Origin of the sequence: Allobosea sp. UNC402CLCol (genome assembly GCF_000745475.1) — a bacterium.
In the GTDB taxonomy this organism is placed as follows: domain Bacteria; phylum Pseudomonadota; class Alphaproteobacteria; order Rhizobiales; family Beijerinckiaceae; genus Allobosea; species Allobosea spartocytisi.
Window position 1 is genome coordinate 676,601 of record NZ_JQJJ01000009.1, and the last position, 109,443, is coordinate 786,043.

General features: G+C 67.2%; 111 protein-coding genes (2 of these 111 only partly in view). 54 read left to right on the forward strand and 57 right to left on the reverse strand.

From position 1 onward, the window contains the following. The 5 genes from GY40_RS10435 to GY40_RS10455 all read right to left on the reverse strand — a co-directional run. Nucleotides 1-763, reverse strand: the 5' end (the start) of a protein-coding gene (locus GY40_RS10435) for a nitrate reductase (RefSeq protein ID WP_038361562.1). It extends 1,925 nt beyond the left edge of the window; only the first 763 of its 2,688 coding nucleotides appear in the window; its start codon is at nucleotides 761-763; its stop codon lies off the left edge, out of view. After that, nucleotides 763-1,977 carry an NAD(P)/FAD-dependent oxidoreductase gene (locus tag GY40_RS10440; protein ID WP_051987744.1) on the reverse strand — a complete coding sequence of 405 codons (1,215 nt, stop codon included), beginning with the start codon at nucleotides 1,975-1,977 and terminating at the stop codon, nucleotides 763-765. Before GY40_RS10440 ends, GY40_RS10435 begins: the two co-directional genes overlap by 1 nt. A gap of 3 nt (nucleotides 1,978-1,980) precedes the next feature. Continuing rightward, on the reverse strand, nucleotides 1,981-3,309 hold the full coding sequence (locus tag GY40_RS10445; protein WP_051987745.1) for a CmpA/NrtA family ABC transporter substrate-binding protein: 1,329 nt from the start codon (nucleotides 3,307-3,309) through the stop codon (nucleotides 1,981-1,983). Between the two features lie 287 nt (nucleotides 3,310-3,596). Next, complete coding sequence (locus GY40_RS10450; RefSeq protein WP_051987746.1) at nucleotides 3,597-4,670, reverse strand: CmpA/NrtA family ABC transporter substrate-binding protein; 1,074 nt, start codon at nucleotides 4,668-4,670, stop codon at nucleotides 3,597-3,599. Next, nucleotides 4,667-5,251: an ANTAR domain-containing response regulator gene (locus tag GY40_RS10455; RefSeq protein WP_038361565.1), complete on the reverse strand. Its 585-nt coding sequence runs from the start codon at nucleotides 5,249-5,251 to the stop codon at nucleotides 4,667-4,669. Before GY40_RS10455 ends, GY40_RS10450 begins: the two co-directional genes overlap by 4 nt. A 138-nt stretch (nucleotides 5,252-5,389) precedes the next feature. On the opposite strand from GY40_RS10455, the gene GY40_RS10460 reads away from it, so the two are divergent. Continuing rightward, a complete protein-coding gene (locus GY40_RS10460) occupies nucleotides 5,390-6,007 on the forward strand; it encodes a ParB-like protein (RefSeq protein WP_038361568.1) in 618 nt (205 codons plus the stop codon). A 16-nt stretch (nucleotides 6,008-6,023) separates the two neighbouring features. Here the strand turns inward: GY40_RS10460 and GY40_RS10465 are convergent, their stop codons facing one another. The 11 genes from GY40_RS10465 to GY40_RS10520 form a co-directional block, all read right to left on the reverse strand. Continuing rightward, complete coding sequence (locus GY40_RS10465; RefSeq protein ID WP_038361570.1) at nucleotides 6,024-7,238, reverse strand: beta-ketoacyl-[acyl-carrier-protein] synthase family protein; 1,215 nt, start codon at nucleotides 7,236-7,238, stop codon at nucleotides 6,024-6,026. After that, the gene (locus tag GY40_RS10470; protein ID WP_038361573.1) at nucleotides 7,235-7,492 is read right to left on the reverse strand and encodes an acyl carrier protein; all 258 of its coding nucleotides are present in this window, start codon (nucleotides 7,490-7,492) and stop codon (nucleotides 7,235-7,237) included. The genes GY40_RS10465 and GY40_RS10470 overlap by 4 nt, the downstream gene beginning before the upstream one ends. A gap of 479 nt (nucleotides 7,493-7,971) precedes the next feature. Continuing rightward, complete coding sequence (locus GY40_RS10480; RefSeq protein ID WP_051987747.1) at nucleotides 7,972-10,689, reverse strand: caspase family protein; 2,718 nt, start codon at nucleotides 10,687-10,689, stop codon at nucleotides 7,972-7,974. A gap of 254 nt (nucleotides 10,690-10,943) precedes the next feature. Beyond that, nucleotides 10,944-11,390 carry a ribose 5-phosphate isomerase B gene (gene rpiB, locus GY40_RS10485; protein WP_038361576.1) on the reverse strand — a complete coding sequence of 149 codons (447 nt, stop codon included), beginning with the start codon at nucleotides 11,388-11,390 and terminating at the stop codon, nucleotides 10,944-10,946. Between the two features lie 64 nt (nucleotides 11,391-11,454). After that, the gene (locus tag GY40_RS10490) at nucleotides 11,455-12,243 is read right to left on the reverse strand and encodes a transporter substrate-binding domain-containing protein (protein WP_038361579.1); all 789 of its coding nucleotides are present in this window, start codon (nucleotides 12,241-12,243) and stop codon (nucleotides 11,455-11,457) included. A gap of 28 nt (nucleotides 12,244-12,271) precedes the next feature. After that, complete coding sequence (locus tag GY40_RS10495) at nucleotides 12,272-13,036, reverse strand: amino acid ABC transporter ATP-binding protein (RefSeq protein WP_051987748.1); 765 nt, start codon at nucleotides 13,034-13,036, stop codon at nucleotides 12,272-12,274. A 15-nt stretch (nucleotides 13,037-13,051) separates the two neighbouring features. After that, a complete protein-coding gene (locus tag GY40_RS10500; RefSeq protein WP_038361581.1) occupies nucleotides 13,052-13,720 on the reverse strand; it encodes an amino acid ABC transporter permease in 669 nt (222 codons plus the stop codon). 13 nt (nucleotides 13,721-13,733) lie between these two features. After that, nucleotides 13,734-14,417 (reverse strand): amino acid ABC transporter permease, encoded by a 684-nt coding sequence (locus GY40_RS10505; protein WP_038361584.1) that lies wholly within the window; start codon nucleotides 14,415-14,417, stop codon nucleotides 13,734-13,736. Nucleotides 14,418-14,425: 8 nt separating this feature from the next. Then, on the reverse strand, nucleotides 14,426-15,319 hold the full coding sequence (locus GY40_RS10510; protein ID WP_038361586.1) for an NAD(P)-dependent oxidoreductase: 894 nt from the start codon (nucleotides 15,317-15,319) through the stop codon (nucleotides 14,426-14,428). A 48-nt stretch (nucleotides 15,320-15,367) separates the two neighbouring features. After that, the gene (locus GY40_RS10515) at nucleotides 15,368-16,108 is read right to left on the reverse strand and encodes a FadR/GntR family transcriptional regulator (RefSeq protein ID WP_038361589.1); all 741 of its coding nucleotides are present in this window, start codon (nucleotides 16,106-16,108) and stop codon (nucleotides 15,368-15,370) included. Nucleotides 16,109-16,380: 272 nt separating this feature from the next. Beyond that, on the reverse strand, nucleotides 16,381-17,517 hold the full coding sequence (locus GY40_RS10520; protein WP_038361592.1) for an NAD(P)/FAD-dependent oxidoreductase: 1,137 nt from the start codon (nucleotides 17,515-17,517) through the stop codon (nucleotides 16,381-16,383). Nucleotides 17,518-17,751: 234 nt separating this feature from the next. On the opposite strand from GY40_RS10520, the gene GY40_RS10525 reads away from it, so the two are divergent. Genes GY40_RS10525 through GY40_RS10540 form a run of 4 tightly spaced genes read left to right on the forward strand, consistent with a single transcriptional unit; the run spans nucleotide 17,752 to nucleotide 23,505 of the window. Continuing rightward, nucleotides 17,752-19,833, forward strand: a complete 2,082-nt coding sequence (locus GY40_RS10525) for a hydantoinase/oxoprolinase family protein (RefSeq protein WP_081925336.1) — start codon at nucleotides 17,752-17,754, stop codon at nucleotides 19,831-19,833. 5 nt (nucleotides 19,834-19,838) lie between these two features. Then, on the forward strand, nucleotides 19,839-21,827 hold the full coding sequence (locus tag GY40_RS10530) for a hydantoinase B/oxoprolinase family protein (protein ID WP_038361594.1): 1,989 nt from the start codon (nucleotides 19,839-19,841) through the stop codon (nucleotides 21,825-21,827). Nucleotides 21,828-21,886: 59 nt separating this feature from the next. Next, entirely contained in the window at nucleotides 21,887-22,138 is a 252-nt protein-coding gene (locus GY40_RS10535) for a (2Fe-2S)-binding protein (protein ID WP_051987864.1), read from the forward strand. Continuing rightward, complete coding sequence (locus GY40_RS10540; protein ID WP_038361599.1) at nucleotides 22,135-23,505, forward strand: FAD/NAD(P)-dependent oxidoreductase; 1,371 nt, start codon at nucleotides 22,135-22,137, stop codon at nucleotides 23,503-23,505. The genes GY40_RS10535 and GY40_RS10540 overlap by 4 nt, the downstream gene beginning before the upstream one ends. Nucleotides 23,506-23,520: 15 nt before the next feature. Here the strand turns inward: GY40_RS10540 and GY40_RS10545 are convergent, their stop codons facing one another. From GY40_RS10545 to GY40_RS10570, 6 genes are all read right to left on the reverse strand, one after another. Then, entirely contained in the window at nucleotides 23,521-24,426 is a 906-nt protein-coding gene (locus GY40_RS10545; protein WP_038361601.1) for a LysR family transcriptional regulator, read from the reverse strand. Nucleotides 24,427-24,493: 67 nt separating this feature from the next. Then, nucleotides 24,494-25,804: an NAD(P)/FAD-dependent oxidoreductase gene (locus GY40_RS10550; protein ID WP_038361604.1), complete on the reverse strand. Its 1,311-nt coding sequence runs from the start codon at nucleotides 25,802-25,804 to the stop codon at nucleotides 24,494-24,496. A 10-nt stretch (nucleotides 25,805-25,814) separates the two neighbouring features. Next, complete coding sequence (locus tag GY40_RS10555; protein ID WP_038362522.1) at nucleotides 25,815-26,543, reverse strand: amino acid ABC transporter ATP-binding protein; 729 nt, start codon at nucleotides 26,541-26,543, stop codon at nucleotides 25,815-25,817. 2 nt (nucleotides 26,544-26,545) lie between these two features. Next, nucleotides 26,546-27,202: an amino acid ABC transporter permease gene (locus GY40_RS10560; protein WP_038361606.1), complete on the reverse strand. Its 657-nt coding sequence runs from the start codon at nucleotides 27,200-27,202 to the stop codon at nucleotides 26,546-26,548. A gap of 19 nt (nucleotides 27,203-27,221) precedes the next feature. Further along, nucleotides 27,222-27,968, reverse strand: a complete 747-nt coding sequence (locus GY40_RS10565) for an ABC transporter substrate-binding protein (protein ID WP_038361609.1) — start codon at nucleotides 27,966-27,968, stop codon at nucleotides 27,222-27,224. Nucleotides 27,969-28,112: 144 nt separating this feature from the next. Further along, nucleotides 28,113-29,438: an NAD(P)/FAD-dependent oxidoreductase gene (locus GY40_RS10570; RefSeq protein ID WP_038362524.1), complete on the reverse strand. Its 1,326-nt coding sequence runs from the start codon at nucleotides 29,436-29,438 to the stop codon at nucleotides 28,113-28,115. 255 nt (nucleotides 29,439-29,693) lie between these two features. On the opposite strand from GY40_RS10570, the gene GY40_RS10575 reads away from it, so the two are divergent. Beyond that, complete coding sequence (locus GY40_RS10575) at nucleotides 29,694-30,182, forward strand: Lrp/AsnC family transcriptional regulator (RefSeq protein ID WP_038361612.1); 489 nt, start codon at nucleotides 29,694-29,696, stop codon at nucleotides 30,180-30,182. 7 nt (nucleotides 30,183-30,189) lie between these two features. Here the strand turns inward: GY40_RS10575 and GY40_RS10580 are convergent, their stop codons facing one another. From GY40_RS10580 to GY40_RS10610, 7 genes are all read right to left on the reverse strand, one after another. Beyond that, nucleotides 30,190-31,857 (reverse strand): ABC transporter ATP-binding protein, encoded by a 1,668-nt coding sequence (locus GY40_RS10580; protein WP_038361615.1) that lies wholly within the window; start codon nucleotides 31,855-31,857, stop codon nucleotides 30,190-30,192. Continuing rightward, entirely contained in the window at nucleotides 31,857-32,714 is an 858-nt protein-coding gene (locus GY40_RS10585; RefSeq protein ID WP_038361618.1) for an ABC transporter permease, read from the reverse strand. The genes GY40_RS10580 and GY40_RS10585 overlap by 1 nt, the downstream gene beginning before the upstream one ends. Before the next feature lie 2 nt (nucleotides 32,715-32,716). Then, complete coding sequence (locus tag GY40_RS10590) at nucleotides 32,717-33,667, reverse strand: ABC transporter permease (RefSeq protein ID WP_038361621.1); 951 nt, start codon at nucleotides 33,665-33,667, stop codon at nucleotides 32,717-32,719. Nucleotides 33,668-33,756: 89 nt separating this feature from the next. Continuing rightward, a complete protein-coding gene (locus GY40_RS10595; RefSeq protein ID WP_038362526.1) occupies nucleotides 33,757-35,370 on the reverse strand; it encodes an ABC transporter substrate-binding protein in 1,614 nt (537 codons plus the stop codon). A 65-nt stretch (nucleotides 35,371-35,435) separates the two neighbouring features. Then, nucleotides 35,436-36,152, reverse strand: coding sequence for an HAD-IA family hydrolase (locus GY40_RS10600; RefSeq protein WP_038361624.1), 717 nt, complete (start codon nucleotides 36,150-36,152; stop codon nucleotides 35,436-35,438). Nucleotides 36,153-36,430: 278 nt separating this feature from the next. Beyond that, complete coding sequence (locus GY40_RS10605) at nucleotides 36,431-37,807, reverse strand: aspartate aminotransferase family protein (RefSeq protein WP_038361626.1); 1,377 nt, start codon at nucleotides 37,805-37,807, stop codon at nucleotides 36,431-36,433. A gap of 14 nt (nucleotides 37,808-37,821) precedes the next feature. Further along, a complete protein-coding gene (locus tag GY40_RS10610) occupies nucleotides 37,822-38,673 on the reverse strand; it encodes a GNAT family N-acetyltransferase (protein ID WP_038361629.1) in 852 nt (283 codons plus the stop codon). A 321-nt stretch (nucleotides 38,674-38,994) separates the two neighbouring features. On the opposite strand from GY40_RS10610, the gene GY40_RS10615 reads away from it, so the two are divergent. Together GY40_RS10615 and GY40_RS10620 are read left to right on the forward strand one after the other, a co-directional pair. After that, nucleotides 38,995-39,663 (forward strand): haloacid dehalogenase type II, encoded by a 669-nt coding sequence (locus tag GY40_RS10615; RefSeq protein ID WP_038361632.1) that lies wholly within the window; start codon nucleotides 38,995-38,997, stop codon nucleotides 39,661-39,663. Between the two features lie 13 nt (nucleotides 39,664-39,676). Further along, nucleotides 39,677-40,954, forward strand: a complete 1,278-nt coding sequence (locus GY40_RS10620; protein ID WP_038361634.1) for an NAD(P)/FAD-dependent oxidoreductase — start codon at nucleotides 39,677-39,679, stop codon at nucleotides 40,952-40,954. Nucleotides 40,955-41,176: 222 nt separating this feature from the next. Here GY40_RS10620 and GY40_RS10625 read toward each other — a convergent pair whose 3' ends face one another. The 7 genes from GY40_RS10625 to argE all read right to left on the reverse strand — a co-directional run bounded on the left by GY40_RS10625 (nucleotide 41,177) and on the right by argE (nucleotide 48,973). Continuing rightward, complete coding sequence (locus GY40_RS10625) at nucleotides 41,177-42,196, reverse strand: amino acid ABC transporter substrate-binding protein (RefSeq protein ID WP_038361637.1); 1,020 nt, start codon at nucleotides 42,194-42,196, stop codon at nucleotides 41,177-41,179. An 84-nt stretch (nucleotides 42,197-42,280) separates the two neighbouring features. Then, the gene (locus tag GY40_RS10630) at nucleotides 42,281-43,735 is read right to left on the reverse strand and encodes an NAD-dependent succinate-semialdehyde dehydrogenase (RefSeq protein ID WP_038362528.1); all 1,455 of its coding nucleotides are present in this window, start codon (nucleotides 43,733-43,735) and stop codon (nucleotides 42,281-42,283) included. 20 nt (nucleotides 43,736-43,755) lie between these two features. After that, nucleotides 43,756-44,799, reverse strand: coding sequence for a tartrate dehydrogenase (locus GY40_RS10635; RefSeq protein ID WP_038361639.1), 1,044 nt, complete (start codon nucleotides 44,797-44,799; stop codon nucleotides 43,756-43,758). A gap of 12 nt (nucleotides 44,800-44,811) precedes the next feature. Then, nucleotides 44,812-46,275, reverse strand: a complete 1,464-nt coding sequence (locus GY40_RS10640; protein ID WP_038361641.1) for an aldehyde dehydrogenase family protein — start codon at nucleotides 46,273-46,275, stop codon at nucleotides 44,812-44,814. Between the two features lie 223 nt (nucleotides 46,276-46,498). Beyond that, nucleotides 46,499-46,855 carry a cupin domain-containing protein gene (locus GY40_RS10645; RefSeq protein ID WP_038361643.1) on the reverse strand — a complete coding sequence of 119 codons (357 nt, stop codon included), beginning with the start codon at nucleotides 46,853-46,855 and terminating at the stop codon, nucleotides 46,499-46,501. A gap of 37 nt (nucleotides 46,856-46,892) precedes the next feature. Continuing rightward, nucleotides 46,893-47,816: a 2-hydroxyacid dehydrogenase gene (locus tag GY40_RS10650; protein ID WP_038361645.1), complete on the reverse strand. Its 924-nt coding sequence runs from the start codon at nucleotides 47,814-47,816 to the stop codon at nucleotides 46,893-46,895. 23 nt (nucleotides 47,817-47,839) lie between these two features. Further along, on the reverse strand, nucleotides 47,840-48,973 hold the full coding sequence (gene argE / locus GY40_RS10655; protein WP_038361647.1) for an acetylornithine deacetylase: 1,134 nt from the start codon (nucleotides 48,971-48,973) through the stop codon (nucleotides 47,840-47,842). A gap of 208 nt (nucleotides 48,974-49,181) precedes the next feature. On the opposite strand from argE, the gene GY40_RS10660 reads away from it, so the two are divergent. From GY40_RS10660 to GY40_RS10675, 4 genes are all read left to right on the forward strand, one after another. Continuing rightward, nucleotides 49,182-50,060: a GNAT family N-acetyltransferase gene (locus tag GY40_RS10660; protein WP_038361649.1), complete on the forward strand. Its 879-nt coding sequence runs from the start codon at nucleotides 49,182-49,184 to the stop codon at nucleotides 50,058-50,060. Between the two features lie 69 nt (nucleotides 50,061-50,129). Beyond that, nucleotides 50,130-50,522 carry a hypothetical protein gene (locus GY40_RS10665; RefSeq protein WP_156115917.1) on the forward strand — a complete coding sequence of 131 codons (393 nt, stop codon included), beginning with the start codon at nucleotides 50,130-50,132 and terminating at the stop codon, nucleotides 50,520-50,522. Between the two features lie 329 nt (nucleotides 50,523-50,851). Next, entirely contained in the window at nucleotides 50,852-51,364 is a 513-nt protein-coding gene (locus GY40_RS10670; protein ID WP_038361653.1) for a YcnI family copper-binding membrane protein, read from the forward strand. A gap of 47 nt (nucleotides 51,365-51,411) precedes the next feature. Next, a complete protein-coding gene (locus tag GY40_RS10675) occupies nucleotides 51,412-53,001 on the forward strand; it encodes a copper resistance CopC/CopD family protein (protein WP_156115918.1) in 1,590 nt (529 codons plus the stop codon). Between the two features lie 311 nt (nucleotides 53,002-53,312). On the opposite strand, the gene GY40_RS10680 is transcribed toward GY40_RS10675, so the two are convergent. Together GY40_RS10680 and GY40_RS10685 are read right to left on the reverse strand one after the other, a co-directional pair. Then, nucleotides 53,313-53,609: a YciI family protein gene (locus tag GY40_RS10680; protein ID WP_038361656.1), complete on the reverse strand. Its 297-nt coding sequence runs from the start codon at nucleotides 53,607-53,609 to the stop codon at nucleotides 53,313-53,315. 165 nt (nucleotides 53,610-53,774) lie between these two features. Continuing rightward, nucleotides 53,775-54,563, reverse strand: a complete 789-nt coding sequence (locus tag GY40_RS10685; protein WP_038361658.1) for an IclR family transcriptional regulator — start codon at nucleotides 54,561-54,563, stop codon at nucleotides 53,775-53,777. Nucleotides 54,564-54,658: 95 nt separating this feature from the next. Between GY40_RS10685 and GY40_RS10690 the strand changes: the two genes are divergently transcribed. From GY40_RS10690 to GY40_RS10745, 12 genes are all read left to right on the forward strand, one after another. Next, nucleotides 54,659-55,420, forward strand: coding sequence for an SDR family NAD(P)-dependent oxidoreductase (locus GY40_RS10690; RefSeq protein WP_038361659.1), 762 nt, complete (start codon nucleotides 54,659-54,661; stop codon nucleotides 55,418-55,420). Between the two features lie 9 nt (nucleotides 55,421-55,429). After that, nucleotides 55,430-56,374, forward strand: a complete 945-nt coding sequence (locus GY40_RS10695) for a polysaccharide deacetylase family protein (RefSeq protein ID WP_038361661.1) — start codon at nucleotides 55,430-55,432, stop codon at nucleotides 56,372-56,374. Nucleotides 56,375-56,377: 3 nt separating this feature from the next. After that, the gene (locus GY40_RS10700) at nucleotides 56,378-58,423 is read left to right on the forward strand and encodes a hydantoinase/oxoprolinase family protein (protein WP_038361664.1); all 2,046 of its coding nucleotides are present in this window, start codon (nucleotides 56,378-56,380) and stop codon (nucleotides 58,421-58,423) included. Then, entirely contained in the window at nucleotides 58,423-60,408 is a 1,986-nt protein-coding gene (locus tag GY40_RS10705; protein WP_038361667.1) for a hydantoinase B/oxoprolinase family protein, read from the forward strand. Before GY40_RS10700 ends, GY40_RS10705 begins: the two co-directional genes overlap by 1 nt. After that, entirely contained in the window at nucleotides 60,405-61,148 is a 744-nt protein-coding gene (locus GY40_RS10710; protein WP_038361670.1) for an SDR family NAD(P)-dependent oxidoreductase, read from the forward strand. The genes GY40_RS10705 and GY40_RS10710 overlap by 4 nt, the downstream gene beginning before the upstream one ends. A 25-nt stretch (nucleotides 61,149-61,173) precedes the next feature. Next, nucleotides 61,174-62,742 carry an ABC transporter substrate-binding protein gene (locus GY40_RS10715; protein WP_038361673.1) on the forward strand — a complete coding sequence of 523 codons (1,569 nt, stop codon included), beginning with the start codon at nucleotides 61,174-61,176 and terminating at the stop codon, nucleotides 62,740-62,742. 34 nt (nucleotides 62,743-62,776) lie between these two features. Then, nucleotides 62,777-63,781 (forward strand): ABC transporter permease, encoded by a 1,005-nt coding sequence (locus GY40_RS10720; protein WP_038361676.1) that lies wholly within the window; start codon nucleotides 62,777-62,779, stop codon nucleotides 63,779-63,781. Continuing rightward, the gene (locus GY40_RS10725) at nucleotides 63,781-64,620 is read left to right on the forward strand and encodes an ABC transporter permease (RefSeq protein WP_038361679.1); all 840 of its coding nucleotides are present in this window, start codon (nucleotides 63,781-63,783) and stop codon (nucleotides 64,618-64,620) included. The genes GY40_RS10720 and GY40_RS10725 overlap by 1 nt, the downstream gene beginning before the upstream one ends. A 2-nt stretch (nucleotides 64,621-64,622) precedes the next feature. Next, on the forward strand, nucleotides 64,623-65,627 hold the full coding sequence (locus GY40_RS10730) for an ABC transporter ATP-binding protein (protein ID WP_197062722.1): 1,005 nt from the start codon (nucleotides 64,623-64,625) through the stop codon (nucleotides 65,625-65,627). Continuing rightward, nucleotides 65,620-66,606, forward strand: coding sequence for an ABC transporter ATP-binding protein (locus GY40_RS10735; protein ID WP_038361682.1), 987 nt, complete (start codon nucleotides 65,620-65,622; stop codon nucleotides 66,604-66,606). The genes GY40_RS10730 and GY40_RS10735 overlap by 8 nt, the downstream gene beginning before the upstream one ends. A 71-nt stretch (nucleotides 66,607-66,677) precedes the next feature. After that, nucleotides 66,678-67,847 (forward strand): MFS transporter, encoded by a 1,170-nt coding sequence (locus GY40_RS10740; RefSeq protein WP_197062723.1) that lies wholly within the window; start codon nucleotides 66,678-66,680, stop codon nucleotides 67,845-67,847. A gap of 34 nt (nucleotides 67,848-67,881) precedes the next feature. Beyond that, nucleotides 67,882-68,481, forward strand: coding sequence for an autotransporter outer membrane beta-barrel domain-containing protein (locus GY40_RS10745; protein WP_349236403.1), 600 nt, complete (start codon nucleotides 67,882-67,884; stop codon nucleotides 68,479-68,481). Between the two features lie 192 nt (nucleotides 68,482-68,673). On the opposite strand, the gene GY40_RS10750 is transcribed toward GY40_RS10745, so the two are convergent. Next, complete coding sequence (locus GY40_RS10750) at nucleotides 68,674-69,582, reverse strand: LysR family transcriptional regulator (RefSeq protein ID WP_051987752.1); 909 nt, start codon at nucleotides 69,580-69,582, stop codon at nucleotides 68,674-68,676. 137 nt (nucleotides 69,583-69,719) lie between these two features. Here GY40_RS10750 and GY40_RS10755 point away from each other — a divergent pair, with 137 nt between their 5' ends. The 6 genes from GY40_RS10755 to GY40_RS27535 are packed head-to-tail and all read left to right on the forward strand — an operon-like array spanning nucleotide 69,720 to nucleotide 73,861. Beyond that, nucleotides 69,720-70,550, forward strand: coding sequence for a transporter substrate-binding domain-containing protein (locus GY40_RS10755; protein WP_038361688.1), 831 nt, complete (start codon nucleotides 69,720-69,722; stop codon nucleotides 70,548-70,550). Nucleotides 70,551-70,588: 38 nt separating this feature from the next. Then, nucleotides 70,589-71,332 carry an amino acid ABC transporter ATP-binding protein gene (locus GY40_RS10760; RefSeq protein WP_038362538.1) on the forward strand — a complete coding sequence of 248 codons (744 nt, stop codon included), beginning with the start codon at nucleotides 70,589-70,591 and terminating at the stop codon, nucleotides 71,330-71,332. Between the two features lie 4 nt (nucleotides 71,333-71,336). Then, on the forward strand, nucleotides 71,337-72,011 hold the full coding sequence (locus GY40_RS10765; protein ID WP_038361691.1) for an amino acid ABC transporter permease: 675 nt from the start codon (nucleotides 71,337-71,339) through the stop codon (nucleotides 72,009-72,011). Beyond that, nucleotides 72,011-72,676 carry an amino acid ABC transporter permease gene (locus tag GY40_RS10770; protein WP_038361694.1) on the forward strand — a complete coding sequence of 222 codons (666 nt, stop codon included), beginning with the start codon at nucleotides 72,011-72,013 and terminating at the stop codon, nucleotides 72,674-72,676. The genes GY40_RS10765 and GY40_RS10770 overlap by 1 nt, the downstream gene beginning before the upstream one ends. A 26-nt stretch (nucleotides 72,677-72,702) precedes the next feature. Next, complete coding sequence (locus GY40_RS10775; protein ID WP_038361697.1) at nucleotides 72,703-73,635, forward strand: N-carbamoyl-D-amino-acid hydrolase; 933 nt, start codon at nucleotides 72,703-72,705, stop codon at nucleotides 73,633-73,635. Between the two features lie 58 nt (nucleotides 73,636-73,693). Continuing rightward, nucleotides 73,694-73,861: a hypothetical protein gene (locus GY40_RS27535; RefSeq protein ID WP_156115919.1), complete on the forward strand. Its 168-nt coding sequence runs from the start codon at nucleotides 73,694-73,696 to the stop codon at nucleotides 73,859-73,861. 497 nt (nucleotides 73,862-74,358) lie between these two features. Here the strand turns inward: GY40_RS27535 and GY40_RS10780 are convergent, their stop codons facing one another. Next, complete coding sequence (locus tag GY40_RS10780) at nucleotides 74,359-75,117, reverse strand: alpha/beta hydrolase (protein ID WP_081925303.1); 759 nt, start codon at nucleotides 75,115-75,117, stop codon at nucleotides 74,359-74,361. A 147-nt stretch (nucleotides 75,118-75,264) separates the two neighbouring features. Here GY40_RS10780 and GY40_RS10785 point away from each other — a divergent pair, with 147 nt between their 5' ends. The 6 genes from GY40_RS10785 (at nucleotide 75,265) to GY40_RS10810 (ending at nucleotide 79,196) form a co-directional block, all read left to right on the forward strand. Then, nucleotides 75,265-75,753 (forward strand): MarR family winged helix-turn-helix transcriptional regulator, encoded by a 489-nt coding sequence (locus GY40_RS10785; RefSeq protein WP_051987753.1) that lies wholly within the window; start codon nucleotides 75,265-75,267, stop codon nucleotides 75,751-75,753. Between the two features lie 204 nt (nucleotides 75,754-75,957). Next, entirely contained in the window at nucleotides 75,958-76,302 is a 345-nt protein-coding gene (locus GY40_RS10790) for an ArsR/SmtB family transcription factor (RefSeq protein ID WP_038361700.1), read from the forward strand. A 49-nt stretch (nucleotides 76,303-76,351) separates the two neighbouring features. Beyond that, a complete protein-coding gene (locus GY40_RS10795) occupies nucleotides 76,352-76,756 on the forward strand; it encodes an SRPBCC family protein (protein ID WP_248311136.1) in 405 nt (134 codons plus the stop codon). 265 nt (nucleotides 76,757-77,021) lie between these two features. Beyond that, nucleotides 77,022-77,735 (forward strand): DUF1428 domain-containing protein, encoded by a 714-nt coding sequence (locus GY40_RS10800; protein ID WP_038361703.1) that lies wholly within the window; start codon nucleotides 77,022-77,024, stop codon nucleotides 77,733-77,735. 128 nt (nucleotides 77,736-77,863) lie between these two features. After that, on the forward strand, nucleotides 77,864-78,697 hold the full coding sequence (locus GY40_RS10805; protein WP_038361704.1) for a sulfite exporter TauE/SafE family protein: 834 nt from the start codon (nucleotides 77,864-77,866) through the stop codon (nucleotides 78,695-78,697). A 19-nt stretch (nucleotides 78,698-78,716) separates the two neighbouring features. Next, the gene (locus GY40_RS10810) at nucleotides 78,717-79,196 is read left to right on the forward strand and encodes a GNAT family N-acetyltransferase (protein WP_038361707.1); all 480 of its coding nucleotides are present in this window, start codon (nucleotides 78,717-78,719) and stop codon (nucleotides 79,194-79,196) included. 103 nt (nucleotides 79,197-79,299) lie between these two features. On the opposite strand, the gene GY40_RS10815 is transcribed toward GY40_RS10810, so the two are convergent. Further along, a complete protein-coding gene (locus tag GY40_RS10815) occupies nucleotides 79,300-79,509 on the reverse strand; it encodes a DUF1289 domain-containing protein (RefSeq protein WP_038362546.1) in 210 nt (69 codons plus the stop codon). Then, on the reverse strand, nucleotides 79,506-80,360 hold the full coding sequence (locus GY40_RS10820) for an adenosylcobinamide-GDP ribazoletransferase (protein WP_051987754.1): 855 nt from the start codon (nucleotides 80,358-80,360) through the stop codon (nucleotides 79,506-79,508). The genes GY40_RS10815 and GY40_RS10820 overlap by 4 nt, the downstream gene beginning before the upstream one ends. 114 nt (nucleotides 80,361-80,474) lie before the next feature. On the opposite strand from GY40_RS10820, the gene cobT reads away from it, so the two are divergent. Continuing rightward, on the forward strand, nucleotides 80,475-81,494 hold the full coding sequence (gene cobT / locus GY40_RS10825) for a nicotinate-nucleotide--dimethylbenzimidazole phosphoribosyltransferase (protein ID WP_038361709.1): 1,020 nt from the start codon (nucleotides 80,475-80,477) through the stop codon (nucleotides 81,492-81,494). Nucleotides 81,495-81,549: 55 nt separating this feature from the next. Here the strand turns inward: cobT and GY40_RS10830 are convergent, their stop codons facing one another. Next, nucleotides 81,550-82,149: a TetR/AcrR family transcriptional regulator gene (locus tag GY40_RS10830; RefSeq protein WP_197062724.1), complete on the reverse strand. Its 600-nt coding sequence runs from the start codon at nucleotides 82,147-82,149 to the stop codon at nucleotides 81,550-81,552. Nucleotides 82,150-82,272: 123 nt separating this feature from the next. Here GY40_RS10830 and GY40_RS10835 point away from each other — a divergent pair, with 123 nt between their 5' ends. Further along, nucleotides 82,273-82,875, forward strand: coding sequence for an NAD(P)H-dependent oxidoreductase (locus GY40_RS10835; RefSeq protein WP_038361714.1), 603 nt, complete (start codon nucleotides 82,273-82,275; stop codon nucleotides 82,873-82,875). Between the two features lie 21 nt (nucleotides 82,876-82,896). Here GY40_RS10835 and GY40_RS10840 read toward each other — a convergent pair whose 3' ends face one another. Both GY40_RS10840 and GY40_RS10845 read right to left on the reverse strand, forming a co-directional pair. Then, nucleotides 82,897-84,015 (reverse strand): D-alanine--D-alanine ligase family protein, encoded by a 1,119-nt coding sequence (locus tag GY40_RS10840; RefSeq protein WP_038361717.1) that lies wholly within the window; start codon nucleotides 84,013-84,015, stop codon nucleotides 82,897-82,899. A 105-nt stretch (nucleotides 84,016-84,120) separates the two neighbouring features. Then, on the reverse strand, nucleotides 84,121-85,644 hold the full coding sequence (locus tag GY40_RS10845; RefSeq protein WP_038361719.1) for a sensor histidine kinase: 1,524 nt from the start codon (nucleotides 85,642-85,644) through the stop codon (nucleotides 84,121-84,123). An 85-nt stretch (nucleotides 85,645-85,729) separates the two neighbouring features. Between GY40_RS10845 and GY40_RS10850 the strand changes: the two genes are divergently transcribed. From GY40_RS10850 to GY40_RS10870, 5 genes are all read left to right on the forward strand, one after another. Next, a complete protein-coding gene (locus tag GY40_RS10850) occupies nucleotides 85,730-86,281 on the forward strand; it encodes a thermonuclease family protein (protein ID WP_113253190.1) in 552 nt (183 codons plus the stop codon). A gap of 120 nt (nucleotides 86,282-86,401) precedes the next feature. After that, complete coding sequence (locus GY40_RS10855; RefSeq protein ID WP_038361721.1) at nucleotides 86,402-87,013, forward strand: glutathione S-transferase family protein; 612 nt, start codon at nucleotides 86,402-86,404, stop codon at nucleotides 87,011-87,013. Next, nucleotides 87,013-87,480, forward strand: coding sequence for a hypothetical protein (locus GY40_RS10860; RefSeq protein WP_038361724.1), 468 nt, complete (start codon nucleotides 87,013-87,015; stop codon nucleotides 87,478-87,480). The genes GY40_RS10855 and GY40_RS10860 overlap by 1 nt, the downstream gene beginning before the upstream one ends. Next, on the forward strand, nucleotides 87,477-88,043 hold the full coding sequence (locus GY40_RS10865; protein ID WP_038361726.1) for a hypothetical protein: 567 nt from the start codon (nucleotides 87,477-87,479) through the stop codon (nucleotides 88,041-88,043). The genes GY40_RS10860 and GY40_RS10865 overlap by 4 nt, the downstream gene beginning before the upstream one ends. Next, the gene (locus tag GY40_RS10870) at nucleotides 88,040-88,666 is read left to right on the forward strand and encodes a uracil-DNA glycosylase family protein (RefSeq protein ID WP_038361728.1); all 627 of its coding nucleotides are present in this window, start codon (nucleotides 88,040-88,042) and stop codon (nucleotides 88,664-88,666) included. Before GY40_RS10865 ends, GY40_RS10870 begins: the two co-directional genes overlap by 4 nt. A gap of 20 nt (nucleotides 88,667-88,686) precedes the next feature. On the opposite strand, the gene GY40_RS10875 is transcribed toward GY40_RS10870, so the two are convergent. Together GY40_RS10875 and GY40_RS10880 are read right to left on the reverse strand one after the other, a co-directional pair. Then, nucleotides 88,687-89,070 (reverse strand): porin, encoded by a 384-nt coding sequence (locus tag GY40_RS10875; protein WP_051987755.1) that lies wholly within the window; start codon nucleotides 89,068-89,070, stop codon nucleotides 88,687-88,689. Between the two features lie 165 nt (nucleotides 89,071-89,235). Next, the gene (locus GY40_RS10880) at nucleotides 89,236-90,321 is read right to left on the reverse strand and encodes a TRAP transporter substrate-binding protein (RefSeq protein ID WP_038361730.1); all 1,086 of its coding nucleotides are present in this window, start codon (nucleotides 90,319-90,321) and stop codon (nucleotides 89,236-89,238) included. Nucleotides 90,322-90,544: 223 nt separating this feature from the next. Between GY40_RS10880 and GY40_RS10885 the strand changes: the two genes are divergently transcribed. The 3 genes from GY40_RS10885 to GY40_RS10895 are packed head-to-tail and all read left to right on the forward strand — an operon-like array spanning nucleotide 90,545 to nucleotide 92,923. Beyond that, on the forward strand, nucleotides 90,545-91,057 hold the full coding sequence (locus GY40_RS10885) for a GNAT family N-acetyltransferase (RefSeq protein WP_038361732.1): 513 nt from the start codon (nucleotides 90,545-90,547) through the stop codon (nucleotides 91,055-91,057). A 37-nt stretch (nucleotides 91,058-91,094) separates the two neighbouring features. After that, a complete protein-coding gene (gene speB / locus GY40_RS10890) occupies nucleotides 91,095-92,147 on the forward strand; it encodes an agmatinase (protein WP_038361733.1) in 1,053 nt (350 codons plus the stop codon). Beyond that, nucleotides 92,147-92,923, forward strand: a complete 777-nt coding sequence (locus GY40_RS10895) for a hypothetical protein (RefSeq protein WP_156115920.1) — start codon at nucleotides 92,147-92,149, stop codon at nucleotides 92,921-92,923. The genes speB and GY40_RS10895 overlap by 1 nt, the downstream gene beginning before the upstream one ends. 6 nt (nucleotides 92,924-92,929) lie before the next feature. Here GY40_RS10895 and GY40_RS10900 read toward each other — a convergent pair whose 3' ends face one another. Further along, a complete protein-coding gene (locus GY40_RS10900; protein ID WP_038361737.1) occupies nucleotides 92,930-93,607 on the reverse strand; it encodes a spermidine synthase in 678 nt (225 codons plus the stop codon). Nucleotides 93,608-93,808: 201 nt separating this feature from the next. Between GY40_RS10900 and GY40_RS10905 the strand changes: the two genes are divergently transcribed. From GY40_RS10905 to GY40_RS10920, 4 genes are all read left to right on the forward strand, one after another. Beyond that, nucleotides 93,809-95,023, forward strand: a complete 1,215-nt coding sequence (locus GY40_RS10905) for an MFS transporter (protein ID WP_038361739.1) — start codon at nucleotides 93,809-93,811, stop codon at nucleotides 95,021-95,023. 203 nt (nucleotides 95,024-95,226) lie between these two features. Further along, nucleotides 95,227-96,000, forward strand: coding sequence for a transporter substrate-binding domain-containing protein (locus GY40_RS10910; protein ID WP_038361741.1), 774 nt, complete (start codon nucleotides 95,227-95,229; stop codon nucleotides 95,998-96,000). A gap of 74 nt (nucleotides 96,001-96,074) precedes the next feature. Beyond that, a complete protein-coding gene (locus tag GY40_RS10915; protein WP_038361743.1) occupies nucleotides 96,075-96,803 on the forward strand; it encodes an ABC transporter permease in 729 nt (242 codons plus the stop codon). Continuing rightward, nucleotides 96,800-97,516, forward strand: a complete 717-nt coding sequence (locus tag GY40_RS10920; protein ID WP_038361746.1) for an ABC transporter permease — start codon at nucleotides 96,800-96,802, stop codon at nucleotides 97,514-97,516. Before GY40_RS10915 ends, GY40_RS10920 begins: the two co-directional genes overlap by 4 nt. 16 nt (nucleotides 97,517-97,532) lie before the next feature. On the opposite strand, the gene map is transcribed toward GY40_RS10920, so the two are convergent. After that, nucleotides 97,533-98,285 (reverse strand): type I methionyl aminopeptidase, encoded by a 753-nt coding sequence (map, locus tag GY40_RS10925; RefSeq protein WP_038361748.1) that lies wholly within the window; start codon nucleotides 98,283-98,285, stop codon nucleotides 97,533-97,535. 138 nt (nucleotides 98,286-98,423) lie between these two features. On the opposite strand from map, the gene GY40_RS10930 reads away from it, so the two are divergent. Further along, nucleotides 98,424-99,290, forward strand: a complete 867-nt coding sequence (locus tag GY40_RS10930; protein WP_038361750.1) for an NAD(P)-dependent oxidoreductase — start codon at nucleotides 98,424-98,426, stop codon at nucleotides 99,288-99,290. Nucleotides 99,291-99,438: 148 nt separating this feature from the next. On the opposite strand, the gene GY40_RS10935 is transcribed toward GY40_RS10930, so the two are convergent. Both GY40_RS10935 and solA read right to left on the reverse strand, forming a co-directional pair. Next, nucleotides 99,439-100,371: a DMT family transporter gene (locus tag GY40_RS10935; protein ID WP_051987756.1), complete on the reverse strand. Its 933-nt coding sequence runs from the start codon at nucleotides 100,369-100,371 to the stop codon at nucleotides 99,439-99,441. Nucleotides 100,372-100,394: 23 nt separating this feature from the next. Beyond that, on the reverse strand, nucleotides 100,395-101,534 hold the full coding sequence (gene solA, locus GY40_RS10940; RefSeq protein ID WP_038362553.1) for an N-methyl-L-tryptophan oxidase: 1,140 nt from the start codon (nucleotides 101,532-101,534) through the stop codon (nucleotides 100,395-100,397). A gap of 161 nt (nucleotides 101,535-101,695) precedes the next feature. Here solA and GY40_RS10945 point away from each other — a divergent pair, with 161 nt between their 5' ends. Further along, nucleotides 101,696-103,453, forward strand: coding sequence for a methyl-accepting chemotaxis protein (locus GY40_RS10945; RefSeq protein WP_197062725.1), 1,758 nt, complete (start codon nucleotides 101,696-101,698; stop codon nucleotides 103,451-103,453). On the opposite strand, the gene GY40_RS10950 is transcribed toward GY40_RS10945, so the two are convergent. From GY40_RS10950 to moaA, 4 genes are all read right to left on the reverse strand, one after another. After that, nucleotides 103,454-104,218: a hypothetical protein gene (locus GY40_RS10950; protein WP_038361754.1), complete on the reverse strand. Its 765-nt coding sequence runs from the start codon at nucleotides 104,216-104,218 to the stop codon at nucleotides 103,454-103,456. Nucleotides 104,219-104,228: 10 nt separating this feature from the next. Further along, the gene (locus tag GY40_RS10955; RefSeq protein WP_038361757.1) at nucleotides 104,229-105,701 is read right to left on the reverse strand and encodes a hypothetical protein; all 1,473 of its coding nucleotides are present in this window, start codon (nucleotides 105,699-105,701) and stop codon (nucleotides 104,229-104,231) included. After that, complete coding sequence (locus tag GY40_RS10960) at nucleotides 105,691-106,266, reverse strand: hypothetical protein (RefSeq protein ID WP_156115921.1); 576 nt, start codon at nucleotides 106,264-106,266, stop codon at nucleotides 105,691-105,693. Before GY40_RS10960 ends, GY40_RS10955 begins: the two co-directional genes overlap by 11 nt. Before the next feature lie 96 nt (nucleotides 106,267-106,362). Continuing rightward, on the reverse strand, nucleotides 106,363-107,391 hold the full coding sequence (gene moaA / locus GY40_RS10965; protein ID WP_051987757.1) for a GTP 3',8-cyclase MoaA: 1,029 nt from the start codon (nucleotides 107,389-107,391) through the stop codon (nucleotides 106,363-106,365). Nucleotides 107,392-107,528: 137 nt separating this feature from the next. Here moaA and GY40_RS10970 point away from each other — a divergent pair, with 137 nt between their 5' ends. Continuing rightward, the gene (locus GY40_RS10970) at nucleotides 107,529-107,894 is read left to right on the forward strand and encodes a gamma-butyrobetaine hydroxylase family protein (RefSeq protein ID WP_142020563.1); all 366 of its coding nucleotides are present in this window, start codon (nucleotides 107,529-107,531) and stop codon (nucleotides 107,892-107,894) included. Between the two features lie 94 nt (nucleotides 107,895-107,988). Beyond that, entirely contained in the window at nucleotides 107,989-108,384 is a 396-nt protein-coding gene (locus GY40_RS10975; RefSeq protein WP_156115922.1) for a hypothetical protein, read from the forward strand. Nucleotides 108,385-108,641: 257 nt separating this feature from the next. Here GY40_RS10975 and GY40_RS10980 read toward each other — a convergent pair whose 3' ends face one another. Then, the gene (locus GY40_RS10980; protein ID WP_038361766.1) at nucleotides 108,642-109,220 is read right to left on the reverse strand and encodes a L,D-transpeptidase; all 579 of its coding nucleotides are present in this window, start codon (nucleotides 109,218-109,220) and stop codon (nucleotides 108,642-108,644) included. A gap of 187 nt (nucleotides 109,221-109,407) precedes the next feature. Then, nucleotides 109,408-109,443, reverse strand: the 3' portion of a protein-coding gene (locus GY40_RS10985; protein WP_051987874.1) for a lytic transglycosylase domain-containing protein. It continues 828 nt past the right edge of the window; 36 of the gene's 864 nt are visible here — the last part of the coding sequence; the start codon falls outside the window, past its right edge; its stop codon occupies nucleotides 109,408-109,410.

A 109,443-nucleotide genomic window follows, 5' to 3' on the forward strand; every position in this document is an offset into this window, starting at 1 on the left:
CCGCTACATGGCGCGCGACATAGCTGCGGTCGACGAGGCCGCGCCCGGCGAGATGGACAAGCAGCCCCGCGAAGAGTGCTGCGTCGGAACCAGGCCTCAGCGCCAGCACCATGTCGGCATCCTCCGCCGTCGCGGTGACGCGCGGATCGAGCACGACGAGGCGCGCGCCGCGCCCCTGACGGTTGTCCTGCATCCGCCGGAACAGGACCGGGTGGCACCAGGCCGTGTTCGAGCCGACGAGGACGATCAGGTCGGCGCCGTCGAAATCCTCATAGGCGCCGGGTACCGTGTCCGAGCCGAAGACCCGACGCTGCGCCGCGACGGTCGAGGACATGCACAGCCGCGAATTGGTGTCGACATGGGGCGAGCCGATGAAGCCCTTCATCAGCTTGTTGGCGACGTAATAATCCTCGGTCAGGAGCTGGCCGGAGAGGTAGAAGGCGATCGCCTCGGGCCCGTGCGATGCGGCGATGCTCCGCAGCCCGTTGGCGACGCCGTCGAGCGCCTCGTTCCAGCCGACCCTGTCATAGCTGCCAGCGGGGTTGCGCTTCAGGGGATGCAGCACCCGGCTGCCCAGTCCCAGCGTCTCGCCGAGTGCGGAACCCTTCGAGCAGAGCCGCCCCCGATTGGCCGGATGCTCCGCATCGCCCGCGATCGCGGCCCCGCCAAGCCCGTCCGGCGTCGCCAGCACGCCGCAGCCGACCCCGCAATAGGGACAGGTCGTGCGCGTCGCGGCCGGGGCGAGGGGGGCGTCATGGCGCATCAGGCGGCTTCCCTGACGCAGTAGCTCTCGCCGAAGGGCAGGTCGGCGCGGATCGCGCTGATGTCCTGGCCCGAGCGGATCAGCCCGAGATAGAACAGCGCGCCTTGCGTGTCGCCGACGAGCACGCAGCCGGCGAGGCGTCCGTCTCGCAGCACGAATTTGCGATAGATGCCGGCGCTGGGATCGCGCAGCACGATGGTCTCGGCGCCGTCGCCGGCTTCGAACTCGCCGGCGGAGAAGACGCCCACACCGGAGACCTTGAGATTGGTCGCGAGCAGCGAGCCCTGATAGGCGCCCTCCCGCCCCGCGAGCCGGGCGGCCAGCACGCGCGCCTGTTCATAGGCCGGCTCGACCAGCCCATAGGCAAGGCCGCGATGCTCCGCGCATTCGCCGATGGCGAAGATGGCGGGATCGTCGGTGGAGAGCCCGTCATCGACCAGGATGCCGCGCCCGACGCTCAAGCCAGCAGCCCGCGCGAGGCCGGTATTCGGGCGCACGCCGATGGCGATGACCACGAGATCGGCGGGAATCTCGGTGCCGTCGGTCAGCATGACAGCCTCGACATGGTCGCGGCCCACGAAACCTTTCGTCTCTGCTCCCAGTCGCACATCGATGCCGCGCGCGGCCATCGCTGCCGCAAGCAGTCCTGCGCCTTCGTGGTCGAGTTGGCGTTCCATCAGGCGGTCGACCAGATGCAGCAGCGTCACCGCACCGCCCGCTCGGGAAAGGCCATAGGCGGCTTCCAGCCCCAGCAACCCGCCGCCGATGACCACGATCCGGGCGCCGCGCTGGGCATAGGCCCGCATCGTGCCGACATCGGCGGTGTCGCGGAAGGTCGCGACGCCGGCGAGGTCGCTGCCGGGGAAGGGCGGCCTGAGCGGCGTCGAGCCGGTCGCGAGCACGAGCTTGCCATAGGGCAGCGTCAGCCCGTCGGCGAGGGTCACCCTCCGCGCTGCGCGGTCGATGGTCTGGGCCGGCCGGCCGTAGAAGGTCGAGATGCCGCGCGCCCGCCACCAGGGGGCCGGCTTGAGCTCGATCTCCGGCTCGCCGATCTCGCCAGCCAGCAGCGGCGAGAGCAGGACGCGGTTATAGGCGAGGCGCGGCTCGTCCCCGATCACCGCGATGGAATAGCGCCCGAGCGCGTGCTGGCTGAGCTCGTCAACCAGCCGCGTCGCGGCCATGCCATTGCCGACGATGATCAGCGGCTCGGCCATGCGTCAGGCGATCCGCTTGATCTTCAGCGCCTTGAGGTAGTCCATCGGCGCCGCAGGATCGAACTTCATGCCGTCGAAGAAGGTCTCGACGCCACGCGAATCCGAGGTCGGGGCGCCTGCGACGCCGAGCGTCTTGGCGGCCTCCAGCCAGAGATCGGAGCGATTGACCTTGTTGACCAGCGCCTTGATGTCGGTGTTCGCCTCGAACTTGCCCCAGCGGATGTTCTCGGTGACGAACCAGGTATCGAGGCTCTTCCAGGGATAGGAGACCGAGCCGCCTTCGCCCCAGAACTTCATCAGCAGGTTCGTGCCCTTGGCGACCTTGCCGCGGCCGTAATTGATGTCGCCCTTGATGCGGCCGATGATGTCCGGCACCGGAACGTTGAACCATTGGCGACGGCCGATGATCTCGGCCATCTCCTGCTTGTTCTCCATCTTCTCGCACCAGATCTGGGCTTCCATCGTGGCCAGCATGATGGCCTGCGTGGCCTTGGGATTGGCGTCGACGAAGTCGGCGCGCATGCCCAGCGCCTTTTCGGGATGCTTGAACCAGATCTCGCCGGTGGTGGCGGCGGTAAAGCCGATATCCTGGTTGACGAGCTGCTCGTTCCACGGCTCGCCGACGCAGAAGCAGTCCATGGTGCCGACCTTCATGTTCGCCACCATCTGGGCCGGCGGCACGACGATGGTCGCGAGGTCGTTGTCCGGGTCGATGCCGCCGGCGGCGAGCCAATAGCGGATCCACAGGTCGTGCGTGCCGCCAGGGAAGGTCATGGCGACCTTCACCTCCTTGCCGGCCGCGCGCTTCTTGGCGAAGGCCTCCTTCAGCGCGGAGGAATCGGTTCCGACCGGCAGTTCCTTGTATTCGTTGGAGACCGACAGGCCCTGGCAGTCCTCGTTCAGCCGCATCAGCGTGTACATCGGCAGCGGCTGGCTGTTCTGCATGACCTTGCCGGTGGTGTAGAGATACGGCTTGGGCGAGAGGATGTGCGCCCCATCGATGCCGTTCGCCTTGAAGCCGAGCGCCATGTTGTCGCGCGTCGCACCCCAGGAGGCCTGCTTGGCGATGTCCATGTCGGGCAGGCCGTATTTGGCGAAGAGGCCCTTCTCCTTCGCGATGATCAGCGGCGAGGCGTCGGTCAGGGCGATGTAGCCGAGGCGCGTGCCCTTGACCTCGGGTCCGGTCCCTTGCGCGAAGGCGCCCGACGGCAGGGCGGCCTTCGCCGCCGCCAGCAGCGCGGCCGTGCCGGACAGTTGCAGGAAGCGGCGGCGGCTGGCACCTGCCGGCGCCAATGCGGTCATCCCGATCCTGGTCTTGGAGCTCTGCGTCATCGATCGCCTCTCGGTTGCTGAAAACCGCTTGCCCTGGAGCCGGCCCCGAACGCGAAAAACGCCGCGCGAAAGACGCCTTGCCAGGCGCATTTCGACAGCGACGTTGCTGTGTCTTCCGGATCGGGGGTGGCGCGGGCAGCGTTGGCCGCGTCACGGCAGATGTATCAAGGATCGTGCCAACCGTTCCGCCATGGGGCCGGCTTTGAATTGCAACAGTTTGCGAATTCGGGGAGATGCGGACGGCGGCGCAATTGCCTTGTTGCGTCGCACAATGGAAGCGCAAGAGCCTATTTTTTAGGCGAAACTTCGCTTGCGGAAAGAATGCCTTCAAAAGAGGCTGGGAGGAAGACGCCGGCGGCGATCTCCCGCATCTGCGGCGTCGCGACGATCTGGCCGGCGCGTTCCATCCCGGCCAGGACCCATTCGGCATCGTCGAAAGCGGGCCGCAGCGCCTCCTGGTCGAAGCGGATGAAGCGCTCGATCAGCCTGGGCGGCCGGTTGGCGCCCTGGATCAGCTCGCCATGCAGGATGCGCTCGATCAGCGGGGCGGGCAGCGCGAGCCGGTCCGGGGCCGAGAGGTGATGCGCCATGCGGGTGAAATTCTCGGGCCGGCAGGCCCAGGCGCTGGCCTTGAGGATCGCAGCGCCGAGCTTCGCAACGGCGGCCGGGCGCCTGTGCACGTCGTCGGCGCGCCAGGCCAGGACCTTGTCGTGGCAGTCGCGCCGCAGGTCGACGCTGGCATGCACCATCGCGCCGACGCCGGCCGCCACGGCCGCCGAATTCCAGGGCGCGCCGGCGCAGAAGCCGTCGATCCGTCCGCTGGCGAGGGCCTCGACGGTCTGGGGCGGCGGGACGACCTCGAAGCGGATATCCTCGCCGAGCCTGAGCCCGCCTTTCTCCAGCCATTCGCAAAGCAGGTAGATATGCATCGAGAAGCCGAAGACGGCGGCCAGCGTCAACGGCGGCAGCCCGGCGGCCTTGCGGCGCGCGACCATGGCCGCGAGGGCGCGGGCCGAGACGGCCGTATCGGCCATATCGCCCTCGGCCAGGCGCGACAATTCCTCGAAGCGCCGAACCGAGACCGTGATCGCGGCGCCGTCGCGATTGAGCGCCATCGGCACCGCCATAGGGGCCTTGACCCCGCCGATGCCCAGCGTTGCGGCGATTGCCGCGGGGCCGAGCATATGGGCGGCGTCGAACAGGCGCACATTCAGCTTGTCGCGCAGATTCGACCAGGAGACCTCCCGCACCAGTTCGAGATTGAGCCCCTCGGCCTCGGCGAAGCCCTCGTCCTTCGCCAGCACGACCAGCGCGCAATCGACCAGCGGCATGAAGCCGACACGCAGGTGCAGCGTCGTCATTTGAGCATCTCCGCGGCGGTAATGAGGGAGCGGGCGATATCGACGAGCTTGCGCTTCTCGTTCATCGCGGTCCGGCGCATCAGCGCGTAGGCCTCTTCCTCGGAGAGGCCCTTCAGCCGCATGACGATGGCCTTGGCGCGGTCGATCGTCTTGCGGTCCTCCAGTTGCGAGCGGGCCTCGTCGAGCTCCTCGCGCAGCCGGCGGAAGGCGTTGAAGCGGCTGATGCAGGTCTGCAGGATCGGCTGCATCCGCTCCTTCTTCAGCCCGTCGACGATATAGGCGGAGACGCCGGCCTCGACCGCGGCCTCGATCGAGGCGGAATCCGACTGGTCGACGAACATGGTGATCGGCCGGCGGATATGCCGGCTGACGAGGAACATGTCGGCCAGCGCGTCGCGACTGGGATCCTCGAGGTCGATCACCACGACGTCGGGATCATGGGCCTCGATGGCGGCGACCAGTCCCGTCGTCGCGGCGATGCGGATCAGGTGCTGGTAGCCCGCTTCCCGCAGGCCTTCCTCGATGATGGCGGCCCTGACCTGGTTCGCGTCGACGATGAGGATGCGCAGAGTGGGCACCATGCCTTTCAGTCGTTCCCATCGAGTGATCCGGCGTCGCCCTATCAGGAATCATGCCAGTGCGGCTGGCGTGCCGGCTTGGCTCTCGACATTGCGGCAGATCCGTCGAGAATGTTGCCGCGGCGGCTTTGGAGCAAGGTCATGTCACTGCGGGAACCCGTCCTCCACTCCGTTCCGATCGCCGATCTTCGCCCCACGCAGATGACCGTGGGCCTCCGGGAGGTCGAGGCCAAGCGCCAGAGCTGGAGGGAGCGGGAGGGAGGCCGTGCGGAAGGGTTCCTCGGCAGCCACATGATCCCGGCGATCAAGGGGCCCAAGGCGCGCCTCTACATCATCGATCACCATCATCTCGTCCGGGCCCTGCACGACGAGGGTCAGAAGCAGGTTTTCGTCAACGTCATCGCCGATGTCTCATGGCTCTCGACGGCGGCCTTCTGGGTCGTCTGCGAGCACCGGAACTGGGCTCACCCCTATGACAGCGAAGGCCGCCGCCGTAGCATCGAATTGATGCCGAAGCGCATCGAGAGGCTCGAGGACGATCCCTATCGTTCCCTTGCCGGCGAATTGCGCCGCCTCGGTGGCTTCGCCAAGGACGTCACCCCTTACTCCGAGTTCCTCTGGGCGGATTTCCTGCGCAGACGCATAGGGCGCAAGCTCGTCGATGCGGATTTCGAGAAGGCGCTCAAGAAGGCGTTGAAACTGGCCAAGGGCCAGGAGGCCAGTTACCTGGCCGGCTGGTGCGGTCCCGTGAAGGATTAGGCTCGGCCGCCGCCGTTCACGCGCTGCGGCCGAACGCCAGCACCGCGTTGAGGCCGCCGAAGGCGAAGGAATTCGACAGCGCATGGCGCAGCACCGCCTGCCGCGCGCCCTCCGGGACGACGTCGAGCCCGCATTCCGCGTCGGGTTCCGTGCAATTGGCCGTTGGGGGAACGATCTGGTGGTGCAGCGCGAGCGCCGTGGCCAGCGCCTCGAACGCCCCGGCCGCGCCCAGGCAATGGCCAAGAACGCCCTTGATCGAGGAGACCGGAGGCAGCTTCTCGCTCGGAAAGACCGCGCGGATGGCCCGGCTCTCGACGACGTCGTTGATCAGCGTGCCGGTGCCGTGCGCGTTGATGTAGTCGATAGCCGTCGGATCGAGTCCAGCGCTCGCCAGTGCGCGCCGCATAGCCCCTTCCGCCCCCGCTTGATCGGGGGAGGTCAGGTCGCCGGCATCGGCATTGGCGCCGAAGCCGACCAGCTCGGCATAGATGCGTGCCTTGCGGGCGATGGCATGCTCCCATTCCTCGAGGACGAGGATGGCGCTGCCTTCGCCGAGCACCAGGCCGCTGCGGTTGCGCGAGAACGGCCGGCAGGTGTCGCGCGACAGAATGCGCAGCGCGCTCCAGCCGGTCATCGTGCCGGGCGTGATCGAAGCCTCCGAGCCGCCCGTGATCGCGATGTCGCAATCCCCATGGAGGACGGCGCGGTAGGCCAGGCCGATGGCGTGCGTTCCCGATGCGCAGGCGCTCGCCACGGCGAAGGTGTTGCCGTGCAGGCCGAGATCCATCGAGATCTGGCTCGCCGGCGCGTTGGCCATCAGCTTCGGAATCGTGAGCGGGTGAACCGAGCGCCGCTGCTCGCGGTAAAGGCGCTGGAAGCTGTCGTCCAGCGTGGTCATGCCGCCGACGCTGACGCCGACGACGACATCCGCCTGGGCGAGCGTCGCGTCGTCCGGCTCCAGCCCCGCATCGGCGACCGCTTCGCGCGCCGCCACGACGGCGAACTGGGACATCCGGTCGAGTGACCCCAACCGCTTCGCGGTGAAATGGGCGTCGGGGTCGAAGTCATGGATCTGGGCGGCGATCGGGCAGGGAAGCTCGTCCATCTGCGGCAGCATCAGCGGCCCGATGGCGCTGTCCCCGGCCACGATGCGTTCCCAGGTCGTCGGCATGGTCGGCCCGGCCGGCGAAATCGCGCCGAGGCCGGTGATCGCAACGCGTCTCCGTGTCACGCCGGCGCTTTCTCGCCCAGGGCCGACTCGACGATGCGGGCGATGTCTCCGACCGTCTTCAGTTCCTTGACCCTGGGGTCGTTGGCATCGAAGGGGACGCGGATCTTGAAGCGCTCTTCGATTGCGAAGATCGTTTCGAGCACGTCGAGAGAATCGTATCCGGCCTCTTCGAGGCTGGTCTTTTCAGTGATCTCCGCGGGATCGCGGCTGATCTGTCCAGCCACGATCTCTTGCACGACCTTGAGTATGTTCATTCCCGAACCTGCGACTGCCCATGATGCTGGGGGCTAGAGGAATTCCGCGTTTTCAAGCGCCGCCGAATTGCTCTACCTCTTTGTTTTCTCGCATTTTCTTCACGCGAACCGGTGTCCGCCTCGCTTGAAAATGCGCTCGTCTGACTCGATACGGTTTCGTGGCCGATACGGGGCAAGGAGCGTCGCTCGCCGAAGCAAGGGCGCCGCACCTCGCACGTCACGGGTTGCAGCGCGTAGGGCAGGTTCCGTGCCAACCGTCCTGTCGGCGCGAGCGGCGCGGGGGCTCTCCTGTTCGACCGGCTTGTCCCTTGATATCGATGGGAAATCCCGAATGGCTGCTGTGATGCGTTATCCGGAGTGATCCGTATCGCGGATGATGCTTCCGACATTCCGTGTCGGGAGCACCAAGATTTGATGGTTCCCTCGGATTCTGCGCGGCGAGGGCCGCCGCGCATCGATTTCGGGACCCGGCGTACCCCTCACCGGCATTGCGGCTTGCCGGGCTCGCAAGGCGGCCGGTGCTGGGGCTGCGGACCATGGGCAGGCTGCGGTGCCCGCGGCCGGGCCATCATCTGGGCGCGTTGCTGGGCCTGCATCGCAGCTTGCTGCTGCATTTGCGCGGCCCGCTGCTGGGCGGCCTGCGCAGCACGCTGTTGCTGTTGCTGCTGAGCTTGCATCGCCCTTTGCTGAGCCGCTTGCGCCGCGCGCTGCTGCTGAAGCTGCGAGGCCTGCGCGGCGGCTCTTTGCTGAGCCTGCTGCTGGGCTTGCATGGCCCGCTGCTGTTGCTGCGCCTGTGCGGCACGCTGTTGCTGCTGCGCTTGCACCGCCCTTTGCTGGGCAGCCTGCGCCGCGCGTTGCTGCTGCGCCTGCAGGGTGGCGGCCTGCTGGGCGCGTTGGCGCTCGGCCTGCTGCGCCGCCGCACGCTGCGCCGCGTCGGCCGCATTCGTCTGCGGAATTTGGGCAGGCTGGGGCGCGGTCCGTGGGGCTGTCGCAAGCGGCAGCGCGCTGGGGCGACCCGTCTGAGGCGTCTGCGGCGGTGTGGCGAGATGCTGCGCCGGGGCTGTGTTGCCGGGAGCGGCGGGCAGGGCGGCCGGCGCGGGCAGGGGCTTTGCACCGGCCGGAGCCGTGGCAACCGGCGGCGTGCCCGGGCGACCCGTTTGAGGCGTCTGCGGCGGTGTGGCGAGATGCTGCGCCGGGGCCGTATTGCCGGGGGCGGCGGGCAAGGCACCCGGCGCCGGCAGAGGCTTCGCGCCGGCCGAAGCCTGCGAGGGCGCGGTCTGCGGGGCCGTCGCAAACGGCGGCGCGCCGGGGCGACCCGTCTGAGGCGTCTGCGGCGGTGTGGCGAGATGCTGCGCCGGGGCCGTGTTGCCGGGAGCGGCGGGCAAGGCACCCGGCGCCGGCAAAGGCTTTGCACCGGCGGGAGCCGCGGCCGAAGGCGCGGGGCCGCCGGCGGGTGGCTGGCCGGGACGTGGCTGGCCGATGGTGGCGGGCGAGCCCTGCGGCGCACCGGGCTGGGGCCCCGTCGCGGCCGGCGCCGCGGCGTGCGGAGGCTGCGCCTGCTGTTGCCGGGCGCGCAACAGGGCGGCGGCCGGCAGCGCGGCGGCGGTTGCCGCGATCGCGGCGGAAGCGACCGGATGCGCCTGGATCATTTGCTGGAGGCCCGAGGCGGGAGCCGGCGCCGGTCCCCCTGCCGGCGGCGCCGCTGCCGGGGCGCCGCCCGTCACCGTAGGCGGTAGGGGAGGCAGGGACTGGCCCTGCGGGCTCGTCACCACCACGCTCTGCGAGGCCGGGTTCACCACCACGGTGTTGTGGATGTTGACGTTGACGACATTGACGGGCGGCGGGACGACATAGGCCGGGCGTTCCACCCAGAGCGGCACCGGATGATAGATGGGGATCGGCAGCACGAAGGCGGCGATGGGCGGCGGTGGGGGCGCCAGATCGACATAGAAGACGGGCCGCGGCGGCAGGAAGACGATCGGCACCGGTGGCGGGGGCGGCAGCTCGTAGACGGGATCGGCGAAATAGACGACCGGCCGCTCGACATAGACGATCTCGTCGGGCGGGGGTGGAGGCACGTCGTAGGAGAGCGCGGCAAAGGCTGCCGGAGGCTCGTAGGCGACGGCGAAATGGGCCAGTCGGCGGCGCGCGTCGCCGGCATGAGGGCCGCGCGGATAACGCCCGAGATAGGACCAGTAGGCCTCCGGGGTGTCGGCGACGGCGCTTTCGCGCCAGACGATGGCCTCGCGCCGGGCGGCCAGGATGGCGCGCACGCGCTTCGCCAGCGGATCGCCCGGATAGGCGGCCAGGAAGTCCTGATAGCCGCGCATGGTGTCGCGGGTCAGCGCGGCGAGATAGGCGTCGCGCGCGTCGAAACCCCGGATCGGCTTGTCGCGAAGCTCGACGAAGCGGTTCTGGTCCGGCGGAGCGGCGCTGGTGCGCTCGAAGAACAGGAAAGGCACCTGCACCTTCGAGGCCTGCCAGGGCACCTCGGCGCCGCCCGTCAGTTCGCTGGTGCGCAGGCGCACGCGCTCGAACAGATCGTCGAGCGGCAGGCCGCCCTGCTTGATCATCTCCGACAGCGCCGTGGCGTAGGCGCTGTAGTCCTTGCCTTCGGGTGCGATCGTGCCGGGTGCGGCATTGAAGGCGATCAGCGAGCCGGGATCGGGCTGCATCAGCGCGAGGCCCCCCGCCAGCGGCTGGCCCGAGCGGGCGAACGGATTGGCGCGCGCGGCATCGAGCACGACGATCCGCGCCTTCAGCGGCAGCGTCGCCAGCGGCCTGACGAGATCGGTCAGGCGGATGGCGGCGAGTGGCACGTCGGCGTCGCGTGCGATGCGGGCATCGACGGGAACGAGATAGTTCTCGCCCTCGAACTGAAGCCCGTGGCCGGCATAGTAGACGAAGGCGACGGTATCGGGGCCCGATGCCGCTGCCTTGTCGAGGAACTCGCGCAGGGAGGAGCGCAGGGTCGCGGTGTCGAGGTCGCGCGCGCCGACCACATCGAAGCCGGCGGCCTGCAGCGTCTGCGCGATCAGGCCGGCATCGTTGGCCGGCGTCGCCAGCGCGCCGTCCGGATAGGCGCCGTTGCCGATGACCAGCGCGATTCGCTTTTCCGATGACTGCGCGTGCGCGGGCGGGCCGCCCAGCAGAGCGGCTGCGAAAAACAGGCCGCAAACGATGCGCCATAGTGACATGGGAGCCTCCCGCGAAAGATCGCCGTAAACGAGGCTGTGCCCATCAGGCTGAACGGTATTTGAATGAAACGTGGCAGCCCGGCGGCTTTTTCGGGTCGATCGGGCTCGGCCCGGAGCGATCCGGCCGGATCCGGAGCAGGCGGGCCGGCCGCAAGCCGGCCGCAAGAAAAGAGGCGCCGATGCCGGCGGCCCGCGCCGCTGGATCGCTGTCCGTGGAGCCGGAAACCGGGATCGTTTCGCTCCCGGATCCGGTCTCAGCCTTCGGCGTCCATCTGGTGGAGCTTCTCGACGCGGCGGCGGAAATCCTCGTCGGTCGAGAATTCGGCGGCGAGGTAGGACGAGATCAGGTCGCTGGCGAGCCAGGGGCCGACGATCTTGGCGCCGATGCACATCACGTTGACGTCGTCATGCTCGACGCTCTGATGGGCGGAATGGATGTCGTGGCAGACGGCCGCCCGGATGCCCTTCATCTTGTTGGCGGCGATCGAGGCGCCGACGCCGGTGCCGCAGACCATGATGCCGCGCTCGGCCTCGCCGGACGTGACCTTGCGGGCGACCTCGCGGGCGATGTCGGGGAAATCGACCGGCTGGTCGTCGTGGGAGCCGACATCGACGACCTCGTGGCCCAGCGATGTGATGTGGTCGATGACGTGCTGCTTGAGGGACCAGCCGGCATGGTCGGAGCCGATGACGAGGCGCATGGGATATCCTGTGGTGGTTGGAGCGAAGGGCCGGCGCCCATGGCGAGCGCCGGCTCGGTAGGGATCAGCCGCGCATGTTCGCGGGCAGGTCGGTGCCGTGGAACTTCTTGTAGATCGCGTTGAGCTTGCCGTTCTTGAGGTTCTGCTCGACCCAGGCGTCGAGCTTCTCGATCAGCTTCGGCTCGCCCTTCTTCACACCGATGGCGAGGTCGAAATTGGTGATCGAGACCTTGGGCTCGAAGGGCCGCGCCGGCGCCTTGACGCCGATCTGCGAGACGATCGTCGCCGAGCTCGCGACGCAATCGGCCTGGCCGGAGACGGCCGCCGTGACCATCGTCGCATCGTCCTCGTAGCGGGCGAGCTTGAGGTCGCGCTCCTTCATGTTGGTCAGCGTCGTGTCCTGCGTGGTGCCGCGCGAGACCGCGATCGTCTTGCCCTTCAGATCGTCCCAGCTCTTCGCCTCGACCGATTTCAGGCAGCCCACCACCGATTGCAGCGCGGCATAGGGCTTGGAGAAGTCGATCACCTTGGCGCGCTCGGGCGTGACCGACAGTGTCGAGATGATGATGTCGGCCTTGTTGGTCTGGACGTTGGGGATGCGGGTCGCGCCCGTGGTCTGAACGAATTCGAGCTGAAGGCCCCAATCCTTGGCGAGAAGCTCGGCGGTCTCGACATCCGAGCCGGTCGGCTTCATGGCTCCGTCGATCATGCCCGATGGCGGGATCGCGAGATCGGTCGCGATGCGGATCTTGCCGGCCTTCATGATGTCGTCGAGCAGGTCGGCGCGGGCGGCCTGGCCGGCGCAGGCCAGGGCCGTCGCCGCCAGCAGGGCAAGCGTGAGAGAGCGTTTCATCCTTGGTTCCTTCCCTTCTTTTTGGTCGTTAGAGCCCGGTTCCGACGAACTGGGCGAGTTCCGGCGTGGCCGGAGCCGACAGGATCGAGGCACTTCCGGCCTCGTGGACCCTGCCCGCATGCATGAACACCACCTGGTCGGCGATGCCTCGCGCGAACCCCATCTCATGGGTGACCATCACCATGGTCATGCCGTCCGCGGCGAGCTGTTCGATGACCTTGAGCACCTCGCCGGTCAGCTCCGGATCGAGCGCGGAGGTGACTTCGTCGAACAGCATCACCTTGGGCTGCATCGCGAGCGAACGGGCGATCGCCGCGCGCTGCTGCTGGCCGCCGGAGAGCTGCTCGGGATAGGCGTCGAGCTTCTCGGAGAGGCCGACCCTGGCCAGCATCGCCTTGGCGAGCTCGCGTGCTTCGGCCTTCCTCATCCGCTTCACCGAGACCGGCGCCAGCGTGATGTTCTGCTCGATGGTGAGGTGCGGGAACAGGTTGTAGCTCTGGAAGACGATGCCGACATCCTGCCGCAGCGCTCGAAGATCGATGTCCACGGCATCGACGCGGTGCTCGCAGACGCGGATTTCACCTGAATCGATCTTCTCGAAGCGGTCGATGCAGCGCAGTGCCGTGCTCTTGCCGGAGCCCGAGCGGCCGATCAGCACCAGGACCTCGCCGCGTTCGACGGTGAAGCTGACGCCGTCCAGCACCTTGAGCGCGCCGAAGCTCTTATGGACCTTGTCGAGCACCACGATGGGGCGTTCGACGATGAGGTGTTCCTGGGGGCGTTCCTGGCTCATGGCTTTCAAATCTCGTCAGGCCGGCATCAGCTTCGCGCGGCCGACGCCCATGCGGCGTTCGAGACGCCGGCTGAGGAGCGAGATCGGGAAGCAGAGCGCGAAATAGATCAGGGCGATGATCGCGTAGATCAGGAAGGGCTCGAACAGCGAGTTGTTGATGATCTGGCCGGAGCGGGCGAGCTCGACGAAGCCGACGACCGAGGCCAGCGAGGTGTTCTTGATGATCTGCACCATGAAGCCCACGGTCGGCGGCGTGGCGATGCGCATGGCCTGGGGCAGGATGACCTTGAGCATGCGCTGGGTGCGGCTGAGCGCCAGCCCTTCCGCCGCCTCCCATTGCGGGCGCGGCACGGCCTGGATGCAGCCGCGCCAGATCTCGCCGAAATAGGCGCCGACATAGATCGTCAGCGAGGCTCCCGCGGCCCAGAGCGGCGTGATCGCGAAGCCGAGCGCGGAGAGGCCGAAATAGCCGAGGAACATGATCACAAGCAGCGGCGTACCCTGGACGAGCTGCACATAGGCGCCGCTGAGCAGCCGCACCGCCTTGCTCGGCGAGACCCGGGCGAGCGCGATCAGGAAGCCGACGACCCCGCCGCCGATCAGCGCGATCATCGATAGCCCGATCGTCCAGAGCGCGCCCTGGCCGAGGAAGAGGAGATGGTTCGCATTGAGGGAGCCGCCCATGATGATCGCTCCCCTAAAGCGGCGTGCCGAGGCGCCGGCGGCGCGGGAAGAGAACCTGCCCTAGCGCCCAGAAGGCAGCACGCAGCACGAGCGAGAGCGCGATATAGGCGAGCGCGACGAGGATATAGGTCTCGAAGGCGCGATAGGTGTCGGACTGGACGTAGTTGGCGACCGCCGTCAGCTCCTCGGCGGAGATCTGCGAGGTGACCGAGGACGCCAGCATCAGCAGCACGAACTGGCTGGTCAGCGACGGATAGACCTTCTCGATCGCCGGCAGCAGGATGACGTGCCAGTAGATCTGGACGCGCGAGAGGGCGAGCCCCTCCGCCGCCTCGATCTGGCTGGGCGGGATCGCCTCGAAGCCCGCCCGCATGATCTCGGCCGTATAGGCGCCGACATTGATGGCGAGCGCGGCCGCCGCGACGGAAAAGGCCGAGAATTTGAAGCCGATGCTGGCCAGCCCGAAATAGACCAGGAAGATCTGGACGAGCAGCGGCGTGTTGCGGATCGTCTCGACGTAAGCGGCGCAGAGCCCGGCGATGAAGCGGTTGCTGCTGCCGCGGCCGATGGCACAGAAGGTGCCGATCGCGCCGCCGGTCAGGATCGCGATGAAGGCGAGCTTCAGCGTCATCGCCGCGCCGTCGAGGAAGAGCGGCCAGCGTTCGAGCACGACGGAGAAGTCGAGATGGAGCCCCATCGCCGCCGTCAGGCCCGGTTCGTCATGCGGTCATAGACGCGAAACAGCGCCTGGTTGCCGTTCCCGCCTTCGCCATGGGCGCGCGCCTCGATGTACTGGCTGGTGACGAGCGCGGTGCCCGGCAGTGGCACCGAGAGCGCCTGCGCCTGTTCCTGCACGAGGCGCAGATCCTTCAGCATCAGGTCGATGCGGAAGCCCGCCCCGGCATCACCCGCGATCATCGCGGGGCCGAGCTTGTCGAGCATCCAGGACGCGGCCGAGCCGCCGAGCAGCACGGAGCGCATCTGATCGAGATCGACGCCGCAGGCGCGGCCGAGCGCGATCGCCTCGCAGACCGCCTGGATATTGATGCCGCAGATCAACTGGTTGCAGAGCTTGACCGCCTGGCCGGCGCCCGGCGCACCGACATGGGTGATGGTCGTGCCCATGCCCCGGAAGAACGGCTCGGCCTTGGCGAAGGCCGCCGCCTCGCCGCCCGCCATGATCGTCAGAGTCGCGGTCTTCGCACCGATCGGGCCGCCTGAGACCGGCGCGTCGACGAAATCGGTGCCCGTCGCCTTGAGATCGGCATGCATCCGGCGGACGGCGGCAGGCGAGATCGTGCTCATGTCGACGATCAGGCGCCCGCGCGGCGGCGCGGCCAGCAGGCCGTCCTCGCCATAGACGACATCCTCGACCTGTGGCGTATCCGGCAGCATGGTGATGGCGATATCGGCATCCGCCGCAGCCTCGGCCGGGCTCGCAGCCGGCTTCGCGCCCTCGGCCGCCAGCACGGTGACCGCCTCGTCGAGGACGTCGTAGACGGTGACCCGATGCCCCGCCTTGATGAGATTGCGCGCCATCTCGCGCCCCATCGTGCCGAGGCCGATGAAGCCGACGCTGCCCGTTTCGTTCCGTCCCATAACCTGCTCTTTCGGCATTGTTTTGATGAAATCGGCGCCTTGGTTTCGCTAGGCGCTCCGCGTCTCCGATCGGTCACCCTCACCGGTCACCGCGCGGCGGCGGTATTCGTCGCCGATCGCGAAATGGCGGCGCAGGGTCACCTCGGCGCGGTCGGGATCGCGCCCGACGATGGTGTCGAAGACGCGCTTGTGGTCGTCGATCAGGTAAGTCTTCATCGAGCCGAACCGCTGGACGAGCTCGCGGCGGCTGCGATGCGAGCGCGCCAGCAGCGTCGACATGGATTCATGCAGCACTGCGAGCGTCGGCGAACGCGAGGCCAGCACGATGGCTCGGTGAAACTCGAAGTCGGCGTCGCCGCCAGCATCCGCATCGTCGATGGTCTCGCCGATGCGGACGAGCGCGCGTTGCAGCCGCTCGAAATCGGCGATGGTCGCGCGCTCGCAGGCCAGGCGCACGGCCTGGCACTCGATGGCGATGCGCGCCTCCATCACGTCGTCGATGAGGTCGGCCTGCTGGGCGAGCGCGAGCGTGAAGAAGTCCTTCAGCATCGAGGCGTCCGGCCGCTTCACGATGGTGCCGACGCGTTCGCGGATCTCGACGATGCCGAGCATGTGCAGGGCGCGCAGTGCTTCGCGCACGATCGGCCGGCTGACGCCGAGCTGCGCGGCCAGTTCGCGTTCGGCCATGAGCCGCTCGCCCTGCTTCAGCGTGCCGTCGAGCAGCCGCTCCCGCAGATAGGCGAAGACGCGCTCGAACCCCGACGCGCTGTCGGCACCTTGAGCATCCATCCCTGACATCACCGTTCTTATTGCTGGTAAGACCAGTACGATGACCAGAAGCGAAAATCAACCGCGAGATGGCGGCGGGTGAAGCCGTGCGCTGTTCGGGTTCGCGGGCTCCGTTTGCCGCGTCGATCCCGGAGATTTTCGGATATATCGGTTGAACCGTGCGGCCTGAGGCGGCCATCACCGGTGCGATAGTCGCTCAGGGATTGGGAAGCCCGCATCCACCGGGGCTTTGCGGTGGACCGCCCGGCGCGCCGTGCCGAAGAGCGCAGCGTTCAGCCCTGTGCCGCTGTCCCGGAAGCCGCCGCGAAGCGCTCGATGCGGAAATCGTGCAGCGGGATCTCGGTCGTGCCCGTCGCGATCAGCTCGGCCATGGTGTCGCCGACACCGGGGCCGAGCTGGAAGCCGTGCCCGCTGAAGCCGAAGGCGTGGAACAGGCCCGGCGTGGTGGCGGAGGGGCCCATCACCGGCAGCATATCGGCGAGATAGCCCTCGCAGCCCGACCAGGTTCGGATCACCGCGACATTCGCCAGCGCCGGTAGCAGGCGCACGAGCGCGCGCAACTGGGCCGGCAGGCGTGCCGGGTCGGCCTTGGCATGGCCGGGTTCGAGATCGACCGCAACGCGCTCGGCCGCGCCGCCGAAGACGATGTTGCCGCGCTCGACCTGTCGAAAATAGCCGTCCGCTCCATGCTGGCGGCTCCAGATGCCGACCACGGGCAGGACGCGGTGGGGCAGGGGTTCCGTCACGCCCATCTGCGGGCCGCGCGGCGTCAGCGGCACGGGCTCGCCGAAACGGGCGGCGATGGCTGCGCCCCAGGCGCCGGCCGTGTTGAGCAGGCGATCCGCCTCGAACACGCCTTTGGCGGTGGTGACGCGGAAGCCCGCCGCCGTCGCCTTGAGGTCGGTGACCGCGCAATCCTCGACGATGCTGGCGCCGAGCCGCCGCGCCGCATCGGCGAAGGCGGGCGCGATCAGCCGCGGATTGCCGGACCCGTCCTGCGGGGAGAACGAGGCCGCGATCGCGCCCGGCCCGAGACCGGGAAAACGTGCCCGGATCTCGTTGGCGCCGAGCTCTTCCAGTTCCAGCCCCCAGGGACGCGCGGCTTCGGCATAGGCGCGCATATCCGCCAGCGCGTCCTCCTCGAAGATCAGGCGCAGATGGCCGGTGGCGCGGAACTCGACGTCGCGCCCGAGCATGCGCGCGGCCTCGCCCCAGAGTGCGCGGGAGCGATGCGCCAGCGGCAGTTGCGTGAGATGGCGGCCGGTGCGGCGGATATTGCCGAAGGAGGCGACGGTCGCTCCCGTTCCCACCCGGCCGCGCTCGAGCAGCGTCACGCGCAAGCCCCGCCGGGCCAGGAAATAGGCGGAGGCGGTTCCCATCAGGCCGCCGCCGAGCACGATCACGTCCATATCCGCCTCTCGCCGCGCCGAGGCGGCAGGTCGTCCATCCTCCGAAGCTGCCGCCCCCCGGAACTCCAGTCAAAGACGCGTTGGCGCGAAGGCCATAAGCGCCGCCTATGGACATGGCACAAGGCGGCTGCCGTCGAGGGCATAAGTCCGGCTTATGCGTCTGCCCGGCTTGTCTCTTGGACGGGGCAGCGTCGCCCATGCCAGCTTCCGGGTCGGCACAGGAGAGGCATGGACATGGCAGGCGGGACAGCGCTCGGCACAGATATGGGCGACGGCGCGGATTGGAAGATCGGTGTCGATATCGGCGGCACCTTCATCGATTTCTGCGCCCTGGAAGCGCGCAGCGGCCGCGTCGCCTCGCTCAAGGTGCTGACGACGCCGGACGATCCGGGCGCGGAGCTGATGACGGGCCTCACGCTGCTGGCCGAGCGCGAAGGGCTCGATGCCACCGCCGTGACGCGCTTCGTCCACGGCACCACGGTCGGCGTCAACACGGTCATCCAGCGCAAGGGCGTGCCGCTCGCGCTCTTCACCAATGCCGGTTTCGAGGACGTCATCGAGCTCGCCCGGTTGCGCATGCCCGAAGTCTATTCCCTGTTCTGCTCCCGCCCCGAGCAGCTCATCACTCGCGACCGTGTCTTCGGCATCCCCGCCAGGATGCGCTCGGACGGCCGCGAGACGGTCAAGCCCGATCTTGCTGCGGTTGCCGCCGCGGTGGCTTCGGCCAAGGCGCGCGGCGCCGTCGGCATCGTTGTCGCCTTTCTGCATGCCTGGCGCGACGGCACTCAGGAGGAGGCGGTGAAAGCCGAGATCGCGCGGCTCGCGCCCGAGCTCTTCGTCTTCACCTCGGCCGAGGTCTGGCCGGTGATCCGCGAATATGAGCGCACGACGACGGCGATCCTCAACGCCTATGTCCATCCGCGCATCGCCGGCTATCTCTCGGCGCTGGAAGAGCGGCTGGAGGGGCGCGGCGTGCCCGCGCGCTGCCTGCTCACCAAGTCCAATGGCGGCGTGATGAACGCCGCCGAGGGCAAGCGCGCCTGCGTCTCCATGCTGCTGTCGGGCACGGCCTCGGGCGTGATCGGCGCGGCCTGGTTCGCGCGGCAGGCTGGCGAGAAGCGTGTGTTGACCCTCGACATCGGCGGAACCTCCGCCGATTTCGCCCTGATCATCGACGGCGAGGCGCAATACGGCACCGGCGAGATGATCGGCGAGTTCCCGCTCTATATCCCTTCCGTCTCGGTCAGCTCGATCGGCATTGGCGGTGGCTCCATCGCCTCGGTCGACGGTCAGGGCGTGCTGCGCGTCGGCCCGGAATCGGCCGGCTCGACGCCGGGGCCCGCCTGCTACGGCCGCGGCGGCGAGCAGGCGACGGTGACGGACGCGATGGTGGTCTGCGGCTGGCTCGGCCATAGCGAGATGGCCTATGGCCAGCTCAGCATGGATATCGGCCTCGCCCGCGCCGCCGTCGGGCGCCTCGCCGAGGCACTCGGCCGCTCGGTGGAGGAGGCCGCCCAGGCCATCCTCGACATCGCCGTCTCCGAGATGTTCGTCGAGGTCGAGAAGCTCTCGTCGCGGGCCGGCGTCGATCTCAAGGATTTCACGTTGATGCCCTTCGGCGGGGGCGGCCCGATGCTCGGCGCCTTTCTCGCCCGCGAGCTCGGCATGACCCGGCTGATCGCGCCGCGCCGTCCCGGCGTCGTCTCGGCATTGGGCGGCCTCGTCGCCGATCTGCGCGGCGATTTCGTGCGTACGCTCTTCGCCGAATTGTCGCCGGGTGTGCTGCCGGAGCTGAGCCGGGCCTTCGCCGCGATGGTGCAGGACGGACGCGCCTGGCTCGCCGCCCAGGGCCATGCCGGACCGGCCGATCTCAGGCTCTCGGCCGATATGCGCTATGTCGGCCAGAGCTACGAGATCGAGGTTCCGCTGCAGCCCGTCTGGCTGGAGAGCGGCGACGCCGAAGCGATCGCGCGGGAGTTCCACCTGACGCATGCACGCATCTACGATTTCGACGATGCGCAGGGCCGCGTCGAGATCGTCAACCTACGCCTCTCGGCCATCGGCGCCGGCCCGGCGCTGACCTTCCCCGAATGGGATGAGGTCGAGGAGCAGGCAGAGCCCGAACGCGAGATCGCGGTCCATACCGGCGGTGCCCGCCGCGCGGTCGGCCTCTATCGCCGCGCCGAGCTGAAGCCCGGCAGCCGCTTCGCCGGCCCGGCCGTGGTGGCGCAGGAGGACACCACCGTCGCGATCCCCCTCGGCGCCCGCGCCCGGATCGACCGCCATCTCAACCTGCACCTGACCTTCGCGGAGTGACGCCGATGTTCGACCGGATGAAGCTGCAGGTCCTCGCCAACCACGCCCGCGCCGCGGCGGAGAATATGGCGCATACGCTGCACCGCACGGCGCATTCCGCCTTCGTCAAGGAGACGGAGGACTTCACCGTCATGCTGATCAGCCGGCGCGGCGACACCTTCGCCGTGCCGATGGAGCTGGGCGCGACCTGGTATCCCGGCCTCTCCTGGGCGCCCGCGATCGAGATGGTCGACAACTACAAGCCCGGCGACGTGGCCTTCACCAACGACCCCTATTCCTGCTTCGTCGCCACCCACGCCCCCGACACCCATCTCTGGAAGCCGGTCTTTCACGAGGGCGAGATCGTCGCCTGGACGGGCGGCCATATCCACAACACCGATATGGGCGGCGCGGTGCCGGCCTCGCTCTCCCGTGCGCTGACCGAGATCCATCAGGAGGGCATCCGCTTTCCCCCGATGAAGCTCGTCAACGAGGGTGTCTTCGACGAGCAGATCCTGCGGATCATGACGACGAACGTCCGCAAGCCGGACCTGAACATCGGCGACATCAAGGCCCTGGTCGGCGCGCTCAACACCGGCGAGCGCAAGGTGCTGGCGATGATCGAGAAGTTCGGCCGACAGGCCTTCCTCGAGGGCGTCGATGCGCTGCTCGACCATGCCGAAGCGCAGGCGCGCGAAGTGCTGCGGGCCATGCCGGACGGGACCTGGGAGTTCGCCGATTATGCCGACGAGGATTCGGTCGAGGCCAATCCCTGCCGCCTCAAGCTCAAACTGACGATCCGCGGCGGCGAGGCGGTGCTCGATTTCACCGGCTCCGACCCGCAGCTCGCGTCGTCGCTCAACGTGCCCTCCGGCGGCAACCCCCGGCATACGATGCTGCTGGTCGGGGTCTATTACGTCCTCTACACGCTGAACCCGAAAATCCTGCTCAACACCGGCCTGACGCGCCCCTTCACCTGCATCACGCCGGAAGGAACCGTGCTCAACCCTGTCTTTCCGGCGGCGGTCGGCATGCGCTCGCTCACCTGCGCGCGGCTGCGCTCGGTGATCTTCGGGGCGTTCTCGCAGGCGGTACCGGAGCGTTTGCCGGCAGCGCCCGCGGGCAACAACTGCATCGTCAACGTGATGACCACCGACGAGCGTACCAGCCGCACCGTCATCGCCGCGGTCAACCCGGTGGTGGGTGGCGGTGGCGGCATGCCCCATCGCGACGGCACCAACGGCTCGGGGGCCGACGCGGCCTATCTCAGGAACACGCCGGTCGAGATCACCGAGACGGAGACCCCGGTCGAGTTCGTCAGATACGGGCTGGCCAGGGACAGCGGCGGCGCCGGGCGCTGGCGCGGCGGGCTCGCCACCGAGATGGCCTTCCGCGTCTTCGCGCCGGATAGCCGCATCACCGCCCGCAACCGCGACCGCAGCTTCTTCCGCCCCTGGGGCGTGCTCGGCGGCCGCGCGGCGGGCCTGTCGGACATGGTCGTCAACCCCGGCGAGCCGGAGGAGCGACGGCTCGGCAATATCGACACCGCTGTGCTCCAGCCGGGCGACGTGCTCGAGATCCGCTCCGCCGGCGGCGGCGGCCGCGGCCATCCTTTCGATCGTGAGCCCTGGCGCGTCGCGACGGATGTGGCGCGCGGCTACGTCTCGGCCGAGGCGGCGGAGCGCGAGTACGGCGTCGTCATCCGCGCAGGCGAGGTCGACGAGGCGGCGACGCAGGCGCGCCGCGCATCACGCCCGCCGGTCGAGGGCCATTTCCATTTCGGCCCCGAGCGCGAGGGCTACGAGGCGCAATGGACGCCGGAAGCCTATGACCGGCTCACCGCGCTGCTTGCCGGCCTGCCGATCCACTGGCGCTTCTTCGCCAAGACGGAGATCTTCCGCCGGATGAAGGGCGAGGTGGGCGCGCAGGGCGTGGCGCAGGCTTTCAGGGAGGCGCGCCTGCGCTTCCCCGAAATGCCCGAGGGCGGTGCTGCCTTGCCCGAGGCGGCCGAGTGAGCGCGGCGGGCCATCCGGCCGGGCGCCTCGTCCGGCTTGCCGAGACGAACCGCGCGCCGATGCGCTTCGTCCTCGACGGCGCGGAACGGCAGGCACTTGCCGGGGACACGGTGCTCAGTGCCATCCTTTCCGTGGCGCCGGCGCTGCGCCATTCCGAATTCGGGGTGGAAACCCGCGCCGGCTTCTGCCTGATGGGCGCCTGCCAGGATTGCTGGGTCTGGCAGGAGGAGGGGCCACGTATCCGCGCCTGCTCGACGCCGCTCACTGAAGGCATGCGGCTGCTGACCGACGCTCCGGGAGACTGGTCGTGAGCGGCGGCGGAACGCCGCGCGTGGTCGTCGTCGGCGCCGGGCCGGCCGGCATCCGCGCCGCGCAGACGCTCGTCGCGGCCGGGCTGGCGCCGATCGTGATCGACGAGGCCGAGCGCGCCGGCGGCCAGATCTATCGCCGGCCGCCACCCGGTTTCACGCGCCCGCCCGAGACTCTCTACGGTTCGGAAGCGTCGAAGGCGGTGGCGCTGCATGCCGCCTTCGACGGAATGCTCGCGGCAGGCCGGCTCGTCCATCACGCGCGCAGCTCCGTCGCCGCCATCGCGAATGGGCGCCTGCTCGTGCTCGGGCCGGCCGGCAGCCATTGGGTCGCCTATGATCGCCTGATCCTCGCGACCGGCGCGATGGATCGCATCATGCCGGTGCCGGGCTGGGAGAACCCCGGCGTCTACGGCCTCGGTGCGATGCAGATCGCGCTGAAGGCGCAAGGCGCGGCGCTCGGCCGTCGCATCGTGCTGGCGGGTTCGGGCCCGCTGCTTACCTTGCTCGCGGTGCAATTGCTGAAGGCCGGCGGCGAGGTCGCGGCGGTGCTCGACACCTCGCCGATGCGCCGGCAGCTTGCCGGTCTCGGTGGTCTCGCGGCACGGCCGGTTTTCGCCCTGCGCGGGCTCGCGATGCGGGCGCGCCTCGCCGGGCTCTACCATGCCGGGGTCCGGCTCGACCGGATCGAGGCCGATGCGCGCGGGCCGGTGGCCATCCGCTGGCGCGACGCGGCCGGGCAGGAGCGGCGCACGGACTGCGACGCGGTTGGCCTCGGCTGGCATCTGCGGTCCGAGACGCGGCTCGCCGATCTCGCCGGGTGCGATTTCGCCTATGATGAGAGCTGGCGCCAATGGCTGCCGAAAGCCGACGAGATGGGGCGGGCCAGCGCGGGCGTCTATCTCGCTGGGGACGGCTTGCGCATTCTCGGCGCCGATGCGGCCGAGGTCGCGGGGCGCCTCGCCGCCGCTGCCTGCCTGCAGGATCTCGGCCTGCCCGCGCCCGATATCGCCGCCGACAGGCGCCGGTTGCGTCGTTTTATCCGTTTCGCTGACGGCATCGCCCAGGCTTTCCCCTGGCCGTCGGGCGCCGCGCTTCCGGACGAGACCGTGATCTGCCGCTGCGAGGGCGTGACGGCGGCGGAGTTGCGCGAGACCGTCGACTTCGGCGGCGGCGAGGTCAACCGCGCGAAATCGCTCGGCCGCGTCGGCATGGGGCGCTGCCAGGGCCGCTATTGCGAGCTCGCCGCCGCCGAGATCGTGGCCGCCTGCGCAGGCCTGGGCTGTGCTCGCGAAGCCGGCCGGCTGCGGGCCCAGGCTCCGGTCAGGCCCGCGCCGATCGGTGCGTTGCTGGAGGACGCCGACGGTTGAGGCGTCCGCGCGGGCTCACTCGCCCGCAAGCGCGGCCCGGCTGAAGTCGCGGCCGGCGGCTCTGAGGCAGTCGCGCATCCATTCATGGCTGGCGGAGAGCGGCCGGTCCTTGCTGGTCACGATCGCGATCGGCACCTCGATCCGCGGCGAGAACGGCCGGGCGACGATGCCGTTGAACTGCTCCCATGGCAGCAGCCCGTCGACGACGGCAAGGCCGAGGCCGTCGCGCACGAAGGGCAGCGCCGTGATGGACAGGTCGATCTCGATCGCGGGAGCATAGGCAAGCCCCTCCGTTTCGGCCGCGACCGCGAGCAGGCGCCCCGGCAAGGTGTCGGCGCGGTAGGAGATCAGGGTCTCCGCCTGGATATCCGCGAAGCCGATCCGGTCCAGCGCCGCGAGCCGATGCTGCGCGGGCAGCACGCAGACCAGATCGGCATGGCCGACCGTCTCCGTGACGATTCCCTGATGCGGCAGGTTGTTCATGGTGATGCCGAGCGAGACCTCGCCGCTGCGCAGCATGTCGATGATGCTCGCCTGCGACGCGATGAGCGAGCGCACGACGATATCGGGATGCGCTTCCCGGAAGGCGAGCAGCGCGCGCGGCACGATCGACATCGAGGGTGGGGCGGATGCCGCCAGCCTGACGAGCCCGGTGCGCCCGTGCCGCATGTCGACGGTGCGCCGCCGCAGCGCATCGAGCTCCCCGAAGATGTGCTCGGCCTGGGCGTAGAGCTCCTCGGCCTCCTGCGTCGGCACCAGCCGGCCGCGCACGCGGTCGAACAGCTTGAAGCCGAGCTGGTCTTCGGTGTGGAGCAGGATCTGGCTCAGCGCCGGCTGCGAGATGTTGAGCATCGCCGCCGCGCCGGTGACGGTGCCGCTGCGCATCAGCGTGCAGAAGACTTCGAGTTGGCGGGCCCGCATCGGTGGTTCCAGCATCAGCGATGGCGCAGACATCGCCGCCGCGAGCGCCGATGTCCAGTCCGATGCTTTAACGCTGCTCCCAGCGATCCAGCATCTCGTAGAACTGGACGGCGAGCGGCAGGAACCAGGGCTTGCCGTAATAGAGCGGGCGGCTCCTGAACGGCAGGTCCTCATAGGCGCTGGGCTTTTCCACGCTGCCGAGCATGCGCTCAGCGATCCTGTGGCCGAACCAGCTTGCCCGCGCGATGCCGGTGCCGTTGTAGCCACAGGCGTAGAAGATGCCGTCCTGCTGCCCCAGATGCGGCAGCTTGTCGAAGGTGAAGCCGGTCTGGCCGTGCCAGTAATGGGTGAGGGGCGTCCGTTCCAGCTCCGGGAAGACCTGCAGCATCTGCTTGCGCAGATGGCCGGCATTGGCCCGCGCCACGTTCTCGCCGTTGACCTTGAGCACGCGGCCGCCGAAGAGCACGCGCGTGCCGTCCGGCGAGGGCCTGTAATAGGTCACGACGCGCTGGCTGCCCGCCAGCATGCGCCGCTTCGGCATCAGCCGGTTCATGACCTCGGGCGGCAGCGGCGCCGTGGCGATGAGCGCGCTGCGGATCGGGATGATCCGCCGCTGCAGGAAGGGCAGGAGCGAACCCGTATAGCCGTTGGTGGCGACGAGGAGCTGCTTCGCCGCGATCCGCTGCCGGCCGACGGAAACGGTGAAGCCGCCGGCGTCCGGCGCGATCGCCGTGACGCGCGCGCCGCCGAAGAGCTGGGCTCCGGCGCGGCGCGCCGCTTCGGCGAGGCCGGCGACATAGCGGGCGGGGTGGAGCCCGGTATAGCCGGGAATGGCGAGGCCGCCATGGTAGAGATCGGTGCCGATCTCGCCATGCTGCTCGGCCCGCGGCACCAGATAGGCGTCGCAGGGCATGACCTTGCGGATGCGGTCGAGCTGGCGGCCCATGGCCTCGTAGAGGCGCGGCGTCATGGCGCCGCGGAAATAGCCCACCGCAGCGAGGTCGCAGGCGATGGCCTCGCGCGCCACGACGTCCTTGATGTGCTGGAGCGCAAGAAAGCTCTCTTCGACGATGGCGCGTGCCTTTTCCGGCCCATAGGCCATGGCCGTGTCGAAGGTCGCCCATCCCGGCCCCAGCATGCCGCCGTTGCGGGAGGAGGCGCCCCAGCCCGGCGCTTCCGCGTCGAGCACCGTCACCTGCTTGCCGGCTTTCGCCAGCGTCAGCGCCGCATTGAGGCCGGTGAAGCCTGCCCCGACGATCACGACCTCGCTGCTGGCCGGCAGCGCGGTGGAGGGGGCTGCCTTGGGCTCGGCCGCATCCCACCAATAGGGCGTGTCGACGGCGCCCTCGGCGAAGAACGGCCCGGTCACCTGTGCCATGCCGCGATCCTCATGCTTGCAGGATGCGCCGCAGGAAGTCCTGCGTGCGCGGGTTCTGGGGCCGGCTGAGCACTTCGCTCGGCGGCCCTTGCTCGACCAGTACGCCGCCATCGAGAAAGAGCACGCGGTCGGCCACCTCGCGGGCGAACCCCATTTCATGGGTGACGACGATCATCGTCATGCCCTCGTCGGCGAGCGAGCGCATCACCGCGAGCACCTCGCCGACGAGCTCGGGGTCGAGCGCGGAGGTCGGTTCGTCGAACAGGATCGCATCCGGCCGCATGCCGAGCGCGCGGGCGATAGCGACGCGCTGCTGCTGGCCGCCGGAGAGCTGGGCGGGGTAGGCGTCGATCTTGGCGCCGAGCCCGACCCTTTCGAGGAGCTGTCGGGCCTGGGCGAGCGCCTGCTCGCGCGGCTCCTTCTTCACGAAGATCGGCCCTTCCGCGACATTCTCCAGCGCCGTCCGGTGCGGGAACAGGTTGAAGCGCTGGAACACCATGGCGACCCGCGTCCGCACCTGCCGGATGCTGCGCGCCTTGGTATCGACCCGCTCGCCATGCACGACGATCTCGCCGCCCTGATAGGTCTCGAGCCCATTGATGCAGCGCAGCAGCGTCGACTTGCCGGAGCCGGACGGCCCGATGATGCAGACCACTTCGCCCTTCTCGACCGAGAAGGAGACGTCGTGGATCACCTCGAGCGGCCCGAAGGATTTGCGCACATTGTGCAGCGCGACGATGCTCATCGGCCAGCCCCCAGACGCCGTTCGAGCCAGGCGTTGAACGCCGTCAATGGCAGGCTCATGGCGAGATAGATCAGCGCCACCAAGGTGAAGATCGCCGTGTTCTCGAAGGTGGAGGACGCCAGCAGCTTGCCCTGCAGCGAGAGCTCCGCGACCGTGATCGTCGAGGCGAGCGAGGAATCCTTGAGCAGCATCACCATGGTGCTGCCATAGGGCGGCAGCGCCACGCGGATCGCCTGGGGCAGGACGACGCGCCGCATCATCAGGCCCCAGCCCATGCCGATCGAGAGCGCGGCTTCCGTCTGCCCGCGGTCGATCGCCTCGATCCCAGCCCGGAACACCTCCGCCATATAGGGCGAATAGGCGATACCGAGGCCGATGATCGCGGCTTGCAACGCGGTCAGCGAGAGGCCGAGATCCGGCAGCACGAAATAGATGTAGAACAGCGTCACCAGGCCGGGGATGCCGCGCACCACGACGATGATCGTGCGCGCCGTCCAGGCGAGCGGCGCGATGCCGCTCACCCGCATGAAGGCCCAGAGCAGGCCGAGCGCCGTCGCGAGCACGAAGGCGCCGAGCGTGACCAGGATGGTCAGGTAGACGCCCTGCATCAGGATCGGCAGGAACGTCGGTACCTGGCTGAGGAAGTGGCTCATGACGCGATCCGCGGAACGCTCAGAGGCCCCACTTCTTCAGGATCGCGTCGAAGCGCCCATCTTTCTTGATGGCGGCGAGGCCGGCGTCGATCTTGCCCAGCAATTCGGCATTGCCCTGCTTCACGGCGATGTTGATCGGCCCGGGCACGGACGGCTTGTAGGACTTCACCAGCCGCAATTGCGGGAAGCGCCCCTGGGCGAGGTTGTAGGCCAGGATCGGGTAGTCGCCGATGCCGGCGTCGAGGCGCCCGTTCGAGACGTCGCGCAGGATGTCGGGCAGGCTGTCATAGGCATTGACTTCCGCGGCCGTGCCGGCGGCCTTCAGGGCATCGATGTAGCGGGTGCCGATCTGGGCCCCGACCTTCTTGCCCTTGAGATCGTCGAAGCCGGCATAGTCCTTCTCGTCCTTGGTCGATACGACGAGCCCCTCGCCATAGGCGTAGACGTCCTTGCTGAAGTCGACGACCTTTGCCCGCTCGGGCGAGCCGTACATGGCGGCCGAGATGATATCGATCTTGCCCGAGGTCAGCGCCGCGATCAGCGCGGAGAACTGCATCGGCTGGATCTCGACCTTGAAGCCCTGGTCCTTGCCGATCTCCTCGATCACGTCGACCATCATCCCCTGGATGGTGTTGGTCTTCGCGTCGAGGAAGGTGAAGGGCGTGCCCGTCGGCGTCGAGCCGACCTTGTAGACCGTCTGCGCCTGAGCGCTGGCCCCGGCCGCCACCATGGCGAGAGCCGCCAGAACCGTTCTCAATCCGATCATTCCCCATCTCCCCTTCTTGGAATCCACCCGGTCTCCCGAACCGGTTCATGCAGCATCCGTACCGTCCGTCGGGAGCGACAAGACGAATTCATGCCGACCCCATAAGATCGACTTATGTGCTCGCAAGCCAGCACCCGCCGGGGCTCAGAACTCGGCGACCTTGCCGAAGGCGGAGCCATCCAACCGTTCCGGCCGGTAGGGCGCCGGATCGACGATCGGCTTCGCGCCGCTGGCGATGTCGGCGATCAGGTGGCCGGCGCCCGGCCCAATGCCGAAGCCATGGCCGCTGAACCCGGCGGCGAGGATGAAGCCGGGCAGGCCCGCGAGCTCGCCGATCGCCGGGACGCCGTCCGGAGTCGAGTCGATATAGCCGGCCCAGCGCGCCTGCACCGGCACACCCTTCAGGGCCGGCAGCAGCTTGAGCGCCCGCGCATGGGTCGCGGCGATCTGCTTGCGATCGGGCGTCGGGTCGAGGATGCGGTTCGCCTCCATCGGCGTGGGCGCGTCGAGCCGCCAGCGCGCCAAGGTCTCGTGGCCGGCGCGCCAGCCTTGCAGGCCGCCGATGGCGAGGTTGCGCCAGCGTCGCAGGAACATCGGCACGAACTGGCGTGCGAAGCGCAGTTGCTGCGGCGTCGGATCGACGCGGGCGCCGCCGCTGATCGCGAGTGCATAGCCGCCATCGCCGCGGCGCGTCACCGAGACCTCGGTCGTGTGAAGGGCGTCCGGAATGCCGGACACCCCTGGCATCACCGACAGGATCGACGACCGCACCGATGATTGCGGGAAACGGATTCCGAGCTGGTTGAGGAAGGAGGAAGCCCAGGCGCCGCCGGCATGGACGACCGTGCTCGTGCGGATCGTGCCCTTTTCGGTGACGACGCCCGAGACCCGCCCGCCGCTCGTCTCGATCCCGCGCGCCGCGCAGAACTGGTGCACCGTGCCGCCTGCCTTGACGATGCCGCGCGCGATCACCGGCGCGGCGCGCGAGGGGTCGGCGGTGCCGTCGCTCGGCGAGAAGACGCCGCCCTTCCAGCTTTTGCCGGTGGCGGCGCCTCGGGCGGAGGCCTCGTCGCTGGAAAGCATGTGGGTGGTGACGCCCTGGCCGATCGCGAAATCGCGCCACTTCGCCCATCCGGCGAGCTGGGCCTCGTCGTCGCTGAGATAGAGCAGGCCGCAGCGGCGGAAGCCGAGATCCTCGCCGATCTCGGCGGCGAAACGGTCCCACAACGCGAGGCTCGCCGTCGCCATCGGCAATTCGCGCGCATCGCGATTCTGCTGCCGGCACCAGCCCCAGTTGCGGCTCGACTGTTCGGCGCCGATGCGCCCCTTCTCGACGAGCGCGACATTGATGCCGCGGCGCGCGAGATAATAGCCGGTGCAGACTCCGACGATGCCGCCGCCGATCACGACGACATCCGCGCTCTCGGGCAGGGTCGGGCTGGTCTCGATCTCGAAAAGCGGTGCCGGCATCACGGTCTCCTTGACGAAGACGAAGCCTAGCCCGTCGGGACAGGGGGCGCGCACCGCATATCGCCGTTCCGCGGCATTTCCTTCCGTTCGGACCGGCGGATTCCGCGTTCTTCTTTCGCGAAGTCCCGGTAACAAGGGCTTCGCGCGCGGCAGCATCTGCCGTGCGATTGCCGGGAGCGCCGGCTTCCGTCATGATCGGGCGGAGCCGGGCCGCCCATGACCCATCCTGCGACGGCGCCAGCGGACGAGACCCCCATGAAGCTCGATCAGATCGACATCAAGATCCTCTACGAGCTGCAGAAGAACGGCCGGATCACCAATGTCGAGCTGGCGGAGCTGGTGAACCTCTCGCCGAGCCCCTGTCTGATGCGCGTCAAGAAGCTGCAGCAGGAAGGCTACATCACCGGCTATTCCGCCCGGATCAATATCGGCAAGCTCGGCCAGACGCTGACGGTCTTCACCGAGGTGACGCTGAAGAACCACCGCCAGGTCGATTTCGCGCGGTTCCTGGCGGCCATCGAGAAGCTCGACCAGGTCATCGAATGCCACCTCGTCTCGGGCGGCTACGATTATCTCGTGAAATTCGTGACCAGCGGCATCATCGAGTACCAGACGCTGATGGAGCGGCTGATCGACCTCGATATCGGCATCGACAAGTATTTCAGCTTCGTCGTGCTGAAGTCGCCCATCGTCAAGCCGCACATGCCGCTGACGAGCCTGTTTCCGGTCACGGCGACGAGCTGAGGCGAGCTCAGCGCTTCGAGAAGGCGGCGACGAGCTCCGGATCGCGCTCGAGCGTGTCGAGCCAGGATGGGTCGAGCTTGGGCACCGAGGACATCAGCAGCCGCGCATAGGGGTGGCCGCCGGCCTTGCCGACCTGATCGGCCGGCAATTGCTCGACCTTCACGCCGCGATACATCACCGCGACCTCGTCGCAGATCGCCTGCACCGTCGTCAGGTCATGGCTGATGAAGAGGTAGGACAGGCCGAGCTCGCGCTGCAGCTCTTTCAGCAGCTCGATGATCGCCGCGGCGACGACCGTATCGAGCGCCGAGGTGATTTCGTCGCAGAGCACGAGCTCGGGGTCGGCCGCGAGCGCGCGCGCCAGGTTGACGCGCTGCTTCTGCCCGCCGGAGAGCTCGCCCGGCAGCCGGTGCTTCAGGGCGCGCGGCAGGTGCACGAGATCGAGCAGGCGGTCGATGCGCGCGTCGCGGGCCGGCCCACGCAGGCCGTGATAGAAGGCGAGCGGCCGGCCGAGGATGTCCTCGATCGATTGCGCCGGGTTGAGCGCGGTGTCGGCCGACTGGAATACGATCTGGAGCTTGCGCAGCTCTTCCGGCGTGCGGTCGCGCGCCAGGGGGGCCATCGGCCGTCCGTCGAAGCGGATATGGCCGGAGGAGGGCGGCAGGATGCCGGCGATGGTCCGGGCGAGGGTCGACTTGCCGCAGCCGGACTCGCCGATGACGCCGAGATTGCGGCCCCGTTCCAGCTTGAAGCTGACGGCGTCGACCGCGAGCATCAGCGGCTTGCCGTTCGGCTGCAATCGACCGTAGCCCGCACTGACGGCGTCGAGCTCGAGGACCGGCTGCGGCGGCGGGCTTGCCGTGGCGGCCGCCTGCGCTGCGACGCGGGCGACGGGCGAGAAGGCCGCCAGCAATTCGCGCGTATAGGGATGCTTCGGCGCGGACAGGATCTGCTCGGTCGTGCCGATCTCCTGGATCTCGCCGCCCTTCAGCACGACGATACGGTCGGCGATCTGGGCGACGACGGCAAGGTCGTGCGAGACATAGACGCCGGCCATCCGGCTTTGCCGCATCACCGATTTGAAGGCGCGCAGCACCTCGATCTGGGTGGTGACGTCGAGCGCGGTCGTCGGCTCGTCGAAGATCACGACCTTGGGGTCGCCGATCAGCGCCATCGCGGCCGAGAGGCGCTGCAACTGGCCGCCCGAGACCTGGTGGGGATAGCGTGAGCCGATCGACTCCGGCGCGGGCAGCGAGAGCGCCTTGAACAACTCGACCGCCTTGGCCTCGGCAGCGGGGCGCGGCATCAGCTGGTGGATGCGGGTGATCTCGATCACCTGGTCCATGATGCGCTGCGCCGGGTTGAAGGCGGCGGCCGCGCTCTGCGGCACATAGGCGACATCGACTCCGCGGACCTTCGCCCGCTCCTTTTCCGACAGTGCGGCCATGTCGCGGCCGTCGACGCTGACGCTTCCTCCGGCGATGCGGCAGCCCGCGCGAGTATAGCCGAGCAGCGTCAGCGCGATCGTGGTCTTGCCCGAGCCGCTCTCGCCGATCAGCGCGACGATCTCGCCGGGCGCGATCTCGAAGCTCACCCCCTTGATGATCTCGACGCGGCGGCCGGCATCTGTGGTCGCTTCGACCTTGAGGTCCCGGATTTCGACGAGAGGACTCATCATTCGCTCCGGTCGCGGATCTTCTGCGGCAGGTTGTCGATCAGCATGTTCACCGCGATCGTCAGGCTGGCGATGGCGAAGGAGGGCGCCATCACGGCCGGCGAGCCGAAGGGCAGGCCGCCAATATTCTCGCGCACCAGCGAACCCCAGTCGGCCTCAGGCGGCTGCACGCCAAGGCCGAGGAAGGACAGGCCGGACAGGAGCAGCACGATGAAGACGAAACGCAGGCCGACATCGGCCAGCACCGGGCCGATGATGTTCGGCAGGATTTCCGCGCGGATCAGGTAGCTCAGCTTCTCGCCGCGAAGGCGCGCCACCGTGACGAAGTCCGCGGTGTTGACGTTGACCGCAAGCGCCCGGGCGAAGCGATAGGAGCCGGGCGTGTAGATGATGCCGAGGATCAGCATCAGCACGGGGATCGAGGAGCCGACGCCGGCAACGGCAACGAGGGCGAACAGCTTGCTGGGGATCGAGCTCAACGCATCGATGAAGCGGCTCAGCACCGTATCGAACCAGCCGCCGGTCACGGCCGCCGCCATGCCGAGCGTGACGCCGATGCTGCAGGCGATCAGCGTGGCCGCCAGCGATATGCCGACCGTGTAGCGCGCGCCGAACAGGATGCGCGAGAGCATGTCGCGCCCGAGATAGTCGGTGCCGAGCGGAAACTGCAGGCTCATCGGGCCGAAATAGTCGGTGTCGACGATGTCGCTGATGCCGTGGGGCGTGACATAGGGCGCCAGGATCGCGATCAGCGCCCAGGCGAGGATGACGATCAGGCTGATCCAGCCGGTGAGGTTGAACCGATACCCGGTGCGGCGCTGGCTGGCGGTTGTCGTGTTGGCTGCGTCGATGGCCATGGTCAGCGCAATTTCGGGTTCGACAGGATGGCGATGACGTCCGCCGTCGTGATCAGGAGCAGGTAGACGACGCAGAAGATCATCGCGCAGCTCTGGATGAGCGGCAGGTCCCGCGTCGCCACCGCGTCGACCATCAGCTTGGCGATGCCGGGATAGTTGAAGATCGTCTCGACGATGATGACGCCGCCGAGCAGATAGGAGAGGGACAGCGCGACGGCGTTGACGATGGGGCCGAGCGCGTTGGGCAGCGCATGACGCAGCACGACCCGCGGGCGAGAGGCGCCCTTGAGCTGCGCCATCTCGGCATAGGGCGTGTTGAGCGCCTCGACGACGGCGGCGCGGGACATGCGGATCATCTGGGCCGAGATCACGAAGCTCAGCGTGAAGACGGGCATCGCATAGATGCGCAGCATCTCGCCGAAGGAGTGGACATCCCGCGCGAAGGACAAGGCCGGCAGCCATTTCAGCCAGACGGCGAAGATCAGCACGCCGGCGGTGGCGATCATGAATTCCGGCACCGAGATCACCGTGATCGTCGCCATCGTGACCGAGCGGTCGTAAAGCGAGCCGCGCAGCATGGCGGAGGTGATGCCGAGCGCGAGCGCGATCGGCACCGAAAACAGCGCGGTCGCCGCCGCGAGCTGGAGCGAGTTGCCCAGGCGCCCGGCGACGAGCTCCGCGATCGGCCGGTTATTGGCATAAGAGATGCCGAGATCGCCCGTCAGCATGCCGCCGAGCCAGCGGAAGAAGCGCAGGATCGCCGGATCGTTCAGGTGCATCGCCGCGCGCAAGCCCGCTACGGCCTCGGGCGTCGCGGCCTGGCCGAGCAGCACCTCCGCCACGTCGCCGGGCAGGATCTGGGTGGCGCAGAACACTACGAAGGAGACGATCAGCAGCGTCAGCAGCGCGACGAGCAGCCGTCCGCCCAGCAGGGACAACAGGTGAAGGTTCATCGACGCTCCCGCAGCTGACACCTCCGAGCGGAGTGTGACACGAAATGCGGGCCGGACGCACGCGCCCGACCCGCGGGAGAAGCGGGGCTTTAGCCTTCGAGCCAGACGTACTCGGCGAAGGCGTAGCCCATCATGCCGCCGAGCGGATTCGCGAGCAGGCCCTTCAGCTTGTTCGAGATGGCGTCGACATTCGAGATGTAGACCGGGATCGCGGTGCCGGCCTCGTCGGCGACCATCACCTGCATCTCGCCGTAGATCTGCTTGCGCTTGGCTTCGTCGAGCGAGCCGCGGGCCTCGAGCAGCATCCTGTCGAACTTCTCGGACTTGTACTGGCTCTCGTTCCACGGCGCCGTGGAGGCGTAGAGCAGCGAGAACAGGATGTCCGGCGTCGGCCGCGGATTGATGTTGCCGAAATGGACCGGGGCCTTCAGCCAGTAATTCGACCAGTAGCCGTCCGAGGGAACGCGCTGGATGTCGAACTTCATGCCGATCGCGTTGCCGGCCTGCTGGACGAGCACGGCCATGTCGACCGAGGAGCCGGCGGCATCCGAGGCGACGATCGGGATCGACTGGCCGAGGACGCCGGCCTTCTGGAAGAGGGACTTGGCCCGCTCGGGATCGAACGCCTTCGGCTTCAAGTCCTTGTTGTGATAGACGTTCATCGGCGGAACAGGCTGGTCATTGGCGATCTCGGCGAGGCCGCGAAGCGCCGACTTCTGGATCTGCTCGCGGTTGAGCAGATATTTCATGCCTTCGACGAAGCCCGCCTTGTCGCCAGGCGCCATGTCCAGCCGCATGTTGAGGTTCGTGTAGTTGCCGGTCGTGGTCTTCGACAGCACGACATTCGGCTGGCTCTCGACCAGGCGCATCGAGCGCGGATTGATCGCCGCGGCGAGGTGGATGTCGCCCGAGAGCAGCGCATTGACGCGCGCGGTGTCGTCGGTGATCGCGAAGAACTCGAAGGAGTCGAGGTTCGCGCCGCCGGACTTGAAGTAGTTCTTGTTCCTGACCGCGATCGAGCGCACGCCGGGCTCGAAGTTCTCGCAGACGAAGGCGCCGGTGCCGTTCGCCTTGGCGAAGTTCGTCGTGCCGTCGGCGATGATCATGAAATGGTGCGTCGACAGGATGGTCGGCAGGTCGCCATTGGGCGCCGCGAGCGTGATCTCGACGGTGAGCGGGTCGACGGCCGTGAAGCCGGTCATCTGCTTGGCCAGCGCGGCCGATTTCGAGCCGACGGCCGGGTCGAGATGGCGCTTCAGCGAATAGATGACGTCGGCGGAGGTCAGCGGCTTGCCGTCATGGAAGGTGACGCCCTTCTTGAGCGTGACGGTCCAGACCTTGGCGTCCTTGGTCTCGAATTTCTCGGCGAGCTCCATCTGCAGCTTGCCGTCCCCGTCCAGGAAGGTCAGGCGGTTGTAGAAGGCGCAGCAGCGGACATAGTCCGTCGAGAGCGAGGCCTTCGCCGGGTCGAGCGTATCGGCGGTCGAGGAGGACCAGCCGGCCGCCTTCAGGTTGCCGCCCTTGACGGGCGTCGCCGCGAGCGCGGAGGTGGCGCGCGCCAGTACGAGGCTGCCGGCGGAAGCGGCAAGGCCGCCGGCCATCAGCATCTGCAGGAGATCGCGGCGGCTGGCGCCGCGGCGGATCGCGTTCTCGACGAAGACGTCGTCGGCGCTCGTCCAGTTGGGCGTGATCTTGTCGGTCATCGTCATTCCCCTGTTTCGGTTGGTGCCGGCGTTTTGGTGCCGGCTTTTCTTCGATCCCGGCGTCTTCAGGCGGCCAGGCTGGACTCGACGGCGTCGGCGAGCCCGGCCATCGAGGTGAAATGGAAGTCGGGCTCGGTGAAATTCTCGGGCTCGATCGTGCCGCCATAGCCGGGCTGGGCGTGGCGGCGCTGGATCCAGCAATTGGTCAGGCCGAGCCGGCGCGAGATGCCGATGTCGTGATACTGGCTTTGCGCGACGTGCAGGATCTGGTCGCGCGAGCCGCCATCCTTCTCGACGAAGGCGAAGACCTGCTCGAAGAAGCGCGGATCGGGCTTTTCCGTGCCGGTGTCATCGACGGTGAAGCCGGCGTAGAACGGATTGCCGAGCGCGCGGGCGAAATGCTCGAAGGCCCAGCGCTGGGCGTTCGTCATGGCGATGAGCTTGTAGCGTTTCGCCAGCCGGGCGAGCGCGGCGGCGCTGTCGGGGAAGGGCCGCCAGTCCTTCACGGCATCGCGCAGGCGCCGGCCATGGCTCTCACCGGCCGGCAGGCCGAGCTTCGGCGCGATCACGCCGTAGACGCGGACGAGATCGTCCGGAAAATGCTGCACATCCGGCATGTAGCGGGCGGAGCGGTAGAGGTTCAGCGCCTGTTCCCCGTCGAAGGCGACGCCGGCCTCGCGGGCGATGGCCGCCAGCGTATCGACGAGACCGCCCTCGAAATCGATCAACGTGCCCACGACATCGAACGTCATGTAGCGGAAATCGCCAAAGCTCTTCGTCATCGTCTCTCCGCGTCGCTTGCCGCGCAGGCGCCGATGCTTCGGCGCCGCCGCATCGTTTCAGTCCGCCTTGCGGGCTTCCGCGGCGGTCGTGCCCTGTTCCCCGGCCGCATCTGCGTCGGCCTCGACCCAGTCTCCCACAGACGGCTCGCCGGATTCACCGAATGTCGAAAACCGGACGGCACAAAATTCCGAATTCGCCGCTGCTGCGGAATATCGGCTTCCCTTGGGGCAAAAGAGAGGATGGATCCCATCCTCCCCGATGCCCTGAAGGCCGGCGTTCACGCCATCGCGGCGCGCACATCCGGGTCGGCCAGCGTCTCGTCGAGGGTCTTGCGGGTCCGCTCCACGATGGCGTCGATCTCGGCCTCGGTGCAGCACAGCGGCGGCGCATAGCCCAGCACGCCGTTGCCGAAGGCCCGGATGACGAGGCCGTTGTTCCAGGCGCGGTCGAAGACGCGCTGGGCCGGCGCCGAGGCGGCCGGCAGCGGCGTCTTCTTCGCCTTGTCGGTCACCAGCTCGACGGCCGCCAGCATGCCGCGGCCGCGGACCTCGCCGACGAGCGGATGGTCGCTCAGGCTCTCCAGCCCCGCCATCAGCCGCGCGCCGGCCTTGCGGCCGTTCTCCAGCAGGCCGTTTTCATAGAGCCGCAGCACTTCGAGCCCCACCGCCGCACTGACCGGATGGGCCGAATAGGTATAGCCATGGCCGACCGCCGCGGCGCCGGAGCCGTCGGCGATCACGTCATAGACCTTCTGCGACATCAGCACCGCGCCCATCGGCACATAGCCGGAGGTGAGCCCCTTGGCGGTCGTCATCAGGTCCGGGACGATGCCCTCGTCCTCGCAGGCGAAGAGCGGGCCGGTGCGGCCGAAGCCGGTGATGACCTCGTCGGCGACGAACAGGATGTCGAGCTCAGCGCAGAGGTCGCGCATCGCCTTGACCCAACCCGGCGGCGGCACGAGGACGCCGCCCGAGCCCTGGATTGGCTCGCAATAGAAGGCGGCGACGCGTTCGGCTCCCCCGACTTCGTCGACCTTGGCCTTCAGTGCCGCGAGCGAGGCGGCGATGACGGCGGCCGGATCGGAGCCGACGGGATTGCGATAGGTATAGTGCGACGGAATTTTGTGCTGCCAGTCATAAGGCACGCCGAAGCCGGCATGGAAGGCGGGCAGGGCGGTGAGGCCGGCGCCGACGGTCGAGGAGCCGTGATAGCCCTGCTCGATCGAGATGAACTGGTCCTTCTGCGGCTTGCCGCGCGCCTGCTGGTAGTAGCGGATGAAGCGCACCGTGCTGTCGACCGCGTCCGAGCCGCCGAGCGTGAAGTAGACGCGCTTGAGGTCGCCCGGCGCACGCTCGGCGAGCTCGGCCGCGAGCCTGATCGCCGGTTCGGAGCCCAGGCCGAAATAGCCCGTGGCATAGGCGAGCTCGCGCATCTGGTTCGCCGCGGCTTCGACGATGCTCTCCTGCCCGTAGCCGGCATTGACGCACCACAGCCCGGCGAAGCCGTCGATGAGCTGACGGCCTTCGGCGTCGGTGATCGTCGCGCCCTTCGCGGAGCGCAGGACCCGCACGCCCGCCTTCTCATGGCCGCGATAGGACGCGACAGGGTGGATCCAGTGGTCACGATCGAGCTCGATCAGCGAATTGCTCAACATGGCGGTTCTCCAGTTTATCCGAGCGCCTGGCTGGCCAGGGCGAAGGGTTTGGCGGGTCCGGACGGCTGCCGGCCAGTCGTGTTGCGGTCCATGACGATGCCGCCGCCGACGCCCACGAGGCCCCGCGCGGAAAGCCATGGCGAAAGCTCCCGCCATTCGGCGGTGTCGACGCGCAGGAAGGCGCCCGGCCGGCTGGCGATCAGGAAGCTCATGAGGCTCTGCGCCTGTTCCAGGGTCTTCGCGACGACCGGGCCGATCACCTCGCCGCGGCCGAACGGGCGCAGCGCGGCATAGCCGACGATCCGGCCGGCTTCGCGCAGGACCACCATTCGCCCGGCCTCGGTCAGGAGCCTGAGCAGAGGGCGGCGCTCCATTCCCAGCGCCTCGAGATCGAGCGCAGCGATAGCGGGGAAATCCTCCGGACCGGCCCAATCCAGCTCGCTGGCATCGTTCGCCGCATCGGCCGGCAGCGGCGTGGGGATGCCCTGGTGCTGGCGGATCTCGTGGGTCGCGTTGAACCCCAGCTTCTCATAGAGAGGCAGGCCGTCCGCAGTCGCGGTGAGGCGGCATTCCCGCGCGCCGCAGGCTTGCAGGACGGCATCCATGAGCTTCCGGCCGAGGCCCCGCCCGCGCATGTCGGCTGCCACGATCACCGTGTTGACGGTCGCGTCATCGTCCCCGAACGGCGTCAGCATCGCGGTGCCGACCACGGCATCGCCCTGGAGCGCGACGAAGCCGTGGCTGAGGGCCAGGAGCATCGCCCAGTCCTCGCGCCGATGGGGCCAGCCCGCCTCGCGCGAGAGCAGAACGGCGCCGTCGAGATGGCGTTCGTCGAAGGCGACGAGATCAATCGTTTTCTGGTCCATGATGCTTCGCTTCGTATCCTCTGCATCATGGATAGGCGGTGCGCCGGCGCAGTTGCTCCCGAGGAACGGCCCGGCACGATATCTTCGGCCGTGGGAATGCGCGCCGACCGCATGGAATGCCACGACGGGTGCCGAAGCGCCGGCAATCGGGAAGCGACGTCGGCCGGCAAGATGATGCAGGCGGAACTCTCTGCCATGGTCTCATGGACGGACGGCAGTTTGTGCTTCCTGCCGCAGGCAATGCGGTGCTCGCGCCGTTCCGGCCCCGGCTATGATCCTCGCTGACGGACGCAACCGTTTCGCCACAGGGGATTTCCGCAGATGACCGCCTTCAGGCCCAAATTCGTCACCTTCGACTGCCACGGCACGCTGATCTATTTCGCGATGGATAAGGCCGCGCGCGCGCTCTACGGCGAAAAGCTGGACGAGCCGGCGATGCGGACCTTCATCACGGATTTCTCGGCTTACCGGCTCGACGAGGTCCTGGGCGACTGGAAGCCCTATGAAGACGTCGTCTACAACGCGCTGGAGCGGACCTGCCGACGCAATGCGGTCGCCTTCCGCCCCGAGGATGCACGCTGGATCTACGAGCAGGTGCCGACCTGGGGCCCGCATCCGGACGTGCCGGCAGGCCTCGCCAAGGTGGCGAAGGAAATCCCGCTCGTCATCCTGTCCAACGCGCAGAATGACCAGATTCCGCATAATGTCGCCCGGCTCGGCGCACCCTTCCATGCCGTCTACACGGCCGAGCAGGCCCGATCCTACAAGCCGCGCATGAAGGGCTTCGAATACATGTTCGACATGCTGGGTTGCGGCCCGGAGGACGTCTGCCACGTCTCCTCCTCGTTCCGCTACGACCTGATGACCGCGCATGACCTCGGCATCAAGAACAAGGTCTGGGTCAATCGCGGCCACGAGCCGGCGAACCCCTATTACGGCTATGTCGAGATCAAGGACATCGGCGGGCTGCCGGGCGTCTTCGGCCTCTGAAGGCGCGGGACCGATGCAGTTCAAATCCTATTGGCACGACACGGCGGCGCCCTTCACCGGCGCCGCCGAGGGGCCGGTCGAAGGCAGCTATGACGTCGCCGTGATCGGCGGCGGCTTCACCGGGCTCGCCGCCGCGCGCCAGCTCGCGATGGCCGGCGCGAAGGTCGTGGTGCTGGAGGCGCACAGCGTCGGCTATGGCGCCTCGGGCCGCAATGGCGGCCATCTCAACAACGGCCTCGCCCACAGCTTCATCGCCGCTAAATCGGCGCTGGGCACCGAGCGCGCGGTCGCCCTCTATCGCGCCTTCGACGATTCCGTCGACACGATCGAGCGCATCGTTGCGGAGGAGGGCATCGACTGCGCCTTCCGGCGCGCCGGCAAGCTCAAGCTCGCCTCCAAGCCCGAGCATGTCGCCGGGATCGCGCGGAATTTCGAGGTGCTGCATCGCGAGGCCGATCCCGATACCGCCATGTTGAGCCGGGCCGACCTCAAGGGCGAGATCGGCTCCGACGCCTTCCATGGCGCGATGCTCTCCAAGAAGAGCGCGATGATGCATATGGGCCGCTTCGTCGCCGGCCTCGCCATGGCGGCGGTACGGCACGGCGCCGTCATCCATGAACATGCGCCCGTGACGGAGCGACGGCAGGAGGGCGGCCGGCATGTGCTGGAGACGCCGCGCGGCAGCGTCTCGGCAAAGGAGGTGCTGGTGGCGACCGGGGCCTATACGGCCGGTCCCTTCTCCTGGTTCCGCCGGCGCATCGTCGCCGTCGGCTCGTTCCTGATCGCGACGCGGCCCTTGAGCGCGGCCGAGGTCGCCATGACCATGCCGGGCAATCGCACCGCGGTGACCTCGCTCAACATCGGCAACTACTTCCGCCTGGCGCCGGACAATCGGCTGATCTTCGGCGGGCGGGCGCGCTTCTCCGCCACGTCGGACCAGACCTCCGACGCCAAGAGCGGCGCCATCCTCAGGGAGAGCCTTGCCCGGATCTTCCCGCAACTCGCCGATGTCGAGATCGACTATTGCTGGGGCGGCCTCGTCGACATGACCAAGGACCGCTATCCCCGCGCTGGCTACGAGGACGGCGTCTGGTATGCGATGGGCTATTCCGGCCATGGCGCGCAGATGTCGACGCATCTCGGCATGATCATGGCCGATGCGATCCTCGGCCGGCCCGATCGCAACCCGCTGAAGGGGCTGTCCTGGCCGGCGGTGCCGGGCCATTTCGGCAAGCCTTGGTTCCTGCCGCTGGTCGGCTACTACTACAAGATGCTCGACCGCATTCAGTGAGCGCGGAGGCCTGCGGGCCCAGGACGACCTCGCGATCAATCGCGGGGCGTCGGCCGATGCCAGCTCTTTGGTCTCGACATTTGATCGATCGTCGCAGGCATGGTGGAACGCGGATGGGCACGCGCCGGAACAGGTTCCGGCGCGTGCCCATGTTCGTCGTTGCGGCAATGGCTCATCCGGCGTCGCAAGCTTCGCGGGATCTCAAAATGCCGCCGGCGTCCTTCAGCGGACCGGTGGGGCGTATTGCAGGCCGCCCTCGGTCCAGAGCGCGTTCTTGCCGCGGGCGATCTTGAGCTCCGAGCCCTGGCCGACGCTGCGCTCGAAGGATTCGCCGTAGTTCCCGACGAGCTTGACGATGCGGTAGGCCCAGTCGTTGGTCAGGCCGATGCCTTCGCCGAACTTGCCCTCGGCGCCGAGCAGGCGGCGGATCTCGGGATTGTCCGACTTCAGCATCTCGTCGACATTCGCCTTGGTGACGCCGAGCTCCTCGGCGTTCAGCATGGCATCGAGCGTCCACTTCACCAGGTTGAACCATTGCAGGTCGCTGCTGCGCACGACCGGGCCGAGCGGTTCCTTCGAGATCAGCTCGGGCAGCACGACGGCCTCTGTCGGATTCACCAGCTTCAGCTTCAGCGCATAAAGGGCGGAGGAATCGTCGGTCAACGCATCGCAGCGGCCGGATTCGAAGGCCTTGATCGCCTCGTCGCCCTTATCGAAGGTGACGGGCTCGTACTTGATCTTGTTCTTGCGGAAATAGTCGGCGACGTTGAGTTCGGTCGTCGTGCCCTGCTGCAGGCAGATCGAGGCGCCGTCGAGCTTGCGGGCGGTGTCGATGCCGAGCTTCTTCTGCACCAGGAAGGCCTGCCCATCGTAATAGTTCACGCCGGCGAAGGTCAGGCCGAGCGTGGTGTCGCGCGACATCGTCCAGGTCGAGGTGCGCGAGAGCACGTCGACCTCGCCGCTCTGGAGGGCGGTGAAGCGGTCCTTCGAGGAGAGCGGCGTGAACTTGACCTTCATCGGATCGTTGAAGATCGCGGCCGAGATCGCGCGGCACAGATCGACGTCGAGGCCGGCCCATTCGCCCTTCGCATCGGGAATTCCGAAGCCGGCGAGACCGGGGCTGACGCCGCAGATCAGGTCGCCGCGGCTCTTCACCGTGGCGAGCGTCGTGGTCTGGGCCTGGGCCGGCGCGATGACCACCGACAAGGTGAGCGCCAATAGTGCGGAAGTTATGGTTTTCACGGTAGTTCCCCTTGTTTTGTCAACGTTGCGAAGCTGACCTGGTTGAATTGGGCGTGGAATTGCTGTGGCTTGCCTTGCTGCCCGTCAAAGCCCGCCGATATGGAAGGCCTTGACCTCGAGATATTCCTCGATGCCGAGCTGCGAGCCCTCGCGGCCGAGGCCCGACTGCTTGACGCCGCCGAAGGGGGCGACCTCCATCGAAATCGCGCCGGTGTTGAGGCCGACCATGCCGAACTCCAGCGCCTCGCCGACGCGCCAGGAGCGACGGATGTCCTGCGTGAAGAAATAGGCCGCGAGCCCGAAGGGCGTGCCGTTGGCGATGGCGAGCGCCTCGTCCTCGCTGCGGAAGCGGAAGAGCGGCGCGACAGGCCCGAAGGTCTCCTCGCTCGCCAGCAGCATCTGCGTCGTGGCCCCGCCCAGCACGGTCGGCGTGGCGTATTGCTTGCCATTGGGCATGTCGGCGGCGCTGGCGAGGCGCTTGGCGCCCTTCGACAGCGCGTCGTCGACATGGCGCTCGATCTTCTCCAGCGCGGCGGCGTTGATCATCGGGCCGATATCGATGCCCGCCTGGGTGCCGGGGCCGACCTTCATCGCATTGACGCGGGCCGACAGCTTCTCGGCGAAGCGGTCGTAGATGCCGTCCTGAACCAGGATGCGGTTGGCGCAGACGCAGGTCTGGCCGCCATTGCGGAACTTGGAGGCCAGAACACCGTCGATGGCGATGTCGAGATCGGCGTCGTCGAAGACGATGAAGGGTGCGTTCCCGCCCAGTTCGAGGCTCAGCCGCTTGATGCTGTCGGAGGCCTGCTTCATCAGCAGCGCGCCGACGCGCGTCGAGCCGGTGAAGGAGATCTTGCGGACCGCGAGATTGCCTGTCAGCTCGGCGCCGATCTCGGTCGGCATGCCGGTGACGATGTTGATCACGCCGGCCGGAATGCCGGCCCGCTCGGCCAGCACGCCGAGCGCCAGGGCCGAATAGGGCGTCAGCTCCGAGGGCTTGATCACCACGGTGCAGCCGGCGGCGAGAGCCGGCGCGACCTTGCGGGTGATCATCGCGTTCGGGAAGTTCCAGGGTGTGACAATGCCGCAGACGCCGACCGGCTGCTTCAGCACGAGGATGCGGCGGTCGGCCGTCGGCGCGGGAATCGTCGAGCCGTAGATCCGGCGGGCTTCTTCCGCGAACCATTTCACGAAGGAGGCGCCGTAGCGGATTTCGCCGCGCGATTCGGCCAGCGGCTTGCCCTGCTCGGAGGTGAGGATCAGCGCCAGATCCTCGATATGTTCGAGCATCAGCGCATGCCAGGCTTCCAGCAGCGCGGCGCGCTCGGCCGGGGTTTTGGCCCGCCAGCTTTCGAAGGCCGCCGCGGCGGCATCGATGGCGGCGCGAGTCTCAGGTTGGCCGGCATCCGGAACCGTGCCGAGCACGGCTTGCGTAGCGGGGTCGACGACGTCGAGCGTGCGGCCCGAAGCCGCGCCGTTCCACTGGCCGCCGACCAGGCAGGCTTCCCGCACGAGGCCGGGATCGCGAAGGCCTTCGATGGTCATGTCGTGCTCTCCTGTCAGCCCAGCGCCGCGAGGACGGCGCTGGTGATCTCGTTCGTCTTGTGCTCGCCCGGCTTCGTGCCGATGCCGCGAGCGGTGGCGGCCTCGATGGCGCTGATCACGGCTGCGGCCGCAGCCGGCTCGCCGAGATGCTCCAGCATCATCGCGCCCGACCAGATCGCCGCGATCGGATTGGCGATGCCGAGATGGGCGATGTCCGGCGCGGAGCCATGCACCGGCTCGAACATCGAGGGCGCATTGCGCTCCGGATTGATGTTGGCCGAGGCCGCATAGCCGAGCCCGCCCTGAATGGCGGCTCCGAGATCGGTCAGGATGTCGCCGAAGAGATTGGAGGCGACGACCACGTCGAGGCTCTCGGGCGCCATCACCATCCGCGCCGCCATGGCGTCGATATGGTAGTTCGCGACCTCGACATCGGGGTATTCCGCCGCGACCAGGGCGGTGATCTCGTCCCAGAACACCATCGAGTATTTCTGCGCGTTCGACTTGGTCACCGAGGCGAGCTTGCCGCGGCGCTTGCGCGCCTGCTCGAAGCCGAAGCGCAGGATGCGCTCGACGCCCTTGCGGGTGAAGATCGCGGTTTCGACCGCGACCTCGTCGGCGGTGCCGTTATGGACCCGCCCGCCCGCGCCGGAATACTCGCCTTCGGTATTCTCGCGGATGCAGAGAATGTCGAAGGCGCTCGCCCGCAACGGCCCCTCGACGCCCGGCAGCAGCCGGTGCGGCCTGATATTGGCGTATTGCACGAAGGCCTTGCGGATCGGCAGCAGCAGCCCGTGCAGCGACACCGAATCCGGCACGCGTTTCGGCCAGCCGACAGCGCCGAGCAGGATCGCGTCGTAGCCGCGCAGCGTCTCGATGCCGTCGGCCGGCATCATCGCGCCGGTCTTCTCGTAGAAGTCGCAGGACCAGGGGAAGCTCGTGCCGTCCAGCGAAAAGCCGGCGCCGCGTGCCGCCTTGCCGAGCACCTCCCAGGTCGCCTCGATCACGGCGGTGCCGATGCCGTCGCCCGGGATCAGGGCGATCTTGTATGATTTCACGGGATGGTCTCCTCAGACGGCGATCAGGACGCTCTTGGATTTGCGGTTCGCGAGATAGGCTTCCCGGCCGAGATCCTTGCCGAGGCCGGACTGCTTGTAGCCGCCGGTCGGCAGGATGTGGTCGCGCGAGCGGCCATAGCGGTTGACCCAGACGGTGCCGGCCTGCAGCCGGTTGCTCAGCCGCAGGCCGCGCGACAGATCGCGGGTGTAGAGCCCGGCGCAGAGTCCGTAGGTCGGATGGTCGGCGAGCGCCATCGCCTCGTCCTCGTCGCGGAAGGTCTGCACCGTCAGCACCGGGCCGAAGATCTCTTCGGTGATGGCCGGCGAATTCGCCTCGAGCCCTTCGAGCAGGGTCGGCGCGTAGAAATAGCCCTCGCGGTCGAGGCGCGAGCCGCCGGTCCTGCACCGGGCGCCGTGCGCGACGGCGGCATCGACGATGCCGGCCATGCGGCCGATCTGGCGCTCGGAGATGATCGGCGAGTAGGCGCTGGCCTCGTCCCAGGTCGGGCCGGGCTTGATCTCGCCCATCTGCTTGAGGATCAGCCCGACGACCTCCTCGGCCACGCTCTCCTCGACGACGAGGCGCGAGCCCGCGACGCAGGCCTGCCCACCATTGGCGAGAATGCCGCGCGCCACGGCGCCGGCGGCGAGCGCGATATCGGCATCGGCGAAGACCACCTGCGGGCTCTTGCCGCCGAGCTCCAGCGTCATCGGCTTGATGCCGGTGCGGGCGATGTTCTCCATGATCGCGGCACCCGCGCCGGTCGAGCCGGTGAAGCTGACCTTGGCGATGCCGGGATGGCCGGTGATGGCGGCGCCGGTCGTGCGCCCGTCGCCGAGCACGATGTTGATCAGCCCGGCCGGCATCCCCGCGCGGACCGACAGCTCCGCCAGATAGAGCGTCGCGAAAGGCGTCATCTCGGAGGGCTTCAGCACCACGGCATTGCCGGCGGCGAGCGCGGGGCCGAGCTTCCAGGCGGCCATCGAGATCGGGAAGTTCCAGGGCGTGATCGCGCCGACCACGCCATAGGGCTCGGTTGCGATCAGGCCGACGCTGTCGGCGGCGGTCGGCACGAGGTCGCCGCCTTCCTTGTCGGCGAATTCGGCGAAGAAGCGGATCTGCTCGACGGTGATCGGGATGTCGAACTTCAAAAGCTCGGCGATCGGGCGGGTCGAGGCGACGGCCTCCATCCGGGCGAGCGTCACCGCTTCGGCCTCGATCAGATCGGCCCAGCGGTGAAGCGCGTTGACGCGCTCGCGCGGGCGCACCGTGCCCCAGCCGCTGGTCTTCAGCGTGCGCTTGGCGGCCTCGACCGCGCGGTCGACCAGCTCGGCCTCCGCAACGGGACAATCGGCGAAGGCCACGCCGTCGGAGGGACGATGCAGCGCGATCCCGCCCGTCGCGGGCACACGCTCGCCGCCGATGAAATGGGCGCGCGGCAGGTCGATGGTGGCGGGGTCGAAGCTCAGCGACACGAGGGCGGTCTCCGAAAACGGGGCAGCGGCGAAAGCCTAGCGCCCCTGCGCCCGCAGGTGACGCTGGGACGCCGCCCCGGCGCGACGGGAAATCCCGTTTGCGCGGACCGGGACGGCGGATTCTTCGGCGGCTGGAGCAGCGGGCCCAACAGACGGCCCGAAGAGACGGGCCCATGAGATGGATCGCCGCTTCGTGCCGCTCGGGACGTGCGGCGATCCGGCGTCAGCCGACGACGACGTAGATCTTCCGGACGGTCTCGATCGTCTTCCAGACGCCGACATAGCCCGGCTTCATCACGAAGCTGTCGCCGGCCTTGAAGAGGCGCGGCTCCTTGCCTTCCTCGGTCAGCTCCACCACGCCTTCGAGGATGTAGCAATATTCGAAGGTCTCGCCCTTGATCGAGCGGTTCGTGCCGGGCGTGGCCTCCCAGACACCGGTGTTCACCGTGCCGTCCCGCGACGCGTCCTGCGCCCAGGTCGTGTAGTCGGGGTCGCCCGCGAGCAGGCGATCCGGCGGACATTTGGAGCGCTTGGTGGGCTCGCCGGTGGGGGCAAGGTCGAGCTTGACGAGGAGCGACATGGGTCTGCCTTTTGCTGGGTGGGGAAAGGGAAACGGGTCAGTAGCCGCGGCTGCGGTCGACGAGGCCGAGCGGCGGCAGGCCGGAGCGGTGGCGGCGAATGTTCTCGATCACCGCCTTGGCCGCGGGCTCGGGCTCGACCTTGCTGGCGATATGCGGCGTCAGAAGCACCTTGGGGTGGTTCCAGAACCGATGCCCGGCGGGCAGGGGCTCGGGCTCGGTGACGTCGAGCACGGCGCCCGAGAGCCGGCCGCTGTCGAGCGCGTCGAGCAGGGCCTCATGGGCGAGATGCTGGCCGCGTCCGACATGGACGAGCCCGGCGCCGGCCGGGAGCTTCGCGAATAGCTTGGCATCGAGGATGCCGGTCGTCTGCGGCGTCAGCGGCAGCAGGCAGATCAGAATGTCGGTCTCGGCCAGCATGGCGGAGAGACCGTCCTCGCCATGGAAGCACCGCAGGCCGTCGATCGATCGCGGCGAGCGGCTCCAGCCCGAGATCGGGAAGCCGAAGGGCTTGAGGCGTTCGATCACGGCCGTGCCCATCATGCCGAGGCCGAGCACGCCCACGCGGCGCGCCGTCGCCGGGGTGAGTTCATGCGGCTGCCAGAGCGCCTGCTTTTGCTGGGCGAGATAGAGCGGCCATTGCCGATGCAGGGCGAGCACGCCGAGTGTGACGTATTCCTGCATCATCTTGGTGATGCCTTCCTCGACCATTCGCACCACCAGGACATGGGACGCCAGCCCTTCCGTCTTCATCTGGTCGATGCCGGCCCCAATGGAGAAGAGAACCTCCAGATTGGTGAAGCGGGCGAGATCGTCGGGCGCGGTCCAGGTGATGAGATAGCGGATTTCGGCCGGATCATAGGCTTCGTTGCTGCGGATGAAGCGGATCTCCGGCAGCGCCTCGGCGAAGCGCGCGGCGAACACCTGCGCACGCTCCTCGGTTGAGTTGAACAGGAAGGTCAAGGCAGTCTCCGGGGAAAGAGATGTCAGCGGCCGGGCCGTGTGAATGCGGTGCAAAGCCGTTCGAGCAGCCGCGCGCAATCGGCGAGCTCGCCGCGCGTGATGTATTCGTCGGGCCTGTGGGCCCGGGCGATGTCGCCGGGGCCGCAGATGATCGCGTCGATGCCGGCCGCCTGATAGAGCCCGGCTTCCGTGCCGTAGCTGACGGCCGGGAGAGGCTCGGTGCCGGTCACCTCCGCCAGCATCCTGGCGATCGGCGCCTGCGCCGCGAGCGACAGTGCCGGATAGCTGGCGATCTCTTGCCAGTCGGTGGCGAATCCACGCGCCTCGAGGCCGGCGAGAGCCGCCCGCACCGGTTCGAGCAATGCCGCCGGCGAGACGCCGGCGATGGCGCGCGCCTCGATCTCGATCCGGCAGCGATCCGGGATGATGTTGAGCGCTTCGCCGCCGCGAACCGTGCCGATCTGCAGGGAGGAGTAGGGCGGCTCGAACACCGCATCGAGAGGCCCCGCCTGCAGATCGGAGGCGGTCTTTTCGGCCGCCGCGATCACGGCGCCCATGGCATGGATGGCGTTGAGGCCGAGCTCGGGGCGTGAGGAATGGCCGGAGCGGCCGTGAATCTCGACGCGTGCCGCCGCCTTGCCCTTATGGGCGAGGATCGGCCTCATCCCGCTCGGCTCGCCGATGACCGCGGCCTCCGGCAGCGCGCAGAGCGAAGGCAGTTGCGCGATGAGATGCGGCACGCCGCGGCAGCCCGCCTCCTCGTCATAGGAAAAGGCGATATGGACCGGCCGTGCCAGCTTCATGCCGGCGAGCGCAGGCACGATCGCGAGCGCGGCGGCCAGGAAGCCCTTCATGTCGCTGGTGCCGCGGCCGAACAGCTTGTCGCCTTCGGCCCGCAGCAGGAACGGGTCGGAACTCCATTGCGGTTCCTCCGCCGGCACGACGTCCATATGGCCGGAAAGAATAAGCCCCGGCACGTCGCGCGGGCCGATCGTGGCGAAGAGATTGGCCCGGTCGCCCTCCGGGCCCGGCAGGATCTGCGCCGTGACGCCGAAACGGGCGAGATAGTCCGCGATCCAGCCGGCGATGGCCGCGTTGGGGCGCCCGACGATCGAGGGAAAGCGGATCAGCTCCGTCAGGATGTCTTCCGGCGTCACGCGCTGCTCCGGAGTGGTTATGGTTCCGGCAGGGTAGGGCGGTCGGCGCGGCGGTCGCGTCTGTTCTGCGCTGCGGGGCGGTCATCTATGCCGAATCGCGGGCAAAGAACGGTGCTTCCTGTGGCGCGATTGCGTTAGAAACGATCGGTGCTCGACCGTCGTGCCCGAGGGCCCGGTCGTGCAAGTGCCGGAGGCTGCGATTTTGGAGATGATCGCCCAACTGCATCTCGATGCCTTCAAGATCACCCTGCGGGACATCGGGGAGATCGACGTCGCGCAGCTTCACGCGCTTTCGGTCGCCGTCGGCTGGCCGCATCGCGATAGCGACTGGCGCGTGCTGCTCGATCTCGGGCAGGGCATCGCGGCGGTCGATGAGATCGGGCGCGTGGTCGGGACGGTGATGTGGCAGCGCTACGGCGCCGGCTTCACCATGGTCGGCATGCTGATCACCTCGCCGCGCCTGCAGGAGCACGGCGCCGGCCGCTGGCTGATGGAACGGGCGCATGAGCTGAACCCGGGTTCGGTCTTCGGCCTCACCGCCACGCATGCGGCCCGGCGGCTCTACCGTTCCATGGGCTACGGCCATGAGCAGAAGATCCTGCAATGCCAGGGGCAGGTCGTCGGCAGCCCGCCTCCTGTCCGGGTCGAAGGAACGGTTCGCGCCATGCGGGCCGAAGACCGTGAAAGCCTGCTGAGCCTCGACCGGGCGGCGACGGGGTGCGACCGGTCCGCCGTGTTCCGGCGCATCCTGCCGGTCTCGAAGGGGCAGGTGCTCGTCCGCAACGACGAGGTCGTCGCCTTCGCGCTCTGTCGCCGCTTCGGGCGCGAGCGCGTCATCGGCCCGGTGATCGCCTCGGCCCAGGAGGACGCGATCGCCGTCTGCCAGCCCTTCGTCGAACTCCATGCCGGCAGCTTCCTGAGGGTCGACACGCCTGCCAGCCACACGGCCTTCGTCGATTTTATCGTCGCCAGCGGCATGCAGATCTATGACAGCGTCACCTCGATGGGGTTGGGCCGGGCGCCCTATGCCCCGGTCGATCCGCACGGGCCGCGCCGCATGGCGCTCGCGAGCCAGGCGCTCGGCTGATGCGGTGCGACCGCAAGGCCGTTTGACGCCATGCGCGACGGTGCTATCGAGGCTGCGGAGGTCGATGCCTTGAGCCGACGCAATGGATCACGGATCAGAAGCTGGGTCGCGCTGTTCGCGGCCTATCTGCTCGTGCTCCAGGCGCTGTTCGCCGGTTTTGCGGCCGGCGTCTATGCCAATGCGCTCTCGCTCGATCGGACCCTTGTCCTGACCCATTGCTTGCCGAGCGGGGACGCTCCGGCCGGTGGCGATCACGACAAGTCGCAAGCCCATGCCGGCATGAGCTGTTGCACGGCCGGCTGCCCGATGCTCGCCGGGGCCGATCCGGTCCAGCCCGCATTCGCGCTCCTCACGCAGCGGCCGGCCGATCAGGTCGCCTTCATCCGCAGGCTCGACCGGCCCGTCGGTTTCCTCGCCGATCATTCGCCCGGCAATCCGCGCGCTCCTCCCGTCCGCGCCTGAGCCGCCGTCCGGCGCTCTCCCGCGTCCGTGACGACTGATGTCAGCCTGTGCCGTCGGACGTCGTGACGCGCTTTCCGCCCGACCCGACGCCGTGACGGCGCGGATTCGGGCGTCATCCCATCCCACCCTCTGCTTCGCCTCGCGGGCTGCTTCGCGACCGGCGCGCACGCTTTGGCGCGACACGTCGTCGGGCGGGCTGCGGCCCGGTCGAAGGGTTGGCGCGATGCTGCCCCCGAATCTCCGTCGCTTCCGATTTTTCCGATCCGGCAGGCCGCGTGCCTGCCGCAACCCGGCCGCCAGGGCGGCCTCAACCATCAAGGATACATGTCATGAAATATCTTCTCGCCGTCGCGGGCCTGCTCGCCGCCGGGCCGGCGCTCGCTCATATCACGCTGGAAAACCAATCCGCCCCGGTCGGCTCGACCTACAAGGCGGTGCTGCGCGTTCCGCATGGCTGCAAGGGTGCGGCGACCACGAAGGTTCGCGTCCAGATCCCGGAAGGCGTCATCGCGGTGAAGCCGATGCCGAAACCCGGCTGGACGCTGGAAACGGTCAAGGGCAGCTATGCGAAGCCCTATGACTACTACGGCACGCCGACCTCGGAGGGCGTCAAGGAAGTGGTCTGGAGCGGCGGCAAGCTACCTGACGAATTCTATGACGAATTCGTCCTGCGCGGCTATCTCGCCAAGGATCTGAAGGCCGATGCCACGCTCTACGTGCCGGTCGTCCAGGAATGCGAGGGCGGGGCCGTCGAGCGCTGGATCGAGATCCCCGAAGCCGGCAAGTCGGCGGACGACTACAAATTCCCGGCTCCCGGCGTGAAGCTCACCCCCGGCAAATAATGATAGCGGCGGCGGAGCGCCCGGCGCTCCGCCGCAAGGATAAGCCCATGATGACCCGGCTCCTGCGATCCCTGCTGCCGATCCTCGTCCTGCTGGCCTGCGCCGGAGCGCCGGGCCGGGCGCTGGCGCATGCGGCCTTGAACAACGCGACGCCGCCCGACGGCAGCGTGCTGGCGGCGGCTCCGAAGCAGATCGAGCTCGTCTTCAGCGAGCCCGTCTCGCCGCTGGCGCTGCGGCTGATCGGCCCGGACGGCAGCGCCCGCAACCTCGGGCGCTTCGTTCTGAAGGACAGGACGGTCGTGATCGAGGCGCCTGCCGCGCTTCCGGGCGGCACCCATGTGCTGAGCTGGCGCGTGGTGTCGGAGGACGGGCATCCGGTCGGAGGATCGGTGGTGTTCTCGATCGGCGCCCCGAGCGGCGCGGCGGCGGATCTCGGCGAGCAGGCCGATTCCGGCGTTCGCACGCTGGTCTGGCTCAGCCGCTTCGGGCTCAATCTCGGCCTGTTCCTGGGGTGTGGTGCGGCTGCGAGCCGGGCCTGGATCGGGCCGCTTGCCGGCGGGGCCGGCCGCTTCGCTGCCGCCATGATGGGGCTCGGCCTGTTCTGCCTGCCCGTTGCGCTCGGCGCGCAGGGGCTCGACGCGCTCGGTGCGTCGATCGGGGCGTTCTTCCAGCCGGCGGTCTGGCGGGCGGCCGCGGCCACCAGCTATATCTGGACGATCCTCATCGCGGCCATGGCCTTGGCGAGCGCGCTCATCGGCTTGTCGCGGCCCGGCGTCCGCGCCGCCGTCACCGGCCTTCTATCTGTCATGCTGGTCGGGCTTGCTCTCGCAAGCAGCGGCCATGCCAGCGCGGCCCAGCCGCAATGGCTCATGCGCCCCGCCGTCTTCCTGCACGCGAGCGCGATCGCGCTTTGGGTCGGAGCGCTGCTGCCGCTCGCCTTGGCTCTGCGCGGTGAGAACGGCAGGAGCGTGCTGCGCCGGTTTTCCGGCCGCATCGCCTGGATCGTCGCAGCCTTGCTGCTCAGCGGGCTGGTTCTCGCCTGCGTGCAGGTCGAGAGGCCGGCTGCGCTTCTCGCGACGGCCTATGGGCAAGTCCTTCTCGCCAAGCTCGCCCTGGCCGCGGTCGCCTTCGCCTTGGCGGGTTTCAATCGCTGGTCGCTGACGCGGCGCGTGGAGGCCGGCGACATCCCGGCGGCGCGCGCCATGAGGCGTGTCATCGCCGTCGAGCTCGCGGTGCTGGTCGCCATCCTCGGTATCGTGGCGCTCTGGCGCTTCACGCCGCCGCCGCGCGCCATTGCGATGGTGCGGGCGCAGCCGGCCTCGGTCCATATCCACACCTTGCCGGCGATGGCGGACGTCACGGTCACGCCCGGCCGGGCAGGGCCGGTCATCGTCACGGTCGTGCTGATGGACGGTGAGTTCGGACCCCTCCTGCCCAGGGAACTCACCCTCAGCTTCAGCAATCCGGCGGCCGGCATCGAGCCGATCGAACGACCCGCCCGTCTCGGCCCGGACGGCATCTGGCGGACCGAGGCCTTCAGCCTGCCGGTGCCGGGCCGCTGGCACGTCGAACTGGAGATCCTGATCTCCGATTTCGAGATGCGCCGGATCGGGGACGCCATCGTCCTGCGGCCGTGAACTTGCCGTCCCTGCGCCTGTGCAGCGCTGCTGTGGGAAATGCGAAGTTTGTCGGCGCGCGCCTTTGTAAGATTTTGATATCGTTGATTTTAATTTTCGACATTCCAGGGGGAATATGTCGGCATTTGAGGCTATAGTCCGTCGGCATTTTCTGGCTGGCCAATGCGTTCAGCCGATCCGTCGCTCGGGCAACAGGGACGAGATCGTGGCCACGGGCGGCTAGACGGCGTGCGTGCACAGTGCCGATGCCGGGTTATCAGGGCGACGGCCATGGTGACGTAGCTTTTACGTTGCAGTCGTTCGCCGGCGCGTCAGCCGCGCGAACGCATCTGCATCATCGAATAATGCTCGTAATGGCCGACCCCGGCCTTTACGATCGGATCCTCAGCGGTCAGCGCGGCGATGTCGGCGTCATCCTCGATCTCCCACAACGCGACGCCATAAGGGCCGGCGGGATCGACGACGGGGCCGTGCGCCACGATCTGACGGGTTTCGCGCAGCTTGGTTTGCCAGTCGCCATGCTGCTTAAACAGCGCCTTCTCGTCATCGGTTATGGTCTGGAGAAAATCTGCACGAGGCGGAATCCACTTGGTCAGATAGGCTTTCATAGGGGCACTCCTTGGTGATCGGAAAGGGCGAGCCGCTCAAGCACTCGGGGCGTTTCTGCCAGATCGTTTTTGTGGGCGGGGATGACAGCGGCGATGGGCGTGCTCAGGATCCTGCTTAGCGGGCGCCAGCTGCGCAATCCCACATGCTCCGGTACGTTCGACATTTCATAACGGTGGCAGCACCGGTTGATCCGGATAACCTTTATGGCCAAGGCGTGCGCTTATGCGATTGGCGCCATCCTTGAGTAGATCCGCAAGCTCGCTCGCGCGGGAGTGATATCGCAGCGTCACAACGCCAAGGTTGAGCGCCGCTATCACCTTGCCCTCTCTTCCCCAAATGGGTGCGGCAAGTCCCGTCGAACCGGTGACGTGCTCTTCGTCGCTAACCGCGATGCCTTCCGCACGGATCGTCTCGAACATTCCCCGGATCGCGTCTGGGTCGGTAACCGTCTTGGGTGTCCTTGGGATGAGGTTCGCCCGCGCAAAATATCCGTCGGTGAGAGCCGGATCCCAGTGAGCCAGCAGGACCCGGCCAGTGGCCGAGCAGTACGAGTCGGAGAGGCCGTCGAGCTCGATGTCGTAGCGTACAGCCTGACGGCTGACGCATTTGGCTATGCGCCGGCAATCGCCTCTCGCGGTTAAGACCGCCAGCATCACGGTCTCGCCCGTCTCGTCACGAAGCTGTTCCATGATCGGGTGCGCCGCCGAAAGAAGGCGGGCTTCGAGCGCGCGCGAGGCCGATTGATGGCGACTGGCATGGACAAGCACGTATCGCTCGGTCGCGTCCTGAATGGCGTAGCCGCGTGAGACCAGGGTCTGCGCCAGGGCATGAGCGCTGCTCTTCGGGAATCCCAGAGCCGCGACGATCTCCTTGAGCTTCACGGGTTCGGAGCAGCCTGCAAGATATTCCAGCAGGTCCAATACGCGCGCCGCAGACTTGACCTCGGTGTTCATGGACGTGAACCGAATCTCTCTTGGCGAACCAATTTGCCGGCGATAGGCTCTCCCTTAATCAAGAGGAAATCAACACTCTTGAAAGAGGGTGAGCCATGAATTCGAGCAACGCCGCGCCTGTGGCGATTGTCACGGGCGGCGCGCGAGGTATCGGGCGCGCTTGCGCGCTGTCTCTCGCGCGGTCTGGACTGGATGTTGTGCTTGTTGATCTGTTGTCGGACGAGCTAAAGCGCACCGCTGACGAGATAAGATCCCTCGGTCGTCGTGCGTTGGCTTTTCAGTCGGACGTCATTTTCAAGGAAGAGGCGAGCCGTATAGTTTCGGAGGTCGTCGCGCAGTGGGGCCGCGTGGACGTCCTCGTGAACAATGCCGGCAAGGGGATGCCGAAGGGCATCTTCGAGATCACTGAAGCCGAGTTCGACCACGCGATCGCTCTCAATCTGAAGAGCTGCTTCAACTATATCCAGGCTGTCGCGCCGATCATGCAGCGTCAGGGAGCTGGGCGCATCGTCTCGATGTCGTCACTGAATGCGCATTCTGGTGGTGTGACGGCCGCCGTCAGCCGGTTTGCTTATGCTGCTGCCAAGGCCGGGATCATCGGGATGACCCGCGCTCTCGCCAAAGAGCTCGGCCCGGAGATCCTTATCAATGCCGTCTGCCCCGGCATCATCGAGACCGAAGTCGGCAACACACTGACCCGAGCCCGCGGCCCCGCGATTGCCAATGCCGGTATCGCGCTGAAGCGAATGGGCAAGCCCGATGACGTGGCAGAGCTCGTCACCTTCCTAGCAACCTCGAACCCCTGCTTCATCACGGGCCAAGACATCGTGGTGGATGGGTTCCAGTTCAATCGCTGAGTGCATCCGATGAACGTCACGCTGCCCCCCGACACCAAGCCCTGGACATGGAGTGAGGAGACCTGGCGGCAGGTGGTGAACCATGTCCGGGCAGGGCGGTCGCTCAAGCCTGGCGTTTGGAAGAATGGCGCCAAGTTCGCCGTCGCCCTGTCCTTCGATTCCGATCACGAGACGAACGAGCTCCGGGAGGGCGGGCGCTCTTACTCGAAGCTGAGTCAGGGGCAATACGGCAATCGCTCCGGCATTCCCCGTATCCTTGCTACTCTTGCCCGTCACGCGGTCCCGGCCAGCTTCTTCATGCCGGCCGTCGCTGCGCTCTTGCATGACGTGGAAGCCCGTTCAGTGGCGGATGCCGGACATGAGGTGGCGATCCATAGCTGGATCCACGAGCTCAACTCGGTGCTCGACTACGATACGGAGCGCGATCTGGCGCTGCGCGCCCGCGACACCTTGACCAAGCTCACTGGCCGGGAGCCGAAGGGCATGCGGACCGCGTCATGGGATTTCAGCCCGTGGACGCTGAAGATCGTGCGCGAAATGGGGTTGCTCTACGATTCCTCATTGATGGCGGATGACGAGCCCTACGAGCTTCTCGACGAGGGGCAGCCGTCCGGGATCGTGGAGTTGCCGGTGGAGTGGATCCGGGACGACGCCGTCTATTTCGGCATGGATCGCTTCAAGGGGCTGCGCCCTCACAGCGGGCCGCCCATGGTGCTCGACCTCTTCCTGCGGGAGCTCGACGTCGCTGCGGAAGAAGGCGGGCTGTTCCAGCTGACGATGCACCCGCACATCATCGGGCACCGCTCGCGGATTTTCATTCTCGACGAAGTGATCAGGGCGGCGAAAGCAAAGGGCTCCGTCTGGTTCGCGACGCATGAGGAGATTTGCCGCTATTGCGCTGATGAAGCCGGTCTTGGCGCTCCGATCCCGTCAGCCACCACCAGTCGGAGCTGACGGATGGGCTATCGCATTGGCGTCGACATCGGCGGCACCTTCACCGATTTCAGCGTGCTCGACGAGGAGACCCTGAATCTGCGGACGCTCAAGGTTCTGTCGCGCCCGGACGCTCCAGGGGCTGAGGTCCTTCAGGGGCTGGATGAGATCGAGAAGCGCTTCGGCATCGCGCCTTCGCAGGTCAGCTACTTCACCCATGGCTCCACAGTGGGCGTGAACAGCATCATTCAGGGCAAGGGCGCGAAGCTTGGACTCGTCGTTACCGAAGGCTTCCGCGACGTCCTGGAACTCGCACGCCTGAAGATCCCGGATCCTTATGATCTGTTCTCGCGCCGACCGGCTCCCTTGGTGCCGAGAGACCGCGTGGCTCCGCTGCCGGAGCGCATCAATGCGGATGGCGTTGCGGAGGTTGTTCCGGAGCCGGCCGCGATCGCCGCCGCGTTGGGTCGACTGGAAGCAAGCGGGGCCGAGGCGATCGTGATCGCCTTGCTGCACAGCTACAAGAACCCCGCGCATGAACGGCTGGTCAAAGCCGAGATCGAACGCCTGCGACCTGACTTGCCGGTTTTCTGCTCCGCCGACATCTGGCCAATTGTCCGGGAATACGAGCGCACCATCACGGCCTGCATCCATGGTTCGGTGCAGCCTCGGGTGTCCCATTACATCGGCCGCCTCGAGGATGCTCTGATCGAGCGGGGGGTCGTGCCCGCTCCGATGATCACCAAGTCGAACGGTGGTGTCATGACCGCCGCGGCCGGCAAGGTGCGCAGCATCGAGATGCTGCTGTCCGGCACGGCTGCCGGTGTGATCGGTGCAGGCTTCACAGCCAAGCTGGCCGGCTTCTCCAGAGTCATGAGCCTCGACATCGGTGGCACAAGCGCCGACGTCGCGCTCCTCAAGGACGGGATGCCCGACTTCCGCTCAGGCGAACTCGTCGGGGAGTATCCGATCTATCTTCCGACGGTATCGGTGTCCTCGATTGGAGCCGGCGGAGGCTCGATTGCCTCCGTCGATGCTTTGGGCGTTTTACGCGTCGGGCCCGAAAGCGCGGGATCCACTCCTGGGCCGGCCTGCTATGGGCGCGGTGGCGAGCGCGCGACGATCACCGATGCCTTCGCGACCATCGGCGTCCTCGGCGCCGGCGAGCTCGGATATGGCGCCGTCAACGTCGACCGATCCCGAGCGCTTGCGGCGCTTGAGCCAATCGCCAGAGGCCTCGAACGCTCTTCGGAACGCGCAGCCGAGGCCATCATCCAGCTCGCGGTCGCCAACATGTACCGCGAAACCAGCCGGCTGTTCTCGCAGGTCGGCGAGGAGCCGAGCGGCTATGCGCTTCTGGCGTTCGGTGGCGCTGGTCCCATGCTCGGCTGCCTCCTGGCCGATGCCATGGGTATGCAGTCGGTCATCATCCCTCAAACTCCGGGTGTGCTGGCCGCCCTTGGAGGCCTCCTTGCCGATCTGCGCTCGGATTTCGTGCGCGTGGTCTTTCTCGATGTTGGACCACGATCGTTCGACGGCTTGCGCCAGTCGATGAACGAGCTCGCAAAAGAAGCTCGCGCCTGGCTCTTCGAAGGGCAGGGCTATGCCGGCGAGGCCACGCTCTCGATCACGGCCGATATGCGCTACCGTGGCCAATCCTACGAGATCGAGACGCCCCTGCAGGAGGCGTGGATCGTCGACGGCGACCATGCCGCCATTGCCGCGGCTTTTCATAAGCGTCACGCCGAAATCTACGATCACTCCGACGATGCGGCAGATGTGCAGATCGTCGCGCTCCGCGTGGTCATCGCAGGGGTCACACCCAAGCCCGAGTTCGCGGAGCAGGGGCTGGAGCTGCAGCAGGTGAAGCCCAGGAAGCGGGTTCCGGTCGTTCATCAAGGATCGACGATCGAGGCCGGAGTCTTCGAGCGAAACGACATGTCGCCGGGCTCGTCCTTCGCTGGGCCGGCCGTGATTTTGCAAGACGACACGACGACCTGGGCCCCACCCGGTTTCGAGGGCCATGTCGATGGCTTCGGCAATCTGATCCTGAAGCGGAGTGCGATCTGATGGCGCTCGATCCTGTCACGCTGCAGATCCTGAAGAGCCATTTCGAGGCTGCGGCCGAGAGCATGGCATTCACGCTTCTGCGGACAGCGCATTCCGCCTTCGTCAAGGAGACGGAAGATTTTACCAGCGGACTGACGACGCCTTGTGGGCAAACCTTCGCCAGCCCGAAAGACCTCGGCGCGACCTGGTTCATCGGCCTGGACTATAAGGGCGCGATCGATGCCATCGCGGACTACAAGCCTGGTGACATCTGCATCACCAACGACCCGTATTCCGGTTACGTCTGCACCCATGCTCCCGACGTCCATCTCTGGATGCCGGTGTTCCATGAGGATCGGCTCGTCTGCTTCGCTGTGGGCCATATCCACAACACCGATATGGGCGGTGCGGTGCCGGCTTCGCTGTCTCGCGCGCTGACGGAGGTGCAGCAGGAGGGGATTCGAATTCCGCCTATGAAGCTCGTCGAAGCCGGGGTGATGAACGAGAGCGTGCTGCGCATCATGTTGCGCAATGTCCGCATGCCCGATCAGAACTGGGGCGACCTGAAGGCCCAGATCGCCTCGCTGAAGACCGGTGAACGCAAGATCCGCGATGCGATCGCCCGCTTCGGCGTCGACACTGTCTGTGCTGCGACCTATGGCGTGCTCGATCTGGCCGAGAGGCAGGCCCGCCAGCTATTCGCCTCGATGCAGGACGGCGATTACGAGTTCAGCGATTACATCGACGAGGATAGCCCCGGCGGCGTTCCATGCCGGTTGAAGCTGTCGGTCAAGGTTCGGGGTGACGAAGCGATCTTCGACTTCACGGGCAGCGACCCGCAGCTCCAATCGGCGCTGAACATGCCGACGGGCGGTCTGCCGCGCCATATCCTGCCGCTCGTGGGCTACAACTACGTCGTCTATTCGCTCGATCGAACGGTCGCGCTCAACATGGGGCTTCTGCGCCCGGTTCAGTGCATCCTGCCGGTGGGCTCGGTCGTCAATCCGGTCTACCCGGCGGCCACAGGCATGCGCAGCCTGACCTGCGCCCGCATCCAAGGGATGGTCATCGGTGCCTTCTCGCGTGCGATGCCTGATCGCCTGCCCGCCGGCCCGGCGGGCGGCGGCGGTATTCTGAACGTGCGCACCACTGACAGCCGTACGGGTCGGCTGGCCATGGCCTCGATCAACCCGATCACAGGTGGGGGAGGCGGAAGTTCGTTCGAGGATGGGCAGGATGGTTCGAATTCCTTCCTGAAGAACACACCCGTCGAGATCACCGAGGCGGAGGTACCTATCCGCGTCAGGAGCTATGAGCTCGTGCCGGATTCGGGTGGTCCGGGGCGCTACCGTGGTGGCCTCGCGGCTCAGATGACATTCCAGATGTTCACGCCGAACTCGGTCGTGACCGCCCGAAACCGGGACCGTGTTCGCTTTTCCTGCTGGGGCCTCGAGGGCGGCCTGCCAGGCTCGACCTGCGGCTTCCTTCGCGTCAATGGCAACACGAACCCGGAAGATTTGGGGAACACCGACGTGGTTCGCTGCGGCCCCGGAGACGTTCTGACGATTTCGGCGGCAGGCGCAGGTGGCTGGGGTGATCCTTTCGAACGTCCCGAGCATGAGGTTTTGAGGGACGTTCTCGGGGGCAAGGTCACCGAAAGCGGCGCCAGAGCCTATGGCGTCGTGGTCGAGGATGGTGTCATCGATGAGGCTGCCACCAAGGCCCTGCGATCGGCGCCGCGGGAAAGCAGAGACGGCATGACCTTCGATCCCGAGAGGCTGAGCTTCGAGCGCGTTTGGTCGGACGCCGTTTGGGACCGCCTTTCGCAGCACTTGTTTGCCCTTCCTGTGGAGTGGCGCTTCTTCGTCAAGCATGAGCTCTTCGCGGCGGTGAATGCCGATGCCGCCGCCAAGGACGATCCGGTTGCGGCGTTGGAGCGGGCCTATGCCCGTGTTCTGGAACAGTATCCGCAGATCGTGCCTCGTCAGCTGGAGGACGCGGCATGAATATCGAGTTCATCGACCAGACCGTGCTGGTGGCCGGAGCGGCCCGTGGCATCGGCCGTGGCATCGTCGAGGAATTTGCGGCGAGGGGCGCGAATGTTTTCGCGGCAGATCGGCTCAAGGAGGAGATGGCCGGCCTGCCGGCGCATGCGACGCAGCTCGATCTGCTCGACAAGGCGGCGGTCAACCGATGGGTCGCTGAGGCCGAAGGGACCAGCGGGCGCGCACCCGACGTCCTTGTCTACGTCGCCGGCGGAGTTCTCGGGCAGAGCGCGAAGGCACTTGAGGATGTCGAGGAGGCCGACTGGCGCGCTGTGCTCGACGTCAATTTGACGGGCGCCTTCCTGTCCTCCCAGGCGGTTTGCACCGGCATGAAGGCGCGCGGCAAGGGGCGGATCGTTCTGATCGCCAGCGGTGCCGGGCTGCGCACCTCGCTGACAGGGATTCAGGCTTATGCCTCCGCCAAGGCCGGCGAGATCGGGCTGGCGCGCCAGCTCGGGCAGGAGCTCGGGCCGTTCGGGGTCACGGTCAACGCGGTTGCCCCAGGGTTCCAGCGCACGAGCCCGGACTATGAGCGGCAGTGGCAGTCGTATTCGGCCGAGCGGCAGGAAAACATGATTGCCAACACGGCGCGGCGTCGGCCGGGGACGCCGCAGGACATCGCCTACACGGTCATGTTCCTCGCCTCCGACTATGCGGATTTCATCACAGGCCAGGTCGTCTCGGTGACCGGCAGCCCTTGAAACACGACATCAATGGAGGGACGGCATGACGACGACACGGAGAGACGCGCTTAAAGCGGTTGCAGGATCGGTCGCCCTCGCTTCGCTCTCGATCGAGGGAGCTCTGGCACAGGCCGGGGGCAAGTTCGTCTACGCGAACAACAGCCCGTACGATAACCTCGATCCGCATACCATTTTCGATACGGCCCGCGCCGCTTCGCGCTTCAATCTCTACGACGGGCTCTACCGCTGGGTCGACAATCCTCCCAAGATGATCCCATGGCTGGCGGAGAGCCATACCGTCTCGGATGACGGCAAGGTCTACACGTTCAAGCTGCGGCAGAACGCCAAGTTTCACGATGGCAAACCGCTGACGTCTGCCGACGTCGTCTATTCGATCGAGCGCATCCTCGCCCTCAAGAAGGGCCCCGCCAGCCTGTACCTCGACAGCATCAAGCCGGGATCGACACAGGCGCCCGATCCTCACACGGTCGTCTTCAACCTGAATGGCCCATCCGCGATTTTCCTGACCACCGTGCCCGACATCCTCGTGGTCAACAGCGCGCTGGTGAAGGCCAATGAGAAGGACGGGGACTGGGGCGAGGCCTGGCTCACGCGCAACGAGGCGGGCTCCGGATCCTACGCTCTTCGTCGGCATGACCCGGCCGTGGGCTTCACCGCACGCCGCTTCGCCGAACATTTTGCGGGGTGGACCGGCCAGCCCTTCGACGACCTTGAATTCCGCACCGTCCTTGAGACGAACACCCGCGTGCTCGGCTTGATCCGCGGCGATTTCCAGGGCGCCGATGGCTACCTTCCCTACGATCAGATCCAGCGGCTTCGGCAGTCGAGCAACGTTCAGATCATCGAGCAGGAATCGATGCGGGTGTTCATCCTGGCGTTGAACTGCACCAAGCCGCCGATGAACAATCCGAACTTCCGCCGCGCGCTGGCCTACGCATTCGACTACGATGGCTTCATCAAGAGCATCATGAAGGATTCGGTCTCGCGTAATCCGGGGCCCAATCCCAACAACATCTGGGGCACGCCGGCCGGCCTCAAGGGTTACAGCTACAATCTCGAAAAGGCCCGCGAGGAGCTGAAGAAGGTGACGGAGCCGCTGCGCCCGATCACCATCAACGCCCTTGCCGGCTTCAGCGAATCCGAGCAGGCGGCGACGCTGTTCCAGAGCACTCTGCGCCAGATTGGTGTCGAGGTCGTGGTCGAGGTTTCGCCCTGGTCCGTCGTGTCCAGCCGGATGCGCAAGGCCGACACCCAGGCCGATATCGTGCCGCTATGGAAGAGCACTTACTATGTCGACCCCAATAACTGGGTCGGGGAGCTGTATGGCACGCGCTATCACGGCACGCGTACCTTCTCGTACTACAGCAACCCCGAATTCGATAAGCGGCTCGACCGTGCCCTTGTCTCCAGTGACCAGGACGAACGGCGCAAGCTCTACGAGGAAATGACCCAGATGGTGAACGACGATGCCGCCGGCATCTTCGTTTACAACACGCGTTGGTACGGACCCTATTCGAGCAAGGTCGAGGGCATCCGCTTCTCCCCGGTCAGCAACGGCCAGGACATTCGCTGGGCATCTCTCAAGCGCTGAGCGGTCCTGACTTCTTCCAACCGGAGGCGTTGCCATGAACTGGCTGTCAATGGTGGCGAACCGATTGCTCTGGTTCGTGCCAACCCTCGTGGGGCTGCTCGCGATCGTATTCGTGCTGTCGCGGGTGATCCCTGTCGACCCAGCGGTCTTGGCCGCGGGGGAGAACGCTTCCGCTGCGCAGGTCCAGCAGGTGCGGGAGCGCTTCGGGTTCGACAAGCCATTGCCGATTCAGTTCGCGAACTACCTGCGCGACATCGCGCAGGGCAATCTCGGCACCAGTCTCTTTACCCAGCAGCCCATCGTCGACGATCTGGCATCGCGTCTTCCCGCGACGCTGGAACTGACGATCTTTGCCGTTCTGATCGCAGGCCTCGTCGGCATCCCCTTGGGCGTGCTTTGCGGCCTGCACCGGAATTCATGGATCGACCACGTGCTTCGGGTCGTGACGGTTTCCGGCCTGGCGGTGGCATCCTTCTGGTTGGCGATGCAGTTCCAGTTCCTCTTCTCGATGAAACTCGGATGGCTGCCGCTTTCGGGACGCATCGAGGGATTTCCGCCTGAGCCGGTGACGGGGCTCATGCTGGTGGACGCAATGATCGAAGGCGATCGCGAGATGATCGGCTCCGCATTCAGGCACATTGTCTTGCCGACACTGACCCTGGCTTTGCCGGCGGCGGCCACGGTCGTCCGCTTTACCCGAAACGGCGTTATCGGCGTGATCAATTCGCCGTCCGTCGCCTACCAGACGGCGATGGGACTGCCACGCCGCCTGATCGTCTGGAAATACGTGCTTCGCATGGCGTTGACCGCAACCGTCACGCAGCTCGGACTGATTTTTGGCATCCTCTTGGCCGGCGCGGTCGTCGTCGAAACGGTCTTTGATTGGCCCGGCCTGGGTGCCTACGCCGTGCGCTCGATCCTGCAGTCCGACTACAACGCCGTGATGGGCTTTACGCTCTGCACGGGCGCACTCTTCGTCCTGATCAATCTGCTGGTGGACATGCTGCAGGCTGCGATCGACCCGCGAGGTGCGGCCTGATGGATCTCCTGAAACGCTTCGCCAAAGATAAAGCGGCATTCATTGGGTTGAGCTTGCTGGGCCTGCTTGTGCTGGCTGCAATGTTTGCGCCGCTGCTGGCTCCATTTCCGAACGATGTCTTCGATTTCCATATCGCGAACCGGCTTCAACCGCCTTCGGCTACCGCGCTTTTCGGCACCGACCGGATGGGCAGCGATATCTTCAGCCGGATGCTGTTCGGCGCGCGGATCACGCTGATGCTGGCGGGAATTGCCGTCGGCTCTGCGCTCGTCATCGGCGTACCGATCGGTCTTATCGCCGGCTACTACCAGAATTGGGTCAGCGACGCGCTGATGCGGATTGCCGAGATCTTCCTGGCGGTGCCTCAGATCGTTCTGGCCATCGCGATCGCGCAGACGCTCGGACCATCGATCGAGAACGTCATTCTGGCGCTATCTTTGACCTATTGGCCCTTCTGGGCGCGGCTGGTCTATGCCGAGACGCGATCCATGCGCAACGAGGTCTTCGTGGAGTCCGCCGTCGCGCTCGGTGCATCGCCTTGGCGCGTCATCGTCTTGCACATCCTGCCGAACATCGCTTCGCCCATCATCGTTCGGACGTCGATTGGCATGGGCGCGACGATTCTGACCGCGGCAACGCTGGGCTTCCTGGGGCTCGGCGCTCCGCCTCCAACTCCTGAATGGGGGAGGATGATTGCGGAAAGCCGCGAATTTCTGCCTGAAGCCTGGTGGTACGCACTCGCTCCGGGCATCGCGATCTTCCTGACGGTGCTGGGCTTCAATCTCTTTGGCGACGGCCTGCGCGACATCCTCGATCCGCGTACGCGGCGCAGCGTCTGATCATGAGCAATCTCCTCGATATTCAGGCCCTGTCTCTGGGCTTCCGAACGGAAAAAGGGCTCGCCAAGGTCCTCGATCGGATCGATCTCAGCGTGAAGCCTGGTGAAATCGTCGGACTGGTCGGCGAGTCCGGCTGTGGCAAGTCAACGCTCGCCCGTGCGATCCTGGGGACGCTTCCCGAAGGCCAAACAGAGATCAACAGCGGGCACATCCGGCTGGACGGTGTCGATATGCTCTCGGGCGGCAAGGCGGCCGAGCATCTACGCGGCCGTGTCGTTACCTTCGTCCCGCAAGACCCCTTTGCGAGCTTCAACCCTCTGTTTCGGATCGGCACCCAGATCCACGACCTGATGCGCTTCAAAGCCCCCCGGGACGGAAAAGGGAGTTTTGGCCGTTCGCGCAAGGCAGATGAGGCAAGCGCCATTGCCATGCTCGATGCGGTTCAGTTGCCGCAGCCGAAGGCCATTCTGGACAAGTATCCCCACCAGCTATCGGGCGGCCAGCGCCAGCGGGTGATGATCGCCATGGCGCTCCTTCCTCAACCTCGAATGATCATCGCCGACGAGCCTACGACCGCTCTGGACGTGACGGTCCAGGCGCAGATCCTGGGGTTGCTGCGGCGGCTGGCGGTTGAACGCGGGGTGTCCGTCTTGTTCACGACCCATGATCTTGGCGCGGCCTGGGAAATCTGCGACCGCGTGGTGGTCATGTATGCCGGTCAGACTGCGGAAATTGCCCCGCGCGAGCAATTCTTCAGCCACCCTCGCCACCCTTATACGCGGATGCTGCTCGATAGCCTGCCCGCGCCTGGGCGCGACCCTGTCGGAATTCCCGGCGGGGTTCCCAGCCCGCTCAAGGCCCCCAACGGTTGCCGCTTCAATCCCCGCTGCCCCCGCGCGACGGACATTTGCCACGAAACAAGGCCGGCGCTGATTGCAGAGCCCAATGGCCACGCCGTTGCGTGTCATCATCCCTGGTCGGCCGAGGCGGAGGCCGCGCATGTCTGAGACCAGTAATCCTCCCATTCTCGAAGTCGACAATCTGGCCCGGCACTTCCCGGTCCGAGGGTTCCTGAACCGGAAGGTTGGCAGCCTGCGCGCGCTGGACGATGTCTCCTTCGCGGTCGAGCCCGGCGAAATTCTGGGAATTGTCGGTGAATCCGGCTGCGGCAAGTCCACGCTCGGCAAGACGCTCATGGGCATCCACGAGCCGAGCGAGGGCGAAGTCCGCATGCTGGGCGAGAGGATCGCCTCGCCGGGCCAGAAGCGTGCTCCCAAAATCCGTGCGCGCCTTCAATATGTCTATCAGGATCCGGGCGCTTCTCTCGATCCACGCTGGACGCTGCGCCGTTCGCTCCACGAGCCACTGATCATTCACACCGACTGGTCGAGAGAAAAGCGGGAGGAGAAGGTCAGGGAAATCGTCAAGGCGGTCGGATTGCCCGTCGAACATCTCGACCTTTATCCGCATGAAATCAGCGGTGGCCAACAGCGGCGCGTTGGGCTGGCTCGGATTCTGGTTCTCGGGCCGGAACTGGTCATCTTCGACGAGCCCACCTCGGGACTGGACGTTTCGGTACAGGCGACCGTGCTGCGCCTGTTCCGAGACCTCAAATCGGAATTCGATCTGACCTATCTCTTCATCAGCCACGATCTCGCTGTCGTGCAGTCGATCTGCGACCGCGTCATCGTCATGTACCTTGGCAGGATCGTGGAGATCGGGAAGACTGCTGACGTCTTTGCCGCTCCCCGCCATCCCTATACACAAGCTCTCCTCTCGGCTGCGCCACGCATCGGCGGGCCTCGCGTGACCGAGAATTTCTCCCTGCAAGGCGAGCCACCCGATCCATCCAATGTTCCGAGCGGATGTCGGTTCAGGACGCGTTGTCAGCACGCGATCTCAGATTGTGCCAAGACCGACCCGCATCTTGACGATCGCGATGGCCATGGCGTCGCTTGCTTGCGGTGGCGTGAGTTGAGCGCGTGAAACCAGGTCTCCCAAGGGCAGAAGCCGCTCCTTCATGGCAGCTTGCCCTCGCGACCATGGTCGCAGTCCAGATGGCAACGGCCTTTCTCAGTCGGATTCCTCCGACGATCGCTCCAATATTGGCCACTGAGCGAGGGTGGTCGGACTCGGTCGTGGGTTACCTCGCTAGTCTCAACACGTTCGGCTCGATCCTTTTCCTGGCGTTGGGCTCGCCTTACATGCGAGCTCTCGGTTCCGTGCGAGCCCTCCAGGCCGGGCTTCTGATCGGAATCCTGGGGCTGGCGCTTTTTCTGCCGAGCTGGACGGCGACGGCCTGTGTCGCCGCGCTTCTGATCGGCGTGGGCTACGGACCATCCTCGCCCGCGGGCAATGACGTTCTGCATCGCACTGCGCCTCATGGCCGTCGCAGCCTGATCTTCTCGATCAAGCAGGCTGGGGTGCCGCTCGGAGGAGTGGTGGCAGGGCTTGCGTTGCCGCCGCTCGCCGCAGCCTACGGCTGGCGCATCGCGCTCCTGGCTTCGGCAGTGTTCGTGCTCGCCATCATCGCAAGCGTCCAGCCGATGCGGGACGGGCTTGATCGCGATCGAGAGCATGGCCTGAAGTTCGGACTCGGCGTTATTCTCTCGATCGCCAACCTGGTCACGCCGATCAGGACCCTGACGACGTCTTCGAGTTTGTTCCGATTGGCTGCAGCCGGTGCCTGCCTGGCGGTAGGGCAGGGGATCTGGTTCGCCTATCTGATGACGTATGCGGTCTCGCAACTTGGCTACAGCCTCGAGACAGCCGGAGCGCTCTACGCCTTGATGCAGGCGACCAGTGTTGCTGGACGCGTTCTGCTTGGGTGGCTCGCGGACAGGCTTGGAACCCCGCGGCTGCTGTTGCGCGTGATCGGGTTGGCGTCAGGCGCAACCTCGCTGACATTGGCGCTTGCGACGCCACAGTGGTCTTTCCAGACCTACTGCGTCCTCGCGGCAATCGCCGGCGTGACGGTGTCGAGCTGGAATGGCGTTCAGCTATCTGAAATTGCGCGGGCTTGCCCGCCAAGCCTCGTTCGGGAAGCGTCAGCCGCCGCTACTCTGGTCATCTTCCTCGGCTATGTGGTCGCGCCATCCGCGTTCGCGATGGCCTTGTCGCTGACCGGCCGATTCGATCTCGGCTTCCTTGCCTGCGCGCTTTCAGGCGTCGGATGCGCGCTCATCGTCCCCGCGGCCATGACGGAAGATAGGTCTCAGCGAAGCTGAATGGCTTGGAGAGCCGATTTTCGACATAACCGGTGTGGCGAGGAACCGGCGCCTGGGTTTCCGCTTGAGTGGCGGGGTCACCTATGCCTGGCATGAGCTGGACACCCGGCGCAGCGCCGTATTCTCCGGCTTCGGCGAGGAGCTGCGCTCCGATTACGGCGCCCGCAGCCTGCAGGCTTTCGGTGAGATCGCCTATCGCTTCGACCTCGGGCGGGCCACCATCGAGCCTTTCGTCAATCTCGCCTATGTCAATCTCCGTAGCGCCGGCTTCACCGAGACAGGCGGCGTCGCAGCGCTTACCGCCAGGGCGCAGACCACGGCCGTCGCCTTCGCCACGCTCGGCCTGCGCGCTCAGATGAGCTTCGATCTCGGCAACAGCGTCGCGCGGATCAGCGGCACGCTCGGCTGGCGGCACGCAACGGGTGACGTCACCCCATTGTCGCTCCAGGCCTTCTCCGGCGGCGCGCCGTTCTCGATCGCAGGCGCTCCGATCGCCCGCGACGCGTTGGTCGTCAACACCGGCCTCGCGCTAAATCTCTCGCCAGAAGCCGAAATCGGGTTGTCCTATGACGGGCAACTCGCGTCGCGCGCGACCGACCATGCCTTCAATGCCCGGCTCGCAGTCAAGTTCTGATGCCACCAGCATGTACTGCCATCCGCCGCAATGTCTGGTTCGCGGCATCAGATGAGCTTCCGCTCCTGGCGCATTCGCGCTCTGTCGGTGCTGCGTCAGAAGCGGATCGCCTCTGGCTGGCGGCCGCGGCCGTGGGCCGTCCGGAGCCGACGCTTCTCACGGGCCAGCCGAGCAACGCGCGCTTTTGCGACTTCAGCGATCTTCGCTAGTCTCCAAAAAGGCGGGGCGAACCGCCTTCTTCAGCTCGTCGATGAAGGCTCGGACGAGCCGTTTGGGCGCGCGGGCCTTCTGATAGAGCGCATAGGCCTCGACCGAGACACGCGGTCTGAGGGGCCGCACTTCCAGCCGGTAGCGGCTGCCGCTGATCGCGGTGAAGGAATCGACCAGCGCCACGCCGAGCCCGGCCTCGGCCAGCAAGCAGGCCGTGTTGCTGTAGCGCACCTCGATCGGGCAGGGCGGGCGCGCACCGGCGAAGAAATCCCGCTGCAGCAGCAGCCCGAGCCGCGCGCCCGGCTCGAAGCCGATCATCCGGTGGCCGGAGAGCATGGCAGGAGAAATCTCGCTCTTGGCGGTTAGCGGATGGTCGGGCGTCATGGCGCAGACCATCTGGCCGGCGCCGATCAGTTCCGCCTCCAAACCCGGCCTCGCATAGGGCTCCAGCGAGACCCCGAGATCGGCTGCGCCGCTCTCCAGCCCTTCGATGACGCCATCGGTACGGCGCACGTCGAAATCGACATGCAGCTCCGGCCGGCGGCTGGCGAAGCGCGCCAAAGCGCGTGGCACCAGCGCATTGGCGATCGGGGGCGTCGCGAGAAGCCGCAGCGAGCCGCTGCGCGTGTCGCGCAGCGCGGCGACCTTGCGCGAGAAGGACTGGACCATCGAGAAGATGGGATCGCTGTCGCGATACATCTCGAGCGCTTCCGGCGTCGGGATCAGCCGGTTGCCCTGCCGCTGGAACAGCTGGAAGCCGAGCTGCCGTTCCATCTGCTTGAGCGCGGTGCTCACCGCCGGCTGCGACAAGGCCAGCCCCTGCGCCGCCGCCACTGTCGTTTGGCAGCGAATGACTTCCCGAAAGATCTCGAGTTGCCGCAAATTCAGCATGTCGGCCGGCTCCGCTGGGCAGATCGCAGGCAGTATAAATTGGATTGATAGAGGGCCTAGTGATTTTTCTAGATCTGATATTGTGGCGGCTTTCCGGCGCTGACTATCCTGCGGTTTCCCGTTCCCAGGAGCGCGCCATGTTCGCCAGAATTGCCACCATCGGCCTGACCTTGCTGCTCGCCCCCGCCGCGATGGCGCAGACGACATTGAAGACCGCCGTCGATGGCACGTTCGCGCCCCACGCCATGCCCAAGCTCTCCGGCGGCATCGAGGGCTTCAACGTCGATCTGGCCGAGGCTATCGGCAAGCAGCTCGGCAAGACGGTGACGGTCGATGCCGCCCAGTTTTCCGGTCTGATCCCGGCCCTGCAGGCCGGCACCTACGACTTCATCGTCGCGCCGGTGACGGTCAGCAAGGAGCGCGCCGAAAGCCTGCTCTTCACCGAAGGTTATCTCAATACCGACTTCCAGTTCATCACGAAGAAGGGCGCGCCGCCGATCACCGCGCTCGAAGAGCTGAGGGGCAAGGTGATCTCGGTCAACAAGGGTTCGGCCTATGACAGCTGGGCGCGCGGACTGGAGGAGAAGATCGGCTGGAAGGTCGAGTCGTTCGGCACGCAGACCGATGCCGTCCAGGCGGTGATTTCGGGCCGTGCCTACGCCAACGTGGCCGGCAACACCGTCATCCAATGGGCCGCCAAGAGCAATCCGCAGATCCAGCTCTCCTACACCTATTCGACCGGGCTGGTCTGGGCCGTCGCGCTGCGCAAGGATTCCGCGCCGCTGCGCAACGAGCTCGATCAGGCGATCGAGTGCCTGAAGACGAACGGCACCATGGCCGCGCTGCACGAGAAGTGGTTCGGCACCAAGCCGGCCGCGGGCTCGGCCGCCGTCACCCCCTTCCCGGGATATGGCGTGCCCGACATGCCGGGCTACGATGCCACGGCGCATACCCCCGCCTGCAAGTGAGCGAGGCGAGCGAACTGTCGGCCGGCGGAACCGGCACCATGCGCCCTCCGCATCCGCTGCTCGACATCCGCGGCCTGCACAAGAGCTTCGGCACGATCGAGGTGCTGAAGGGCATCGACCTTGCCGTCTCGCCCGGCGAACTCGTCTTCCTCATCGGCCCTTCCGGCTCCGGCAAGAGCACGCTGTTGCGTTGTTACAACCGGCTGGAAGAGGCCAGCGGCGGCTCGATCTGGTTTGACGGGCAGGAGGTGCTGGCAGACAGGATCGACATCAACGCGCTGCGCCGGCGCATGGGCATGGTCTTCCAGTCCTTCAACCTCTACCCGCACATGACCGCGCTGGGAAACGTGACGCTCGCGCTGCGCAAGGTTCTGAAGAAGCCTCGCGCCGAGGCGGAGCGCATCGGCATGGCCGCGCTGGAGGGCGTCGGCCTCGCGCATAAGGCCGCTTCCTACCCGGGCGAACTCTCCGGCGGCCAGCAGCAGCGTGTCGCCATTGCCCGCGCCTCGGCGCTCGAGCCCGGGCTGATGCTGTTCGACGAGCCGACCTCGGCGCTCGACCCCGAACTCGTCGGCTCGGTTCTGCAGGCGATGCGCGACATGCGCGCCGCCGGGATGACGATGCTGGTCGTCAGCCATGAGATGCGTTTCGCCCGCGAGGCGGCCGACCGCGTCGTCTTCATGGATGGTGGCGTCATCGTCGAGCAGGGCCCGCCGGAGCAGATCTTCGGTTCGCCACGGCACGAGCGCACCCGCGCCTTCGTCTCCGAGGTCGCCCGGTAGCGCCATGGATCGCTTCCTCGACAGCTTCCTCAACGCCAAGCTCATCGCCACCACCTGGCCGGCGATCCTGAGTGGGCTGGTGGTGACGATCGAGATCGCGGCACTCGTCGTCGTGACGGGCCTGCTGCTCGGCCTGGCACTCGCAATGGTGCGCTGGCGGGCCGGCCGCTGGTTCGCCTGGCCGCTGATGCTCTTCGTGGATCTCTTCCGCGCGGTGCCCCCGCTCGTGCTCGTGCTGCTGATCTTCTTCGGCCTGCCCAATGTCGGCATCGAATTGCCGAGCTTCGCGGTGCTCTGGCTGGTGCTCTCGCTGGTGCTGGCCGCCTTTGCCGAGGAGATCGTCTGGGCCGGGCTGATCGCAGTGAAACGCGGCCAGCACGAGGCTGCCCGCTCGACCGGGCTGACCGAGACCCAGACACTTCTCTACGTCGTCCTGCCGCAGGCGCTGCGCCTCGCCGTGGCGCCGTTGACCAACCGCACCATCGCCATCACCAAGAACACCGCACTGGGAACGGTGATCGGCGTGCCGGAGATCATCAACCAGGCGACGACGGCGGTCTCCTTCTCGGGCAATGCGACGCCGCTGCTGATGGGCGCCTTCGCCTATCTCCTGCTCTTCATCCCGATCATCGGCCTCGGTCGGCTGATCGAGAGCCGCTTTGCCTGGAGGCGCCAGTAATGGACGTGCTCCTCCAGCAGTTCTTCAATCTCGACATTATGGCTAAGGCCCTGCCGCTGGTGCTGCAGGGCTTGAAGACCACGCTACTCATCTGCCTGATCGTCATCCCGATGGGCCTCATCGGCGGCGTGCTGGTGGCGTTGGCCAGCCGATCCACGGTTCGCGCCCTGCGGGTTTCGGTGACGCTGCTCGTCGACCTGATGCGTGCCTTGCCGCCGCTCGTGGTGCTGATCCTCGTCTATTCGGGGCTGCCTTTTCTCGGCCTGCGCATCTCGCCGCTCACGGCGGTCGTGATTGCCTTCTTCCTCAACAACGCCGCCTATTACGGCGAAATCATCCGCGCGGGCATTGAGAGCGTCCCCGCCGGGCAGTGGGAGGCGGCACGCTCGACCGGCCTGAGGGCGGACCAGGCTTTCACGTGGGTCATCCTGCCGCAGGGCCTGCGCAACGTGCTGCCGGACCTCGTCTCGAACACGGTCGAGGTGGTGAAGCTCACCTCGCTCGCCAGCGTCGTCTCGCTGCAGGAGATGCTCTACTCGGCCGACATGGCCCGTTCTCTCACCTTCAACGCCTCGCCGATCGTGCTGGCCGCGCTGATCTATTTCGCGCTGCTCTGGCCGGCGGTGAGGCTCGTCAGCCGCCTCGAACACGCCGCCGCCCGCTGAGCGGCCATCACTGAAAGGACGCGCCCATGCGCATGCTCACCGTCGCCGCCGCCCAGATGGGCCCCATCCAGAAGGCTGACAGTCGCGAAGCCGTGATCGCCCGCATGATCGCTCTGCTCGACGAAGCCAAGGAGAAGGGCGCCGATCTGGTTGTCTATCCCGAGCTGGCGCTGACGACCTTCTTTCCGCGCTGGTATCACGAGGACCGCGCCGAGGCCGACATCTGGTTCGAGGACGCGATGCCCGGCCCGGCGACGCAAGCCCTGTTCGACCGGGCGCGCGAACACGGCATCGCGATTTCCTTTGGCTATGCCGAGAAGACACCGGACGGGCATCATTTCAACACCAGCATCCTCACCGACAAGAGCGGCGCCATCGTCGGCAAATACCGCAAGATCCATTTGCCCGGACACGCCGAATACGACCCCGAGCGCACGCACCAGCACTTGGAAAAGCGCTATTTCGAGCCGGGCGATCTCGGCTTCCCCGTCTGGCGCACGCTCGGCGGCGTGCTCGGCATGGCGATCTGCAACGACCGGCGCTGGCCCGAGACCTATCGCGTCATGGGCCTCCAGGGCCTGGAGATGGTGCTGATCGGCTACAACACGCCATCGGTGAATTCGCAGCGCGGGGCCGAGGGCCCTGAAAAGCGCCTCTTTCACAACCGCCTCAGCGTCCAGGCCGGCGCCTATCAGAACGCCACCTGGGTGGTCGCGGTCGCCAAGGCCGGCGACGAGGACGGCCATCACATGATCGGCGGCTCGCTGATCGTCGACCCCAATGGCGAGATCGTCGCCGAGGCCAAGACCGAGGGAGACGAATTGCTGGTGCACGCCTGCGACCTTGGGGAGACGGCCTTCGGCAAATCGACCATCTTCGATTTCGCCCGCCATCGCCGCATCGAGCATTATGGGCTCATCACGAGCCGCACCGGTGCAGTGCCGCCGCCGGAGACGTGAGCGCTGCATCGACCGGACGCCCGGCCGCCGAGGGCGCAGCCTTTCGGGGAGAAAGACCATGAGCCGCATCCTCGTCATCAATCCGAGTTCGAACGAGGCTGTCGCCGACGAGATCTGGTTCATGGAAGCCGGCAGGCTCATCGAACGCGGTAGGCCTGCGGAGCTCGCCGGCGGTCCTGGCGATTCCCGACTGGGAGCATTCTTGCGGAATGCTGGCATGAGCTAAGTGCCTGATGCGGCCAGTGGCCACACGACGTTGCGGTGAAGGCGGAGATCGCAGCTGTGATCGGCACTTCGGGCTCGCCGGAATCAATCTCGGTTCGCTGGCAGTCGGAGAGGCCCTGTTGACGATATCAGTACTGCTTCAGCGTACTGCGAATCGGCGGCCAGAGCTTCGCCAAGGGCTTTCACCGCCGCTTTCGTTGTGTTGTCGAGGCACGCCGTGGACATGGCGGTGAAGCGCGAAACGGGCCGATCCTGAATCCGATCTAGCAGGTCTTCGAACAGGTGTTTCGCGACACCGCGTCGGAGATTTTCGATGGTGGGCCAATGTATTCGGAGGCGGAGAAAGAGCCTTGACGCCAGAGGCTGTCTACTGGGTCGCACGAGCCCGTGCGGGTGATGGGCTAGGTGCGAGCGGCCCCCCTCGTGTCAGAACAAGAAAGCGGGCTGTTGGCCCGCTTTTGATTGTTGTCGCTCGGGAGCCGAGGCGCGGTGAGCACATCACTTCTGGTTTGCGGCCTTTTCGATGAAGTCTGCGACGACCTTGGGCTTTGAGACATAGACGGCGTGGCTGCCCTTGGTCTCCGCGACGGTCGCGCCGGCGCGCTGGGCCATCTGGCGCTGGGCCGGGGGCGGGATCATGTGGTCGTCGGTCGCGACGAGATAATAGCTCGGCTTGACCTTCCAGGCCGGGCTGCAGACCGCACCGCCGGCAGCCGCGACATTCCAGGGCACCTGCGAGTCAGCCATGAAGGCGGCGGTCTTCGCGTCGACATCGGCGGCGAAGGAGGCGGCGAACTTCGCCTTGTCGAGCATGAGGAAGCCGTCGACCGGTGGCAGGATCGGCGGGACGGGGGCGCCTGCGGGCGGGTTGGCGATCAGCGACATCACCGACTCACCGGCATCCGCTGCGAAGGCGGCGATATAGACGACAGACTTCACCTTCGGATCGGTGCCGGCCTCGCTCACCACGACGCCGCCATAGGAATGGCCGACGAGCACGACCGGGCCGTCCTGCTGGGCGATGGCGCGCTTGGTGAAGGCGACGTCGTCGGCGAGCGAGGTGGTCGGGTTCTGGACGATGGTGACGTTGTAGCCCTTGGCCTTGAGGGCATTGTAGACACCCTGCCAACCCGAACCGTCGACGAAGCCGCCATGGACGAGGACGATGTTCTTGACGGCGGGGGCGGCCTGGGCGGAGGTCAGCGAGACGGTGGTGGAGAGGGCAAGCGCAGCGGCAGCGAGGATGGACTTGGTCATGGCGGGCTCCTTGGGTTAATCTATTCGCGAAAATCATTATCGCGATAATCAATATCTACCCGCAAGCTCGGGGCTTGTAAAGCGCTTTCTTTATCGCGATATCATTTTTCTCGACAGCGACACGCCAGCCCGATTCCGGAGACCGCCATGACCGATGCCCAGAAGCCTCCCGCCGCGCCTGCACCCGCGGGGCCGACGCTGCCGCTCGACGGCCAGCTCTGCTTCTCGATCTATTCGGCCTCGCTGGCGATCCAGCGGGTCTACAAGCCGATGCTCGATGCGCTGGGCGTGACCTACACGCAGTATCTGGCCTTGAGCACGCTGTGGGAGCGCGACGGGCTGACCATCGGCGCCATCGCCGAGCGGCTGGCGCTGGAGCCGAGCACGATCACCCCGGCGGTGAAACGGCTGGAGACGGCGGGCTTCCTCTCGCGCCGGCGCAGCACCTCGGACGAGCGCCTCGTCGAGGTTCATCTCACCGCAAAGGGCAGGGAGCTCCATCCGCAGACCGGATGCCTCACCGATGCCCTGCTACGCCATTCGGGGTTCGAGGTGCCGCAGATGATCGAGCTCAATCGATGCGTTCAGGCCCTCAGGCACGGCATGCGCGAGGCAGTCGAAGGTAGCCATGAATAAGGGATGAGAGGAAATGAGACCGCGCAGAGAGTGCGCTTCCTCCTTCCCTTTCTGAGCGTTGTTATTGATGCACCTTCCAGCGCGCCACGGATTTGCGGTCGCTTTCGTAAACTGCGGCAAACTTCACTTTTCCCCACACACTGCGCCGTATGCGAACGGCCTGGATCTTGACGGCGGCCTCGTCATGGACCTAAACTTAACTCAATGGTTAAGTTTCAGGACGCGCAGCTCGACCGCACCTTCTCTGCCCTGGCGGACCCGACGCGCCGGGCCTTGCTGGCGCGGCTGGAGCAGGAGGATGGGCTGTCGGTCAGTGAGCTGGCGAAGCCCTTTACGGTCTCGCTGCCGGCGGTGATGAAGCATCTCGACGTCCTGTCCGACGCCGGGTTGCTGACGCGGACCAAGGCGGGGCGCACCGTGTCCTGCCATCTCAACGCCGGGCCGATGGAGGAAGCGATGAGCTGGCTCGCCCGCTATCAGAGGTTCTGGACTGAACGGCTCGATGCTCTGGCCGCGCTGCTGGATGCGCGGCGCCAGGGGCGAGATTGACGAGAGGCTGGAAGAAGGCATGCATCAGCCGGTGACACCGAGCCTCACGATGAAACGCCGGCTGAATGCGAGCCCGGCGGAGGTCTACCAGGCCTGGACCGATCCCGAATTGCTGGTCCGCTGGTTCGGGCCGGAAAACGTGGTGGCGCAGGAGGCCGAGATCGATCCCCATGTCGACGGCGCCTACCGGGTCGTCATGCTCGAGGATAATGGCACGCGCCATGAGGTCTCCGGCCGCTATCTCGAGGTGGTCGAGAACGAGCGCCTCGTCTTCAGCTGGTCCTGGGTGACGACGCCGGAACGCGTTTCGCGCGTGACGGTTACATTGACGCCGGATGGCGACGGCACGATCCTGACACTGTTGCACGAGAAGCTGTTCGATGATGCCGCCGTCCGCGGCCACACCCATGGCTGGACGGGCTCGATGGTCAAGCTGGAGGCCTTCTTCGCCTGAGGTCAAGGCGAGCCTCGCTCATCCGTATCCGGCGCCAGCGAGGAGCGCCGCCGCCGATGCCGAACCGGCGCCAGCGGAGGAGAGGAGACGATGGAACACAGGATCGTGTCGCGCGAGCCGTCGCGCGCCGCGCTGCACCCGTCTCGAGCGGTCGGTTCTCGCTGCGGTTGAGGCGGGTGCAAATGTGCCACCGATACTCAAGTTGAGTTGATATCAACTTATATGGCGCCGGATGGGCCGGCGCCATTCAAGAGGAGACTACACGATGGCTTATGTCGAAGGTTTCGTGGTCGCGGTTCCCGCCGCCAACAAGGATGTCTACCGCAAGCATGCGAAGGAGGCGCTGCCGCTCTTCAAGGAGTTCGGTGTCACCCGCATGGTCGAGGCCTGGGGCGATGAGGTGCCGGACGGCAAGGTCACCGACTTCAAGGGCGCCGTGAAGGCGACGCCCGACGAGGTCGTGGTCTTCTCCTGGTTCGAGTATCCCGACCGGAAGACGCGCGACGCGGCCAATGCGAAGATGATGAGCGATCCGCGCATGGCGTCGATGGGGCAGTCGATGCCTTTTGACGGCAAGCGCATGATCATGGGCGGCTTCGACGCGCTCGTCGATGACGGCGAAGGCGGCGCGGCGGGTTACGTCGATGGCGTGCTGATCGCCGTGCCGCAGGAACGCAAGGCGGATTTTCGCGACTATGCGGCGGGGCTCTCCGCGCTGTTCACGGATCACGGCGCGCGCCGCGTCGTCGATGCCTGGGGTGACGACGTGCCGGATGGCAAGGTCACGGATTTCAAGGGAGCGGTGAAGGCGAAGGACGGCGAGGCCGTCGTGTTCGGCTGGGTCGAATGGCCGACCAAGGCCGCCCGTGACGAGGCCTGGGGCAAGATCAGGCAGGATGCGCGGATGAACGGCATGCCCATGCCGTTCGACGGCCAGCGCATGGTCTATGGCGGTTTCGCCACCTTGCTGGACGCCTGACCCGGGCGCCGCGCTCCGCCGCCAGGGCCAGGGACACCGGGCAGCACATGACAGGGCTGTCCGGAAGCCCTTGCCCCGGCTGACGAAATCGCGGAGAGGGGAAGGGCTGGCCCACCGGAACCCTCTCCATGCTCGCAGGCATTCCCATCGGCGATCTCGTCTTCCTCGCCGTCTCGCTCGTGCTGGCGGGGGCCATGACGGGGTTGCTCGCCGGCGTCTTCGGCGTCGGCGGCGGCGCGGTCATCGTGCCGGTGCTCTACGAGGTCTTCCGCGTCATCGGCGTGCCGGAGGAGGTCCGGATGCCGCTCAGCGTCGGCACATCGCTCGCCGTCATCATCCCGACCTCGATCCGCTCCTTCAACGCTCACCGCGCCAAGGGGCTGGTCGATCTCTCGATCCTCAAGGTCTGGGCCGTGCCGGTGGTGCTCGGCGTCCTCGTCGGCAGCTATATCGCGCGCTACGCGCCGGCCGATCTCTTCAAGATCGTCTTCGTCGTGGTCGCGACGATCTCCGCCATCCGCCTGCTCTTCGCGGCGGATCGCTGGAAATTCGGCGAGGAGATGCCGGGCAAGCCGCTGATGGTCGCCTATGGCGGCGTCATCGGGGTGCTCTCCTCGCTGATGGGCATCGGCGGCGGCCAGCTTTCCAGCCTGTTCATGACCTTCTACGGCCGCCCGATCCACCAGGCGGTGGCGACCTCATCGGGGCTCGGCGTGCTGATCTCGATCCCCGGCGCGCTCGGCTTCATCTATGCCGGCTGGCCGAAGATGGACATCCTGCCGCCGTTCTCTCTCGGCTACGTCTCGCTGCTCGGCATGATCCTGTTCATCCCGACCTCGATCTGGACGGCGCCGATCGGGGCCCGGCTGGCGCACCGGCTCTCGAAGCGGCGGCTGGAGGTGGCCTTCGGCCTGTTCCTGCTCGTCGTCGCCGGGCGCTTCATCTGGTCCCTGCTCCACTGAGGCGGCGCGAGGGCGAGGGATGAGCGAGCCGGTGATCCGCCTGCTGCAAACCGCCGATCATCCGGCGCTGGCTGCGCTGATGGTCGAGATGCAGGGGCACTACCGGGTGCCGTGCCCGCCGGTGGCGGAGATACGCGCCGACCTCGCCGCTCTCCCGGCCGGCGTGGACATCCTCGTCGCGGTGAAGGGGGAGGCCATCCTGGGCTTCGCCTCGGCCTGCAACCTCTATCCGGGCCCGGGGCTGAAATCCGGCTTCTTCCTCAAGGAGATCTATGTTGCCGATGCCGCCCGCGGCAAAGGGCTCGGCCGCGCACTGATGCAGGCTCTCGCGGCGCTGGCGCTGGAGCGCGGCCACAGGCGCCTCGACTGGACCGCCGACGCCGACGATCCGGCCCTGTTGCGCTTCTATGAGAGCCTTGGCGCAGTCGCGCAGACGAAGAAGGTCTTTTATCGCCTGACCGGTGAGGCGCTGGCGGCGGTGGCGGCAGGGCCAGAATAAGCCCGCCCGGCGCCGCACTCGTCATTGCGAGGAGCGAAGCGATGACGCAATCCAGGGGGATTGGGTCGCAACTGTTCGGCCCGGCTCCCCCTGGATGGCTTCGCTACGCTCGCCACGACGACTGCGACGGTTTGGACTCGGCCGCTCGCTCCTGCAGCCGCTCCGGCAGCACCGCCATGATCGCCAGTCGCTCGGCCTCGCTGAGGCCCGACCACTGCGCGATTTCGTCGAGCGTGCGTCCGCAGCCCTCGCAGAGCCCGCTCGCCGGGTCGATGACGCAAACCTTGATGCAGGGCGTCGAAGCGCTGGTCATCGCCCCGCCCATCCCAGCGCGAGCGCAAGCCCGAGATAGATCGCGATCTCGGCAAGCTGCTGGACGGCGCCGACGATATCGCCGGTCTGCCCGCCGATCAGCCGGCGCGCCAGCCGGGCCAACACCGCTGCCGCCCCATGCGCCAGCGCGAAGCCGGCCAGCAATCCGGCCAGCGGGAGATGCGCGGCAAGCGCGATTCCGGTCGCCGCGATGAGGCTCAAGCCCAGCGCGATCCGCGCCGTGGCGAGGCTGGGCTGGCCGACTGCCGCCGAGGCGCCGCCGCTGCGCGCCGGAGGCTGGGTCGCAAGCAGGAGCAGGCCTTCCGCGCGTGACCACGGCGCTGCGACGAGCACCGCCGCCGCAGAGCCCCAGGCGCCGGCATGGTCGAGTATCCCCGCGATCAGGCTCGCGCGCAGCAGCAGCGACAGCCCCAGCGCCATCGCGCCATAGGAGCCGATGCGGCTGTCCTTCATGATCTCCAGCCGGCGCTCGACCGTGTGCCCGCCGAACAGCCCGTCGGCGCTGTCGGCGAGCCCGTCCTCATGGAAGGCGCCGGTGCTCAGCGCCAGCGCCGTCAGGGCGAGCGCCGCGACGACCATCCCGCTGAGGCCCGCAAGCCCCCCGATCAGGGTGACGAGCGCCGCCGGCAGCGCGATCGCCAGCGCCGCGAAGGGCAGGGCGCGTGGCACCAGCCTGAAATCGGGAATGCCGTGCAGATCGCCTTCGCCCGGCAGCCGGGGCATGGGCAGGCGCGAATAGAAGCGGATGCAGATCGCGGTCGCCACAAGCCAGCCCGGCCAGATCGGCGGGCTGTCCTGCATCGGCTCCGCGCTGGTTTCCGCTTCCGCCATGCCGGCTTCGCGCTCCCGTCGATTGTCTTCCACCTGTCGAGCCTATAGCAGCAGCATCAACCTTGCCGCCACGCCGATGCGCTGCTGCGGCGTTTGCGTGATGGATCTGATCTCATGTCCGCTTCCGGTTTGCCCTTCGACGATATCCGCGAGCTCATCGCCGCGATGCCCGGCCCCGACATGGCGGCGGCGAATGCGGTGCGCGCCCGCGACGCCAACCTCACCAAGCCGGCCGGCAGCCTCGGCCGCATGGAGGAGATCGCCGAATGGCTTGCCGCCTGGCAGGGCAAGGCCCCGCCCGAGGTGCGGCGCCCGCTGGTCTGCGTCTTTGCCGGCAACCATGGCGTGGTGGCGCAGGGCGTCTCGGCCTATCCGCAGGCGGTGACGCGCCAGATGCTGGAGAATTTCGCTGCCGGCGGCGCGGCGATCAACCAGATCTGCGCAGCCTATGATCTCGGCTTCAAGGTCTTCGACCTCGCGCTCGATCTGCCGACCGGCGATTTCACCCAGACCGATGCGCTCGACGAGCGCGCCTGCGTCGCGACCATGGCTTTCGGCATGGAGGCGCTGGCCGGCGGCGCCGATCTGCTCTGCCTCGGGGAGATGGGCATCGGCAACACCACCTCGGCGGCGGCGATCTATGCCGCGCTCTATGGCGGTGACGTGGCCCGCTGGTGCGGGCGCGGCACCGGCATCGACGATGAGGGTTTCAAGCGCAAGGTCGCGGCCGTAGAGAAGGGCCTGGCCCTGCACCGCGCCCATCTCAAGGACCCGCTCGAGGTGCTGCGCCGCCTCGGCGGGCGCGAGATCGCGGCGATCTGTGGCGCCATCATCGCCGCGCGCTCGCAGCGCATCCCGGTGATCCTCGACGGCTATGTCGTCACCGCCGCGGCCGCGATCCTGCACGCCATCGAGCCCTCGGCCATCGACCATTGCCTGGCCGGGCATCTCTCGACCGAGGGCGCCCATGCCGAGGTGCTGGCCCGGCTCGGCAAGGTGCCGCTGCTGGCGCTCGACATGCGCCTCGGCGAGGGTTCGGGCGCCGCGCTGGCAGCGGGCCTCGTCAAGGCCGCCGCCGCGATCCATTCGGGCATGGCGACCTTCGAACAGGCGCAGGTGGCGCGCAAGGACTGACGCCGGCTGAATTAAGCGGGGGGAAGCGCACCGTCAGGGCTCGCTGCCTTGCCGGTCACCCTCGTGTGGCGATGGCCCCCGCTGTCCTATGTCGTCTGACGGTCGTCAGAATGACGTCGAGCAGTTCCGCCTGCGCTTCCTCTCGCGAAATCTCGTTGGCCGCGGCAGCGCCCGAGAGTGCCTCGGCTGCTCCGAGCACCCCCCAAAACGCAGCGGCCGGGATCGGAATGTCGGCGAAGGGCTGGAGCGCCGCTCGGCACTTTCCGATGAAGATCGCGCTATAGCCGCGCTTGAGCTGGTCGAGCTCCGGCGAGCCGGCAAGCGCAGCCGTGACGCCGGGAATCTCCCGCCCTTGAGTAAGGACGCAATCGACGTAGCACGCGGCGATCACGCCGGCGCGCGCGTCGAGCAGCTGAGGGCTATTTGCGAGCGCCTCGTCCATCAGCGCGGTCTGGCGTTGATCGTATTCGCGGTAAAGCGCCGCCAAGAGGCCCGCCCGCGTGCCGAAATGATCGTAGACGACGGGCTTGGTCACGCCGGCCTCTTCGCTCAGGCGGCCCAGGCTCAACGCGTCGGTCCCATCCCGACGCACGAGGCGCCAGGCGACGTCGATCAATTGGCGGTAGCGCTCGTCGCGCGTCAGCCGCTGCCGCATCGCCGTGGGGCCCGCATCGGCGCGGGCAGGTGGGAGGGAGGTTGACATTTAATATACCATTGGTAACTTACTAAAAGTATATAAGCGCGATGGCGGATGCGCAATCGCTTTCGGAGATCGGTCATGCACAGCCTCATCGTTGTCTCTCATCCCTTGCCCCAATCGCTGGTGCACGCCGTGGCCAGGCGGATTGCCGAGGGGATTGGCGAGACCGGCCATTCCAGCGAGATCACCGATCTTTCGGCCGAGGGTTTCGATCCCCGCTTCAAAGAGAGCGACATCACAGCCCATCTCAGGCAGGCGCCTGCAGATGCCGCCGTTCTGGCCGAGCAGGCGCGCCTGGGCCGGGCCGATGCGCTCGTCCTGGTGTATCCCGTCTATTGGTGGTCTTTTCCCGGCTTGCTGAAAGGCTGGATCGACCGCGTCTTCAGCAATGGCTGGGCTTACGAGGAGGTGCCCGGTGGCCGCGTGGTGAAGAAGCTGGGCCACCTGTCGATCCATCTTGTCGCCATTGGCGGCGCCGACCTGCGGACCTATGCCCGCCATGGCTATTTTGGCGCGATGAGAACGCAGATCGACCACGGCATCTTCGGCTATTGCGGCGCGCCGGTGCGCCGTTCGGAGCTGCTGCTGCCGAACGCTCCCGACGATGCTTCCAATGTCATCGATGAGGCCGGGCGCATTGGCCGCGCCATCTTCGATCAGCCGGCCGCCGTAGCGGCGTGACGAGGCTCGACCGGCGCCGGATCAGGCATCGTAATCCGTCTTCAGCGCCGCGCGCTCGGCATGGCGCTCCAGCGCAAGCTCGATCAGCCGGGTGATCAGGTCGCGATAGGCCATGCCGGAGGCTTCCATCATCTTCGGATACATGCTGATCGCGGTGAAGCCGGGCAGGGTGTTGATCTCGTTGAAGTAGAATTCGCCACTCTGCCGGTCGAGGAAGAAGTCGACGCGCGCCAGCCCGCTGCATTCGAGCGCCAGGAAGGCCGTCTTTGCCAGTTCTCGGACGCGCTCCATCTGCGCCGGCTCGAGCTTCGCCGGCAGGTCGACGGTCGCGCCGTCCTGGTCGATATACTTGGCCTCGTAGGAATAGAACTCGTGCTTGGGGTGGGCGTTGAGCTCGCTCGCCACGCTGACGAAGGGCGGGTCGCCGTCGAGCACCGCGACCTCGACCTCGCGGGCGTCGATGCCCTGCTCGATCAGGACGCGCGTATCGTAGCGGAAGGCGTCGACGAGGGCGGCGTCGAGATCCTCCCAGCGCTTCACCTTATGGACACCGACGCTGGAGCCCATATTGCAGGGCTTGATGAAGACCGGCAGCGTCAGCTTCGCCTGCGCCGCCGTGCCGACCGCCGCCGGATCGCGCTGGAACTCGCGCCTGGCCACCGTCACATAAGGCGCGACCGGCAGCCCCGCGAGCGCCGCGAGCCGCTTGGCGATGTCCTTGTGCATGCCGATGGCGGAGGCGAGCACGCCCGAGCCGACATAGGCGGCGCCGGACAGCTCCAGCAGGCCTTGCACGGCCCCGTCCTCGCAGAGCGGGCCGTGGATCACCGGAAACACCACGTCGATGCCGCCATCCGCCGCGGTGCCGTCGAGCGCCGCGACCTGCAGCCCGCCGGTTCCATCGGCGGAGAGGCGGATTTCCGGCGCATCCGCGTGGATCGGCAGGCTCTCCGCATTCCACTCGGCCAGGCGCTTGGGATCCTGCCGCTGCCAGCGGCCCTGCTTGTCGATGCTGACCGGAATCAGCTCGAAGCGATTCCGGTCGAGATGGCGCACCACGGAGGCCCCGGATTTGAGCGAGACCTCATGCTCTCCCGACTTGCCGCCATAGAGCACCGCGACGCGGATTTTGCCGTTCATGGTCCAGTGATCCAGTGCTGAGGCGGAGATGGGAGACGTCGGGAGGGATGGCGGTCTTGTCGGGCGATCATGGCTTTGTGATGAAGCTTTGGCCGGTGGCGGAGCTCAGGCCGCACGCGGTTTCGGCTTCGGCTCGGGCAGGGCGGGCAGGGCGTCCATCACCCGCTCGGCCGGCAGGGTGATGGTGACCTCGGTGCCGCCGCGCGGCTTCGACCTGAGGAGGAAGCCGCCGCCATGCAGATCGACCAGCCCCTTGACGATTGGCAGGCCCAGGCCTGAGCCCTGCTCGGCCGTCTTGATGGCGAGCGAGCCGCGCCCGAAGCTCTGCATCACGATCGGGATCTCGTTCTCGGGGATGCCCGGCCCGGTGTCGGTGATCGTGACATACTGCCCGCCGGTGGCCGTCCAGCCGATCTTCATGGTGATCTCGCCGCCCTGCGGGGTGAACTTGATCGCGTTCGACAGAATGTTGAGCACCACCTGCCGGATGGCCCGCTCATCGGCCCAGACGCGCGGCAGGTCGGGTTCGGCGAATTCGCGGATCATCTGGCCCTTGGCCTTGGCGCGTAGCGCCAGCATGTGGCGGCAATCCTCGACGATGCCGATGAGGGAGATCGCCTCCTCGTTCAGCTCGTATTTGCCGGCCTCGATGCGGGAAAGGTCGAGGATCTCGTTGATCAGGTTGAGGAGGTGCTGGCCCGAGCCGTGGATGTCGCCCGAATACTCCCTGTAGGCGGCATTGGCATGGGCGCCGAAGATCTCGTTCTTCATCACCTCGGAAAAGCCGAGGATGGCGTTGAGCGGGGTGCGCAGCTCATGGCTCATCGTGGCGAGAAAGCGGGATTTGGCGAGGTTCGCTTCCTCGGCCTTGCGCCGCGCCTCGTCCGAATTGGCGTTGGCGGTCTCCAGCTCCGCAAACAGAGCATCCTTCTCGGCCCGGAAGCCGATGGTCTCGACCGAACTGGCATAGAGGCGGTTGGCGAGAAAGATGAAGAAGAGCTGCGCGGAGGCCGCCATCAGCGCCATGGTGACGCTGTCGATGTCGCGCTTGTCCCAGAAGAACAGCATGATGCCGAGGATGATCGGGCTTAAGCCCGCATAGACCGCGAGCGGGATCGAGGCCGAGAGCATCACCGTCAGCGCGCTGACGATCAGCAAGGCGGTGGTCACGAAGATTTTCGCGCCGGGAGCGTCGATCTGCGCGAAGAGCACGAGAAGCGCCGCCCAACACAGGCCGTGGAAGCCTTCCGCCAGCGCGAACCAGCGGCGCCAGCGCGCCGGGCGGATGTCCTCCGGGCGTTTGGTGAGATAGCGGCGCGACAGCCCGACGATGACGAGCGCGCTGGCCAGCACGAAAGCGCTCCAGGACGCGGCGAGGTAGACGGGCAGCCACAGGCAGGCCGCGGCCGCGATGCCGAGCGTGAGCACCATCGTGCCGACGGAGCCGGAAACTCGGTATTGCGCGAAGCTGCGCAGGAGCTCGTTGTCGAAGGCGCGCTCGAGGCCGGACGAGGAGGTCAGCCGCTCGCGGACGGTCTTGACCTCCCTCGTGAGCAGCTTGCGGCGCGCGACGGCGGCAGGGTCCGGCCCGCGCCCGCGCTGCACCTGTTCGGCCGTCACTTCCGCCATGGCAAAGGGTACGCATCCTCGTTCCGCGGCGCGGGTTGCGCAGCGGGCTCGCCATCATGGACACCAAATCGTTAAGCTCTTCCTGATGGCGCGTTTCGGATTCGGTCGATCTCGTTCTGGTCCTTTCGGCTGGCGCCGTGTCGGGCGCCTGACCGATCTCGTCGTCGCGCTCGGAATTCTGGGCTTTCTCGCGCTGGCGGGGGCGATCCTCCAGTACCGTCTCGGGCCGGCGCGGGTGCTCACCGGTCCGGCGCAGGCGATCGACGGCGATTCGATCCGCCTGCTCGGCGAGGAATTGCGGCTCGAAGGGCTGGACGCACCGGAATACCGCCAGAGCTGCACGGATGCCGGCGGGCGCGGCGTCGCCTGCGGGCGCGAGGCGCGGCGAGCCTTGCAGGCCCTGCTGGCGCGGGGGCTGACGACCTGCGAGATCGGCAAGAGCGACCGTTACGGCCGCGGCTTGGCTCGCTGCCGGCAGGGCGACGAGGACATCAACGCCACCATGGTGCGCGACGGGCAGGCGGTTTCCTACGGCGCCTATCAGGCTGAGGAAGCGCAGGCCCGCGCGGCCGGGCGCGGGCTCTGGGCCCTGCGCTTCGAGCAGCCGGAAGCCTGGCGGCGCAGCCATCCGCGCTGAGGGCCTGATACCCAGGGTGCCGAGGAAGCAGGCGCCATCCTCGCGTCAAGAAGCGCTATGATACGGTTGACCGTCCGGCACGGGCCGTGATCCGGTGCGGCCGGAGACGGAGACGATCTGATGAAGCTCTATGATGGCGGCCGCGCCCCGAACCCGCGACGGGTCCGCATCTTCTTCGCGGAGAAGGGCGTGCCGCTGCCGGAACTCATCCCGGTCGACATCGCCAAGAAGGAGCACAGGACCGAGGCGTTCAGGCGGATCAACCCGGCGCAGCGCCTGCCCGTCCTCCAGCTCGACGACGGCACGGCGCTGGCCGAGACCATCGCGATCTGCCGCTATATCGAGGGCCTTCACCCGCATCCGCCGCTGTTCGGCCGGGAGGCCAAGCAGCAGGCGCTGATCGAGATGTGGAACCGCAGGATCGAGCTCGGCCTGTTCAGCAGCGTCTCCGCCGTCTTCCGCCACAGCCATCCCTCCATGGCCGAGCTCGAGGCGCAGGTTCCGGAATGGGCCGAGATCAACCGCGAGCAGATCGACGACCATCTCCTGGTGCTCGAGCTGCAGCTCGCTGCCAACCCCTTCGTCTGCGGCGACGAGCTGACGGTCGCCGACATCACCGCCGGCATCGCCATCGACTTCATGAAGCCCTCCCGGATTCGACTGCCGGAGGATTTCGTCCATATCCGCCGCTGGCATGGCGACATCTCGGCTCGCCCGAGCTGGAAGGCGTGATGCGGTATCTGGCCTTCGTTCTGGCCGTCCTGTCGGGACTGCTGACGTCTGCCCATGCGGCCGAGCGCCTCAAGGGCGAGCAGATCCAGCGCGCCTTCGAGGGCAATACCGTCACCGGCCGCTACACCAATGGCGGCTTCTTCACCGAGTTTCATGCGCCCGACGGGCGCGCGCTCGGCCATAATGGCTGGCAGCCCAACACCGACGCCTGCTGGATCACCAAGCGCGATCAGGTCTGCTACTATTACGGCCCGCCCGAGAACCGCACGGTGCATTGCTTCACCGTCGAGATGAGCGGCGATCTCTACGTGCTGCGCAACAGCGGCAACGGCATGGTCAATGCGCTCGCCAAGGTCGAACTCGGAAATCCGCGCGGCCACACCGACAATGGCAAGCCCTGGTATTGCGACGGCCTGATCTCGCGGGCGCCGGCCCCGCCGATGAGCCGGAGGCTGGCGCAGCGATGACAGCATCGGCCGTCCGGAGCGCAATCCTCGTCCTGGCTCTCACCGCCACGGCCGCGGCCGGCGCGGCCGAGCGCCTCACCGGCTCGCAGATCCGGCAGGCTTTCGAGGGCAATACCGTGACGGGGCTTTATTCCGGCAGCAACCTGCCCTTCAGCGAGTATCACCATGCGGACGGCCGCGCGCTGGGCCATAATCGCCATGTGCCGAACACGGATGCCTGCTGGACCACGACGGAGGACGCGGTCTGCTATTATTACGGCCCGGTCGACAAGCGCCGCACCTATTGCTTCACCATCGAGACCAGCGGCGCGCTTTACGTCATCCGCAACCGCCCGAGCGGACGCATCAACGGTCTGGCGCGGATCGAACCCGGCGACCCGCATGGCTTCGTCAAGAAATCGGAGAACTGGGTCTGCGACGGGCTGATTTCGCGGGCGCCCGGCCGTGGGAAGCTCGCCAGCATATTATCGAACGAAGCGGGTTCGCATGAAGACGATGCGATGAAGCAAGGAGCCGGAGCCACTTCGCCGATCGGAGAAACGCGGAGCGACCCCGGCCGATGAGCGCGCGGGAGACGCTGGACGAGGTCCTGCACGAGTTGCGGGCCTGCCGTATCTGCCGCGATGCGCCGCGTTATCTGCCGCCGCTGCCGCATCAGCCGCGCCCGGTCATTCAGGCCTCGGCGACGGCGCGGCTGTGCATCGCCGGGCAGGCGCCGGGCACGCGCGTCCATGCCAGCGGGCGGCCCTTCACCGATGCGTCCGGCGTGCGACTGCGGCGCTGGCTCGGCATCGACGAGGCGGTCTTCTACGATTCCGCCAGGGTCGCGGTCGTGCCGATGGGCCATTGCTTCCCGGGGCAGGACGCCAAGGGCGGCGACCTACCGCCGCGGCGCGAATGCGCGCCGGCCTGGCGCGAGCGCGTCTTCGCGGCGATGCCCCGGATCGAGCTCATCCTCGCCATCGGGCGCTATGCTCAGGACTGGCATCTGGCCGAAGGGAAGGGGCGTGGCCTCACGGCGACGGTGGCAGACTGGCGCGAGCTGCTGGCGCGGCCCGTGCATCCGCGTGTCGTGCCGCTGCCGCACCCGTCCTGGCGCAACAATGCCTGGCTGCGGCTGAACCCCTGGTTCGAGGCCGAATTGGTGCCGGTGCTGCAACGGGAGGTCGCGCGGCTGGTCGCCTGAGCTGACGCCGGGGCGACCGTTCAGTAGCGGAACGGACCGGAATCGAGGCCGCGATCGACGCTGCCGCGCACGCTCACCACCGAGCGAACCGGCCCGAGCGCGGTCTGGCCGCGGCTTTCGACATAGGCCATGCCGTCGGTGCGGCTGCCATAGCCGCTGCGTGAGCTCTTGCCGAATTCGGCCCTGACCGCGCCGCCGACACGCACGCAGAAGGTCGAGCCTTCGAGCCGCACGAAGCCCGCGCCATATTCGGGGCAGGGGCGGGCGCCCTTGGTCGGGCTCGGTGCAGGTTTGCTGAAAGCTTCGCGCGGCTGCGCCCGGCCGGGCAGGGCTTCGCCGATCGACTGGGCCATGGCGGCGCCGGGCAACGAAGCCAGAAGCAGGAGGGCGGCGAAGCGGAGCATGGCTGATTCCCGAAGCGATGACCGATCATGACGACGCGGCAAGGCGCAGTTGTGGCAGATCATCGTAATGGCACCCCCGCCATGTGGGAAGAAGCGGAACGAAAACGAAAAAGCCCGGCCGAAGCCGGGCTTTGACGTCGCGAGCAGGGCTCCCGAGCGGAAGGCTCAGCGGGCGCGGGTGCGCACCTGGAAGACGTCGAAGGTGAGTTCGGCGATCTGCCACCACAGATACTGGTCGGAGCGGAAGGCGGCCATCGCCTCGATCGCCTTCTTGAAGTCCGGGTTCTTGGCCGAGATTTCGGAGTAGAGCTCGTTCGAGGCCTTGAGGCTCGCTTCCATCACGTCCTGCGGGAAGGGGCGAAGCTGCGTGCCGGCGGCCACGAGGCGCTTCAGCGCCGGCGGGTTCACCACGTCGTATTTCGCGGCCATCTGCGTGTTGGCATAGGTGCAGGCGGCGGTCAGCGCGGCCTGATAGGTCTTCGGCAGCGAATTCCACTTCTCCAGGTTGACGAAGGCGTGGACGGTCGGCCCGCCCTCCCAGAAGCCCGGATAGTAGTAGTAGGGCGCGACCTTGGCGAAGCCGAGCTTCTCGTCGTCATAGGGGCCGACCCATTCGGCGCCGTCGATGGTGCCCTTTTCCAGCGCCGGGTAGATGTCGCCGCCGCCGAGCTGCTGCGGCACGACGCCGAGCTTCTGCAGCACGGAACCGGCGATGCCGCCGATACGCATCTTCAGGCCCTGCAGGTCGGCCGTCGTCTTGATCTCCTTGCGGAACCAGCCGCCCATCTGCGCGCCGGTGTTGCCACAGGGCAGGCCGTAGGCGTTGAACTTCTTGTAGAACTCGTTGAACAGCTCGTTGCCGCCATGCTGGAACAGCCAGGCGTTCTGCTGGCGGGCGTTGAGGCCGAACGGCACCGAGGCGGCGATCGCGAAGGTCGGGTCCTTGCCGACATAGTAATACGAGACGGTGTGGCACATCTCGACGGTGTTGTTGCTGACCGCGTCGAGCGCCTGCAGGGCCGGGACGATCTCGCCCGCGGCGAAGACCTGGATCTGGAACTTTCCGTCCGTCAGGTCGGAGACCATCTTGGCCATGACCTCGGCGCCGCCATAGATCGTGTCGAGCGACTTCGGGAAGGACGAGGCCAGACGCCACTTCACCTCCGGATTGGATTGCGCCACCGCCGGCATGGCGACGGCGGTGGCCGCGGCACCCGCCGCCGCGGTCTGGATGAACTGACGACGCTTCATGGGGACATCTCCTCGGAAGGCACTCGGTTTTTCGAGCTTATGTGGACGCGACGGCGACACATGCCGAACATGCGCCGGGGTTCTAACGCAATCGCTGCATGAATCGCGAGGGGATTCAACCGTTGGGACTGAGACTTTCGGCTAAAGTCCGGCCTGCACAGGGCATGGGAGGCCCTGTTTTTCAAGGCTTGGCCATGGGCGCCGCGGCTGCTTTAAGGGCGCGATGATCGAGACGGAACGATTGCTGCTGCGCCGGCCCTCCCGCGAGGATCTCGATCCCATTCACGCCATGCGCTCGGACCCCGAGGTCGTCCGCTTCATCGGCGGCAAGGCGCTGTCGCGCGAGGAGGCCTGGCAGCGATTGACGCGCAGCGCCGGCAACTGGGCCTTGCTCGGCTACGGCTTCTTCGCCGTGGTCGAGAAGGCGAGCGGCCGTCTCGTCGGTGAGGCCGGGCTGATGCAGGCCCATCGCGGCCTCGGCGAGCGGTTCGACCCATTCCCCGAGGCGGGCTGGGTCTTCACGCGCGAGGCGCAGGGCAGGGGCTATGCGACCGAGGCCGCCTTGGCGTCCCATGATTGGTTCGGGCGCGTCGTCGGCGCGTCGCGCACCGTCTGCATCATCGCGCCGGAAAATCTCGGATCGATGCGGGTTGCCGCCAAACTGGGCTACACGCCCTTCGGCTCGGCCTGCTATCACGACGCGACGGTCACGATGCTCGAGCGCCCGGCCGGGTGAGCGGCGGGACCGGACAGGCGGCAAGGGAGAGGGTCTCATGGATCAGGACAAGCTCGGGCGGCTCAGGGCCCGCTATGCCGGGGCGAGCGGCGGCGATATCCATGATCCGCGCTTCGCTAAAGTTGCCGCCGACCAGTTCCAGGGCGACCGGCGCAAATGGCCTTTCGCTGATGTCGCGACCTTCATCGGCGCCCCGTACCGGCCGGATGCGCTGGGCAAGCCGGATCTCGGCGGCCTCGATGTCGCGATCATCGGCCTGCCGATGGATCTGGGCGTGACCAACCGGGCCGGCACGCGGCTCGGGCCCCGTGCGGTCAGGGCCGTCGAGCGCATCGGGCCGATGGACCATGTGCTGGGCACGGCGCCGCTGGGCATGGTCAAGGTGGCGGATATCGGCGATGTGCCTTTCCGTTCGCGCTATTCGCTGGAAAGCTGCCACGAGGACATCGAGGCGACCTTTCGCAGCATCGTCGAGGCCGGCGTCTCCACGCTTGCCGTCGGCGGCGACCATTCGATCACCTATCCGATCCTGAAGGCCGTGGGGGCGAAGCGCCCGGTCGGTATGGTCCATATCGACGCCCATTGTGATACGTCGGGCCCCTATGAGGGCTCGAAATTCCATCATGGCGGCCCCTTCCGGCAGGCGGTGCTCGACGGCGTGCTCGATCCCGAGCGCGTGATCCAGATCGGCATCCGCGGCGGCGCCGAATATCTCTGGGAGTTCTCCTACGAGTCGGGCATGACCGTGATCCACGCCAATGAGGTCGACGATCTCGGCATCGAGGCCGTGATCGCCAGGGCGCTCGCCGTCATCGGCGACGGGCCGACCTATGTTTCCTTCGATGTCGATTCGCTCGACCCCGCCTTCGCGCCCGGCACCGGCACGCCGGAGGTCGGCGGCCTGACGCCGCGCGAGGCGCTGGCGATCCTGCGCGGGCTGAAGGGACGAAATATCGTTGCGGCCGATGTCGTCGAGGTCGCGCCGCAATACGATGCCACGAGCAACACGGCGCAGTGCGCGGCGCAGGTGCTCTTCACCGAGCTCTGCCTGATCGCGGAAGCGCGCGCTGCTGGAAAAGGAAGACCATGATGAAACGACCTTCGATGGCGCAGCTTTCCGCTGTGGCCGGGCTTTGCCTGATCGGCTTCGCCGCCCGCGCGGAAGTGCCCGCCAACGGTGCGGCCTATATCGAAGCGTCCGTGGCCGCCGTCGAAAGCATGATGCGGGTCGAGCCGGGCAAGACGAGCCTGCCGCGGCTCTCCGATCCGGTCGCCCGCAAGGTGCTGGAGGATGTCTGGAACGAGGGCGCGATTCTCGGCAAGGCTCCCTATACGGGGGCCGACATCCCCGCTCTGCTCAACATCGTGCAGCAGCAGACGCGGATCCTGCAGGCCTACACGCTGTATTCGCCCGCTCCCGGCAAGACGCCGCCGGATACCGCCCGCAACGTGGTCGAGTATCAGGACGAGCTCGCCCATTCGCATGCCTTCCTGCTGAAGGCGGTCTCGGCCTCCCTGGAGGCGATCAACAATTTCGGCGCGAACCTGTCGCAGGACGAGAAGACCGATGCCCGCTTCCAGGGGCTGCGCCAGATGCGGCTTGGCCTGCAGGAGATCATCACCGGCGTCGCTCTGGCGCTGCGCAATCCGGCGCTGCGCGAGGCCAACCAGACCCTGATCGCGCGCAGCCTGGCCGATAACGCGGCGGGCATCGTGGCCGGCATCGCCCCGCCGGACCGCACGGCTTTGGTTACCGCCCTGCAGGCGGCCCGGCCTTCCCTGAAGCCGGGTGCCGAGAAGGCCGTCAGCGCCTTCATCGCGACGGCGACCAGCGCGCCCTGCAACGGGCTCTGTCGTCTGGAGTGAAGGCTTCTACGCCGGGCGCGTCGCGAGCCAGATCACATGGCGCGCGCCGCGCCCGGTGCGGCTCGCCCGCACCGTGACCTCCTCCGTCGCGAAGCCGGCCGCGCGCAGCCGGCGGGTGAAGCCGTGGTCCGGTCCCGACGACCAGACCGCGAGCACGCCGCCCGGCCGTAAGGACGCCTTGGCGATGCCGAGCCCGGTCGCGCCGTAGAGGCGGTCATTGGCGGCGACGGTCAGCCCCTCCGGCCCGTTGTCGACATCGAGCAGGATGCCGTCGTAGCGCGCTGTCCCCGCCGCGATCACCGCCATGACGTCGTCGACCGTCAGCGTGACGCGCGGATCGTCGAGGCAGCCCGCGAAGACCGGCGCCATCGGCCCCTTCGCCCAGGCGGCGACGGCCGGGATCAGCTCGGCCACCTCGACCGACGCCTCGCCCGGCAATGCGGCGAGCGCCGCCCGCAGGGTGAAGCCCATGCCGAGCCCGCCGATGAGCAGGGACGGGCGGGGCCGCGGCGCGAGACGCTCGCAGACGAGCCGCGCCAGCGCCTCCTCCGAGCCGCTGAGGCGGCTGTTCATCAGCTCGTTGCTGCCGAGCATGATCGAGAACTCGCTGCCGCGCTGCTTTAGCCGCAAGGTGCCGCTGCCGTCGGGAAGAGCGGCGGTGTCGAGCACGGTCCAGGGCAGCATGAGGCTCTCGCGGTCGGGTTGGCGATGGAGCCTTATAGCCCGGACGGGGCGGCTGGCGAGGCATCGGGGGCGGTCATCGGGCGATATGCGCCTCCGTCATGGCTCTCGACCGTCTCGGCAGTTGCTGTAGCGCACAAGACATGGCTATCTGATGCTGCAGCGCAGCATGCGCCTGCGCTCCCTTTGCCGAAAGCCTTCGCTATGTCTCTCGCCGCGAATGATCGCAGCCTGAATGTCTCTGCGCCCGTCACGGCCGCCACTCCGGCCGGGCTGGTGCTGTTCGCGCTCGCCATGGGCGGTTTCGCCATCGGCACGACCGAATTCGCCTCGATGAGCCTGCTGCCCTATTTCGCGGCCGGGCTGGGCATCGACGAGCCGACCGCGGGGCATGTCATCAGCATCTATGCGCTGGGCGTGGTCGTCGGCGCGCCCCTGATCGCGGTTCTGGCGGCGCGGATCCCGCGGCGTACGCTGCTGATCGCGCTGATGGGCCTCTTCGCTCTCGGCAATCTCCTGAGCGCGCTCGCGCCGAGCTACCATTGGATGCTGTTCTTCCGGTTCCTCAGCGGCCTGCCGCACGGCGCCTATTTCGGCGTGGCGGCGCTGGTCGCGGCCTCGCTCTCGGCGCCCAATCGCCGGGCGCAATCCGTAGCGCGGGTCATGCTGGGGCTCACCATCGCGACGATTCTCGGCGTGCCGGTCGCGAGCTGGATGGGGCAGGCGCTGGGCTGGCGGACCGGCTTTGGCATCGTCGCGGTGCTGGCGCTGCTGACCGTGCTCCTGGTCGCCCTCTATGCGCCGCGCGACAGCGTGCAGCCGGGCGCAAGCCCCTTGCGAGAGCTCGGCGCGCTGAAGCGCCGGCAGGTCTGGCTGACGCTCGGCATCGGCGCCATCGGCTTCGGCGGCCTCTTCGCGGTCTACACCTATGTCGCCTCGACCCTGATGGCGGTGACGCAGGTCTCGCCCGTCGTCGTTCCCGTGGTGTTGTCGGTCTTCGGCGTCGGCCTCACCGTCGGCACGCTTTTCGCCGGCTGGGCCGCCGACCGGGCGTTGATGCCCTCGATCGGCGGGCTCCTGCTCTGGAGCGCGGTCTGGCTCGCCGCCTTCCCCTTCGCCGCCGGCAACATCTGGGCCGTCTCGCTGGTCGTCTTCATGATCGGCAGCGGCGGCGGCCTCGGCGCGATGCTGCAGACGCGATTGATGGATGTGGCCGAGGACGCGCAGACGCTGGCCGCCGCCCTCAACCACAGTGCCTTCAACACTGCCAATGCGCTCGGGCCCTGGCTCGGCGGCATGGCGATTGCCGCAGGCTATGGCTGGACCTCGACCGGCTGGGTCGGCGCCGCGCTCGCGCTCGGGGGCATCGCGATCTGGGGCGTTTCGCTGCTCGACGACCGCCTGTCGCGTCGGCGCTGAGGTCGACTTTCGCAGCAGGAGTGCCTGTCTCGCGCCTTTTGCCCAATCGGATCAGCGGTTTACCCTGCGATAAATTTCGGCGGGGCCGCCTGGAAAAGCTGCGTCTGCCCACTTGCGGCTGCGGTGAGACTTCGCCCAATCTGTAGGCACAAGGTGCGGCCGGGAAGAGGGAACACCCGGCCGTTCAACCTGCGGGAGGCACCATGAAGAGTTTCGTTCGTTTCATCGCCGCGGCAGCGCTCACCGTCGTGGGCGCCACCGGCGTCCTGGCGCAGGCCAAGGAGTGGAAGGAGATCCGCATCGGTACGGAGGGCGCCTACCCGCCCTACAACAACCTGAATGCGAAGAAGGAGCTCGAGGGCTTCGAGATCGACTACGGCAATCTGCTCTGCGAGAAGATGAAGGTGAAATGCACCTGGGTGGTGCAGGACTGGGACGGCATCATCCCGGCACTGCAGGCCAATAAGTACGACGTCATCTTCGCCGGCATGAACGCGACCGACGAGCGCAAGAAGCAGGTCGATTTCACGGCGGTCTACAGCAAGACGCCGATCTGGATGATCGGCCCGAAGACCATCAAGTCGGACGATGTCTCGCCGGCCGCCCTCAAGGGCAAGTCGGTCGGCGCGCAGGGCTCGACCATCCATGCCAACTTCCTCGAGAAGTTCTACAAGGATTCCGACATCCGCCTCTATCCGACGCAGGAAGAGGCCAATCTCGACTTGCTCAACGGCCGCCTCGACTACATCGTCGCCGATGCGCTGGCGCTCGCCGATTTCCTCAAGGGCAAGGGCAAGGATTGCTGCCGCAAGATCGCCGAGGTGAAGCGCGACGACGCCATCCATGGCCCCGGTGTCGCGGGTGCGGTGCGCAAATCCGACGTGGCCCTGAAGGAGATGATCAGCAAGGCGATTGCCGAGACCATGGCCGACGGCTCGCACAAGAAGCTTGAGGACAAGTGGTTCAAATACGAGTGAGCCGATCCTCGTGAATCGTTTCCGCCGGCCCGGTCGGGCCGGCGGGCTTACTGTTCTCCAGCCCCGGCATCCACATGCTCGATAAACTCGCCCTGCTCGGCTTCGGCGATGGCGGCTGGGGGCTGGCGCTTCTGCAGGGCGCCGGCATCACCATCTCGATCGCGCTCGCGACGCTGCCTTTCGGCCTTGCCCTGGGCCTCCTCGTCGCTCTCGGCAAGCGCTCCGACAACGCCGTGCTGCGTGGCATGGCCACGCTCTACACGACGATCTTCCGGGGCGTGCCCGAGCTGTTGACGCTCTACATCATCTATTTCGGCGTGCAGCTCCTGCTCCAGCACCTCTGGCAGTATCTGGGCCTGCCGGGTTCGTTCAGCATGCCGCCCTTCGTCGCCGGCATGGTCGCGCTGGGCGTCGTGCTCTCGGCCTTCTCCAGCGAGGTCTGGGTCGGCGCCCTGAACTCGATCCAGAGGGGCCAGCGCGAAGCCGCCGCGGCGCTCGGCCTCAGCAAGGCGCAGGCCTTCCGCCTCGTGGTGCTGCCGCAGCTCATCCGAGTCGCGCTGCCGGGGCTCGGCAACAACTGGATGGTGCTGCTCAAGGAAACCTCGCTCGTCTCGGTCATCACCCTGCCGGACATCATGTTCATCACCACCCGCGCCAATGTCGTGACCAAGGAGCCGTTCCTGTTCTTCGGCGCGGCGATCCTGATCTATCTCTTCTTCTCGCTGATCTCGGCCAGGGTGGTCGACCGGATGGAGCGGCGCGCCAATCGCGGCTTCGCCTCCTTCGGGGGCGCGACGCGATGAACTGGTGCGAATATCCCGGCTGGCTCGTCGGCAGCGAGGTTTTGCAGAACTACGGCTGTCGCATGGCGTCCGGGCTCTGGATCACGGTCGAGCTGGTGGTGATCTCCGTGCTGATCGGTTTCGTGATGGCGCTGGGCCTCGCCATCGCCCGACTCTATGGGCCGCGCTGGGCGCAGGCGGCAGTCAACGGCTACACCACCTTTTTCCGCGGCACGCCGCTGCTCTGCCAGCTCTTCCTGGTCTATTACGGCCTCGGCCAGTTCCGCCTCTTCTGGCAGGACACCGGGCTGTGGTGGTTCTTCCGCGATCCATTCTATTGCGCGGCCCTGACCTTCACGGTGAACACGGCCGCCTATCAGGCGGAGATCCTGCGCGGCGCCATCCAGTCGATTCCGCGCGGTCAGTTCGAGGGCGCCGCCTCGCTCGGCCTGCATCGCTGGGCGACCTTGCGCCTCGTCATCCTGCCGCAGGCGATGATCCTGGCTCTGCGCCCGCTCGGCAACGAATTGATCGTGATGATCAAGTCCAGCGCCGTCGCCTCGCTGGTCACGCTGTTCGACCTGATGGGCGCGACGCGGCTCGCCTTCGCGCGCTCCTTCGACCTCTCGATCTATCTCTATGCGGCGCTGATCTATCTGACGCTGGTCGAGATCATCCGGCGCGTCTGGGATCGGATCGAGCTCAGGCTCAGCCGGCATCTGGCGCTGCGCTGAGAACTTTTAGCCGTCCTCAGCCCGGCAGCGTCAGGACGACGGCGCCGCGCGGGGTCGCGACGACGGTGTGCTCGTATTGGACGGTAGGCGCGCAGGGCTCGCTGTAGAGCGTCCAGCGATCGCCGTCGCCCTGTTCCGCCCAGTCGGCGCCCAGCGACAGGAATGGCTCGACGGTGAAGACGAGTCCGTTCGTCATGGTCCGGCGCTCGCGCCGGTCGGGCCAGGTCGCGATCTCCGTCGGCTCCTCGTGAAGGGAGCGGCCGCAGCCATGGCTCGCCAGGTTGCGCACCAGCGTATAGCCGTTCTTCTCGGCGAAGCGCCCCACCGCCTGGCCGATGCCGGCGAGCGGCTTGCCCGCACCGACCTGCCCGATGCCCGCCCAGAGCGCGCGCCGGCCGTCGCGGCACAGGCGCTCCAGCTTGGGCCTGACCGGCGGCACGGCGAAGGACGCGCCGGTATCGGCGAAGAAGCCGTCCTTTTCCGCCGAGACGTCGATATTGACGAGATCGCCGGCCAGGATGCGCCGCTCGCCGGGAATGCCGTGGGCGATCTCCTCGTTGACGCTGATGCAGGTGGCGCCGGGGAAGCCATAGGCGAATTCCGGAGCGGGCCGGGCGCCTTGCCGTTCGAGGACATCGCGGCCGATCGCGTCGAGTTCCGCGGTGGTCATGCCGGGCTCCAGCGCCTTGCCCATGGCGGCGAGAGCGCGCGCCACGATCGCGCCGATCTCCTTGAGCGCCTGCAGTTCGTCGTCGTTCGAAATGGTCATGGAGCTTGAGCTAAGCTGCCGCCCGCCCGGCCGCAACGGGAAAAGCCGCATGGGCGGCTGGCGCGCATCCGCCTTCCCGCCTCGGCAACCGCGCGCTAAAGCGTGACGATCTTCGGAAAAGGACAACGGGAGCAGCTCATGGCCAAAGTCGCGTTCATCGGTCTCGGCGTGATGGGATACCCCATGGCGGGCCATCTCAAGGCCAAGGGCCATGAGGTCACCGTCTACAACCGCAACCCGACGAAGGCGCAAGCGTGGGTCGCCCAGCATGGCGGTGTTTCGGCCGCGACCCCCGCCGATGCGGCAAAGGGCCAGGAGTTCGTCTTCTGCTGCGTCGGCAACGACGATGATTTGCGCTCGGTGACGACGGCTGAGAACGGCGCCTTCTCCGGCATGGAGAAGGGGGCGGTCTTCGTCGATCACACCACCGCCTCGGCCAATGTCGCGCGCGAGCTCGACGAGGCCGCGAAGCAGGGCGGCTTCGCCTTCATCGACGCCCCGGTCTCCGGCGGCCAGGCCGGTGCCGAGAACGGCGTGCTGACGGTGATGTGCGGCGGCGAGCCCGAGGCTTACGCCCGCGCCGAGCCGGTCATCGCGAGCTTCGCCCGCATGTGCCGGCTGATGGGCCCCGCCGGTTCTGGTCAGCTCACCAAGATGGTCAACCAGATCTGCATCGCCGGCCTCGTCCAGGCGCTGTCGGAAGGCGTCCACTTCGCCAAGCGCGCGGGCCTGGATGTCGAGACGATGCTGGAGGTGATCTCCAAGGGCGCCGCCGGCTCCTGGCAGATGGAGAACCGCGGCAAGACCATGAACCAGAACAAGTTCGACTTCGGCTTCGCCGTCGACTGGATGCGCAAGGATCTCGGCATCGTGCTCGACGAGGCCCGCCGCAACGGCGCGCAGCTTCCGGTCACGGCGCTGGTCGACCAGTTCTATGCCGAAGTGCAGAAGCTCGGCGGCCGGCGCTGGGACACCTCCAGCCTGATCGCGCGGCTGGAGGGCTGAGCGGAAAGCCGTGGCGGCTGCCCTCAGAGCCGGATGATTTCAGACGGAAACACAGAGTGATTCCATCTGAAATCTGAATCCGTTTCTTATCAAAGAGTTAGAGCAGGATTAATGCGAAAAGCCGGTTCCCACTTTTTCGCATCCTGCTCTAAGGGCCCGTCTTCATGTCCGCCGAGGTCGCGACTGCCTGTTTGCGATCGATCTTGAGATTGGAATCCGGCTTCACCCGCTGCCGATGCATCGTGTAGAGGCCGCTGGCCACGATCAGGACCATGCCGAGGACGGCAATCAGGTCCGGCACATCGCCCCAGACGAGATATCCGCTGAGGACCGCCAGAACGACCGCTGCATAGCGATACTGCGAGATCACGCCGACATCGGCGCGGCGGAAGGCCGAGATGATGCAGAAGGTGCCCAGCGTCACCAGCAGCGCGGCCAGCAGCAGATAGACGAGCTCGATGCGCCAGAGCGGTTGCCAGATCTCCGTCAGCCCGTAGCCCGCGGCGACAAGGCCGACGAGGATCGTCGTGGTCAGCGACACCACGGTCGAGGGCACTTCCGCGCCGATCGTGCGGGTGGTGAGGTCACGGCAAGCCGTCAGCAGGACGCTGATCAGGGCGACGATGGTCGCGGCGCTGAAGGTATCGGTCCCCGGCCGCACGACGATGAGAACGCCGACGAAGCCGACGAGCAGCGCCAGCGTGCGCCGCCAGCCGACGGCCTCGATCCGCAGTGCCACGGCCAGTGCCACGATGATCAGCGGAGTCGCCATGTTGATCGTCGTGATGGTCGCGAGGGGGAGGAGCCCGAGCGACCAGCTGAAGGTCAGGGCGCCACCGGCCTCCAGCAGGCCGCGCAGCACCACATGCGGCTTGAGCGCCATCGTCAGGCGGTCGCCTTCCCCGGCGGCGAAGACCAGCGCGATGCCGATCAACAGCGCGAAGGCGGCTCGCAAGGCCAGCGCCTGTCCCGGCGGATAGACCTCGCGCGCGAGCTTCATGAACGTGTCGTTACAGACGAAGAGCGTCACCGCCGCGAGCATGAAGGCGATGCCCCGGCGGTTGTCGGCTGCGCTGGCCAAGGCGTTGTCCTGTCGGGATGTGCTTACGCGTCGAAGCGGGAAAGCGAGAAGGGGGCGAGGTCGAAGGGCGAATGGCCGCTCGTCGACAGATCGGCGAGGATCTCGCCGATGGCGCTGGCGAATTTGAAGCCGTGGCCGGAGCAGGCCGAGGCGAAGACGGCCTGCGGCACGCCCGGCACCGTGTCGATGATGAAGTCCTCGTCCGGCGAGACGGTGTAGACGCAGCCCTTCAGGGTCAGCGGCTCGCCGGCGGCGTCGGGGATATAGCGTGCGAGGCATTCGCGGATGAGCCTGACCTGCGTCTCGCTCGGTGTCCGGTCCTGATCGCGGGGGTCCATCGGCTCGCGGCCGAAATGCGGCCCGCCGAGCTTGAAGCCGGGATGCTCGTAGAGCGGGAAGCCGTAGAAGCTGCCCTCCTCGACATGCAGGATGAAGACCGGGAAGGCGCCTTCCCGGAACAGCTCCGGCCGGCGCGTGCTGAACCAGCCGATCGCCTGCTTCACCGTGGCGACGTTCCGGGTCAGCGCCGGTACCGCATCCGCGATCCAGCCGCCCGAGGTGATGACGAGCCGCCCGGCGCTGTAGGTGCCGCGCTCCGTGCGCACCACCACGCCGCCCTGCGCCGTCGGCGTCCAGTCGATGAGCGGCTCGTTGGTGCGGATCTCGGCGCCACGCGCCTGCGCCAGCCCGACATGGGCGTAGATCGCCTTTTCGGAGGCGACGAAGCCGCCATCCGGCTGCCACAGGCCGAGATGGCCGGCCGGCAGCTGGAAGCCGGGGAAGCGGCGCATCGCCTCGGCGGCGTCGATCACCTCATGGCTGAGGCCGTGGTCGAGGCAGGATTGCAGCGAGGATTCGACCGGTCCGCCGCCTTCGGGCGCCAGATCGAGCGAGCCGGTGACGTGCAGCAGCTTCAGCCCCGCCATCTCCCCCGTCTCGCGCCAGAGCTCATGCGCCCGGCGCACGATCGGCACATAATGCGAGCCCTCGAAATAGGCGAGGCGGATGATCCGGCTCAGCCCGTGCGAGGAGCCCATGGCATGGCCGAGGTCGAAGCGTTCGAGCCCGAGCACCTTGAGGCCGCGGCGGGCGAGATGCCAGCAGGCGGCCGACCCCATGGCGCCGACGCCGGCGACAATGACGTCATAGCTTTGCTGGCTCATGGGCTCTGGCTCGACCGGAAGGTGGAAAGCCAAGCCATACAGGGGCTTGCCGACCCGGTCCATGGCGCGGCCGGCAGAGCCGCTCCGCTATTTCGAGAAGCCTTTGTTAACGGACGCCCGCAATAAGCTTGCCCATGACGCAGGGTGAGATCGGGGGGCTCATGACGGGCAGGATTCGGCGCTGGTTCGGCGCTGGTAAAATCGCCGGATACGACGCGCTTCCCGTCGCGCCTGCCGCTGAAGTCGAAAAGCCAGTCTTCGTGCCGGACGGGGAAACCGTTTCGGCGGCCGTCGACGATATCGAGAGCGAGATCCTGTCCGCGATGGGCAAGCTGACCCGCGAGCTCGGCGAGGCCGGGCAGCTCTCGGCCGATTTCGAACGCGATTCCCGGGCGATCCTTGCAAGCGCCGGCGGCATGCGCCTGGCGGTGGTTTCGGCCAATGAGAACGCCTCGGCGCTCGCGGCCGCGAGCCAGCAGGTTTCTGATGCGGCGGAGGAGGTCGATCTCTCGCTCGCCAATGTGCGCAGCAAGCTCGACGCCGCCATGTCGCGGGCCAGCGAGGCGACGATCATGCTCGACGGGCTGGCGGTCGCGACCGGGGAGATTCGCGGCATCGTCGATTCGATCGCGGATATCGCGCGCCAGACCAATCTGCTGGCATTGAACGCGGCCATCGAGGCGGCGCGTGCCGGTGAGGCCGGGCGCGGCTTCGGCGTCGTCGCCCATGAGGTGAAGTCGCTCTCGGTCGAGGTCAGCCAGGCGGTCGAGCATATCCGCACGCGGGTCGACCGCCTGACGCAGGCCGCGCAGGGCTCGACCGAGATCGTCAACGACGCGCTCCAGATCGTCCGTGAGGTCAACCCGATCGTAGGTCTGATCGGCAATGCCTCGCAGCAGCAGGCGACGACGACCGCCGAGCTCTCCCGCAATGCGCGCGAGACGGCCTTGTTCGTCGATGGCGTGGCCAGGCAGGCCGACGAGATCGACCGCATCGCCCATGTGACGGTGGCGGATAGCGAGCGGGTGCGTCACGCCACCGAGCGCGGCGGCCGCCTCGTCGGCAACATGGTGCGCCGGTTCAAGCCGACCCTGCGGCACGCCGCCTTCGCCGATCGGCGCCGCCATGACCGGTTTCCGGCGGCGCGCCGCGCCTGGCTCTCGGTCGGCGACGTCGACATCGCCGGGGAGGTCATCGATCTCGGCCGGGGCGGGGCCCTGCTGGCCGATGCGCCGGAGGCGCGTCACTGGTCGGGCGCATCCGGCAGCGTCACGATCGAGGGGCTGCCGCCGCTGCCGTGCCGCATGACGGGGGTGAGCGACAACGGGCTCCACATCGCCTTCGCGCCCGAGGCCGCCGCCGGCAACGACGCGCTGGCGCAGACCATCGAGGAGATCGAGCGCTCCTACCGGCCTCTGATCGAGCGCGCCCAGGACTTTGCCCGGCAGGTCGGCGCGGCGATGGAAACCGCGCTGGATCGCGGCCTGTTGACCGAGGACGACCTGTTCCAGGCCAGCTATACCGCCGTGGCGGACAGCGAGCCGCGCCAGTATCTGAGCCCGAGCCTGACCGCGCTGGAAACCGTGCTCCCGCCGGTTCTCGCGCAAATCCTCGCCGACGATGCGCGCCTGTCCTTCGCCGTCGCCGGCGACCGCAACGGCTATGTGCCGGTCCACAATGCCGCCCATTCCTTGCCGCCGCGCCGGGGCGAGCCGGGCTGGAACGCGACCTATGCCCGCAACCGGCGCATCTATGACGACCGCGTCGGCATCAGTTTCGGCCGTTCGGTGCGCCCCTTCCTCGTGCAGCGCTCGCTGCAGGATCTCGGCCGCGGGCTGGAAGCGTTCAGCGAGATCGGCGCGCCCATCAGGGTGCGCGGCCGCCACTGGGGCGGGGTCAGGACGGCCTACCGGCTCTGACTACAGCCGGTCCCAGCTCACGGCGACGTTCATCTTCCGGAAGGTCTGCTGCCAGAGCGTGGCCGCCTGTTCGAGGCGCTGGGGCTCGTAGAGGCCCTGCACCTGATGCACGCTGAGCGCCCAGCTCGCGGCACCCGAGCTCTGCCAGACCTTCGCCAGGAGCTGCCGCAGCTTTTCGGGATCGCGCGCGCCTGCGCCATTGCCGAAGACGGTGTATTGGCCCGAGTTCTGCAGCATGTCGGAGACCAGCACGAGCTTGCGGTCGCCGTTCTCGACCCGGTTCTCCCGCCGCGCCACGACATCGCCGATCGCCTCGACGATCGGCGACTGGTTGCCCTTTGCCGGCGTGGTCAGCACCTTCAGCGCGTCGTCGAGCGGACGGCCGAACTTCTCGACCCATTTGACGTATTCGCGGCGCGGGTTGCCGATCAGCTCGCTCGCGGTCTTGCCGGGATTGCAGAGCGAGATCAGCGCCGGGAAGCCGGGCTCGAAGACGTCGTTGAAGACATAGATCGAGAGCATCCGGTCGGCCGGCAATTCATCGCCGATCTGCTTGACCAGCGTCTTGAGGCGTCCGGCCTGGACCTCGCTCCACGGGTCGGTCTTGTCGACGAGGATCAGCGTCTGCCCCACCGGGCCGGTCTTGGGGCAGAGCGTCTCCTGGTCGCGCGGCGGCCCGCGCAGCAGGGAGGGGGCGGCGAAGAAGCCGACGAGGGCGACGCCGGCGAGGAGGGAGGCGACGATCGCCCAGTTCTCGGTCTTCATGCGTCGGCCTCTAGCGCTGCATGGCGGCGAATTCCTCGGCCGCCTGCTTCTGCGCCGCCTCGTCGCGCTCGAAGGCTTCGCGCCCGGCCTGTGCGGCGCGCAGCTTGACCTGCTCGACCTCGCCGGCGAGGTCGATGCCGCGCAGGAGCACGAGCCGGTCCTTCAGCGTCGCTTCGATCAGGGCCGGCATCGATCCGAGCTGCCGCTCGAAATCCTCGATCTGTCGGCGCGCGGCGGTGTATTCCGGCAATTCGCCGGGCTGGTCGATCTCGGCCAAGTTGAGCGATTGGGAGAAATAGGCCGGCGGCAGGTCGGTCCGAACGCGCAGATTGGCCTCGCGATATTGCATCATCGCCGCGTCCTTGGCGGCGCGAAGCTGCCCGAGGCGGGAGATATGGAGGTCGCGCGCCTTCTCGGCCCTGGCCTTGAAGGATTGCAGCTTGCCGAGCTCGTCGCGGCATTCCTCGCGGAAGCCGTCGACCTGCGTCCTGAGCGCCTCCATCTCCGGCAGCAACTCGACATCGAGCCGGCGCCTTTCTTCCTCGACCGCGCTCCAGCGCTGGCGCCAGCGCTTATAGGCGGCGGCATGGCCCGGATAGCTGCCGAAGGCGGAATAGCCCTTGGTCGCCGAGACGAAGGCGACGATGCAGCCGATGATGACGAGCGCGACCGATTTGAGGTCGTAGATCGCGAACGGGTTCTCCAGCATGCGCGGCATCACCTGGAAGGAGCGCGCATCGGGATTGGCGATCAGCATCTCGCGGTAATGGCCGACCGCGAGGTTGAACAGCACGATCAGCGCGATCATCCCCGCATAGGCCGGCAGCGCCCAGAACAGATGCGAGCTCTTCACATGCTGGCAGTAGCGCGCCGGTCCCACCCCCATGAAGAAGCCGAGCGCGATGTTGAGCGCCGAGATGATGACCGCCGTCGCCGCGCCGCCGACGAGGCCGAAATCGCTGGCCTCGGCGAAGAAATTGCCGTTGAGCAGGCTCTCGATCACCAGCGGCACGACCAGGAAGAACAGGATGAACTGCCATTTGTCGAGCTTGGGGTCGGCGCGGCGCTTGTTCTCGTAATTGAAGAAGGCGTATTCGCGCTTGGCCCTGAGCGCGTCGTAGACGCGCTGCTCCAGCTCGCTGCCATGCTTGTTCAGCATCGCGCGCATCGCAGCCTCGATGCTGCGCACGCGGCCCTCGAAGCGCTGCTGGGTGAACAATTCGCGCCGGTTCGCGATCTCGGCCTGGAGCGCGTTGAGGCTCGCCGCCGCCTCCTGCCGGATCGCGGTGAAATGCTCGCGGGCCCGCGCGACCAGCGTCTGCTCGGTCTGCGACAGCATCGTCGCATGGGCCGGCGGCTGGTTCTCGACCGCGTCGCTGGCGCCGTGATGGCCGGCCTTCACCGATTCCGCGAGGTGATGCGCCGTGATCGGCGCGATGGCCTCGCGCCGACGGGGCTCGCCGCTGCCGTTCTCATTCGCCATGGGCGGACCGCATCAGGAAATGGCGGGCATCGACGACATCCACCCAGAAGTCACGGAAGCCGGGATAGGCCGGCCGCAGATAGGCGCGCTCGAACCAGAGCGTCAGCACGACGAGCCCGGCTGCCCCCAGCGCCGGCAGGATCGCGCCGGCGATGGCGGCGGGGCTCGTTTCCCAGAGCCGCCAGCCCAGCCCGAGCAGGGCAAAGGCGCTGGCGACGACGAGGAGCGCGAGCATGCAATGCCGGCCGGTGTCGTAGGCGAGCTGCAGCCCGGCGGTCATCAGCGTGATCGCGAAGGCGGCGGCAAGCTCGATCACGGCGAGCCCGACAACGAGGCCGGCGAGCGTGGCGCCGATTCCAGTCGGGGATGCCGGCGAGAGCACCGCATGGACGCTGCGACCGGTCGCCCAGCCGAGATGGAGGCAGAAGAGCAGGATCGCGGCGATGAGGATGGCGACGAGTGGCGTCTCGCGCCGCAGCCGCGCCGCCATGGTCGCCAGTCGCGCGGCATGCGTCTGGCATGCGGCTTCGTAAAGCGCGCTTCCGGCCGCCCGCAGCCGACCCATCATTGTCCTGAGTATCGAACGCAACCGACCCGCCATGGCCACGACGGTTACCGCATTCGCCCGGCCGGTCAAGGGAAGGGCAGGGGCGTGCCCTGCTCAGCCGCCGGTCACGCTCATATGGCGGCCGACCGCGGGGCGCGCATGGCGGCGGTCGATGACGAAATCATGGCCCTTGGGCTTGCGCGCGATCGCTTCGTCCATGGTGCGGAAGAGCAGGGCGTCGTCCTTCGACGCGCGCACGGCGGCGCGCAGATCGGCGGCGTCCTCCTGGCCCAGGCACATATAGAGCGTGCCGGTGCAGGTCAGGCGCACGCGGTTGCAGCTCTCGCAGAAATTATGCGTCAGCGGCGTGATGAAGCCGACGAGCCCGCCGGTCTCCTTGACGCGGACATAGCGCGCCGGCCCGCCGGTGCGGTAGGGATCGTCGACGAGGGAGTACTTGTCCATCAGGCGCCCGCGCACCACCGAGAGCGGCAGGTACTGGTCGATGCGCCCGGCCTCGATCTCGCCCATCGGCATCACCTCGATCAGGGTGAGGTCCATGCCGAGGCCGTGCGACCAGAGCATCAGCTCTTCGATCTCGTCGTCATTGACGCCCTTGAGCGCGACCGCATTGATCTTGACCCGCATGCCGGCCTTGCGCGCCGCCTCGATGCCGGCGAGCACCACGCTGAGATCGCCGCGCCGGGTGATCTCGCGGAACTTGTCGGCGTCGAGCGTGTCGAGCGAGACGTTGATGCGCCGCACCCCGTAGCCGGCGAGCTCGTCGGCATATTTGTGCAGCAGCGAGCCATTGGTGGTCAGCGTCAATTCGTCGAGCGCGCCCGAGGTGAGATGGCGCGAGAGCGAGCGGAACAGGCTCATGATGTCGCGGCGCACCAGCGGCTCGCCGCCGGTGAGCCTGAGCTTGCGCGTGCCGCGGGCGACGAAGGCGGTGGCGATCCGGTCGAGCTCCTCGAGCGTCAGCAATTCCTTGCGGGGCAGGAACTGCATGTTCTCGGCCATGCAATAGACGCAGCGAAAATCGCAGCGATCCGTCACCGAGATGCGCAGATAGGAAATCGTGCGGCCGAACGGATCGACCAGGGGCGACCGCGTCAGCGGTTTGATGTCGTCGAGCAGCACGTCTGCCTCAACTCCGGATGCGGCGCCGCTCCGCGCTGGATGCGGACGCTTCTTCACATTGCTATAGCGAGACATTGGCATCGATGCGCTGAAGGTCAAGCGCATGGCTGCCGCGCATGGCGATGAGGAACTGCACGATCATGTCATCCTGGCCGACCGAGATCCGCCTCGCCAAGGACCGCCGCACCCTCCACGTCACCTTCGACGACGGCGCGAGCTTCGCGCTGCCGGCCGAGCTGCTGCGCGTCGAGAGCCCCTCCGCCGAGGTCCAGGGACATCATCCCAGCCAGAAGACCATCGTTCCCGGCAAGGCCGAGGTCGAGATCCTGCGTGTCGAGCCTGTCGGGCACTATGCCGTCAGGCTCGGCTTCGACGACATGCACGACACCGGCATCTATGCCTGGGACTATCTGCGCGAGCTCGGCGAGCAGGCCGGGGAGAAGATGAAGGCGTATGAGGCCGCTCTGGCCGAGAAGGGGCTGTCGCGGGGGGGACGGCGGTAAGGCAGGAGTCGGAGCGACATTAGCGGAACCCGCTTTGGGTCGGGAGCGGACGTTCGTCTCTGTGTTATACAATGCGAAAGGGGTGGGAACGGAGATGGCGATGCGTAGCTGCTGGCTGATCGGGGCTCTATTCATCGCGAGCGCGACCACTTCCTTGGCGCAGGAGCGCTACAGTCAGGCTCAGCTTCTCGTCGTGCGTCAAATCGCGTCCGCGAGCGCAATGGCCGAGCTGTGTGGTGCCGGACTATCGCGATTTCGCAGCACCGCTGCTCTTCGCTCAGTCGGCTTGACCGAAGCGGACACAGAAGGTCAGTTCCTGCGGGATGAAAGGGCAAAGCAACGCCTTGCCCTCATGGACAGCTACGAAGCACTCAGCATGACCATCGTCGGACGACAGGGGGCGTTGCAGCGGCAGTGCTCAAACCTTGTGCGCATGTACGGGGCCAGAGGCACCGCGATCCCCGGACTCGCCATTGTCATAGCCCACTAGCGGCCGCGCATCTCAGAGCAGCGACGCAATTTCTGGCCACCAAAGCCGCGCTGATCGAAGCCGAATGAGATGTCCGCAACGGGGTGGGAACAGACCCTCCCGTCATCTTCGCCAGAGCGGCGCTCGTAATCGAAGGCGAGTTCAGCGCAAACTTATCCCGCCTTCCAACTCCGGCAGCTTCCGTACCCGCAAAGCCCACATGAACGAAAAAGGCCGGCGTCGCCGCCGGCCTGTTCACGTGATCGCGGATCGGCGGCTCAGCGCGCGACGACGACGCGGGTACCGACCTTGGCACGCTCGTAGAGGTCGATGACGTCCTCGTTCAGCATGCGGATGCAGCCCGACGAGACGGCCTGGCCGATCGTCTCCGGCTCGTTCGAGCCGTGGATGCGGTAGAGCGTCGAGCCGAGATAGAGGGCGCGGGCGCCGAGCGGGTTGTCCGGGCCGCCGGCCATGTGGCGCGGCAGGTCGGGGCGGCGCTTCAGCATGGAGGCCGGCGGCGTCCAGCCAGGCCATTCGGCCTTGCGCGTGATGGCGTGCGCGCCCGACCAGTCGAAGCCCGGGCGGCCGACGCCGACGCCGTAGCGCACGGCCTTGCCGTCGGGCAGCACGTAATAGAGGCGGCGCTCGTTGGTATCGACCACGATCGTGCCCGGCCGCTGCTTGGTCGGGTAGCTGACGATTTCACGCGGAATGGCGGTGGCCTGGGCCTTCGCCGGATCGACATAGGTGACCAGCGGCTGACGCGTCAGCGGGTCGATTTCGGCTCGGGCAGCGGTGCCCAGAGCGAGCAGGCCAAGGCCGGCAAGCACGGCCAGACGGGTGGAGCGGAGCATCGGATGAACCTCGGGCGGTCGGTGGCGCTGGGCACGAAGTTGACACGGAAAAGTCAACGTCTCCTCAATGTCCTGTCAGACTCATTTGGGCCGTGCAATTGCGCCGCCATCACATCGATGAGAGCGGGTGAGCTTTGCTTTGCCGCGTTGCGCGTCTGCAACATCGCGCACCGGTGAAGGCCGCGAATCAGCTCCTCAACACGACGCAGGCGCCCCGATCGAC

What these genes read in the sequence shown, in the direction of transcription:
- GY40_RS10440 (WP_051987744.1), bottom strand. Translation starts at nt 1,977, where the DNA reads ATGGCCGAGCCGCTGATCATCGTCGGCAATGGCATGGCCGCGACGCGG.
- GY40_RS10445 (WP_051987745.1), bottom strand. Translation starts at nt 3,309, where the DNA reads ATGACGCAGAGCTCCAAGACCAGGATCGGGATGACCGCATTGGCGCCG.
- GY40_RS10450 (WP_051987746.1), bottom strand. Translation starts at nt 4,670, where the DNA reads ATGACGACGCTGCACCTGCGTGTCGGCTTCATGCCGCTGGTCGATTGC.
- GY40_RS10455 (WP_038361565.1), bottom strand. Translation starts at nt 5,251, where the DNA reads ATGGTGCCCACTCTGCGCATCCTCATCGTCGACGCGAACCAGGTCAGG.
- GY40_RS10460 (WP_038361568.1), top strand. Translation starts at nt 5,390, where the DNA reads ATGTCACTGCGGGAACCCGTCCTCCACTCCGTTCCGATCGCCGATCTT.
- GY40_RS10470 (WP_038361573.1), bottom strand. Translation starts at nt 7,492, where the DNA reads ATGAACATACTCAAGGTCGTGCAAGAGATCGTGGCTGGACAGATCAGC.
- GY40_RS10480 (WP_051987747.1), bottom strand. Translation starts at nt 10,689, where the DNA reads ATGTCACTATGGCGCATCGTTTGCGGCCTGTTTTTCGCAGCCGCTCTG.
- rpiB (WP_038361576.1), bottom strand. Translation starts at nt 11,390, where the DNA reads ATGCGCCTCGTCATCGGCTCCGACCATGCCGGCTGGTCCCTCAAGCAG.
- GY40_RS10490 (WP_038361579.1), bottom strand. Translation starts at nt 12,243, where the DNA reads ATGAAACGCTCTCTCACGCTTGCCCTGCTGGCGGCGACGGCCCTGGCC.
- GY40_RS10495 (WP_051987748.1), bottom strand. Translation starts at nt 13,036, where the DNA reads ATGAGCCAGGAACGCCCCCAGGAACACCTCATCGTCGAACGCCCCATC.
- GY40_RS10500 (WP_038361581.1), bottom strand. Translation starts at nt 13,720, where the DNA reads ATGGGCGGCTCCCTCAATGCGAACCATCTCCTCTTCCTCGGCCAGGGC.
- GY40_RS10505 (WP_038361584.1), bottom strand. Translation starts at nt 14,417, where the DNA reads ATGGGGCTCCATCTCGACTTCTCCGTCGTGCTCGAACGCTGGCCGCTC.
- GY40_RS10510 (WP_038361586.1), bottom strand. Translation starts at nt 15,319, where the DNA reads ATGGGACGGAACGAAACGGGCAGCGTCGGCTTCATCGGCCTCGGCACG.
- GY40_RS10515 (WP_038361589.1), bottom strand. Translation starts at nt 16,108, where the DNA reads ATGGATGCTCAAGGTGCCGACAGCGCGTCGGGGTTCGAGCGCGTCTTC.
- GY40_RS10520 (WP_038361592.1), bottom strand. Translation starts at nt 17,517, where the DNA reads ATGGACGTGATCGTGCTCGGCGGCGGCCTGATGGGAACCGCCTCCGCC.
- GY40_RS10525 (WP_081925336.1), top strand. Translation starts at nt 17,752, where the DNA reads ATGGCAGGCGGGACAGCGCTCGGCACAGATATGGGCGACGGCGCGGAT.
- GY40_RS10530 (WP_038361594.1), top strand. Translation starts at nt 19,839, where the DNA reads ATGTTCGACCGGATGAAGCTGCAGGTCCTCGCCAACCACGCCCGCGCC.
- GY40_RS10535 (WP_051987864.1), top strand. Translation starts at nt 21,887, where the DNA reads ATGCGCTTCGTCCTCGACGGCGCGGAACGGCAGGCACTTGCCGGGGAC.
- GY40_RS10545 (WP_038361601.1), bottom strand. Translation starts at nt 24,426, where the DNA reads ATGCGGGCCCGCCAACTCGAAGTCTTCTGCACGCTGATGCGCAGCGGC.
- GY40_RS10550 (WP_038361604.1), bottom strand. Translation starts at nt 25,804, where the DNA reads ATGGCACAGGTGACCGGGCCGTTCTTCGCCGAGGGCGCCGTCGACACG.
- GY40_RS10560 (WP_038361606.1), bottom strand. Translation starts at nt 27,202, where the DNA reads ATGAGCCACTTCCTCAGCCAGGTACCGACGTTCCTGCCGATCCTGATG.
- GY40_RS10565 (WP_038361609.1), bottom strand. Translation starts at nt 27,968, where the DNA reads ATGATCGGATTGAGAACGGTTCTGGCGGCTCTCGCCATGGTGGCGGCC.
- GY40_RS10570 (WP_038362524.1), bottom strand. Translation starts at nt 29,438, where the DNA reads ATGCCGGCACCGCTTTTCGAGATCGAGACCAGCCCGACCCTGCCCGAG.
- GY40_RS10575 (WP_038361612.1), top strand. Translation starts at nt 29,694, where the DNA reads ATGAAGCTCGATCAGATCGACATCAAGATCCTCTACGAGCTGCAGAAG.
- GY40_RS10580 (WP_038361615.1), bottom strand. Translation starts at nt 31,857, where the DNA reads ATGAGTCCTCTCGTCGAAATCCGGGACCTCAAGGTCGAAGCGACCACA.
- GY40_RS10585 (WP_038361618.1), bottom strand. Translation starts at nt 32,714, where the DNA reads ATGGCCATCGACGCAGCCAACACGACAACCGCCAGCCAGCGCCGCACC.
- GY40_RS10590 (WP_038361621.1), bottom strand. Translation starts at nt 33,667, where the DNA reads ATGAACCTTCACCTGTTGTCCCTGCTGGGCGGACGGCTGCTCGTCGCG.
- GY40_RS10595 (WP_038362526.1), bottom strand. Translation starts at nt 35,370, where the DNA reads ATGACCGACAAGATCACGCCCAACTGGACGAGCGCCGACGACGTCTTC.
- GY40_RS10600 (WP_038361624.1), bottom strand. Translation starts at nt 36,152, where the DNA reads ATGACGAAGAGCTTTGGCGATTTCCGCTACATGACGTTCGATGTCGTG.
- GY40_RS10605 (WP_038361626.1), bottom strand. Translation starts at nt 37,807, where the DNA reads ATGTTGAGCAATTCGCTGATCGAGCTCGATCGTGACCACTGGATCCAC.
- GY40_RS10610 (WP_038361629.1), bottom strand. Translation starts at nt 38,673, where the DNA reads ATGGACCAGAAAACGATTGATCTCGTCGCCTTCGACGAACGCCATCTC.
- GY40_RS10615 (WP_038361632.1), top strand. Translation starts at nt 38,995, where the DNA reads ATGACCGCCTTCAGGCCCAAATTCGTCACCTTCGACTGCCACGGCACG.
- GY40_RS10620 (WP_038361634.1), top strand. Translation starts at nt 39,677, where the DNA reads ATGCAGTTCAAATCCTATTGGCACGACACGGCGGCGCCCTTCACCGGC.
- GY40_RS10645 (WP_038361643.1), bottom strand. Translation starts at nt 46,855, where the DNA reads ATGTCGCTCCTCGTCAAGCTCGACCTTGCCCCCACCGGCGAGCCCACC.
- GY40_RS10660 (WP_038361649.1), top strand. Translation starts at nt 49,182, where the DNA reads ATGATCGCCCAACTGCATCTCGATGCCTTCAAGATCACCCTGCGGGAC.
- GY40_RS10670 (WP_038361653.1), top strand. Translation starts at nt 50,852, where the DNA reads ATGAAATATCTTCTCGCCGTCGCGGGCCTGCTCGCCGCCGGGCCGGCG.
- GY40_RS10675 (WP_156115918.1), top strand. Translation starts at nt 51,412, where the DNA reads ATGATGACCCGGCTCCTGCGATCCCTGCTGCCGATCCTCGTCCTGCTG.
- GY40_RS10680 (WP_038361656.1), bottom strand. Translation starts at nt 53,609, where the DNA reads ATGAAAGCCTATCTGACCAAGTGGATTCCGCCTCGTGCAGATTTTCTC.
- GY40_RS10685 (WP_038361658.1), bottom strand. Translation starts at nt 54,563, where the DNA reads ATGAACACCGAGGTCAAGTCTGCGGCGCGCGTATTGGACCTGCTGGAA.
- GY40_RS10690 (WP_038361659.1), top strand. Translation starts at nt 54,659, where the DNA reads ATGAATTCGAGCAACGCCGCGCCTGTGGCGATTGTCACGGGCGGCGCG.
- GY40_RS10695 (WP_038361661.1), top strand. Translation starts at nt 55,430, where the DNA reads ATGAACGTCACGCTGCCCCCCGACACCAAGCCCTGGACATGGAGTGAG.
- GY40_RS10700 (WP_038361664.1), top strand. Translation starts at nt 56,378, where the DNA reads ATGGGCTATCGCATTGGCGTCGACATCGGCGGCACCTTCACCGATTTC.
- GY40_RS10705 (WP_038361667.1), top strand. Translation starts at nt 58,423, where the DNA reads ATGGCGCTCGATCCTGTCACGCTGCAGATCCTGAAGAGCCATTTCGAG.
- GY40_RS10710 (WP_038361670.1), top strand. Translation starts at nt 60,405, where the DNA reads ATGAATATCGAGTTCATCGACCAGACCGTGCTGGTGGCCGGAGCGGCC.
- GY40_RS10715 (WP_038361673.1), top strand. Translation starts at nt 61,174, where the DNA reads ATGACGACGACACGGAGAGACGCGCTTAAAGCGGTTGCAGGATCGGTC.
- GY40_RS10720 (WP_038361676.1), top strand. Translation starts at nt 62,777, where the DNA reads ATGAACTGGCTGTCAATGGTGGCGAACCGATTGCTCTGGTTCGTGCCA.
- GY40_RS10725 (WP_038361679.1), top strand. Translation starts at nt 63,781, where the DNA reads ATGGATCTCCTGAAACGCTTCGCCAAAGATAAAGCGGCATTCATTGGG.
- GY40_RS10730 (WP_197062722.1), top strand. Translation starts at nt 64,623, where the DNA reads ATGAGCAATCTCCTCGATATTCAGGCCCTGTCTCTGGGCTTCCGAACG.
- GY40_RS10735 (WP_038361682.1), top strand. Translation starts at nt 65,620, where the DNA reads ATGTCTGAGACCAGTAATCCTCCCATTCTCGAAGTCGACAATCTGGCC.
- GY40_RS10740 (WP_197062723.1), top strand. Translation starts at nt 66,678, where the DNA reads ATGGCAACGGCCTTTCTCAGTCGGATTCCTCCGACGATCGCTCCAATA.
- GY40_RS10750 (WP_051987752.1), bottom strand. Translation starts at nt 69,582, where the DNA reads ATGCTGAATTTGCGGCAACTCGAGATCTTTCGGGAAGTCATTCGCTGC.
- GY40_RS10755 (WP_038361688.1), top strand. Translation starts at nt 69,720, where the DNA reads ATGTTCGCCAGAATTGCCACCATCGGCCTGACCTTGCTGCTCGCCCCC.
- GY40_RS10760 (WP_038362538.1), top strand. Translation starts at nt 70,589, where the DNA reads ATGCGCCCTCCGCATCCGCTGCTCGACATCCGCGGCCTGCACAAGAGC.
- GY40_RS10765 (WP_038361691.1), top strand. Translation starts at nt 71,337, where the DNA reads ATGGATCGCTTCCTCGACAGCTTCCTCAACGCCAAGCTCATCGCCACC.
- GY40_RS10770 (WP_038361694.1), top strand. Translation starts at nt 72,011, where the DNA reads ATGGACGTGCTCCTCCAGCAGTTCTTCAATCTCGACATTATGGCTAAG.
- GY40_RS10775 (WP_038361697.1), top strand. Translation starts at nt 72,703, where the DNA reads ATGCGCATGCTCACCGTCGCCGCCGCCCAGATGGGCCCCATCCAGAAG.
- GY40_RS27535 (WP_156115919.1), top strand. Translation starts at nt 73,694, where the DNA reads ATGAGCCGCATCCTCGTCATCAATCCGAGTTCGAACGAGGCTGTCGCC.
- GY40_RS10780 (WP_081925303.1), bottom strand. Translation starts at nt 75,117, where the DNA reads ATGACCAAGTCCATCCTCGCTGCCGCTGCGCTTGCCCTCTCCACCACC.
- GY40_RS10785 (WP_051987753.1), top strand. Translation starts at nt 75,265, where the DNA reads ATGACCGATGCCCAGAAGCCTCCCGCCGCGCCTGCACCCGCGGGGCCG.
- GY40_RS10790 (WP_038361700.1), top strand. Translation starts at nt 75,958, where the DNA reads ATGGTTAAGTTTCAGGACGCGCAGCTCGACCGCACCTTCTCTGCCCTG.
- GY40_RS10795 (WP_248311136.1), top strand. Translation starts at nt 76,352, where the DNA reads ATGAAACGCCGGCTGAATGCGAGCCCGGCGGAGGTCTACCAGGCCTGG.
- GY40_RS10800 (WP_038361703.1), top strand. Translation starts at nt 77,022, where the DNA reads ATGGCTTATGTCGAAGGTTTCGTGGTCGCGGTTCCCGCCGCCAACAAG.
- GY40_RS10805 (WP_038361704.1), top strand. Translation starts at nt 77,864, where the DNA reads ATGCTCGCAGGCATTCCCATCGGCGATCTCGTCTTCCTCGCCGTCTCG.
- GY40_RS10810 (WP_038361707.1), top strand. Translation starts at nt 78,717, where the DNA reads ATGAGCGAGCCGGTGATCCGCCTGCTGCAAACCGCCGATCATCCGGCG.
- GY40_RS10815 (WP_038362546.1), bottom strand. Translation starts at nt 79,509, where the DNA reads ATGACCAGCGCTTCGACGCCCTGCATCAAGGTTTGCGTCATCGACCCG.
- GY40_RS10820 (WP_051987754.1), bottom strand. Translation starts at nt 80,360, where the DNA reads ATGGCGGAAGCGGAAACCAGCGCGGAGCCGATGCAGGACAGCCCGCCG.
- cobT (WP_038361709.1), top strand. Translation starts at nt 80,475, where the DNA reads ATGTCCGCTTCCGGTTTGCCCTTCGACGATATCCGCGAGCTCATCGCC.
- GY40_RS10830 (WP_197062724.1), bottom strand. Translation starts at nt 82,149, where the DNA reads ATGCGGCAGCGGCTGACGCGCGACGAGCGCTACCGCCAATTGATCGAC.
- GY40_RS10835 (WP_038361714.1), top strand. Translation starts at nt 82,273, where the DNA reads ATGCACAGCCTCATCGTTGTCTCTCATCCCTTGCCCCAATCGCTGGTG.
- GY40_RS10840 (WP_038361717.1), bottom strand. Translation starts at nt 84,015, where the DNA reads ATGAACGGCAAAATCCGCGTCGCGGTGCTCTATGGCGGCAAGTCGGGA.
- GY40_RS10845 (WP_038361719.1), bottom strand. Translation starts at nt 85,644, where the DNA reads ATGGCGGAAGTGACGGCCGAACAGGTGCAGCGCGGGCGCGGGCCGGAC.
- GY40_RS10850 (WP_113253190.1), top strand. Translation starts at nt 85,730, where the DNA reads ATGGCGCGTTTCGGATTCGGTCGATCTCGTTCTGGTCCTTTCGGCTGG.
- GY40_RS10855 (WP_038361721.1), top strand. Translation starts at nt 86,402, where the DNA reads ATGAAGCTCTATGATGGCGGCCGCGCCCCGAACCCGCGACGGGTCCGC.
- GY40_RS10860 (WP_038361724.1), top strand. Translation starts at nt 87,013, where the DNA reads ATGCGGTATCTGGCCTTCGTTCTGGCCGTCCTGTCGGGACTGCTGACG.
- GY40_RS10865 (WP_038361726.1), top strand. Translation starts at nt 87,477, where the DNA reads ATGACAGCATCGGCCGTCCGGAGCGCAATCCTCGTCCTGGCTCTCACC.
- GY40_RS10870 (WP_038361728.1), top strand. Translation starts at nt 88,040, where the DNA reads ATGAGCGCGCGGGAGACGCTGGACGAGGTCCTGCACGAGTTGCGGGCC.
- GY40_RS10875 (WP_051987755.1), bottom strand. Translation starts at nt 89,070, where the DNA reads ATGCTCCGCTTCGCCGCCCTCCTGCTTCTGGCTTCGTTGCCCGGCGCC.
- GY40_RS10880 (WP_038361730.1), bottom strand. Translation starts at nt 90,321, where the DNA reads ATGAAGCGTCGTCAGTTCATCCAGACCGCGGCGGCGGGTGCCGCGGCC.
- GY40_RS10885 (WP_038361732.1), top strand. Translation starts at nt 90,545, where the DNA reads ATGATCGAGACGGAACGATTGCTGCTGCGCCGGCCCTCCCGCGAGGAT.
- speB (WP_038361733.1), top strand. Translation starts at nt 91,095, where the DNA reads ATGGATCAGGACAAGCTCGGGCGGCTCAGGGCCCGCTATGCCGGGGCG.
- GY40_RS10895 (WP_156115920.1), top strand. Translation starts at nt 92,147, where the DNA reads ATGAAACGACCTTCGATGGCGCAGCTTTCCGCTGTGGCCGGGCTTTGC.
- GY40_RS10900 (WP_038361737.1), bottom strand. Translation starts at nt 93,607, where the DNA reads ATGCTGCCCTGGACCGTGCTCGACACCGCCGCTCTTCCCGACGGCAGC.
- GY40_RS10905 (WP_038361739.1), top strand. Translation starts at nt 93,809, where the DNA reads ATGTCTCTCGCCGCGAATGATCGCAGCCTGAATGTCTCTGCGCCCGTC.
- GY40_RS10910 (WP_038361741.1), top strand. Translation starts at nt 95,227, where the DNA reads ATGAAGAGTTTCGTTCGTTTCATCGCCGCGGCAGCGCTCACCGTCGTG.
- GY40_RS10915 (WP_038361743.1), top strand. Translation starts at nt 96,075, where the DNA reads ATGCTCGATAAACTCGCCCTGCTCGGCTTCGGCGATGGCGGCTGGGGG.
- GY40_RS10920 (WP_038361746.1), top strand. Translation starts at nt 96,800, where the DNA reads ATGAACTGGTGCGAATATCCCGGCTGGCTCGTCGGCAGCGAGGTTTTG.
- map (WP_038361748.1), bottom strand. Translation starts at nt 98,285, where the DNA reads ATGACCATTTCGAACGACGACGAACTGCAGGCGCTCAAGGAGATCGGC.
- GY40_RS10930 (WP_038361750.1), top strand. Translation starts at nt 98,424, where the DNA reads ATGGCCAAAGTCGCGTTCATCGGTCTCGGCGTGATGGGATACCCCATG.
- solA (WP_038362553.1), bottom strand. Translation starts at nt 101,534, where the DNA reads ATGAGCCAGCAAAGCTATGACGTCATTGTCGCCGGCGTCGGCGCCATG.
- GY40_RS10945 (WP_197062725.1), top strand. Translation starts at nt 101,696, where the DNA reads ATGACGGGCAGGATTCGGCGCTGGTTCGGCGCTGGTAAAATCGCCGGA.
- GY40_RS10950 (WP_038361754.1), bottom strand. Translation starts at nt 104,218, where the DNA reads ATGAAGACCGAGAACTGGGCGATCGTCGCCTCCCTCCTCGCCGGCGTC.
- GY40_RS10955 (WP_038361757.1), bottom strand. Translation starts at nt 105,701, where the DNA reads ATGGCGAATGAGAACGGCAGCGGCGAGCCCCGTCGGCGCGAGGCCATC.
- GY40_RS10960 (WP_156115921.1), bottom strand. Translation starts at nt 106,266, where the DNA reads ATGGGTCGGCTGCGGGCGGCCGGAAGCGCGCTTTACGAAGCCGCATGC.
- GY40_RS10975 (WP_156115922.1), top strand. Translation starts at nt 107,989, where the DNA reads ATGGCGATGCGTAGCTGCTGGCTGATCGGGGCTCTATTCATCGCGAGC.
- GY40_RS10980 (WP_038361766.1), bottom strand. Translation starts at nt 109,220, where the DNA reads ATGCTCCGCTCCACCCGTCTGGCCGTGCTTGCCGGCCTTGGCCTGCTC.